Genomic DNA, 115,343 nt, shown 5'->3' on the forward strand with positions numbered 1-115,343 from the left:
CTAAGAAAACAAAAATTTGGAGCGATCTACGATGCTTATGTAGAGACACTTCCTGAATTGCCAGAAGGTGAAGTTTACAGCAAATTCTTGTTGAAAAAATATTACCACGATGTGGAGAAGGAAGCCATCAGAAACTGTGTCTTGGATACAAGAGTAAGATTGGATGGACGTCAATTGGACGAAATCAGACCTATATGGAGTGAAGTAGATTACTTGCCATCAGCTCACGGTTCTGCAATCTTTACAAGAGGAGAAACTCAGTCATTGACATCTGTGACTTTGGGTACCAAGATGGATCAGCAAATGATCGATGGTGCTGTACACTCAGGATATAGCAAGTTTATCTTGCACTACAACTTTCCAGGTTTTTCGACTGGTGAAGTAAGACCAAACAGAGGCCCAGGACGTAGAGAAGTAGGACATGGCAACTTGGCATGGAGAGCGTTGAAACCGATGCTTCCTCCTGATGAGGATAACCCCTATACAATCAGAGTGGTTTCTGACATCTTGGAGTCAAACGGATCATCATCTATGGCGACTGTTTGTGCTGGCTCGCTGGCATTGATGGATGCAGGTGTGTCGTTGAAGAGACCTGTGTCAGGTATCGCAATGGGTATGATTTCTGACCCAGTGACTGGCAAGTATGCAGTTCTTTCTGATATTCTGGGAGATGAAGATCACCTAGGTGATATGGACTTTAAAGTGACGGGTACTGACCAAGGTATTACTGCTTGTCAGATGGATATCAAAGTTGATGGTTTGTCATACGAAGTATTGACGGAAGCATTGATGCAAGCAAAAGCAGGTCGCGAGCATATTTTGAACAAGATCAAAGAAACTCTGTCTGAGACAAGAGCGGACTTGAAATCTCATGCACCGAGATCTACTACCCTCAGAATACCTAAGGAGTTGATTGGAGCGGTAATCGGACCAGGTGGTAAGATCATCCAAGAGATTCAAAAGGAATCAGGAGCTACGATATCTATAGAAGAAGACGATCGCAACGGTATCGTGACGATTTTCGCGACAGATGGTGGTGCGATGGCAGAAGCACTCAGAAGAGTCAACAACATCACTGCTATGCCTGAGGAAGGTGAAGTATATGTGGGTAAAGTGAAATCTATCCAGCCATTTGGGGCATTCGTAGAGTTCATGCCGGGCAAAGATGGATTGCTTCACATCTCTGAAATCAAGTGGGAAAGAGTTGAGAAAATGGACGGAGTACTTGAAGTAGGTGAAGAGGTGAAGGTTAAATTGATAGAAATAGACAAGAAAACTGGTAAATACAGATTGTCTAGAAAAGCAATTATTCCTAAGCCTGAAAAACAAGCTTAAGAGCAATTTGATATAACAATAAAAAGGTCATTCATCGAAAGATGAATGACCTTTTTTGTTTCCTGCGTATTCACAGGTATTAAGTTGACGGTAGTCTAATCTTTGATTGTTTTATTTATTTTCGATCTCTTTGAATTCAGGAAATTTATTAGATTACTGCAAAATCCTTGATACCTAAGTTTTTAACATCAAAACCAGCGTAGATGCGTCAACTTAAAATCACCAAACAAATAACCAACCGTGAGAGTCCTAGTCTTGAAAAGTACCTTTCTGAAATTAGTCGTGTTGAGTTAATTACGGCTGATCAAGAAGTAATCCTCGCCAAAAAGATCAGAGAAGGTGATACGGTGGCTTTGGAGCGGTTGATCAAGGCAAATTTACGATTTGTAATTTCTGTAGCCAAGCAATACCAAAACCAAGGATTGACCCTTGGTGATTTGATCAATGAGGGGAATTTGGGGTTGATCAAGGCTGCTCAGAGATTTGATGAGACCAGAGGTTTCAAGTTTATATCTTATGCTGTTTGGTGGATTAGACAATCTATTTTGCAGGCATTGGCAGAGCAAGCTCGCATTGTTCGGTTGCCTCTCAACAGAGTGGGGTCTATTTCCAAAATCACCAAAGCGTTTGCAACCTTGGAGCAAAAATATGAGCGAGAACCTACCAATGAGGAGATTGCCAATTTGCTAGAGCTGCCAATCGACGATGTGATTCTGGCAGTGAGGAATTCGGGTAGACACGTATCTGTAGATGCACCATTTTCCAATGGAGAAGAAAGCAGTTTGCTGGATGTACTCATTGATGATTCTGAAAAGGATCCTGACGATGGACTAGAATATGATTCCATGAAAAGCGAAGTGAAAAGGGTGCTATCGACCTTGACGCATCGTGAATCACTGGTGCTCAATTACTATTTTGGTTTGGAAGATGGGCATCCATTGACACTGGACGAAATAGGGCATAGAATCGAATTGACAAGGGAAAGAGTCAGACAAATCAAAGAAAAGGCAATCAGACGATTGAGACATACGACAAAAGCTCAAAACCTAAGAGTCTTTTTAGGATAATATCTTATCAATAAATTCAATTTCATCTAAACTTTTTTTGATCGAAAATGTTCTGCTATTGGGGAACGGAAAATCTATATTTGCGTTCATCAAGAGTGACAATTCAAGATTATTAAAATGACAGAGGAAAAAGTAAAAGTACTAATCATAGGTTCGGGTCCTGCAGGTTATACTGCAGCTATTTATGCTTCTAGAGCTGGTTTAAATCCAGTTTTGTACACAGGAGGTGAGCCAGGGGGACAATTGACCACTACCAACGACGTAGAAAACTTCCCAGGCTATCCTGAAGGAATCAATGGCCCAGCGATGATGATGGATTTGCAAAAGCAAGCAGAGCGCTTCGGGACAGATATCAGATATGGCTTGGCTACATCTGTTGATTTTTCATCCTACCCACATAAAGTAATAATCGACGAAAAGCATGAAATCACTGCTGGGGCGGTGATAATTTCTACAGGTGCTAGCGCACAGTATTTGGGTCTTGAGTCTGAAAAAAGACTGTTGAATTTTGGTGTGTCGGCTTGTGCGGTATGTGACGGCTTTTTCTACAAAGGAAAAGTAGTAGCTGTCGTAGGTGGAGGAGATACTGCTGCAGAGGAGGCTACTTATTTGGCTAACATTTGCCCAAAAGTTTACTTGTTGGTCAGAAGAGACGAAATGCGTGCCTCTAAGATCATGCAAGAACGAGTAAAAAAGACACCAAACATAGAGATTCTATGGAATACCTCAGCAGAAGAGATCTTGGGAGAGAGTGAAGTAGAAGGTATGAGAGTGGTCAATAATGTAACAGGAGAGAAAAAAGAGATTCCTCTCAGTGGATTTTTTGTAGCCATAGGCCATAAACCTAACACAGAAATATTTAAAAAGTATCTTGATACAGATGAGGCAGGATATTTGCTAGTACAGCCAGGAACCAGTAAAACAAAAATCGAAGGGGTATTTGTCACTGGGGATGCAGCGGATCGAGTGTACAGACAAGCAGTGACTGCAGCAGGTACAGGCTGTATGGGTGCTTTGGATGCAGAGCGGTTTTTGGCTGCAAAGGAGTTTGAATTAGCAGAATAATTAATTGACGATTTAACAGAATGAGAAGAAGCATGGTTGTAGGCTTCTTTCTATTCTTATTGATATCTTCAGAATCCTTTTGTCAGGAAAAGAGACGAAAGGATTTTTTACGTTTCAGGGATAAGAAAATAGAAAGCAAGTTTGATCTTGACACGATCAATGTAGTAGAAGAAAATTGGTTTTCACTGGATGATACCTATCTCGATAGTCTAGCTTGGGAGGAGCAGCAGTTTCTAGAATCAGAGATGAGAGAAGAGCAGATGGACTCAGCAGAGATGAGTCAAATGGTACTGTTCTATAATACACCCGTGGAGGTATCGGAGCAGTTGCTCATCGATTCAGTTTGGGTTACGATCAGGGAGTATTATAGCATTTGGAGCTCTACCAAAGTCAATCCCTATGAGTTGGACGGAGAGCAATTTCAAGATACGGTTCGGTTGCCTTTGACTTTTCAGAACCCACAGTTGGATTGGGCCATGCCATTGGAGCAAATGACCATCACCTCACCATTTGGGTTGCGACACTGGAAGTGGCACTATGGGGACGACCTTCGCCTCAATACTGGGGACTCAGTGAAGGTAGCTTTTGACGGTATCGTCAGATTGGCTATGTATGATCGCTATGGCTATGGCAATTATGTCTTAGTGAGGCATTACAATGGCCTTGAAACCCTGTATGGGCATCTTAGCAAGCGTTTGGTAGTGGCAGGAGATGTGCTCAAGGCAGGAGATGTATTGGGGCTAGGAGGGAGCACGGGACGTAGCTCTGGGCCTCATTTGCATTTTGAAGTGCGCTATCAGGGCAATGCAATCAGACCTACAGAAGTGTTTAATTTTGAAACAATGAGCCTCAATACTGAGGAACTAGAGATCAATGCTTCTACATTTGATTACTTGAAGGAAGCCCGGATGATCAGGTTTCACAAGGTCAGAAGTGGTGATACCTTGAGTGGAATCAGTCAGCGCTATGGTGTTTCTATCAATAAAATATGTAGTTTGAATGGAATAAGTAGGAAATCCATCCTCAGAATAGGACAGAGGTTGAGGATTACTTAAGGAATTCTAAAGTCAAATAAGTATGAAATTAGATGTTTTGGTATTTGCCGCTCACCCTGATGATGCAGAATTAACTTGTGGAGGAACCATACTGTCATTGGTGGCATCTGGAAAGAAAGTAGGAATTGTAGATTTTACCAGAGGAGAGATGGGTACACGTGGTACGCCGGAAATCCGTGATGCTGAGGCTGCCAAAGCAGCAGAGATTTTAGGGTTGAGTATTCGATACAACTTGAGATTTAGAGATGTGTTTTTTCAAAATGATGATGAACACGTACTCAAAGTGGTAGAACAAATCAGGAGATTTCAACCCACTACGATTTTGGCGAATGCCCTCTCTGATAGGCATCCAGATCATGGAAAAGCCGCTGCTCTGGTTAAAAGAGCCTTGTTTTTAGCTGGATTGAGGAAAATTGAAACCCAATGGGAGGGAAAAGCACAAGAGTATTGGCATGCCAAAAACTTGTATCACTACATTCAAACCGATTGGCATCAACCAGATTTTGTGGTGGATGTATCTGATTTTTGGGAGCAGAGAATGAAAGCTGTTAAAGCCTTTCAGTCTCAATTTTTTGATCCCAAGGGTGCTGCATCAAACACCTTAATTTCTTCACCAGATTTTATGGAGCTGTTGGAAGCCAGAGGGAGAGAGTTTGGTATGGCGATTCGTTCTCAATATGGAGAAGGGTTCGTCTCAGATCGGATGGTAGGTGTGGCAGATTTGTCCTCCTTGCTTTGAGTTTCAACAATATCAAAGGGTTTAGGACTAAAGCACAAGACAAAGACGACCAAAGCCATCCATCCCAGTACTTTTCGCTTGAGATTTAGTGGGGTGTCAATAAGGACTGGTGGGTGATAAATGCCCATCACTCTGCCAAGAATGAATGAAAATAGCAGCCATCCCGTGTAACCCTCTGCCAGTGGAAAGAAATAAACCGTCACGAGTTGTGCTGCAAATATCCCCAAAGCATACATGAGCCGTTCTCTTTTTTCTGATGAAAAGTGATGTAGACTGAGGTAAAGGAATCCCACATACAATGCCTCATCCATCATCCAATTGGACAGTTGATAGGGAGAAGCAATTCCCAATCCAGCATAATAGACGAAAATCAGGAAAAACACTTTTGAAAACAGACGATGCTTTGTCGGTCCAATCAGACCATATAGTATATGTCCACCATCGAGTTGGCCTATAGGTAGCAGATTGAGTGCAGTAAAAAATAGTGCCAAATACCCTGCGAATAAATAAGGGTAATGGATCATTTCGTAGGCGTGAGGAATCAGTTTTGGGTCTGAGACCACATAGTTTTCAAAAAAGGAAAATAGCAGGTTTGGACCTAAGACAAATACCAAAGAACCTTCATCGTACGCGTGCTCAGCATAGTTTTCTCCCCACTGCTCGTACTCAGGGTGGATCTGATAGATGTAATCCAAAGAAGGAAGCGTAGCAAAACCATACCAAATGACAAAGAATGCTACTACGAATCCAGCTAAAGGACCTGCAATTCCAATATCAAAGTATTTTTTACGGCTATCTACTCTTTCCTTGATTTTGATGAAGGCTCCCATGGTACCAATGGATGGACTACCTATGAATCCCAGCCAGAGCGGGATGTAGTAGGGGAGGGTGACTTTGACTTTGTGGTATTGGGCAGTGAAGTAATGCCCAAACTCATGAACAGTAAGTATGAGTAAGAAAGGGATAGAAAAGGTAAATCCAGTCATGAATTCAGTCCAACCGACTGTTTCTTCTCCAAATAGCAAGGACTTGCCGCTGATCCATTCTGCACCTGAAATCGTCGTAGTAATGATTGTCAAGATGAAAAGGGAAATTTGTATGTAGAGCTGTTTGTTGCTTTTGTGATCAGACATGTGATTTGATTTTGAATACATCATCAGGCGTGGTGATGTGGAGGGTGTTGATACCTACTGATTTTGCTCCCTCTAGATTTTCTAGTTTGTCATCAAGGAAGATAGCATTTTCTGCTTGAATACCACTCGTAGCTAATAGGTTGAGATAGATGTCTGCATTGGGCTTTCGGAGATGTATGCGATGAGAAAAAAACACGTCATGTGCAAAATCATGCAGCGAGTTTTTACCACTCACTTGCTGCAATATCTGATTAAAAGCAGTTTCATGTATCTCATTGGTATTGCTCAGAATCATCACACGGTAGTTTTTTTGTAAATCTAATAGCAATTCAAGTCTTTGAATAGGGATTTCACCCAGCATGGCGTTCCAAGCTCTATCAATGGTTGCATCGTCAGACTGTGTATCAATCATTTTTCTGACCTCTTCGCGAAAGACAGTACTAGAGATATTGCCCATCTCATATTGTTTGAAAACCTCAGATTGTTGGTAGAGCTGGATTACCTCTTGGTAGGGGTGACCAGATAGTGCCGCAAAAGCACTGACAGTGGCTAATTCATCTAGATTGATGATTACCCCGCCGAGATCGAAAATTATTGTATTGATATTCAAAAGAAATGTTTGTGTAATATTAGGCAAATATGTAACATTGCACTCCCAAATTCAAGGTGGTCTTCAAGACAATTTTGAAGGGCCTATAGCTCAGTTGGTTAGAGCACCTGACTCATAATCAGGTGGTCCCTGGTTCGAGCCCAGGTGGGCCCACAAAAAGCTCCTATATGACAAGTATAGGAGCTTTTTTGTTTTCGTTCTCATCGCAGGTGTGCTGCATGGGATGGGGCATTCCGTATTTCAGAGAATTAAATAAACAACCTACCGCTGATGAGCTCTCAGCTATTTTAGTTTTCTTTGCAGCCATGTCAAAACCATTTTTTTCGATATACGAGGATAATCATCTGCTCATAGTGGACAAGTCTCCTGGCATCTTGGTTCAGGGAGATAAAACGGGGGATAAACCTCTCTTGGATCACTGCAAGGACTACATCAAGAAAAAGTATGACAAACCTGGGGCGGTATTTTTAGGTACAGTTCATCGGTTGGATAGACCTGTCAGTGGTTTGGTGGTGTTTGCCCGAACTTCTAAGAGTTTAGAGCGAATGAATAAGTTATTCAAGGAGCGTAAGATCAAAAAGGTCTATTGGGCCATTGTCAAAAAAAAGCCACCTAAGAGTGAAGACAAACTGGTACATTGGTTGAAAAAGGATGAATCCATCAACAAGACCACGGCTCATGACAAAGAAGTAGAGGGATCGCAGCGAGCAGAATTGAAATACAAGATTTTGGGACATCTCAATGACCATTACCTATTGGAAGTACAGCCCCTGACTGGCAGACCTCATCAGATCCGTGTGCAGTTGGCAAGCATGGGATGTCCGATCAGAGGAGACATCAAGTATGGTTTTGCCAAGCCCAACCCAGATGGCAATATCAATCTCCATGCTCGATCGCTTGATTTTATTCACCCAGTCAGTGCGGAGCCTGTCAAGGTTGTGGCAGGTGTACCAAGCAATGAATTTTGGGAGCAGTATTTGGTCTTGGACAAAAAGTCAGCTAAGATTAAAAGTAAGGATAAATACATGGACAAACTGCAGTAAATGAGTTTTCTGAATAGGTTGCAGGATAGGTGGAAACTGAAAAGTATCAGGCAAGTCATAGTTGTTTTGATTGTTTTTGCTTGTACAGGTTTTTCAGTGATGTTTTTAAAGAAGCCCATCATGGGTTTCATTCTGACTTCTGATGAGTATCAGGTAGTCTTTACAGTTCTGTATTATATTCTTATTCTACCTATTTACTTCGTTATTTTGTTGTTCTATGGTTTTTTATTTGGTCAATTCAATTTTTTCTGGACATTCGTCAAAAGAACCTGGTACCGTATGACGGCTCAAAAATCAAAAATTGATGCTAAGTAAAGTGGAAGCCATTGATCGTATCAACGATCTCTCTTCCAATCATATTCCATTCTTATTTATCTCCGATTTTAAAAGTGAGAATAATGAGGTGCTGATCATGGAAGAAATAGATCCAAAACAAATTCTTTATCAAATCAATGGATATGGTAATGTGTCCAAAGTAGAGGATGGAGAGGTATCTACCCAATTGATCAAATCTCCGATGTCTTTTGACGCCTATCAACACAAGTTTGATGCAGTCATGGGTCATTTAGAAAAGGGCAATGCATACCTTCTCAATCTGACTTGCCCTACTCCCGTGGTAGGGTCATGTAGTTTGAAAGATATTTTCCATCAAAGCACAGCCAAATACAAGCTGTGGTACAAAGGTCAATTTGTAGTTTTTTCACCAGAAATATTCGTTCAGATCAAGGATGGACAAATCACTTCTCATCCGATGAAGGGCACCATAGACGCATCAATTCCTAATGCAGAGAATATACTGTTGTCCAGTGACAAAGAGATGGCGGAGCATGCGACCATTGTTGATTTGATCCGAAATGATATGAGTATCCATGCTGATCATGTAATGGTGGAGCAGTTTAGGTATGTGGATGAAATCCGTACCAATCACAAGCACTTGTTGCAGGTGAGTTCTAAAATCACGGGGCAATTGAAAGAAGGATATCAGCTCGGTGAAGTGATTTTCTCGCTATTGCCAGCTGGGTCGATCACTGGGGCTCCTAAACCTAGGACACTTGAGATCATCTCAGAGGTAGAGGGTTATGAGCGTGGGTTCTATACAGGAGTGGTGGGATATTTTGATGGCAACAACTTTGACAGTGGCGTGATGATTCGCTTCATCGAGCAACAAGGCGAGCAGTGGATTTACAAGAGCGGCGGAGGAATTCACTCCCTTAGCAATGCTGCATCTGAGTATCAAGAAATGATAGATAAAGTATATGTACCTATTTATTGAAACTGTCTGCTATTTGGATGGACAACCTACAATGTTGGCACTGCATCAGCAGCGGTTGGATCGTACGTTTCAATCCTATTTCCCAGAGGCAAAACCACATCAGTTGCATCAGTTGTTACCAGAGATTCCAGATGATAGCAGGTTCAAGTGTCGAGTAGTTTATGATGGAGATAGTATTTCGGTAGAATATACCCCCTACCTCATACCAAAAATCAAATCGCTTCGTGTAGTAATATGTGATGATGCAGCATATGCCTACAAGTCTGAAGATAGGAGTAAACTGGTAGAGTTATTTGAAAGGAGAGGTGCTGCAGATGATGTGTTGATTGTGAAAAATGGGATGGTGACGGATAGTTATTTCGCCAATGTTGCTTTTTATGATGGCAATGAGTGGTTTACGCCAGAGACCTGTTTGCTAGAGGGAGTGAAAAGAAAATCCTTGATCATGCAGGGACTCCTAAAAGTAAGAGCTATTTCACTTCAAGATATTTCACGATATGAAAAGGTCTCTCTCATCAATGCCATGCTTGATTTGGGGGAAGTAGAAATTAATGTTAATAGTATTATTTTAAACTGAAATAGATTTATTTTAATATTGAGTTTAAATAGGGCAATCCGTCAAGGTTATGATCAGAAAATCAAAAAGTAGAAGCAAGCAAGCCAATCAGCTTAATCACCTGAAAAACATCATCACGTTTAGCAACTTGATGAAGGAATCTGATGCCAATATAGTGTATTTGGGTAAAGTGACTCAGTCAACCATAGATGGGATCACCGATATGATGGAAGAGAGCATGATCGATCGTCAGGAAAGTAAGCAGACGACCAAGCGTGTCTATCACGTGATGATCGAAGCACTACAAAATATATGCAAGCATGCCGATAGCACGGCTGAATACGCGTCCAACAGTTTGGAACAGGGCTTAGCCAAGGACGGTATTTTCCTTATTGGTCACAATGAAGAAGAATATTACGTCACTACGGGTAACCAAATCACTACTGAAAACACGATTCGCCTCAGAGATACACTGGATAAGATCAACGCACTGGATAAAGAGGGTTTGCGAGAGATGCACAAACAAGCCATGGCGCAAGGTGATATCTCTAATGTAGGAGGCGCGGGACTAGGTTTTATCGACATCAAGAAAAAAACAGGGACGGAGTATGAGTACTATTTTGATCCCGTGAGCGCAGATCACTGCTACTTTATTCTCACCATCAGAATCCTCAAAGAAGACGTAAAGGATTTTTAAATCCTATTCAAGCTATATTTTAGACACCTTACGAGAATTTCTTAATAGGAAAAATAGGTAAAAAAGCTGGTTGTTTGCGGTGCGATAGTTCTCTACATTTGTAACAGCAGTAGAATAGAATGTTTCACAGTAGGCATGTCCTACACAATCGAGCCGCTATGGATGGATATTTCATTAGAGCTACAGGTTCTACCCCTTCAATAGAATTTAATCCTGCAAAAGGACTTCTGGAGATTACAGGGGTGTCAACACCAGATGACCCATTGAGTTTTTATGGGCATATATTTAGTCTTTTGCATGAATTTGAAAGTGCAAACAAGAAGGAAATCGTAGTGAATTTTGGATTAAAGAATATGACTGGTTCTACCACTTATATTTATATTTTGGTCAAAAAATTGATCTCACTACAAAATGATACTAGAAAAGTCGTTTTCAATTGGTACTATGAAAAGAACAATGAAAAAATTCTTGAAGTAGGCAAAGAGATCAGTCAGCATTATCAGCATCCTTTCAATTACATAGGTGTTTTTAAAATAAAACAGTCTTTGAGGCAAGCGAGCTAAAACAATTGCCTGTAAGTGTGAATATTTTTCTTTCTGCTGCTATATTTAAGAAAAGAAAAGTATTGTGAATAGAAAGAAGTACCTGTCAATTTTTATTATATCTCTTCTGCTTTGTACAGAAGGGATTGCCCAAAAAATCACCAGTGATGAGCTGAATCAATTACGAGATCAAGCTGCATCTTCTACGGTGTATTTAGTCACTAGTATAGTTTTATTGCTTGCACTCATAGTCGGAGCTTTGATTGCTTTCAGCAAATTGAAGAATACCCAAAAGGCACAAGAGGAACTTGACAAGCTCAAGGGGATGTACCAAAATCAAATCGATGAGCTGAATGAGGATTTAAAAGATGCCAGAGTTCAGGGCCAAGGTCTCTATCAAAAGCTTCAAGTCCTAAATAATAAGAACAAAGAGATTAAAAAGGTGTTCAAAGAAGCCTATGACAAGGTGTTGGCACAGAATGCGGAGTTGAAAGGGAGACTGGGTGATAGCCAAAAAAGTGGCAACCAATCCGAACTGGAAAAGATCTACGACAAGTTGGAAGATGCGCAAGCCATGGTGTTGCATTCTGAGAAAATGGCCTCTTTGGGTCAGTTGACTGCCGGCATTGCACATGAGATTAACAATCCAGTCAATTTTGTATCCAATGGAGTCAACTCCATCAAAGAGAACTTTGAAAAATACCAATTGTTCATCCAAAACTATCGCACGATATGTGAGCAACAGACGATAGAGGAGGTCAAGAAACTCTACAAATCGATCCGTGAAGATGACAAAGAATACGAAGAATTAAGAACCCTTACAGAAGAATCAATCGACGATGTGAGCTATGGTACCAACCGGATCACCGAGATTGTCAATGGATTGAGGATTTTCTCTCGTCAGGACGAGCATGAAGTCAAAGAAGCCGAAATAGAGACTATTATTGACAATGCATTGCTTATTTTGAAGCCTAAGTACAAAAAGAAGGCAAAGATTCTCAAAGATTATGATCATGGACTCAAAGCGATCAAATGCCTACCTGGTCAACTGAACCAAGCTCTGGTTAATTTGATTGGAAATGCAGCGGATGCTATAGATTTCAAAGGAACAATTACAATCAGAACCATCGATGTAGATGCGGATACTGTGCAGATTCAAGTGCAGGATGATGGCAAGGGTATTCCAGAAGATGTACGCAAGAAAATATTTGATCCATTCTTTACTACAAAACCAGTAGGCAAGGGGACTGGTTTGGGCTTGTCCATTACATACAGTATCATTGACAAACATGGAGGGACTATTACTGTAGATAGTACCTTAGGCAAGGGGACTATTTTTACTGTGACCATTCCCAAAGTGATTAAATTGAAAAAAACCAGAAACGAGAATAAATTCATATAGACTGTGGAAGACTTGCTAAACCGATCATATAAAACCGAAGTTGAAAAAAAGTACACTGTATTGTATGTGGATGATGAAGAAGTGAATCTTCGCGTCTTTAATAGGAATTTTAGCAAGTTTTATCATGTATTGACAGCTATAGATGCTTTTGAGGCACAGACGATTTTGTCTCAAAATGAAGTAGACTTGATCATCACCGATCAATGTATGCCTCGGATGAATGGCTCGGAATTGTTGCTCAAAATAGTGCCACTCTACCCTGATATTATTCGTATGATCATGACTGGTTTTAGTGATGAAAATGATATCAGTGAAGTGAAGCAAAAAGTGGGGCTTCATAAATTTTTGAAAAAGCCATGGGATCCTGCACAGTTGCAGAAGGAATTTGACCATGCTTTTGTGCAACGTGAAGACCTGATTATCGAGAGACGTTTGGCCAAAGCACCTAAAAGAGTAATTCCACGCAAAGAAGAGAATTTGGATTTGCTGGAATCTACCATGTCACTGGTCGAAACGAGTGAGACCAAACAGCTCAAAAAGGACATTAACAACCTGGTCAAAGAATCAAAGACTAAAAAGGCTGAATTCATGGATGGAGGAATCAATTTTCTTCAAAATTTGAAAGACGCCATGTTGCCTATTCAGCAGGAGTTGAAACTGTACACGGAGGATGCATTCATCGTGTATGACAAAAACCGAGTCAATCAAAATGGTTATTGGTTTGGAGAGACCAATGATTGTCTGGTAATCGCTTCGTTTCATTCCAATACCCATACTAGAGAATCTTTGGCACTCAACTCTTTTGTCAGCGCTATGTTGACAGAGATAGTTTACAAAGAAAAACGTACGAAAACCCATGAAATTCTCAACAGGCTTTCCACCAAAATTCACGTGAGATTTTTGGACAAGAGCAATGAGAGCTCATGTCCACTGGAAATTGCCGTGTTGGTATATGACCGTGCTACAGACAAAGTATCACATTCGGGCGCTTATCACAATGCCTTTTTTCTCAATGAGAGAAATGATTTTAAAACCTTGGTAGGCAATCAAGAAGTAATTGTACCAGGCAAGGACATGCAGTTTGATATCAATGCCGTCAATGTAGAGAACATCAAAGCTCTATACATAGTACCTTTCAATATTCTAGAGGAAACCAATGACAACCGTGGAGATTCTGAGGCTTTGAGACTATTGTTGGAAGAGATGAGAAAGGTTCCTTTTGGAATGCAGGCAAAAATGTTTGAAGAATATGGGTATAGGAGTGTGATTGCTCTTAAACTCTGATAAATACGACAACACCCAAACGGAATATAAATGCAAGAAATCGCAGTACAAGATAAAGCCAACAAAACAAAACTTTCTGAATCAGAAAGAATGAAATTGATCAATGACACTGCCAATGCAGTCAAAGAGGTCAATCAAATGGCAGGTGAAAGTAGCACCAAAGAAGCCCATGAAGAAACGATCATGCTGGTTGCTTTTAGTGTGGGAAAAGAGGTTTATGCTGTCTCTATCGACCAGATCAAGGAGGTTGTTTCCTGTCCAGATATTGCTCCGATTCCACAGGTACCTCCTTTTGTAAAGGGTGTAGCCAATGTGAGAGGCAATGTGTTGGCAATCATAGATCTGGCCATACGGTTTGGGTTGGCTCACGAAGGAGAGCAAGGCAGGTTTGTATTGGTAATGAAGAGTGAGGAACTCAAGTTTGCCATCAGTGTAAATGCAGTGCCTAATACCATGATGATCAAAAGAAGTCAAGTGACACAAGCAACTAACATAATTAACCAATCGACACTAGGGCTTAATTATGTGAAAGGCATCATACGCCGAGATGATAACATCGTCGTTTGGGTTGATATATTAAGTTTGATGGAAAACGAGGTTTTTGGAGAGATTTAAAAAGAGTCTATGTTAAGAGATATGAACATAAGGAGGAAGATGATCTTTCTCGTATTGGGTGTCGCGATATTAATTTATGCGGTAGCATTGGGGTATGCTGGATACAGCATGCGAGAAAAATCCATTCATGATGCCGAGCAGTTAGTCAATTCAGTGGCTATTCAAAAATCTAATGAAATTAAGGCTACTTTGGATGATTACATGTCGTCTATTCGGGCTATGGCTGTGATTGTTCGTGATTATGTCAATTACCCCACCGAAGAGCGTGTTCGTTTGCAAGAAGATTTATTGTTCAATGTACTCGAAGAGTATGATATATATGAATCCACCTGGATGAGTTGGGAATTGAGTGCGATTGATTCGTCTTGGGAGAAAACCTATGGACGAGAGCGTACCACTTGTTATTTAGAGAACGGCGAAAGAAAGACGACTATCACACAATTGAATCTCGATGGTGATGTGATAGGAGGATTGTACCTGGATACCAAAATCAAACAGAAGGAAACCATTTCGCCACCTTATACTTATGATGATTATGATGTGAACTCCACCAAAGTAATATTGGGAACATCTCCTATCGTACCTATTCTATCAAAGGATGGAGAATATCTAGGTCAGATTGGTTCAGATCTTTCGTTGGATGGTTTCAAGAAACTTACGCAATTTGATAGTTTTGATCAAGGGTATACGTTTTTGGCTGCCTATGACGGCACGATTGTTTCGCATCCAGACGAAACCTTAATCAATACCAATATTAGTGCGCTGGAGATTAATCAGTCATTAGATTTTAACCTCATAGACAAAGTTCAAGCTGCTGAGTTTGCCAATTTCACGGTGTATGATAAAGTACTGGGAGACAAAGTTTACGTAGCACTTTCTCCGATTCAGGTAGGGAGGTCAGTGAATCCTTGGCTGGTAGGTACCGTGGTACCCTATTCAGCAATTACACAATCTTTTAGACAGACATTGACCAATACGATCATAGTTGGGATTATTGGATTGATCATCTTGAGCTACATTGTTTACAATTATTCCAATCAGATCACGGTTGCTATTGAGAGAACTCACCGAGTATTGCAGAGTTTGTCAGTTGGCAATTTAGATACAAGCGAGTTAGAGTTGGATGAGAAAAACAACGAACTTAGTCAGATGCAGTCATTGATGAACAAGTTGATTTTTGATCTAAGAGACAAAACTAAGTTTGCTCAAGAAATCGGTGAAGGTAAACTCAATTCAAATTTTACTCCCTCTAGCGAGGATGATGAGCTTGGATTGGCATTGGTCAGAATGAGAGACAATCTCAGTTCGGTACTTGACGATACAAGGGAGGTGATAGTCCAAGCTGGAGATGAGGGTAAGCTGTCTTCAAGAATCAATGTGGAAGGAAAAGACGGAGCATGGTCTGATCTTGGGGATTCAATTAATAGCTTGATAGAGTCCTTCTATATGCCTCTGATGAGATTCAATAGGATTCTGAGTGCTATGTCGACAGGAGATCTCACGATGAGGTATTCGGAGGATGCCAAGGGGGATATCCAAATAATGGCCAATAATCTCAATCTTGCTTTGGACAACCTAGATGGATTGATTCAGCAGATTGCTTTGAGTGCTGCGATTGTAGATGAGTCATCGGTAGAGATGAAAGTGTCTAGCGAGGAGATGAGTACCAATACACGAGAAATCGCATCTGCTATTTCTCAAATGAGTCATGGTGCTCAGACACAAGTATCCAAAGTAGACGAATCATCAAATCTCATCGAAGCAATATTGGCCTCATCCAATGAGATGGGACAGAAAGCTGAGACAATCAATGAAGCAGCGAAATCTGGATTGGCCAGTAGTCAGAAGGGTATGGAAATGGTCAATAAGGTTATGTTCAATATGGGAGATATATCGGCATTTTCAAGTCAGACCAATGACTCCATCAAGATATTGGCGCAGCGATCAAAAGAGATAGCTAGGGTACTGGGAGTGATTACTGATATTGCTTCTCAAACCAACCTTTTGGCATTGAATGCTGCGATAGAAGCAGCCCAAGCAGGTGATGCTGGACGTGGATTTGCGGTAGTTGCCGAGGAAATTAGGAAACTAGCAGAGGGCTCTAGAAAATCAGCACAAGAGATTGAAAAGCTGGTAACTGATGTACAGGCGGATACTCTGGACGCAACTAAGGTCATCGAGATAATGATGACAAGCGTAAAAAGTGGAGAAGAGACTTCCAAAGAGGCAACCCATGTCTTTAAGGATATTTTGGAAGCATCCAATGCTACTTTGAGTTATTCAGAAGAGATTCTGAATTCTGCCAAAGGACAGACCGATGGCATCAACAATGTGGTGACGATCATCGAAGGAGTAGTAGTGATCGCAGAGCAAACAGCAGCAGGGACAGAAGAGGTGGCTAGTTCGGCTACTGAGCTTTCGTCCGGTATGGAGACCTACAATGACAAATCTCAAAAACTGGCAGAGATAGCAGAGAAATTGAAAGAAGGAGTGAGTATGGTCAAGTTGACAGGTGCTGCTAATCAAAATACTGCTATCTTCAATATGAAAGAGGCCTATGAAAAAGAAAAGTCTTTGCTAGACTCGCTTTTGGATTTTATGCCTGATGCAATTTATTTCAAGGATTTGGATAGCAAATTTATCAAGGCTAGTAAGTCCGTAGCAAAGTTGTTTGGAATAGCCGATAGGTCTGAAATGATTGGAAAATCCGATTTTGACTTCTATGATAAAGAAGTGGCTGAAAAGTTGTTTCAGAGCGAGCAGGAAATAGTAAAAACAGGTAATGGTATATTAAATGATGTGAGCGAAAATAGATTATCTAATGGGGAGGTAGTATATTTTTCAAATACAAAAGTACAACTTACCGACAGTGAAGGCAATGTCATTGGCACTATGGGAATATCAAGAGATATTACCGATAAGATGAAAAGCGAAAGAAGAAGTAATAATTAGACCATGATCATCACAGTTATAAACCAAAAAGGTGGGACAGGAAAGACCACAACATCAGTCAATTTGGGTTGTGCCTTGGCAGAAGCTAAAAAGAAAGTGTTGATGATAGACCTGGATCCGCAGGGCAACCTTAGCTACTGGCTGGGTATTGGCGAAGTGGACAAAACCATGGCGGATGTGATGATGCTGGATAATAAGATCACGGATGTGATTGTGAAAAAGGAAGGGGTCTCAATTGCTCCGTCAGATGTGAGTCTGTCAGATGTGGAGATCAACATCGCCAGCATGAATCAGCGTGAGTCTATTTTAAAAAATGCCCTGAGTGAGGTAGAGTCAGATTATGATTATGTAATCATTGACTGTCCTCCTTCATTGTCATTGCTCACAGTCAATGCCTTGACAGCTACAGATAGGGTCATTGTCCCCCTACAGATGGAGGTGTTGAGTTTGCAAGGTTTGGATCAGATCGTAGGCAGTATAGCACGAATCAAAAGTGTGTTGAATAGCAATTTGGAGATTCTGGGTTTGCTGCCTGTGATGGTAGATCGAAGAAGGAATTTGAGTAGAGAAATCTACGAATACATAGAAGAGAACTATGACTTAAAGCTATTTGAAAGTAGCATTAGAAGCAACGTTCGCGTGAGTGAAGCTCCATCGTTTGGTGTGAGTGTGATGAGCTACTCTCCGAATTCTACAGGAGCTACTGACTACAGAGCCTTTGCCAAAGAGATATTGAAGTTAACCAAGAATAAGAAATAAGAACATGCCACTAGGAAAGAATTTGAAAAAGGATACTTTGATACCTACTGAAAAGAAGGAGAAAGAACCTGTGGCTAAGAAAACCATCGTTAGCCAAGCGAAGAAAAAACCAGCGAAGAAGGTAGAGAAACCTAAGGCCGAAAAAATCACGAAGGCAAGTCCTCCGAAAAAGGTCGCGCAAAAAAAATCGCAACCCAAAACTGAGCCCAAAAAGGTAGTAGCCATAGAAAAAAAGCAGGAATTGAAATCTGTTTCTCTTCCAACACCAAATGAATTGGAAGAGAAACAGCTATCAGCAACTGCTATAAACGAGATAGATCAAGTCGAAGATGCCGAGTCGATTGATACCGATGAGGTGCCAGCAGTGATTTTACCTACTGAGAGACAGCATGTCACCGCACCAAAGGCACAAGCACAAGAATTGCTTAGAAAGAAAATAGGGACAGTAAAATACCTAACAGAAGAAGAATATCAGGAAAAGAAGCGACTCAAAGAGAAATTTGACCAAGAAATCAAAGCATATGCAGGCAAGGATGTCCAATTAATTGTATTCAAAATGGGTCAAGAACGCTATGCTATTGAAATTGACCGTGTCAGAGAAGTGGTACACACACCTAGAATTTCTAAAATCCCTCATGCACCTAATTTTATCAAGGGTGTCAGCAATGTGAGAGGGTCTGTGATGGTTGTGTTAGACTTAGGGTTAAAGTTTGGAATAGATAATCAAGAAGAATCCAAAGAATTCATCTTGGTGATTCACCATGATGAATTCAAAGCAGGAATTCTAGTCAATGAGGTTCCTTTGACCGTCAAAGTAGCAGGAGATAACATTGTGAGTTCTGCTGGTATATTAAGAAATACTTCCCTAGATGAGACTTATATCAAAGGAATAATAAAGACAGATGAGGATATGATCATATTTATTGATATAGCAGAGCTCATCCAAGAAGACGAAGTAAGTATCATTTCCCAATCAATACTTGGGTAAGCTTAAAGGGAAGGAAATTGGATAAAGTTAGAGTAGTAGTAGCAGATGATTCAGGTTTTATGAGGTTATTGATCTCAGACATATTGACCGAAAACGGAAGCGTAGAAGTGATTGGCACTGCGGTAGATGGCAAGGACGCCGCTATTAAAGTTGCTGAACTCAGACCTGACGTGCTGTTGCTAGACATGAATATGGGGGAGTACGATGGCTTGTATGCTGTCAAGCGAATCATGAGTGAAAATCCATTGCCGATTCTTATTTTAAGTTCAATTGGCAATACCAATCTACAGCCGATATTTGATGCGCTAGATTTGGGTGCTGTGGATTATTTGAATAAACCTGAAAAGGGTAATTCTAAGCTCCGAAATATTGAGGTGGAGTTGATCCAAAAGATCAAGAATGCTAAGCGTGCCAACACCAAGGCGATTCCAGATCCTAAAATCAACGCCAATACCTATGAGCATACTTTTAATGAAAAGAGCAAATATGACGTCATTGTCATAGGAGCTTCGACAGGTGGGCCAAGTGCAATTGAAAAAGTGATCAATTCCCTGCCTGGAAACCTGAATGTACCTGTACTGATTTGCCAGCACATGCCACCTAACTTTATAGGGTCTTTTGTCAAACGGCTCAATGCCATGTCACCGCTGCAGATTGAGGTAGGAAGAGAAAATATGAGACCTAAGGCTGGTCATATCATCGTGGCGCCAGGAGAGTCCAACATGGTAGTGACTAAAAAGAGGAGCGGAGGGGTGTATATTGGGTTTACAGATCAAGTATTTCCCGAATATAACTGTCCCTCTATCAATGCATTGATGCTGTCAGTAGCTGAGGTGTACAAAGACCGCAGCATAGGAGTCGTCCTCACTGGCATGGGCAAGGATGGGATGCTCGGGATGAAACAGATAAAAGAGCAAGGTGGTTATACCATTGCACAAAGTGAAAAGTCTTGTGTCATCTATGGTATGCCCAAGGCAGCTGTAGAGTATCAAGCGGTTGATCGCTCTATAGACATCAATGAAATAGGAGGATTTTTAGTAAACAGCTTATAACAACAAAGACTTGGATTCTAAAGAACAACAATATCGAGATTTATTCCACCAAGAAGCCATCGAAAGCTTCGAGGAGCTCAATCGCTTATTTACCGATTTAGAAAAGGATCATGGCAACCAGAGTGCGATTGATTCTATTTTCAGAATCACCCACACCATCAAAGGAAACGCCATGGGCATGGGCTTTGATGATATTGCCAAATTATCTCACGTCATGGAAGACGTCATGGGAGCTGTCAAGAGTGGTGACATGAGCTTGAACAAGGAGATATTCGATGCGCTATTTACAGCCAATGACAAATTAGGAGCATTGATCGAAGCACTCAAATCAGGTGCTAAAGTGAGTTATTTGGGGATCAAAACTAAATTGGGCGTGTTTTTTAAGAATGCGACTCAAGCACCTCAAATCAAAGAAACACAGGAAGAAAAGAAGACTCCAGACTCATCGGAACATTCTACTGCTATAGAATTAGAGTCCGTGGAGTCTTCTCCTTCTTATGATGGCGATAAAGATAACGAAAATGATGAAAGTATAGACGAAGTTGATGATCAACCTACCATCACTTTCACAGATGTTATTCAGATTCCTGTCAAGAAAGTAGATGAGCTGATGAATCTCGTAGGACAGTTGATCATTGAGCGAGATCGATTGATCAGTATCAACAGCCAAAATGGAAGCCGTGCCACTGAGTTCGAAGGACTGCAACGGATTTCTTCAGATCTGCAGTACAGCGTCATGAACGCTCGGATGGTACAGGTTGGTTTTCTTTTCAATAAGTTTCACAGGATCGTAAGAGATGTAGCGCATATTGAGAACAAAAATGTAGACTTGGTCATCAAAGGAACGGACGTCGAAATAGATAGGAATATCCTCAAAATTATGAGTGATTCCATGATCCACTTGGTGAGAAATGCTGTCAGTCACGGTATTGAGTCCGCAGAGAATAGAAAGGCCAAAGGCAAAAAGAAATCAGGGAAGATTACCCTCAATGCACGATATGAGCGTGATAGTGTAGTCATCGAAGTGAGTGATGATGGCAATGGTATAGATGCCAATGTCATCAGAAAAAAAGCGATAGAAAAAGGACTAGTCAAGAAGGAAGTGGCTGAAAAGCTGTCTGAGAATGAAGTGATTATGTTCATCTTCGAACCAGGCTTCTCCAATGCGGAAAAGATCACAGAGATATCTGGTAGAGGAGTAGGTATGGATGTGGTCAAAAGAGCGACCGAGTCCATAGGAGGTCAGATATCGGTCAACACAGTAGTGGGACAAGGATCAACAATCAATTTGATCTTGCCTTCTTCCATGGCATTGAAAGGGGCACTGTTGTTTGAGGTCAATGAGCATGAATATGCCGTCCCTCTGACTTATACGGATGCTGTGGTATCTATGCCAAAAACAGAAATCCATAAGATCGGTGATGGCCTCATGGCCAATTACCTAAGCGATACGATTTCCATCGTGTTTTTAAAGGACTTTTTGAATGTAGAGACACTCTCAGATTTGACAAAATCGGGTGCTTTGCACCAAAGCTTTGACGAAATAGAAGATAATGAGGTATTGGATGTAATAGTTGTGTCATATATGGGTAAATTAGTAGGACTCGTGGTTGACAAACTGTTGCAGCAAAAAGAGATATTAGAAAAATCATTGGCAAGACCACTCGACAATGTTAAGCTATTGAGCGGATCTACCATTTTAGGTAATGGTAAGGTATGTTTGATAGTAGATGTGGCGGCCATTACAGAGATATTGTTCAAAACAATGGCTCAAAGTGCAACAATGAAATAATGTTTTACAAAAACCATAAACAGGATGTTTAGCGATTTGACTGAAAATGAAAAAGGCATAGCAGAAAGGCTGATGAAGTTCGGGCTAGCCAAAGGAGCGTTATCCTTAGAAATGATGGTTGGCAGTCCGGTGGTGATGAAGAGTGTAGACCTAGGCATGTCTAGTGTCAAAGGTGTACATCAGTTTACCAACAAAGAAGACCACAAGCTTTATCTGTTAAAAACAGAGCTTGTAGGTGATCTAAAGGGATTTTGCCACCTTATCTTCACAGAGGATGATGTACTCAAGGTGCAGACCAAGTGTTTGCCAGCAGACATCATGGAGGCCAACAATTCTCAGAGTAGATTGATGAAGTTGGAATTCATGACTGAGATTGACAACATGGTAGCAGGATCTGTAGTGACCCAGTTGGCCAATTATCTTAACCTAGAGGTGTATGGCAATGTACCGATACTGACTACTATACAGGCTGCTGAGGCCAACAGTCATATTGATGCTGAGTCAGTAGATCATAACTCTACCAACATGTTGAAAACAGTCTATCATTTACCAGAACTAAACATATTTGCAGAATTTGTCTGGTTGTTTCAGGATAGATTTTTGGAGTTGATCTCTGATTTTGCCAAGAGCGAAAAGTCAAAGGAATTTGTTGCGGTTTAAGTTGTCAATTAGTTCAAACACTAACCTAATAGTAAGCGTGTGGTAGAAAGTATATCCGATGAAGAGCTGAATGCTTTGATGCAGGCGATGAAGAATAGGTATGGGTTAGACTTTACCAATTATGAGAAAAAATCCTTCAAACGAAGTATAGTCAGATTGATGATGAAGCATAAGATAGGGTCTATGCTGGAGTTATGGTCTAAAATACTGAAGGATAAACAGTTCTTTTTGGATGGGATAGATGATTTGTTGGTCAATCTAACCGAACTTTTTAGAAATCCAGATGCATGGATTATGATTCGAGACAACATTTTGGACAAGTTTAAAAATAAGTCTCAATTCAAAGTATGGCATGCTGGATGCTCTACAGGTGAGGAAGTTTATACGATGAGTATGGTTCTTGAAGACAAAGGGATGCTATACAAGACCAAATCATTGGCAACTGACTTGAGTGACGCTGCATTGAATAAAGCCAAAAATGGCATCTATTCTTTGATGATTATGAAACAGTATCTTAAACCATTTTTGGAGTTTTACCCAAACAGGAAAATGGATGACTATTTCACGTTTCAGGAAAAGGATGCCGTCATAAAAGATGAATACAAAAGGCACATTACATTCAAGAAACATAATTTGGTTCAGGATGCTGTGCATGAGAAATTTGATATAATTTTTTGTCGAAATGTAATGATATATTTTGACGAGACTTTGAAAATAAATGTGCTAAACTTGTTCAATGATTGTTTGAACGAGGGAGGTTTTTTGATAATAGGGTATTATGATATCATGCCGGACGCAGGAAAGGCAATATTTGATACTTATGATGTAAGAACAAGAATTTACAAAAAGAAAATAAATAAATACTGAGCTTATGAGCAAGAGAATATTAGTTGTAGACGACTCTATGTACATGCGCACGCTGATCAAAGATGCACTTTCTAACGAAGGATACGAAATAGTAGGCGAGGCTCCTAACGGAGAAACTGCAATCGATTTGGCAATGGAATTGAAACCTGATTTGATCACCTTGGACAATATACTTCCTGATATGATAGGAACTGATATTTTGAGAGTGTTGATGGATGAGGGATTGCCGTCTAAAGTGATCATGGTGAGTGCTGTAGGTCAGCAGTCCGTGATCAACGAAGGGATAGAACTGGGCGCATCAGACTACATCGTGAAGCCATTTACGGCGGATGATTTGGTCGACGTAGTGAGAAAGCATATCGGTTGATATTGCCGATAGGAGCTTCCTAAATAATTTGGATAACTAAGCGTGCGGTGTTGTGCCGTTGGCTGAGTGGATATATTTAAACCTTGCCATTTACTGGTAAGGTTTTTCGTTTTGTAGATAGGTCAACGAGACTGTTAACCTTTGTTGTTGGGTATATGCGACGTTTGAGAGCTAGTCTACCACTTATGCGTCGAAATGGTATTGACGAGATTTGCCTTGAGAGATACTTTTGAGTGGTGGAGTGGGGTTAAACAAAAAAAGCTATGCGAGTAGCATAGCTTTTAGTAATGATTCTATTCATTGTGCAGCCAAGCCTTTTTGGCTAGCAGCTCTTCTTCAGTTTCTTCGTAGTCTGGATCATCCACACAGCAATCTACCGGACAGACAGCCGCACACTGGGGTTCCTCGTGAAATCCGTTACACTCGGTGCACTTCCCAGGGACGATGTAGTACAAATCTTCTGACACAGGTTCTTGTGCTTCGTTGGCATCTACCTGCGTTCCGTCTTCTAGCTCAACCTCCGTAAGGCTTGTTCCGCCAGCCCAATCCCATTCCACTCCACCTTCGTAGATAGCTGTATTCGGGCATTCTGGTTCGCAAGCTCCGCAGTTGATGCATTCATCGGTAATAATAATTGCCATTATAATTTACTTTAATTACCCTAAAAATTAAGTCTGCAAAAATAAAGATTAATTTTGCCTGCCAAAGATTTTCTGGCATTAGTTTAATTATACTCATTATCTAGTTTTATGTTTATCGAAGAGAGAATAAAATTATTTGTAACGTTAGGTGAGCATTTGAGTCGTCTCTCTGAGGAATCACTAGATGAGCTGGCTCGTGCAGCAGGCAATCAAAATAGTTGGTTTACCAAAGAAAGTGTAGTTGATGCTATTGCTGGAATTTGTTCTTTCTTGAATGAAACGGAGCTCAGAGAATGGTTGTCTGTTTATGATTTTCATGCTATTCAGCCTAAGAAAGTCGGAGTGGTAGCTGCAGGGAATATACCCTTGGTTGGTTTTCATGACATTCTTGCGGTGCTCATCTCAGGCCATCATCTGATGATCAAACCGAGTACTGAGGATAGTTATCTCGTTCGTTATATGCTGCATCAACTGGCCGAGATAGATCATGCAATCAAAGAACAATTTACCATTGTAGAAAGACTCAATGCGGCTGATGCTTACATCGCTACAGGTAGTGACAATACTGCGCGTTATTTCAAATACTACTTCAAAGAAAAACCAAGCATCATTCGATCTAATAGATCCTCAGTGGCTGTTTTGACAGGCAAAGAGAGTATACAGGAATTGGAGGTATTCGGTCAGGATATTTTTCAGTACTTTGGGTTGGGCTGTAGAAATGTCTCCAAGATTTTGATCCCAAATGGATTTGATCTTACGAGATTGTTGGATGCTTTGCAAGGGTACGAGCAAGTGGGTAATCATCATAAGTACAGAAACAACTATGATTATAATAAATCTATTTATCTCGTGAATCGTGAGCCTCACCTAGATACAGGTTTTTTGTTGTTGCGTGAGAGTGATGAATTGGTGTCGCCGATTTCGGTTCTATATTATCAATATTATCAAGAGAAGGAGGATTTGACAAACTATCTGGCAGATCATGACTCTAAGATTCAGTGCGTGGTAGGTACTGATTACATTCCATTTGGTCAGGCTCAAAGACCTACGGTGAAGGATTATGCGGATGGGGTAGATACGATGGCTTTTCTTACTGAAATTTAGAGTGTTGTTATTTATATTCTTGTTTTTCAGTGTCTTATGTTGGAATAGTTGTGATGGATACTTAACTTAATATAGGTCATTATTTAGGGTAGTATCTAAAAAAACTATTAAACCACTATGAGAACGTCCTTCGATCATCGTTATCAATTTGAGAGAAAAATTCTTATAGGCATAAGTGTGCTGGCATTAATGCGATCTTCATTTAGTATCTATCAATTATTGATTCAAGAAATAGATCAAGAAAATCTTATCGCACAATCTCTTTTATTCTTTTTGTATTTCGGCTCATTGATTTACCTTATCTGGTTTGAGTTTAGTTTTATTTTTGGTTTTTTCTTTGCAATTATTTTTACGCTACTTAATACTTTTTTGTGGTTTGCAAACGGAGGTCTTACTGGTTTTGTAGAGCAAAGTATTATTGTTTCAATCATTGTTGGAGCGATTATTACACGAGGTAGATTACAATTGGTGCTGATAGGATTTGCTTTGGTCATCGAAGTATTGACTTTACTAATATGGGATTATAAATATGATTGGATAGAAAGTATAGTAGGAGAACAAGGAAGGTCTATAGTTAAATTTCAAATCATGATGGTTTTAGTGACAATTGGAATGATTTATGTAGCATTTCAATATCAGCAGGATCATCAAATTTTAAGAGGTAGAAAGTACGAGCTACAGCAAAAAATGGCTGAAATACGCAAGGAAAATGATAATTTGTTTGAACAACAAAAGGAGTTGAACGAGATAAATGCTGTGTTGGAAGAGAGAATTAATAGAAGAAAATTTGAATTGTGTCAGAACAATAATTCAATTGAAAAGTATATAGTACTTAGTCGTTCTCAAATTTCCCCATCCTTAGAAGAGATATCGAAGAAAATAAGTGGGAGTCAATTTTATGGGGAGTATGGGCAATTACTTAAAAAATCAGGACGTAATTTGATTAAATCATTTATAGAAATAGAACGTCTTCAGAAAGATTAGTTATTGCCGTAATTAAAAAATGAGTAAATCATATAGCACTCTTATCCATTAATTTTGGTAGATTATTGATAGAAGCACCTAACCCTGCGTTCATGCCCAAGGAACTGACAAAATTTGTGTTTGAAAAGAAAATATTACTAGCCGTGTGTATACTCGGTTTGATAAGACTCATTCATCCAATCTATTTGTTTCTGTTCGAGTATCTCACAATTGAGTTTGTAATTCTAGATAGTCTTCTGTTGTTAGTTTTTTTGTCTGGTATTACGGCCGTGTTTCTTGTCAAGGAAACCAACTACATCAGCATCCCTGTGAGTGTTTTATTGATACTTCTTTCTACATACAATTGGGTCATTTCTGGTGGTTTGTTAGGCGTTTCTGATGCAAATCTTGTTGCCATCTTGATCATTGTTGCCATGATCAACAAGGGGAAGATATTGGTGTGGATGGTTTCTGCGGTTCTGTTTGTTCAATTTGCATTGATTGCAACTTGGAATTTTTCATTCGAATGGTTGGAACCATGGGTCTCTGAACCGACAACCAATTTATTCAATTATAGAATCATGGCCTTGCTCATCACAATTGGGATGGTGTTTTTGGCATTTCAATACAATAAGGAAAAAAGTAGGCAGCTAAAAAGAAGAAAGGAGCTGTCTGAGAGAATGAATGAGATGCGTGAAGAAAATCAGAACCTATTTGAGCAAGAAAAGGAAATGGTTGCATTGAATAAGGTCTTGGAGAACAAAATTCTTATCAGGAAGGAAGAGTTGCTGATCAACAATCGAATGATTGAGAATTACTTGAACTTGAGCCTTACTCAAATAGAGCCTTCTATGCATGAGGTTACAAAAATGATAGAAAATACTGCTCTAGATGGTCAGTATTCAGATTTGTTGAAACAAACTGGAGATAAGTTGACCAATTCTTTTGAAACCATTCAGTCCAAAGTTATGCCATTTCAATAGTAGGGGAATGAATATTCATGACAATTATCAGACCCCGAGTGCATTTGCTTTTTACAAGAAGCTGTTAATCGCTGCATTGTTTTACTTCCTGTTGATGGTGGTGCGCTTCGTGTATTTTGAAGTAGATCCCTATGCGCAATGGGTTTATTTAGCCTTGTTGATACTTACTGGAGTTTGTATGGGGCTACTTCGATCATTTCGATTTTTGGGGTATTCGGTTTTTGTGTTTTCTGGTGGGTTGATTATTTCGTTTGTGCTGATGTGGATTCATACTGGTGGTATATATGGATCCTTGTCGACAACATACTATACCTTGTTGGTTGGATTCGTTGCTGTCCTACCTCGTAACTACAAGATTCCCTCGGCACTAGTGATTTGTACGATTTGTTTGACACTAAGTCTGTATTCAAATACGCCGATAGATGCAAACTCCGCAGCCTGGAGATGGATTGAGATCGATTACTTGATCAACTCCGTGATCATAGCAATATGCGTAGTGTATGTCAAAAGAGACTTGGAGAGTGAACGTCAGTCATACCTAAGCTACAATGATCAGATTGATCAATTGAATGAAGAATTGTTTCAAAAAAGAAAGAAACTGCTTGAGCAGCGCCATGAAATCCAGTCAACCAAAAATAATCTAGAAGATATCATCCTTCGTAAAACAGTCGAGTTGCAAAAGAAGAACAAGCAATTGTCCGATTATGCATACAATAATGCACATATTCTCAGGGCTCCTCTTTCCAATATCTTAGGACTGATTCAGATTCTTGAAAAGGAAAACTTGACCAAACCAGACCACCTTCAAGAGCTAAAGGGACTTAAGGAACGAGCAGATCACCTTGATCAATTGGTAAAAGAGGTCAATCAAATCCTGAGATAGATATGTCAAGAGAGGTAAGTAAAAAAGCGTATTTTATAGATATATACCTTTGTAATATAGGAGAGCCTTTATAAAGAATGGTCAGATTTGTTAATTTGCATTCAGATTGCTTACGGCAATCTCGTAATCAGCTATCAAAACATTCATGATCCGACTCAAGGAAATCTCTCTTGAAAGAAGCATACTCATCGTAGTTTGTGGCTTGTGCCTAATCAAAGTGGTGCATGGCCTGTATCTACTTTATCAGTATGATTTGGGTCAAGAAACGGCGATTTTATATTCTGGATTGTTGCTGATTACTATTGCATCTCTTGTATCAGCCTTTTATTCAAAATCTATTTTTCTAACCAGTTCAATTTTTGGTCTGGTTTTGACCTCTTTAGTATCTGTACTGTGGATATACAATGGAGGGCTAGTTGGCCTGTCCGAAATTAACCTGATGGCACTCATGGTTATTTTGATTATGGTTCATCGTGGCATGTGGTCAGTGGTATTTGGTCTATTTCTCTATGCCGTTCAGATGACTTTAATATGGGTTTGGTATTCTCATTATGAGTGGATTTCTGACATGGTACTTCCTTATTTTTACAATTTGACCTATTACCAGACTACCGTGGTGATAGTGGCAATTAGCTTTATATATCTGTCATATAGATATGGAAAGGAAAGTGAAAGACAGATCATAAGAGAACGAGAGTTATCCAACCGTATAGAGGAACTGGAAATAGAAAATTTGAAACTTGAAAAGCAGGAAATAGAACTGAAGGAGCTCAATGACCTATTGAATTTGAAGATTGATCAGCGATCCAAAGAACTGACGATTAGCAATCATTCCATCAATTCGTTCATGGATTTTAGTGTACAGGAAATCGCCCCCTCCATCAACCATCTGGCTGTTAAAATAGATTCCTTGGATTCAAAAAGTGAGTTGGCTACTTTACTTAAGGCATCAAGTAATAATTTGTCGACTGCATTTGTTGACATCAAGGATAAAATCGACTCAAACAATTGGTGATGGAGTCGTTTTATAAATCCAAATATCGAATTCCCTTTGATCAGACCTATTATGTCTACCTGCTATGGCTCAGTACTATTTCCTTTCTGTTTAGGTCAGTTTGGTCTGTCTATGTATGCGAGTCTGAGCAGATACTGTTGATGTATGAGTTATTGTTTGGTTTGTCACTGGTCTGTTTGATGATGAGTTATGTTCAGGGATTGAGAGTCCTGACTCAGCATCTTTATGCTATAGGTACACTCTTTGGATTTGGTTTTTTGTGGGATCAATATGGTGGTGTCAATGGCTCGTTTTCTTATGCGTATTTGACTTTGCTAGCGATCTATGCAGTGATTTTGCCAGGAGTTTTCAAGATTGTCTACTCTGTTGTGCTCTGTACTCTATGCGTGGTACTGACATCCTATTCCTACCCCACAGCTGATCAAGTTGATGCCTCTGTGGTGATTAGTTTTATAGTCAATACCACCATCACAGGAGGCACAGTGTTGTATCTGAAATGGTTCTATGATAAGAATCGAGAGTCTTTTTATGCTCACAATGAAAAATTGGATGAAGTAAATCGAGCAGTGTTCAAGAAGAAGGTGACTTTGCTGAATCAGCGCAAACAAATCCAAGACATGAAGGCCAATCTGCAAAAACTAGTAGCTTCTCATACAGTTCAGTTGGAAGCCAAAAACCAAAGTTTATCTAATATGGCATTTAGCAATGCACATTATCTAAGAGCTCCTTTGACCAATATCATGGCAATCATCGAAATGATGAAAGCAGATGCAAAGGCTAGTGATCACGAGATAAAACAACTAGAATCACTAGCTGCTGAATCCATCAAACTAGACAAGGCCTTGCACAAGGTCAATCAGTTGCTAGATGATTAGAAAGAACCAAGAAGCCAAAAATCATCTATATCCCTGAATGGTGCTTACCATTTGGTGCGTGGGGCATAGCAAAATTGAAGCTATCTTAGGATGTAGATTTTCCCAAAGCCATTTTTGAACCCCTTGTCTGCACTGGTCTTGCGATGTTTGAATTCTTCGCCAGGATTTTTGATCAAAACACGGTAGAGGTAGACACCATTTGCAAGTTGATCACCATAGTTGTCGCGACCGTCCCAAGCATAATCGGTAAGATTATTCCCAATGTTGATAGGTCCTAGTTCGTCCATAAAAATCTCTCTAACCACTCTGCCACTGATAGTCATGATTTGGATTTTGATGTCTTCAGGAAACAATTCCCCCGTCAAGGTAAATACAAATCTTGTTTGGGTAGAGAATGGGTTTGGATAGGGGTAAAAGTTGGTGATCGTAGACTCATTGATTACCTCAAAATTGATCTCATACGGCTGTACACCTGAGTCATTGCCTGACGCATCGGATACTTGTACACGTAGACCGTAGATACCATCGGCCAATTTTGCAGGTGTATATTGGATGGAGAAACTTTCCTGCTGGCTTGCTGCAGTCCAGGTTACCTCAGGGCTGCTAAATGGAATACGTACATAATCACAGGTCTCACATGGCAAGCGCATATAAAAATTCATACCCAAGGTGTCTTCTTTGAATAGAAATTCATTCTCATCTGACATGGTGATGTGTACTTTTGGACTGGGAGATACAATGTCTCCATCCATGATTTTGATTCCGTCAAATAGGACATTGAGGAGAGGGTTGTATTCATCTGCACTGACTGCTGTGTATTTTGATAGCCTTAGAGAATTGTTGCTGGTATAGATTTCTTTTTGGCTTGATTTGTTGACATCCAAGACTAGGTCACTGGTGCCAACATTATTCTTGGTCTTGAGTTTGATGTCAAAATTAGAAGAATCTCCAGCTTCCAATTTTGCAATCTTGAGACTGTCTTTGACAATGCTGTTGGCAGTAGTGTTGAGGAGGTTGTATTTGACGAGAATAGAGTCTTGGTAATCCTTTTTGGAGATATTCCAAAAAGTATAAGGCGCACTGTAATCTTGTCCTTCTTGTAGGTCTATCGTTTGGTTAGCGGTGTTGTGAGAGAGGAGTACACCTTCTGCTACGCTTTCGTATTCTGCTTGCCAACTCTTAAGTTGTGGAGGAGAAAAGGCTACTACATCCGCCAGCCCAAGATTTAATCTGAGGTAGGGATATTGATCGGCATCTATGGTGCTGACATCATAGCTCAGGTCTGTGTTGTTGCCCATCAGGATGGCTTCATTTCCCACTTTGTCTATGCCGTATATTTTAACCACATATTCATCATCCGCAGGATTGTTGGACATATCGATCTCTAAATTCACGCTACTCCATGATTTGGCAGGGCCAATCTTGTTAGTTGAGATTTCGCCCGTATCAAAGCTGCCCACTACATCTTCATTGAGGAAGAGGGTAGATTGATTGGCTGGTGTGGTCACTGGGAGTATCTCTATGGCTTCTATTCCAGTGTTTTTAGACCCAAGAAAGATGAATGGCTCATCTGTGACCAGATTGTCCAATGTTGTTCTTTTGATACCTAGTGACTCTAGTTTGGTCTTGAATTCATCAGTCCAGGTACTGTAATCTAGAGTCCCTAAAGAATATACCAATACCTTGTCACCATCCCCAACGGCATCTATATAGTCTATGGGTGTGACAGTTCCACTAAAATCTGACGCGATGAAGTTGAAAATATACTGAGGCAAAAGACCACATATCAAGGGATTTAGTGAGGCGCTGGTATTGAATGTGATCGGGCTAAAGGGAGCGGAAGATTGGCGTTGAAAGGCCAAAAAATTAACCGTATTGTTTCTACAATGAGCGTTGGCTTGTGGCGAACTGGATATAAAGTAGTTTTGATTGTCCAAGAGGACTTTGGTATCAGAGAAGGTTTGTGTAGGATGATTCGAACCATAGGTTTGTACCGAAAGATCCAAACTAGATGTGATGAAATCCCAAATGCCGTTGTTATCTAAAGTCAGTCCTATTCGATTCGATTCTTTCAACTGACTAGTAGATTGTTGTGTCCAACCTTCCATCCCAGCAGGTACGTAGGTAAATGATGAGGTTACCCAATCCTCGTTTTCACTGGGCAAGGGATCGCTGTATCTCGTTCGCCAATAGAACACTTTTCCACTTGTGATGTTTCCTTTGGATAATAGATCAAATGGAATCTGTCCGACAACTTTGGACTGGATAGATTGTGTGCTCAAGTAGGGGCTGTTGAATGTGTCTACCGTATCAATCTGAAAATCATAACCACGTGTGTTGGTCAAGATATTGGTGGATTGAAAGAAAAAATTAACATTCGACGTAGTCTCAATGCTATACATGGTAGGTAGCAGGTTCAATGTACTGCCATTGGATAGAAACAGATCAATGCTAGCACTGTTGTTGGTTTTACTGAGCTCGTCGATTTCACCAAATGGGTCAATGTCAATTCGCAATGTGTTTTGTCCCGCAGCATTAGTGATTTGATTATTGAGAATGAAACTAATCGTATCTTCTCTGAGTACTGGATCAAATACCAAAGGGCCATAGGTAATATTGGTGCCATCAGGTAGTGTCCTGACTACCTGTATTGAAAGTGGGGTGTCATCATAGATCCCGAAGTTTTTGATATTGAAATCCAGTTGAAAAGAATCAATGGAGGTCAAGAGTTGTTGATTGTTGAAGGTTTTGATATCTATCAAATTTTCATCTACGCCATAGTCAGCTTTGTCTGCGCCAAAGACTCTGGTAGCAGGATCTCCTTGCAAGTTGAGTAATTGGACCTGAGCAATATTGGCATCCCCTGTGCCATAGTTTTGTATGTATCTCTTGGCTGTTTCAGCTTTGATTTTACCTACGCCCAAACTGGTAAATGCCTCTTCATTAAAGGCCAGTTTGTAAAAAAGGTCACTGTACCTTTTGAGATTATTCGGGAAACCTAGATCGCTATGCGCCATAAAGGAGATTGCGCCTAGATCTGGTGTCAATATCCAGTCCACGCCAAATGACTCATCGTTTTCGCTAAAAAAATCCCCAGACTTGCAACCATTGACCATGAAAGTGGGGTATTTTCCCTTGTTGGAATAACCAAATGATGGGTCTGAGACTAATCCAATTTCGATATCCGATATACTACCACTTGAGTGCCCAAAAAAAGTAACCATCATCACTCCATCATTGATTTCCTCAGATATATTGATGAGTTCCACTGCACTGTTGTTGTTTTTTGATATCAAAACTGACTCTCCACCTAGTATTTTGTCCGCTGCAATGGTAGCAAATCCTTGTACATAGCCCTTGAAGGAATTGAGTTCTTGCTCAGAATTGCCTCCACTCAACTGTACCAGGTTTTTCCGCCTAAGATTGTCATAGGGTTTGGCCTCCATTTCTATCACTTTATTCAAGTAGGCCTGAACATGATCGGGTTGTGTGGCATTGATTCGCCCAGTTGCGATGGTTTCATAAGCTGTGCCTCCGTCAAAACCAGCTGAATACTCTACATCACCACCTGGATAACCAAATGTTGGTACCAGATGCTTGATGGTGGTAGTAGCTGGATCGAGTCTGTAGTAGTTGGAGCCTACATTGGAGCTCTTTCCGATTAGGAATAGATACTCAAGTCCACCGTTATCATACATGTATTCACTTATTCGTTTGATGGCCATGGGAGAAGGGTGACCATAATTGAATTGATCAAAAACTTGATCGACATTGAGATCAAGTACGGTATGACCACCACCTGCAGTACTTTTTCTGTAGTTGGCATAGGCCAAAATCTGGTCTCCTTGATTGTTGCTTGTGCTGGCACGAAGGCTTTGGTGTGTGATGATGAGGTAGTCAAAAGAGGCAGGATCAAAGTTGTTGAATGTGGTCTTGGTAATGACGGGGACAGTTTTGTAGCCTGATTGGGCGAATAGAGTTCGTATAGTGTTGGTGTTGTTTACGATTGCATTGAATGAGTTTGCAAACGAATTGATCCCGATTGAAATGGGAGAGGAGATGGTTGTGATATCATATAAATGAATGTTGGTCAAGGTGTTTTGTACATTGATATATGATTTTCCTCCCGCATTGCTCTTGAGTTGAAGTACATGATCGGAGGTACCTCCTAGGTCAAATGATCTGCTGTAGTTTACTTTGACATAGGCGATGCCTGCTCTGTCAGCATTGCCATTGACGCCATTGACCGTAATTCTGACGACCATTTCTCCGCCAGAGGATATGTCTGATGCTTGTAGATTTTGATTGATTTTATGGTTGGCTATACCATTAAAATTGGCCGTGGTGAGTTGGCGCAGACTGGATGTATTTGCCCCAACAAAAACGGAAATGTCGTGGGCATTGTTATTGCCTCCTGTGAGCAGAATCTCTATAGTAGGTGTGTAGCCAAGTTGTACTTGACTGTGGAGACCAGTTAGTGTTTGCGTGACAGATTGGCCTTTGGTGACCATGGATCCTGTCCACCCTTCTGCATAATCATAGCTCCCGAGCAATACATCATTGGAGAATCCGTGACTTTGTCCTGAGAAGTAATAATTGGCATAGACTGCACGGCTTTCTTGGATGAAATAGTTTTCGGCAGCCAGTCCTCCTACGTTATTTTCTGAGTACTTGGACATTCTCAATCCAAAACCTAAATCTAGTCTGTAGGTGAGGAAATAAGCACTGCTGTCAGAAAATAGGTTGTAGTAAGTGTGCGGTTGTGCATCGGTGGCTAGGTAAAGCGGAGTGTCTGAAGTGCCATCATGTTTCTGCCCGTAAAACTCGATGTAATCACTCACATTGAATACACCGTCACTTTCACCCACTACGGAGATGGCTACTTCTTGTCCTTTGTAGAACAGTTGAAATTTTCTTGGATCTACACTGCCTACTGGGACTCCAGCTGTGGCTAGCTGGGTTCGTGTCAATTGATAAATGCCATTTTCAGCAATCTGAATCTTGTAATACTGTTGATTGTAATTGATCCACTCATTGCCGTATGGCTGAGCCATGAGCATGTTGAGTGACATGACCAAAAGACATAGAGGCAAGATGATGTGTTTACTTTTTGTCATTGAAACGGGCTTTCAAAGATAGTACATGGGAGTAGGGAGATTCGGCTTGATCTCCGATATCAGTCATTGCGTAATCGATACTGAACTGTTTCAGTTGGACGCCTACTCCAAAATTAGGTTGGAAGACTGTAGTATAGGATCGGTCAAAATTTTGGATTTCTTGAAACTGTCCTACCCCAAATCTGACAAAAAATTTGTCGACATAGCCCAATTCTATTCCTGCTTTTGGGTCTATAGACAATTGCTCTGATTTGATCAGCGTGTTTCTTTTGCCATCGAGGGTGCTTTCTAGGTCAACAGAGATGAGCATGCTCAATTTTTGTATAAAGTTTAGCCTATAACTAGCTCCCAAAATGAATCTAGGAAGTGTGACTTCTATTGAGTTTTCTGGGATTTCGTTTCCAGTCTGGGCGTAAATGTCGGCGATCATCGAGGTGTTATGATTCCAAGTATTGTAAGTACCTGTGATATCTTTGAGCATCAATCCGATGTTGATATTCTTGATTGATTTTTGAAAGCCTATGTCTAAACCATAGCCCCATGCAGTAGCGAAGCTGCCCGCACTTCGGTAGATGATTTTGGCACTGATACCTGCACGAATACCTCCGAGTGCATGGAGTTTTCTTGCGTACGAGAATAAAAAGCCATAATCTGCAGAGGAGAAGAATTTGATGTTGTCATAGTTGAGGGCACCATTGGCATCATAGAGATAGCGCGTGTCAGGGATGTCATCGATCCCTAGTCGGATGGCAGATATTGCCAAAGTACTCAAACTATCAATACGGGTAGAGAAGGCAGCGTAATCATAGTTGGCGATACCTGCGAAATATTGTGAGTGCATCAACGCACCGCTGTACTTGTCTTTTTGGAGATTGAGCCCCGCTGGATTCCAATAGCCTGATGATATGTCATCTGCCACAGCAGTGTAGGCCCCACTCATAGCCATGGCTCTGGCATCTACCCCAATAGCCAAAAATTCATTGCTGTATTTAGGCGTGTTTGTTTGGGCAAACGAGCTAGCATAGGACAGGTAGCAGAAGAAGGCGATGAGATATTTTTTCAAACTTTACCTTTAAGAATACAAACTCTACAAAGGTAGAAACATTGCTGCATCGGTCAATATTAAATTAAAGGGTAAATAGAAGTGCAGAGACAATTCAATGATTCAAATTGACTTATTTTTATTTTTAATAGTTATATACAAAGAAATTTGATAAAAATTAGAAATATTTAACCCAGTACTAGGCTATACAAGGTACTTTTCCGTACAAGATTTAAATCATTCTCAAACTTGAATTCTAATGCTATGATTTCATTATTAATCGTTCTGTTCGTCATCCTATTTCATATGATGATAGAGGTGATGAACTAGAAATAAAAAAGTAAGGCTATGAAAATAGAGAATACACAGGTCCAAATGAGAAAGGGTATACTCGAATTCTGCGTGTTGAAGATCATCTCAAGAGGAGAGGTCTATGCTTCTGATATGATTGAGGAGTTGACTTCAGCGAGAATTATGGTGGTAGAAGGTACTTTGTATCCCTTGTTGACCAGACTGAGAAAGGCAGGGCTTGTAGATTACAAATGGATAGAGTCTAGTTCTGGACCTCCGAGAAAGTACTATACGATTACTGAAGAAGGCAAAGACTTTTTGCTGCATTTGGATGAAACGTGGAGTCAGCTTGTGACATCTACTCAAAAAATATCGAAACAATGAATTTCTTGAATTTTAGTAACAACCCAGACATAATCGCATGTCACTCAGGTAAAATAGAAGGGCAATGAAAAAGAATATTAGTATCAATATCAGCGGTATCATCTTTCATATCGAAGAGGATGGTTACACCAGTTTGAAATCCTATTTAGAAACGATCAATCGGTACTTTTCGACTTATGAAGATAGTGTTGAGATCATTTCGGATATCGAAAGCCGTATTGCAGAGATATTTTTGAGCAAGCTTAGTGATGGCAAACAGATCATTACGATAGATGATGTCAATGCTTTGATCAAGACGATGGGTACCATTGCTGACTTTGATGCCATCGAGTCTGATGATGAAAAAAACACCCAAGAGGAGTCTGAGCCAGAGCCTAAAAATGAGCAAAAATCTCAGACTCATGTAGATACTGATCCTGCCAAAAAGAAACTCTATAGAGATGACAGACGAAAGGTTCTAGGTGGAGTGGCTTCTGGGATAGCTTATTTTTTCTCCATCGACCCCTTATGGATAAGGTTATTGATGGTGGCTTTGTTTCTCAACGTATTCAATTTTGGGTTTAGTGGAGGTGTTTTTTTGGCATACATTGTCCTTTGGATTGTGATCCCAGTATCTACAGATCTTGGAGATGAGGAGAGTGTCAAAAAGATGTTTAGAGATCCAGAAAACCAAGTCCTTGGAGGAGTGGCATCCGGGATTGCTGCCTATTTTGGTGTGGATATTACGGTTATTCGATTGTTGTTCGTACTATCTATCTTTTTAGGGGGCTCAGGGATTATCCTTTACATCATTTTATGGATGATAACACCGGTAGCCAAAAGTCTTACGGAGAAAATGCAGATGCAGGGAGAACCCGTCACCCTCTCCAATATCCAACAGACCCTGAGTAAAACAATCAAAACGACCGAAGGTGAAGAAAGTGCCTTTGTCAAAATTTTGCTTTTCCCGTTTAGGGTGCTGTCCGAGCTGTTCAAAGTGTTGGGCAAATTAATCGGCCCGATTTCCAAATTGGTATTTGATATTCTGAGAATTGCCTTTGGGATAGTGATCGTAGTGGCTGGTTTTTCTGGCATTATTGCTTTTTTAGCTGCTTTGGCCGTGTTGTTTGGCGTATCAACAATCGGGATGGATTATGGTACTGTGGTGCCGATTCCATTTGAAGTTTTGTCTCAGAGTTTTTCTGTTTTTGCTTATCTCTCTGCGATTATTTTGGCCGTGATGCCGATGCTGTTTTTGACTTTGATGGGAGTCTCGTTGTTGGCCAAAAGATGGGTGATCAGTGCAGCCATTGGTTGGTCTTTGTTGGGAGTCTGGTTAATCGGTTTGGTCATGGCGTTGGTGACGATTCCTGGAGCGGTAGCGAGTTTCAGGAATGAGGGAGAGTACAAGCAAAGCTTGGTTTTTCCCGTCCAAACGGATCAAGAATTGGTGTTTAGACTAAATCCAGATGATTTTAGAGGAATTAATACTCCATCCATGAGATTGAGAGCGAGCGATGACTCTGTTGTCAATTTGGTCATGATCAAAGAATCCAGAGGTAAGACCCGATCAGAAGCTATCGAAAATGCGAAAATGATAAACTACCGTGTGACACAGGAAGGGAATGAGTTCATGTTTGACCCCAATTACACGTTCATCGAAGGAGCCAAATTTAGAGCACAGCAGTTGAAATTCACATTGTATGTTCCGCTTGGACAGGTGTTTGTGATGGAGGAAGAGATGCAAGATGTGCTTTCATCAAGCTTCAATAGCTCCACTTATGGGATCATGGATGTGGATGGAGAGAATCGTTGGATGTTTTCAGACAGTGGGCTGAAGTGTATCACCTGTGAGTCTCCAGAATCTAATGAGGATACCATCCCAGCCGAGGTAGATTCTACAAGTGAGGCAGAGAAGATCACCTACTACGGAGAAAAAAGTGTGGGAAAGGAAAAATCTATGGTCTTTGAAATGAAAGACTTTGATCAGATCGATGCTCAGGGGATTTATACCATATACGTCGAAAGAGGAGATAAGTACAGTGTAGTGATCAAAGGAGGAGAAGACTTGCGAAAGGAAGTTGTGGTCAAACAATATGATCGAATCCTCGAACTGGATTTTATCAACAAGGAGTGGAATTTGCTTAAAGAACTGAGTGACGAAGAAAAACTTGAAGTGTATATCACCATGCCACGACTGAAAAGCGTCAAAAGTGCGGGGCTTTGCACTTTGCACATAGATCGCTTTGAGTCAGATGATTTTCAAATCAGTATGAATGGTGCAAGCAATTGTAAACTAAGTCTAGAGGTCAAGGAGCTAGAAGTAGACCTATCTGGAGCGGCGGTTTTAGAGCTGTCAGGACAGGCGGACTATATGTTGACCAAAGTGTCAGGTGCTGCCAACCTCAAAGCTTTTGGTTTGGAAACAAATGTATTAGAGATCAATGCCAGTGGTGCCGCGTCAGCCAAGGTCTATGCCAAAGACAAGTTAATAGCCAACGCATCAGGGATCAGCAGTGTGAGATACAAAGGAGATCCTGACTCTAAAAAAATTAATGAAAGTGGGATAAGTAAAATCAAATCCACCTTCGAATAAAGATTAGAATTCAAGTAAAGTGAGACCCGAACCAAGAAGTGGTTCGGGTTTTTTTATTTTAGTATTTTCAGACACCCATGCAACCCTTTGTGTAAAACATCCATCTTGCTGTTGATTGAGGATAACATGACTACCAACAAACATCACATACTAACTGATAGAGAGCTTGTTGCTTTGTGCAAAAAAGGTGACAAGAAGGGTCAGAGATTACTTTTTGAACGGGAGGCTCGTGTGATGTTGACGGTATGCAAGCGTTATATTGGTGATGAGAGTACGGCAGAAGAATTGATGTTGATCGCTTTTATGAAAGTCTTTGATAAAATGGATCAGTTCAAATCGGAGGGCAGTTTGCAAGGGTGGATTCGTCGAATCATGGTGACAACCTGTCTAGAATGGATTAGAAAAAACAAAGCGCTCTATAAAGAAGTGGATTTGCAAGATGTCGATCATCAGATTGATTATGAAGCCGCTACGACCAGTTTGGAGATTGATGATTTGATGCATATGGTTTTGGAATTACCACAGGGATACAGAATGATCTTCAACATGTACGCCATCGAAGGATTTTCACATCAGGAGATAGCTAATGAACTTGGTATCTCAATCAATACGTCGAAATCTCAATTGAGCAGAGCCAGAAAACTCTTGCAAGAGAAGATCGAAAGACAAGAAAATTATTTGAAACTAGTACGCAGAGACAATGGGAGCTGAAAAAATAGACGAGATATTCAAGTCTGCTTTGTCAGACAAGGAATCAGAGGTAGGTAATGACAGTTGGTCCAAGTTGGAAATGATGCTGGACAATCGCCCTATCAAGAAAGGAGGTTTGTGGGTGACATGGAGCACGGCTGCTGTCGTTTCTGTCCTGTTGATCGTAGGATGGCTGCATTGGAATGGTATGACAGAGGAAGAACACACCCAATTGGTATCACATAATTACACCACTCCTGACATGACTCTGGAGGCAAAACCAGTTCCTGATCTCAGTGAAGAACAATCCGTTGTACCAATGGTTTTGACTGGTGTTTCAGTCAAAACCAATAGGAAGTCATTCCCTGCCGCTACACAAGCCCATGATGATATAGTAGAAACTATTGAGGATGAACCGCAGATAGACGAAATTGCACAAGTGCAAGTAATAGAAGAGCAGAAAGGCGAAACGAGTATGCCGATCAAGATTACCTACAAAAAGGGGAGATTACAGAATAAAGACGTCACACTAGCAGTGAGTCCTATTGACAGTACCAGCAAACACAGGGTGAAAGAACTACTGAGCCAAGCCAAAGAGTTTGATCCAGGCAATGTATGGGCCGATATACGAGATGCCAAAGAGAGAGTCATGGAGGACCCCTTTGGATTACACAAAGAACAACGTCAAAAACTTAAATAAACTAATCATGAAGAAAACTACAATTATCCTGTTGATGGGATTAGTATGTCTATACCAAAGCGTACATGCCACAAATGATTCGACTAGAATCATAGAAGATACAGTGGTCATCGAGTTTGGGAAGCGAAGCAAAATGGTGATCATCACTGACTCTCCAGAAGACCTGAAAAAGTTGGAACAATTTGATATCAATCAGATGATCATGGATCTCAATGTCAACTTGGATAGCACGAGCAATTTTCATACTCAGATCATTATTGAAGACGAAACAGGGACCAAGTTCTTGAAGGACTCTGTGGATTCTGAAGATGGAGGTTTGGTTTATTATGGTGATGAAACTTCGTCTGATTCTGAATGGAAAGAATCAGATTGGGATGACTCTGATAATGGTGATTTTGATTTTTGGCCTTCTTCTGATGATGAAGAAAAGAGAACTAGAGGGGCATTTGAGATAGAGTTTGGGATGAACAATTGGCTACAGAAGGGGAAATTTCCTGACGCTACGGGTGAATTATACACTATCAAACCATGGGGGTCATGGTATTTTGGATTGGGACATACCAACCGGACACATATCACAGGCCCTTTGATGCTCAACTGGGGAATGGGTGTGTCATGGTATACCTGGAAGTTGGACAATACGAGTGTCAGAATCATCAAAAATGATACAGAAACCGTTTTTGTAGAAGACAATACTGTCAGCGGACTCAAGAGCAAACTATCCGCTACTTTCATCAATGCGACCTTGGTGCCGATGTTGGATTTTGGTTACACTGACAATAAAAACAAGTTTGGCTCATTCAAGAAATATAGCCAAAAGGGATTCAGAGTAGGGGCTGGTGGATACATTGGCTACAGGATTGATAGTTGGACCAAGTTTGTCTACAAAGACAATGGTGACAAGCAAAAGGATAAAACCAAAGGAAATTATTACCTCAACAATTTCAGATATGGGGTAAGAGCGCAGATGGGATTCCGAGGAACTGATTTGTTTGTCAACTACGATTTGAATCATGTATTTGCCGAGGACAAAGGTCCAGAACTCAACGGATTGAGCTTCGGCATCATCTTATAAGAATTAGCCCCTAGTCCATTGCTGATGACTGACAATGGACTAGGGGTCTATTAGAATTGCATAGGAACCTCCATCAGCAGGATGCGGGCATCGTTACTTGCTGTGATTTCAAAGCTCTCTGCTTCCCATATGCCAAGCGCATCCCTAGTGTTCAGTTCTTGTCCATTGATGTGAACCGATCCATCTAGTACCAATACATAGACTCCATTGCTGTCTTTTTTCTTCAAAGTATAATTGACACGTTTGCCTGTTTCTATTTGGGCAAGGTGAAACCAAGCGTCTTGATGAATCCAAACACCCTTATCATCAGGATTAGGAGATAGAATCTGTTGCATGCTGTTGGGCTTTACTTCCTTATCCAAGGTGATTTGATCATATCGAGGAGTGACATTTCTTTTGTTGGGGATGACCCAAATTTGAAGGAATTTCACTTCTTTATCTTGCATTCTGTTGTATTCGCTATGTACTACACCAGTTCCTGCACTCATGACTTGTACATCTCCAGCTTTGATTACGGCTTTATTTCCAATGTTGTCTTGATGCTCCAGCTCTCCACTGAGTGGTATTGAGATGATCTCCATGTTGTCATGTGGATGACTACCAAAACCTCTGCCAGCGGCTACTTTGTCGTCATTGAGTACTCTCAATGCACCAAAGTTCATACGATCCGGATTATAGTAGCTAGCGAAACTAAATGAGTGATGTGAGTTGAGCCAGCCGTGATTTGCATGTCCACGGCTATTGGCAGGGTGATATATGGTCTTCATATTATTTGTGTTTTTTGATTTGTGATCAGGTAGATGATTGAAACCTACCTGTTGAGTTACCTGATGTAGCATAGGTTCTTCTGATTTGTGGTTAGTCATTTGCTTGAAACCAAAGCCGGATGTGATTCCCATAGCTCCAAATATTCCTTGCTTGATGAATTTCTTTCTGTTCATGGCGTCTGATTTCTAGCGTGCTAACTTATTTCTGTAATATGAATGTATATACATGTATTATCATATATTTGTTGCAACGAATAAAAATATTTTTCATTTCATCGCTTCTCAATAGTTTAGGTGATATTTTGGACTTAGAAATGGTAAGTTATGGATGGTTTGAGTTTTGTCATTGCAGATACGGAGGAGACATTGGAGGCAGTTGAGCGCTTGGCATATGAAATATGGAACGAACATTTTCCTTCCATTATTGGTCAAGCACAAGTGGACTATATGTTGGAGAAATTTTCAAGCTTGGCAGCTATGCAAAATTTCCAAAAGGAAGGGTACATGTTTTATATCATGAAATCTGAGTCTCATCACTTGGGTTATTTTTCCTATAAGCTAGAAAAAAAGATGTTGATTTTGAGCAAACTGTATGTACATGCTGATCATAGAGGAAAGGGGATTGCTCGGGAAACAATGAAATTCATGGGGGCAATCGCAAAGAAAGAAGGAAAATTAACTGTTAGATTGACTGTGAACCGTGACAATTTAGGGTCAATCCAAGCTTATGAAAAAATGGGCTTTGAGAAAATCAGTGAAGTCGTGATGGATATCGGAGGAGGTTTTGTTATGGATGATTTTGTCATGTCTGTGGCTATAGATAAACTTATTTCTTTTACTAAATAAGTTGCCTGCTTTGCTATATTTGTTCATTATCTATAAACCATCTTGAATGAAAACCAATCTAACAGTTATCTTATTTTTGGCATTTGCCATTTTGTCGTCTGAACTGGCTATGAGTCAAGGTATCGAAAGTGACAGCAGCAGATACCCCTATGTACTTCCAATCTGGGGACAAAAGGCGCAAGATCGAGGTTTTGCAGACCAGTTGCAGTTGCCTTTTGGATTCAATGTCAATTATGTCAACGCATTCATGGATCTGGAGATTACAGAATTTGGGTTGACACTAGGAGGTCAGGATTTGAGTAGTATTATCAATACGGAAACACTCAATTTTACCAGTGTAAATGCCACTACAAATGGACTGAACTATAGAGCAGATGCTTGGGTATTACCATTTATGAATGTGTATGCATTGTTGTCTACTGTGACAGGAGGAACTGATGTGAGCTTACAGCCTACTTGGAAAAACTCAGTTGGAGAAACCATTTTGCAGTTGCCTGAGTTTTCTTCTAGTGTAGAATTTGACGCATTGGCATATGGGGTGGGAACCACCTTTATATTTGGATGGGAAGGCTATTTCTTGAGTACAGATGTCAATATCTCTCGTACAGATACCGAACTGTTAAAGGACCAGGTAGGGTATTTGACACTCTCTGCTCGTGTAGGTCATAGATTTTTTCTCAACAAAAACAACCGTGACTTATTTGTTGCTCCGTACTGTGGCATCATGTACCGCAATTTTATTGGTGCGAAAGGCAACAACGGTTCTATTAATCTTGACGAGGTATTCCCTGGTTTGCAAGAGAGTTTTGATACCAGAGTTGAAGATAAAGTCACTATGAATCAAGAGGAGATTGACATGTTGAGTAGTAATCCGATAGCCAACGCAGATGAAATCGCAAAGCTAAAGGCTGAGAATTTGGCTTTGAATCAAATCAAAAGCAAAGTAGATGAGAGTGGCGTGTTCTCTACGGAGATTGATTATTTCATTCGCAAGGAATTGATTCAGACTATAACATTTCAGTTTGGCTTCAATCTCCAGATCAATAAGCATTGGATGTTGCGTGGAGAATATGGTGTATCTGACTCACAGCGATTTTTGATGACTGGTATTCAGTATCGATTCGGAGTGAAAAAGCGCTCATAAGCCTATCGAGAAAGGTTGAAATAGTGATGCTTCTTAATATTGAATGAAGCTTAAGCCGTAGTTTATTTTCGAGGGCAAGTATTTATTGCAAAGCACTAATTTCTAGGATGTGGGAGGTAAAGAATTTCAAGTCCTCCCTATCATGACTTGAGATCACTACAATTTTTTGATTTTTTTTAAAATATTCCTTCAGGAAATCACAAACGCTTTTTTTTAGTTTCTGATCCAAGGCAGAAAAGGGCTCATCCAAGAGAATGACACTAGGATCATAGGCCAAGGCACGGGCAATGGCTACACGCTGTTGCTGTCCTCCCGATAGTTGCTTGACATTGGTAGTCAAGAATGGACGGAGTTCGAGTTGATCAAAAATCTCTTCTAGTTTTTCTGCGTTTATTTGTTGCGCAAACTGGATGTTTTGCGCAGCGGTCATGTGTGGGAAGAGAGCATAATTTTGAAAGACCAAACCTACGGATCTGGATTGTGGAGTGAGATGTTTTTTGGGTTGATCCCATATTTGATCTCTTAGTGTAATTTGTCCATCAAATCTATGGTTTAGACCCGCTATGGCTTGCAGCAGAGAACTTTTTCCTACGCCAGATTTCCCAAATAGTCCGAGTACATTTCCTTCTTCAATGTTGAATTGGGCATCGGTGCTAAAGGCCGAAAATTTCAGATGGATATCTACTTTTAGCATAGAATGGGTCGAGTAGGATTCTTTTGAGTCAGTTGCAATCCTAGCAGCACAAGGAAGGAAAACCCAAGGAGTATCAAAGCATATTGATTGGCCGTTTGGTAATTCATCATTTCCAATTCATGAAATATCGCAATGGAGGCTACCCTCGTTTCTTTGGGGATGTTGCCGCCTATCATTAAAATCACCCCGAATTCCCCTATCGTATGGGCAAAAGTAAGAATGATCGCAGATAGGATGGAGGGCTTTACATTGGGGATCAATACTCTGGTAAAGGTTGACCATTTGGTGACGCCAAGTGAGTAGGAAGCTTGGGTCAAAGAAATGGGTAAATTCTCCAACGCAGATAGGATAGGATTGATCATAAACGGGAAGCTAAACACCACTGATGCAATCAAAATCCCATGAAAACTAAACGCCAGACGACTATCAAAAATCTGCTGCCAAAACACTCCAAACTTACCCGCAGGAGAAAATGCCAGTAAGAAATAAAAACCTAGTACTGATGGAGGTAGTATCAAGGGCAAAGCGACCATCGCTTTGATGACTTTTTTGCCAGCAAAGTGATACATACACAGGCAATAAATGATAGGAGTACTTATGAGCAGTAGAATACCAGTGGTGTATCCTGCAAGTCTAGCACTGAGCCATAAAGGATTCCAAAACTCTTCCATTGTGGCTGCTAAGATAGGAGATTCAAGAATTAAGAATTGAAAATCAAGAATCGAAATTTGATAAAAAAAGCGACCCTTGTGTGGGTCGCTTTTGAATGTTATCTGATCACCAGTTTCTGTATTTGCTGTTGATTGCCTTGTTGTACCTTGACATGGTAGATACCACTCTGTAGTCGGCTATTGAATCTAACTGGGATACTCTGTGTACCCAATTGTGCTTCTACCATTTGGCTATAGACCATATGCCCCGTAATGTCAAAGATGACAATTCCTATGGGGCTGTTTTCATCCCCTGAGCTCAAGTTGATGTTGACATTGTCAGACTGAGTAGGGTTCGGATATAGCACAACTTCGATTCCTTGCTTGTATTGATCGTTGTTGATAGTGACAGGACCAAAAATCGTTTCTTTGCCATCATAATCTACTTGGATCAATCTATAGTAGGAAACACCGTAGTATGGGGTAGTATCTATGAATCCATAGGTGGTTTTGTTACTGGTGGTACCATTTCCTTCTACTTGACCTAGGTACTCATAGTTTTCACCATCTTTAGATCTTTCAATTTCGAAGTGATCGTTGTTCTGTTCTGATGCGGTCACCCATTTGAGTTCGACACCTGTAGATACCATGTATCCATCGAATGAAAGTAGATCAACTGGGAGTGCATCTTCATTTTGACCTCCTATTGTTAGGAATAACAAATTGAAAGAAGAGAGGGCTCCAGAAGTAATGGTACCTCCGCTGGTAGATGCGCCAGAAGATAAACCAGTTCTACCTCGGTCTGCCCAAGTATCATCATTGTCTACACCATCAGCCTGTCCATCATTGTCAAATATTGAAACGACTGTAGTCTGATTAGGTATTAATACTTGTGATTGTGTACCATAAGTTAGGCCGACTGTTGCAGCTTGAGCTGTTGAGGGGTGTATTACCCAATATTCAGCATAAGAAACAGTTGTAGTTCCAAGATTTGAGTAGTTATTACTCAAATTGGCAGATGGATTAATCATTACGTATCTGGCTGTCCAATCAGCAGCTCCTGGAGATACAGCCTGTACAGTAACGGGTGCAAAAGTAGAGCCATCTCCTGTTGGGAAGATGAAGTTTCCTCCTGATGGGATTGAGTTTTTTCTTACCACACCGTCTACAAAACTCGCGCTGCTACCACCTATATAGGTAGCTGATGGACCGAAAATTAATACACTGTTGATTGTAAATGATGTTGATTTGAAAACTGTATTGTCTGTTCCGATAATACCATCTATCAGCGAAAGACTATTATTAATCTGTAGGGTGGAAGATATATTGATAGCGATACCAGGAGCACTGTTGTTGATCACAACATTAGCCATATTGAATCCACCACTAATATTTTGAGAAGTATTACCCAAAAAGCTTACCTGTCCAGCATTTCCCCCAGAAGAACTAATAGTAGTATTTGTTCTGCTCAAATCTCCAAAGAGCTCAAACTGGCTGTTGTTGGCAGTAGTCAGGACACCATCTATCAAACTTACGTTTCCTTCTACTCTGAATATACCATCTTCAGCCATATTGACTGTACCATTGTTTTGGATGAAATCTCCTCCAACTGTAAATGTTCGTTCAGCTGCAAGGTTCAAAATACCATCGTTTACGATTAAGTCTTCACAAATGGAGATATTACTATTTGTAACGAAAGTTTTGGTGCCACTACCGTTCAAAGTGAGTTGTCTTACCTCATTAGCCTCTACCATGATCGTATAATCGCCTGATCCTCCATACTCAAGTGCACCACCAGTGCAATCAAAGAAATTGAGATAATCACCCGCAGGCAATGCCGCTGTAGTGCCATCACTGTTGATACGAATAGTACCTGTTCCGCTCACTTGACCCAAGATATGACCGTTAGTACCGTCTATTTCTAATACTCCATCAGAAGGGATGATCAATCTACTGAAACTAATGTAGTTGGTATTCAATGACATGGTTTTGCCAGCCGCTATTTCAATAGCTCCACCAGTCACTGCAGTGAGATCAGTTTGTCTCACATCTCCATCTGCACCATTGAATACACCATCGTCATTGTTGTCATAGAAGTAGTTGTCAGCAGTATTGTAATTATTGTTTGAATTAGCATCAAATATCAATGTTTCAAATGCATCTGGTATAATATCAGGATTACCTGCAAAATACTCCCCAGAGAAATCACTTTCTGAAACAATAGGGAAGGTGATTGTATTGATTACAATGTCCATGGTATTGTCGGGATCAGGGTCTGATTCGATCATGCCATCGCCATCTGTGTCTGGGAATGGGTTTTGTACTGCTAAATTGGGATCAGAGAAGATTGCCCTTGCAGCTCTATAAGTGTCTTCAGCATCTGTACCAATTACATCATCATCGTAACTAGCCACCACATCTGCATCAAAGTTGGTCAGACCTGTGCCATTGATCAACCAGTGGTATTGCAATATGGCATCCTGTATTGCTTGATCTTCGCTGAGCATAATTGGTGCGACAGCATTTCTAGGTCTGATTCGTAATCTACCTGCAGTAGAACCAGAATTACCTCCTCTACTTGTAAAATCAACCAAAACAGGCGTATATCTGTTGCCTTCTCCAACTGGGAATACGATGTCTGCGGTAGAATTGGCAGCAAATTCTTTTTCCAATCCAAAGTCAATAATAGAACTGTTGGTCTGAATTTGATTTTCCTCTCCAAAATGAGACAAAGCAGAACCTTCGCCATTGCCGTTGGTGATGGTTGCAGAGCTAGTAAGTAATAACAATGCTGGACCAATATCCAATACACCTTCACTTAGCGTGAGGTTGTTGTTGATATTAAACTCTTGGTTAGCATCTGGCAAAGCCACACCATCACTGTTGTCGATGGTTAAGTTTCCAAATACGCCAACATTAGAGGTGGATAAGACTTGTGATCCAATAGTTCTGTTAAATATAACCCCACCATTGACTACAGTACCATTGGAAGTATGAGTAGCATTGTTGACCAAAGTTTGGCCAGAGAAGTTAATCATATTTCCGTTGTCTGCCAAAATACCAGCAGAGAGGAGCATAGTTGCACCTGACACTTCTATATCACTCATCAAGTTCAAGGTACCCGTACCAGTTTTTTCGAAATTATAGAACTTGACTGCACTGGTACTAGACACTTGCTGGCTAGTTGCATCTGCAATGTTGAAAGTAGTTTTGTTCAAACCTGGCGTGTATTTGGCCGTGTTATTGATAATTAAATCCCCTTTCAATGTCAGATCCAAGTTGTTGGATCTGAACTCTATGTCATTTGACAATGTCAAGTCTCCATTAATTATCAGTGATCTAGTTTTGAGTTGGACTACTTCGCTTTCTACTCCTGATGTACTTAATATATTCAGGTTGTTCAATGGAATCGAGCTATTGATACTAAAATTGTCATCATTGGTCTCATTGAGATCAATGTAGATGGTAGAACCAGTCAAGTCATAGGTGTCTGGTTGTAGTAGCAGAGAGGCTTTGATACCATCTGTGGCAGTTACTCCATTTTGATTCTTGAAGATCAACGAGCCACCTGTATGAACAAAATTACTACCACTGTTTATGATTTCAAGCATGCCTCGTCTTTTGTCTCCATCAGTAGCAGCACCGATTTCAACTGTTCCATCAGTGATGGTCAAGTCAAGTGAACCTGCATCGGAGAAGAAACCACGTCTGATTTGTGAACCTACAGACAGAGTAGAAGCAGCATCTGTAACCATGATTTGCGCATTGCCATTAGCAGAATATTCTATAAAGTTGTTACCATTTCCTATTCCAGTTGACATATCTAAGTTTCCTCCACTGAGGATAAGACTACCATCTAAAATCAGACCTGTATTATCTCCTTCTATACGTGCAATACCTTGTTTGATTTCTAGAGCTCCAGATCCTGACGAAGAATTTGCGTTATTGGTATTTGGTAAATAGAAATCACCAGTTGAAGCGTCAGTCAAAGTGATATCGATACCTGAATTGTCTAAAATCAGTGTTCCATTTACTATTTCAATCGGTTGTTCTCCGATTTCAGATGGAAGAGGGATGTCTATTGCATTGTTTATTGCGAAGCTTCCAGTTTTATCTGTGCCTTTGTTCATTACAATGCGGTACAAATTAGGAGTTACAGATGCTGATGAATAGTTGATAAAAGTTTTGGAATCAGAGCCTGTAAGCTCAAGAATAGCGTTATTGTTTGTACCAGTTCCGTTATAAAGATTTAAGGAAGAGGTTCCAGAAAGTCCCGTTTCGATTTCAATATTGCCTGCCAATAGTATCTTGTGTTGAAATCCATTTAGGTTATTGTTTTCAACAATGAAATTAGCTGTACCTGCGCCATTTCCATTTTCAAGTTTCAAGTCGCTATCCATGGTAATAGTAACTTCTCTATCATCACCAATTTCCACCCAACAACCACTATTATCTTGCCAAGTGATTCTTAAATCTCCTTTGATATGGGTATCATGATTTAGTCTCCAGTTGGCACCACGATCCATTCTTACGTCCTGATTGATAGTAATAGGAATGGAAGTTTGAAGGACACGATTGGTTCCTCCTTCTGCCTCCATTCTTAATCTTGGATACACTTCAACATTACTCATCATGTTTACAGTGTTGTTGTTGCTCGTGACTTGGTAGATAAAAGTACTGTTTGGTTCGTCAGACCATGCTACTAAGTCCGTCTCTCCAATAAACTGAGGAGAGTTGGTTGATGTCACTTCTAAATAAATTTCGCCTTCTCCTGATACGACTCCTAAGTTTAGATTTGCGTTAGTTTTCGTAACCCAGAGTCTTGGAGGATAACCACCATCTGAAGCATCAAATCTTAATTCTGCAATTTCTATGTCTACATTTGCATTAACCCAGTGGTTCTGATTTAAATTACCATAGCTCTGTATGACAGCAATATCTCCTACTTGTGGGTAACCATCGTTACCACCAGCGGTTCCATCAGCATTGTGAGTCCATTTAGTTTGATCATTCCAGTTTCTGCGTGAGTTTAATTTTGTGTAATAGATGTCTGGTGATCCTACAAATCTCGTAGCTACGCCAGCTGTAAAATTGCTATTATTCAAAGTAAACCCTGCGCCATCTCCATCAAACAAGATCGAAAAATCCGTGTTCTGAAAGCCAGGATTAGCTGGATCTGTTACTGTGTTAGCTTCAGAACTACGTGTATAGGAACCTCCATCTAATACTTTTCCTGAAACATAGGAAGTGAGATTGGCACCAGCAGAAGGATCATCCATGTCATTGCCAAAGAACTGAATGAAATTAAGCGTAGGATCTACATCGAAACCTTCGGTTTTCACTTTCCAATAGTAAGACAATATTTCACCTCCAGATAGATTGGTGGTCTGTAGCTCTCCTTGTACTGGATTGATCGTAATATATGCTTCACCATCTTCTCCTAGATCACCTACATTGGACATGCTCAATAGAGCAGGAGTATATTTTGAAGTGGCAGCCAATCCAGTGGTACCGATTCCAAGTGGGAATAAAAAGTAGTCATCATTAATGGCATCTAGCGTCGCATTTCCATTTATGTTGTTTGATACTACACCAGCAGGATTGACAGCAGAAGTAATACGCAAACTCAACCCTCCATCAGAAACTTTACCGTCTGTAATGATCATATCCTCTACAGAAAAACATCCCTGACAACTCTCATAATCTGCTGTGCCACTCAATGCAATGTCTAATTCCTCAATTTTTAGATTGTGCTTACCAATGTAGAGTCGGCCATTCTGGAATTGTAAACGTTTGATTGTTACACTGTTATCTAATGAAATTGTACCGTTTGCAGAATTCAGTCTGAAGTTTCCGAAGATTGCCCCTGGTTCTGTTTCTATAGTAAAATCATTAGCTCTGAATTTCAATAGGGCACCATTTTCTGTTACTCCAGATTCAAAAACACCCATAGAACCTGCATTGTAAACATCTCCGTAGAATCTTAAGCTATTTACGCCTTGATCAAGAGTTCCCGATTCTATTCGGATAGAACCTAATTCTGCAATACGAAAGGCATTGTTATTACCTGATATTTTGTTGGGTGCAGTGATGGTAACACTTGCATTTGCTCCCTTATTTACAATTACATTGTGAAAGAGTTGTTCGTTGTTGGCTTCTCCATCATTAATCAAGTTAGACAAATTGAGCGTGCCACTTAATCCGGAATTAAATGTAGTTGTATTTTGATGTGTACTCGGAACAGTTGCATTTCCATTGGGTAAGCTAATTGGTAATAATGCGGCATCTCCAAAATAATACTGGGCATTCGCTGAAATGGTAAAATTTCTACCAATAGTTACATTTTGTCCTAAGTGGTCAAAACGTATAGGGTTTGTACCGTCTCCAATGGTAAGGTCATTCAATACAACTAAAGGCTGTGCCTCTAGCGATGAGAATGCAGGATTATTGGACTGACCACCTGATAGAAATACAATATTGTCATCTGTTGGCTGAATATTGACAGTCGTGTTACCATCTACATCGTTGATTGCTCCACCTGCAGAATTGGTCATAATGACATTGTAGAATGGAGCTGTAGATGTGACTTTGAATGGAACGGTATTGTCCATGTTCATAATTACCGTTCCTCCTGTTACCTCATAGTTTTGAGCGGATGATGCTATGTAAATACCACCACCAAGGTCATCTGTTTGAATATTAATATCAGCTCCTGTACTGTTGAAGTTGGATCGGCGGATATTCAAAGTACCCCCTGACATCCTGAATACATTTGTAGGGTGTGTTAGGTTGAATACATAATAGTTGGATTGAGTACCTGTTGATCCAGTGCTCACCGAACCTACCCCCGATCCACCATTGAGAATGACAGTACCACCAGTTTGTAAATAACTACCCACATGATTAGCTCCGTTTACTGAAGTTCTAATTTGATTGGCATAGAGTGTTCCTCCAGATATTTCTATTGCTCCAGCATCTCGCATAGTAATCCCAGAGTTAACAAGAAATTCTGCTGATCCAGATGATATTTTTACTGTTCCATAAGCAACGACAGCTGTACCATTTACCTTTTTTACCTCTCCACCGTCTACCCATAGAGCTGACAAAGATGAGACAGAGTAGTTATTAGCTGTATTCAATACAGGGATTTTAACATTGGTACCGAGTTTAACTGTACCGGTGACTAGTCCAAGCGCATTGTTGTTTGCTCCACCTATACCTAAATCGGAATCAATATGGTAGTTGGCTCTACCATTGAGATTAAAGTACCCGTCTGCGCTGGCTGAGATCGTTAGTACAAATGTAGGAGACGATTTGTCAACTTCTATTCTGTAGAAGTGTGATAAACCATTACAGTTCAACGTTTGATCTTTGACAGAATTGAGAAAATTCAGGTCTACTATACCATCAGTAGCGTCTGATGTATAGGTTGGTGTCACTCTTTGAGTAAATGCCAAGGAACCCGCATTGGTGAAATTACCATAACTGTTGAATTGGTGTCTTTGATTAGCTGTACCAGTAACAATCGATCCAGTGGCTGAAATGGATACATCGTTGATTACGTCGATGCTTAACGCAGTATCGGTGAAGGTAATGTCAGCAAATGTTTGAGCTGCATTTCTATGAATTTGTAAACGACCTCTTGTGATATTGAGATTGTTAGTCAAGTAAAGTGCACGTTGTAGTATAACCACATCTGTTACATTTGTCATATTGACGGTCATACTTCTAGAAACAGCTCCGTTTGGTCCTGCAGTGATTGTCCCACTCAATGTTTGATTTAGAACTAGTGGAGTCCCACTGCTTGCTGTATTTAGTGTAATAGTTCCTCCTAACAATTGATCAGCAAAAGCACTGTAATTACCCGCAGGTAGATTTTCTACATAGGCAGTCGCACCTGTATTGGGTACACCTTGGATAGCCAGAGTCCCTGCACCCGAGATAATCCCCATGTTGTGCCCAGTGGAGGTTAGAATATTTAACCTACCTGATCCTTTGATGCTCAGCGATTGTGTTTTTACACCATTTAAAATAGTAGAGCCATCTAGCTGATACATGCTAATTGTACGGCCAGCAGTAATGATTACATTGTCACCTGATCCTGGTATTTCACCACTTGGATTGCTGTAAATAGGCGTGGTTGCTCCATCAAGTGTCCAAGAGCTTGGGTTACCCCATGCTCCAGTTTGAAAACTGTACCAAGTTTGCTGTATGTCACCTAAGGGACTGACGCTGTTATCATTAGTGGCTACAGTGTAGTAGTTACCATCAGTTATCGTTACGTTGGAGAAAGTAATTGTATTGGCTACATCATCAATTACTGGTGTGTTAACAATTTCTGTCCAAGCACCACTACCTGTTGTAGCACGTGTAATCAGTCTATAGTTAGAAGCGGTTGCCAAGGAGACATCTTGCAAACCTGCATCATCTAAATCAAATGTAATATTGACTGTTAGAGAATTGTTTGCGTCATTTTTGTCTAAATACCAAGTGCGTCTCATTCTAGCTGGCATAGAGCCAGTTATACCGTTGATATCATTATCAAGTATGGCATTGGTCTTGATTCTGTGGCCAGCGAAAAGATAATCCCCATCTTCTAGTCCTGTGTTGCTGGCAAGTGTCAAACCTTCCTTGTTGGCAGTGTTGACAATAGCAGTTGCGTTGGCTCTGCCAATACCAAATACTCCAAAGTCATGATTTTGATTGGCTACTTCATCTCCATGGTAATAGTCATTGACCGTAGGAAGATTATACCTTGCATTAAGGTAATTTTGAATGATAATATACTTGGCATCATTGATTTTTTCAGTAAAAACGAAAACTTCAGCAATCTCACCATCATAATATTGACCAGAACCGCTGCTACCAAGCTTGAAGGAATTGTTTCCAGTATTACTATTGTATGAGATGCTATTGGTAGAAGTGATTTGTTGGATGAGCTTACTATTGTCATATAACCATACCTCTTTGGTAGAAGGATCAAAACCATATCTCGCAAGGTGGAAATTGTCAATGGTGAAATTATCGGTGTACGGGCCTTCAGATGATACAACGGAAAAACTACCAGGATTGGTAGATACAAAAACCTGCAGATCATTTAACTGATTATTGTCGGCCGGAGTGCCATTTCCTCCGTTTGATAGGAGGGTTAGGAATGAGGTATTACCAGTTGTTCTTGGGAATTGTGCAATATAACCTGAGTTGGTTGATGGTTGTTTGAATACAATAAAAACATCACCTATTTGATCAGGTGCATCTGTGTTGAGTCCAAAAAAATCAGCTGTATTCGAGCCTCGCAGATAGGAGTTGGATGACGAAACAAAGTCTACCACAGCTTGCTCGTTGAGCTCACTTGAAGCAGATATGAACGAAGGTCTGTTACCAATGGTTGGTTGGGTCATGTGGCGAGAATTTCCACTGAGATCTTGCCATGTTTGTACTTTGTTGTCAATAGTAGAAATACCCTGATCGGCTCTTAACCATAATTCCAATGTAGAAGACCCGTCTGTTGTTCCTATACCTGCAGGACCAGTTTGGGCAAACATTGCGATTGGGATCAATAAAAGGATTCCAAGTAAAAATTTTCTCATGATAGGTGCGTGACTAAGTTTGAAATATTAAGGTTGTTTCGTTTTGTATTCTTCAATGTTCTTTTGGCAATGTGGTTGTTGAATCAATTCCCATATGAACCATGTAAAAAAATGATTTTTTGGGAGTGCCTAAATACCAGGAGGAATAATCAACCATAACGCGTTTGATATATTAATTGCTTTTAATAAAATTTGATTCTAATAGCAGGTTGATTATTAATAATAAAGCGCAAAGAAAGTCATTTTTATTGTACTATTAAACTTATTTACTTTCTATACATTTTTTGAAATAAGATCAGCGTAAGTTATTGGTGTTTACTAAGTAAGAAACTATACGATTCACCTATTCTCAAGATAAAATTATATTTTATTCAAGTCTATTGCTATAAGGTAAACCCCTAAAGTGAAAAATGAGCGGTTGTACGAATAGTAGTGAGGTACAGACCTCAACCTAAGGTCTGTACCTATGCTTCGATATAACGAGCATTTTAAGGAGACGAGGAGTAGCCATGGTTTTCAAATGATCGGCTTGTGTTTTTCTCCTCTTGTAGATATTCATACAATGGAAGCGCATTGGGCTGCAAGACTAAAAAAGCATGAGGAAGTTTAGGGACGATTGAGTTTGAAACCTCCGTCCAGCAGCAAGGTATTGCTCTGCTCAATTTTACTTGCGAGGATTTGGATGTGATCGCGAGATCAACGGATCCAGCGTAAATGTATTGATTCGTGATAGCAATGTTGCTGCCATAGACCAGTTTGTGCGAAACAGACTCGTGGGTGATAGTCTGTAAATAGCGAAGAGCCATGTCACCGAAAGGAGCCAAACCAGGTTGTGCTATGCCTATGCTTTGACACGATTCACTGAGCATATAGGTCGCTGGTGAGCCGATAGCTTCTTTTGTCCAAATCACAATAGGACTGTACGTGAATATTTCAGGAGGGTAAATGCCCATTCCTTTGGATTTTAATATGTCTGTATATTTAATGTTGGCAGAAAAGAATAAGTCAAAAGGTGCTCCTTGGAGGATTTGATTGGTGAGTGTACCAGAACTGCCTGAGATGATTTCTATGGTCTGATGGTGGGTCTTTTCAAACTCTACTTTTATTTCATGTAGCAAATCTACCATGCTCGATGCGGCAGCTACTCTGATTACCTGCGCCTGCAAGGTAAATGAATAGATAAAAAGCACAATGATCAAACAAGCCTTTGGATATAGATGCAATAGCATGTAGTATTGGAATTAAAATTTCAAAGCTACTATCAATGGATAATAATACTCTGAAAATTGGGATAATTCTGGCGATGTTGACCGTCATTATAGGTGCCTTTGGTGCGCATGGGCTAAAAGACACCTTGGTTGAGTATGGAACGCAAGAGACTTTTGATACTGCTGTTCAATACCATGGAATGCATGCGTTGGCTTTAATTTTTGTTGGGGTATTGGGATTGAATAATGAATCGAAGTGGTTGAATTGGGCCAAGTGGTTGTTTGTGGTAGGAATAGTGTTTTTCAGCGGATCGCTTTATGTGTTGAGCGTATCGGGAATCAAAATACTGGGAGTGATTACTCCAATTGGGGGACTTTGTTTCATCGCTGGCTGGAGCATGATGATTGCCTCACTCAAGAGCAAATAAATGCGGTTATAGTTTCCCAAAAAGAGTTCATTTTTGGGAAACTAGTATTTACCGAATCTCTGGATCGATGATTACTTCATAAGAATCTCTGATGTCTTGGATTGCCTCAGTTTTGAGTCGCTCCATATGGATGCCTTGCATATCTACTTTTGCACTGTCTTTGACCTCATCAAACGAAGGTTGTCGTCCACTACCTCGATCTACGAGCATGACAATATGATAGCCCTTGTTGGGCTGAAATGGACCAATCCAGTGTTTGTTGGATAATGCTTGTTTTTGGAGCTGCTCAGCAAAGCCTTCACCAAAATGATTGTCAATATAAGAAAGCGTCCTTTGGTTGTAATAGGTGTGGTACTTGAAGATGTCGCCTCGGCCATGCGCTTTGTCAAATGGGATGTCGTTTTGGTTCAGATCTTCTTTTTCTAGTATTGATTTGTAATCAAACAAAAAAGGAGCTGCAAAGCTCCTTTTTTGTTATTCTGTTTTGCCAATTATACGTCTACCTTCGCGTATTTAGCATTTTTCTCTATGAAGTCTCGTCGAGGAGCTACCTCATCACCCATCAACACGGAGAATAAATGATCCGCTTCTGCGGCTGACTCGATGGTTACTTGCTTCAAACTTCTGAACTCAGGATTCATCGTAGTAGTCCATAGCTGCTCGGGGTTCATTTCTCCAAGACCTTTGTAGCGCTGTAACCCAACGCTGTCTTCTTTGCCATCTCCGGCTAGCTCTTTGGCTACTCTGGCTCTGTCATCTTCAGACCAAGCATACCTTTCTTGCTTTCCTTTCTTCAACAAGTAAAGAGGAGGGAGCGCAATATATAGATAACCATTGTCAATCAATGATTTCATGTATCTAAAGAAGAATGTCAGAATTAGGGTTCGGATGTGGCTACCGTCAATATCCGCATCCGTCATGATGATGATTTTGTGGTACCTCAGTTTCTCCATGTTCAATGCCTTTGGGTCATCGTCCGTGCCGAATTTCACCCCGAGTGCAGTGATCATGTTCTTGATTTCTTCATTGTCGTAGATTCTGTGTTCTTGCGCTTTTTCTACATTGAGGATTTTACCTCTCAGTGGCAGGATGGCTTGGAATTTTCTGTCTCTACCTTGCTTGGCAGATCCACCCGCCGAATCTCCCTCAACCAAATACAATTCACATTGTGCAGGGTCTCTTTCTGAACAATCGGCCAATTTGCCTGGTAGTCCAGTACCTGATAGTACATTCTTTCTCTGTACCATTTCACGGGCCTTTCGAGCTGCGTTTCTTGCCTGGGCAGCCAAGATGACTTTCTGAACAATCATTCTGGCTTCTTTTGGGTTTTCCTCCAAGAAAGTATTCAAAATGTCACTCACACTCGTATCGACAGCACCCATTGCGTCGTTGTTGCCTAGTTTGGTTTTGGTTTGTCCTTCGAATTGGGGTTCAGCGACTTTGATGGATATAATGGCGGTCAAACCTTCTCTAAAGTCGTCTCCAGTGATGTCAATTTTGATCTTGTCCAGCATGCCAGACTTGTCTGCATAGGTCTTGAGTGTACGGGTGAGGGCTCGTCTGAAACCCGCTACGTGCGTACCACCTTCGATCGTATTGATGTTGTTGACATAAGAAACCACATTTTCAGAATAGGAAGTGTTGTATGTCAAGGCCACTTGAACTGGAATCCCGCCTTTTTCTCCTTCCATATAGATGGGAGTAGGGATCAATTTTTCTCTTGAGCTATCGAGGTATTCTACGAACTCTACCAGTCCTCCTTCAGAGTGGAAGGTGTCACTTTTGAAGTTTCCATCATCTTCGGTTTCCCTCTCATCTGTGAGGTGAATGGTGATGCCTGAGTTGAGGAATGAAAGTTCTCTGAGTCGGGTAGCTACGGTTTCGTACTTGTATTCGCTGACAGTGAAAATGCTGTTGTCGGGCATGAAGTGTACATGTGTACCCGTGATGTCAGTGGTACCGATCTCCTTGACAGGATATTTGGGAATACCGCATGAGTATTCTTGTTGGAAAATTTTGCCCTGACGGTGTACGGTTACCTCCAGCATCGTAGAGAGTGCATTTACACAAGATACACCCACACCGTGCAATCCACCTGATACTTTATAAGTGTCCTTATCAAATTTACCTCCAGCGTGCAAGACAGTCATGACGACTTCTAGTGCTGATTTTTTTTCTTTTTCGTGGTAGTCGGTTGGGATACCTCGACCATTGTCAGTGACGAAAATCGAGTTGTCTGGTTTGATGGTGACATGGATCGTGTCGCAATGTCCGGCAAGTGCCTCGTCGATTGAGTTATCGACTACTTCCCAAATCATGTGGTGAAGACCTTTGATTCCAACGTCTCCGATGTACATGGCAGGTCTTTTGCGTACTGCCTCAAGTCCTTCTAGAACTGTGATATTACTAGCTGAGTATTCTCCGTTTGGTTTTTTATTTTCTTCGCTCATTTCCACTTTTTAAAATCCTCCAAAGTTACTAAAATTACGGGCGTCTGGACGGTAAATTTTATAGTTTTTTGAATGGAAATCAAGGATATCAACGGCACTTTGATAAATTGCGTCTCAGAGTCTATAATCACACAATTTTCTAGAAATCATGCCAATCATCACTGAGGGTTTTTCTCTTAAAAACCATAATACATTTGGCTTGGATGTAAGCGCCAAATGGTTTGCGGAAGTACATACTGAACAGGAGCTCCAGGAAGCAATTCTTTGGGCGAAAGAAAGGGAGGTTGACCTGTTTCTGCTAGGCGGAGGATCCAATGTGTTGTTGACACAGGATTTGGATTGTTTGGTCGTGATCAATGCCATCAAAGGCATAACAGTCTTGTCGCAAGATGAAAACCAGGTGCTAGTCCGTGCGGCGGCAGGTGAGATTTGGCATGATTTGGTCGTGCATTGTATTCATGAAGAATGGGGGGGGATTGAAAATATGTCTTTGATCCCTGGTACCGTAGGGGCAGCACCGATGCAGAATATTGGAGCGTATGGCGTAGAAATCAAGGACGTCTTTGTCTCCTTGACTGCCTTGCACCGTGAGACTTTGGAGACCAAAGTTTTTAGCAAAGACGAATGTCAGTTTGGATACAGGGAAAGTGTGTTTAAGCGGGATTTGAAAGGACAATACATCATTACCTCGGTCACGCTACGTCTCTCTAAAAAACCAGTGGTCAATACCACGTATGGTGCGATTACTGAAGTGCTAGATAGCAAAGGCATAGCCGAACCTTCGATCAAAGATGTAAGCGAAGCTGTGATAGACATTAGGAGGTCAAAACTGCCAGACCCCAAACAGATCGGCAATTCTGGAAGCTTTTTTAAAAACCCAGTGATCACTGTTACTCAATTTTCTGAATTGAAAAAACAATATCAAATCCCTGGTTATCCACAAGAAGACGGTCAGGTCAAAGTCCCAGCGGGTTGGTTGATCGAACAGGCTGGTTGGAAAGGTAAGCGTCTGGGTAACATTGGTGTGCATGACAAACAAGCCTTGGTGCTTGTCAACCATGGAGGTGGAGAGGGGAGTGCAATCTATCAACTGGCCATGGATATACAAGCTTCCGTCCAATCCCAATTCGGAATCGAAATACTGCCTGAAGTGAATGTGTTGTAGTTTACCTGGTTTACTTGTTTTGCTAGTTTTGAATCATGGTTCTTGATGATTCCAAAATCTAGCTTATAATCATCGAGAATTAAACCCTCTCAGTTTGATTTGGGTCAGTTTTCGTTTGGTGTCCATAGGGAAGTCCCCCTTCATCATCCAGTCGTAGTATCCTGACTCTACTTTGAGGATTTCTTCTACAGGTTTGTTTTTGTGCTTGCCAAAGTTGAACACCTCTACACCATCTTGGTTGAATACAAATCTACCTGCTAGATCAACCATGTTGGAAGCTGATAGCTGGTGGAGGCTATCAATGCTGTTTTCAAGCACACCGATTTTGTTTCCCATAGGATCGATTACTTCTTGGCCTTGGTATCTTTCTACCTGCGCTTTGATTACGGCGGTGGTGGCAAGTGTGTCTGCTTCTGCGCCATGAGCACCTTCTAGCACCTTGTTGCAGTAGAATTTGTACGCAGCAGTCAAGGTACGTTTTTCCATCATGTGGAAGATCTTTTGTGCATCGACGAATTTCCTGTTGGAGGTATCAAAATCCACCCCAGCTCTTGAAAATTCTTCCACCAGCAACGGGATATCAAATTTGAGACAATTGAATCCTCCAAGATCTGCCCCACTTAAAAAAACAGACAACTCCTTAGCTACAGATTTAAAGGTAGGTGCATCTTGGACGTCTTTGTCGTAGATGCCATGGATCATGCTCGATTCCAGAGGGATCGGAATCTCAGGATTGATCCGGAGTGTTTTGATGATCTCTTCATTGTTGGGGAGTATTTTGACGATTGATATTTCTACGATTCGATCCAGTGAGATACTTGTGCCTGTAGTTTCGAGATCAAATATCGCTAGTGCATTTTTTAATTTGAGTTCCATGTAGTGATGTATTGATTACGCTATGATTTTGTCAGCCAATTGCTTCAAATCCATCGCTCCAAAATTGCCAGAACTCATCATCAACAAGTTGTGATTAGACCAATTTTGTGATTCTAAATAAGATTTTAATTCAGAGGACTCTGAAAATACTTTCAGTTTTTTGTTCTTAAAAAAACCTTTCAAATCTTCCTCTGAGAGATCTGTGGGGTAATTTTTAGCCGCTAGATTTTTCTTGTCGAAATAGATGATTGCTTCATCTGCTTCATCCATTTTGCCAGCATAGTTAGGTAGAAATTCCTTGTTGAGACTGCTGAAAGTATGCAATTCAAAGCATGCAGTCAATCTGCGGTCAGGATAAAGTTCCTTTAAGCCCTGTACGGTAGCCTTTAGTTTGGACGGTGCATGTGCAAAGTCAGAATAAACCGCCGTCTGTGCATTTGATTTGATGAGGTTGTTTCTTTTGTCTGCGCCTTCATACGACTGTATCGCCTCAAAAAATTGTTCTTTGGTGATCCCTAGTAGGTCTAGGACTTTTCTCGCGCCATCTATGTTTTGCATATTGTGCTTGCCAAATACCTGTAGTGGATACTCATCTTTGAGAAAGAACTGACCATTCTTTACGGTGTACTTTGGCGTCTTATAAGGGATGCATTTTACATCGTCACGCTCCTTGCTACCTATCAATACGGCCATGCGGTCATCTTCACAGTACACGATAGACCCTGCCTTTGGCGAACTATCAGCCAAGAGTTCGAATTGCTCGATGTAGCTATTGATAGTAGGGTAAACATTGATATGGTCCCATTCTGTACCGCTAATGAGTGCGATATGGTGCTCGTATTTGAGGAACTTGGGTGATTGATCAAGCGGTGAACTAAAGTATTCGTCTCCCTCAATGATGATGACGGGTGCATCAGACAAGTGAATGGGATTGTCCAATCCTTTGATTTTGGCACCTATCAGATAGTCTACAGGTTTGTGAAAATATTTGAGAACATGAATGATCATGCCAGTAATGGTTGTTTTGCCATGACTGCCTGCGATCACTATTCTTTGTTTGTTTTCGCTTTGTGAGCGAATAAACTCTGGATAGGATAATATTTTGAGTCCTAATTCTTGGGCTTTTTTTAGTTCAGGGTTGTCAAATTTGGCATGCATGCCGACAATGATCGCATCCAATCCACTGTGTATGTTGTTTTCATCCCATCCTTCAGATGCGGGTAATAGGTTGTTCACCTTCAAGTTGGATAACGCAGGATCGTAGATTTTGTCATCCGAGCCAGTGATATTCAGACCTTTATTTTTGAGTGCAATAGCCAAGCTGCTCATGACAGCTCCACCAATAGCAATGAGGTGTACGTTTTGGAAGTTATTGTTCATGCTTTCTCTTCTAAGTATCCAAAATTAAGACAAATACTTAGGTGCGCAAATTAATATTTGCGATTGACTTGATATGTCTTTCTTATGTTAGATCAAAGTTAAATTTAGGTATTGGTTTACATCTGTAGTTGACAATTGTATATAGTAGTTACTGTTGACAAGTTGTTAGTTAGTCTTCGTGACAAGAGTCGGACATAGATAAGCTGTTTGTTTAGGTTTGCTTGTTGAAATTCAAAATTGATAAATACTTTGTAAATGGATATAAAAGGATCAGAAGCGACCACAGACAGAGGGAACAAAAGAGACCGTGGCATGACTCGAAAAAAGGCAGGACTCAGTGAACTTTCCGTTCAGATGGGTAAAATCCCACCGCAAGCGACTGATCTAGAAGAGACTGTTTTGGGGGCATTGATGCTCGAAAAGGATGCTGTCACAGCAGTGATTGATATTTTGAAGCCAGAGAGTTTTTACAAAGACGCTCATGCCAAAATCTATGAGGCCATTGTTCAGTTGTTTAACAAGTCTGAGCCCGTAGATTTGATGACTGTCACCATGCAGTTGAGAAAGAATGGTACGCTGGAGATGGCAGGGGGTGCCTATCAGGTGGCAGAACTCACCAATAAAGTCAACTCTGCTGCCAATATTGAGTACCATGCCCGTATCATCACCGAGCAGTCTATCAAGAGAGAATTGATCAGAATCTCTTCTGAAATCCAGTCAGATGCCTTTGAGGATACTCAGGACGTATTTGAGCTCTTGGATCGGACAGAGCAGGCTTTGTTTGAGATTTCCGAATCCCATATCAAGAAGAACTATTCGGGAATGCAGCAGTTGATGCATGAGGCAATTCTGCAGATTGAATCACGAAAAGATCATCAGGATGGTTTGACTGGCGTACCTACGGGTATGACCGATCTAGATCGTGTGACTGCAGGATGGCAACCCTCGGATTTGGTCATCATTGCGGCGAGACCAGGTATGGGTAAGACTGCCTTTGTCGTCTCCGCGATGCGCAACGCAGCAGTAGATTTTGGAGAAGCAGTGGCGATTTTCTCTCTAGAGATGTCTTCCATCCAGCTGGTCAATAGATTAATCTCTGCAGAGGCAGAACTAGAAAGTGACAAGATCAAGAAGGGCAACCTCGCCGATCACGAATGGGAACAATTGGTTCACAAGACAGCAAAACTGACCGAGGCACCTATATTTATAGATGATACACCAGGTCTAAGCATTTTGGAGTTGAGAGCCAAATGCCGACGACTCAAAGCACAGCATGATATCAAATTGATTGTTATCGATTATCTACAACTCATGTCTGGAGACAGCTCCAAAGGTGGTGGCGGATCAGGCAACAGGGAGCAGGAGATTGCATCTATTTCGCGAGCCCTCAAAGGGATCGCCAAAGAGCTGAATGTACCAGTGATAGCTCTGTCGCAGTTGAGTAGAGCAGTGGAGACCAGAGGTGGAGACAAGCGCCCACAGCTCTCAGATTTGAGGGAATCGGGATCTATCGAGCAGGATGCAGATATGGTGATGTTCCTCTACCGACCGGAGTATTACAATATCACCGAGGATGAGGATGGTATGCCAACTGCAGGTACGGGTGAAGTCATCATTGCCAAGCATAGAAATGGCTCGCTAGAAAATGTAAAACTCAAATTTATCGGTCGCTTTACCAAATTTGCCAATTTGGATAGCTCATACCCAAGAGGAGACTATAGCGGATTCCCAGATGCCAGTGGTGCATCCAGTTTTGATTCAGCACCGAGCACGATGACCTTCCAGTCCAAAGCCAACGATGAGCCTGCCTCTGGTAATGATCCTGCACCATTTTAAATTTGGCGGTTGAAAGTCAGATTCCTCGAATCAATTCTCCAATATCAAGAATTCTACTCTCCTGTTTAGTGCGCGGTTTTGTGGGGTGTCGTTGGGGACGATGGGACGGTGGCTGCCATAGCCTTTGTATTCTAGACGAAACTTGCTGATGCCATTGGCGACTAGGTAGTCAACCACTGCCTTGGCTCGGTCTGTTGACAACTGGTCATTGAATCCTTGTGAACCGACATTGTCGGTGTGGCCTTCGACTTGAATCTTGACCCTCGGATATTTTTCTAAGTAGGTGTTCAGTCTCTTGAGTTCCAATAGTGAACTCCTCAGCAAAGTGGCTTTTTCAAATTCGAAATAGATATTTTGCAACGTAAAGGTATTGCCTACTTCGGCAGGGCCAAAGTACTCCTCTTCGATAGGGGCTAGTGCAATAGGGTCAGGGAATATAGATTCGTTGGGGTCGAGAGGGATCACTTTGACATCATCGATGAAATAGTAAGAAATCATCGGTTGCAGATGTTTGGGGAGATTCTTATCTCTGCCTGAGATGAATTCTCTTTTGGTTTTCTTTGGATCTAATTCAGAATCTGGTCGAAAGGTGCCTATGGTCAAAGCCAGTTCGTCTCCTTTGGCAGTGAAGGTTCCTGATACTTTGGTCCATCCCTTGTTGTCATGTAGAGAGACAGATGGGTCACTGTTGATTTGTGGTTTGTAGTAGCCGAGATCCATGGCTTGCCAGTCAAAATGAGGCAAGTCTCGTGTAAAATACATCCCGATGCTGTTGATCGAGAACTCACAGGCATCGGCAAGATTGATCCAAAACTCGCCATAGTACTGATGTCCTGCTACCAGAGGCTTGGTGAGCTGTACCATGACGAATTCGCGGTGGTTGGCAGGTACACGCCAGCCCTTTCCACTCTTGGAGGTCAAGTAGCAGATCAAGCCAATGTAGGATTCACCACTGTGAGCTTCTTGTTGGCCAAACATATTTTCGGGTATCCCCATAAATCCGTCCTTGGCACAGCCATGAAAGAAGTCGGGAGAAGGGTCTGCCGTTCCGAAGGGAAACCATGATTTGACATACTCCAGTTGGTTCATAGAAAAGGGACAATCCCAAATTTCCTCGAAACTAGGGTTGATGACCATGTTTTGAGCGTATCCTCGGGCGGAGAGAAGGTAGCTTGCCAGCAAGACGAAATACATTTTTTGCATTGCTGCAATATATACCCGAATTATAGGTCTGCCAATTAGGAGTTAATAGAAAATGTGTGATAGTGAATCACAGTGACGCAATTGCATAATTTATGATTAAAAGAATATTGATTCCGTGCGACAAAAGAAGTCGGTCAGTGAGATGAATAAGTATGGCTAATGATTTAAGTTTGCCGCTGATTGTATGAAGTGTTTTAACGCAAAAAATATTTTTCCAGCTCTGTTGCTGTTGACTGTTTTGCTGTCTGTATGGGCCTGCAAAGAGGAGGAGGATTATGTGCAAGACGATCCTAGTCTGGATATGGTTTTGTACAATGTAGATAGCCTGGTGCAGGTGCAATACATTTTAGACTCCCTAGGTGATACGCTCAAGATCATGGATGACACACTCAAGTATTATTCGGATTTGGCGAGTGACTTGACGGATAGTATATTGGTATTGACGGTGTTGATTGAAAATGGGGATGATTCTTATGTGCAGATTAGAACGGATCTTAGTAATCAATTGATTAGTATCAATCTGATTTATAATGAATTCTATTATGAGGACTCAATTCTGGATGCTTCATATAAAGAAAAGACAGCAACTAAATCTACTATCAACAAAGGGAGTTTAAAGATCAGTTCTATCACCAACAAAGTCAATGGGCAGGTGGTGTACTATGAAGACAGCGCGACAGTTTGGCCTTTGCCCTTGGATATGAACAATGATGTCTCTGATTTGATTTTAGAGATTGGAGGCAAAACATATGATATTAAATTGAATTACAACAGATCGATCATCACCAATGAATATGGTGAGGTACTGGTCAAGACCTATGGTTTCACCGAAGATCAAATAGAATACTCATCTGGTATTGATAGTATCAAATTGAGATGCAAAACTTTAGATTGTATAGATTTTGAATCGACCTTGTATATATATTTTTAGTGGATTGCTGGTCTTGATGCTGATGGTTCAGACGGCTATTGCACAAGAAGAAGAGGAAGAAATGCAAGAAGAGCAGATCCTGATCAGTCAGCAGGATAGTCTCATCATCAAGAAGATGCCTGTGCTGTCTAGCGTGTCTGTGTTGTTCGACTATGGCAAATTGGTCGGGCTGGTACTAGATACTGAGTCCAAATATGAGATCGGAGGCCAGGTAGAGTTTTTGAATAAACTGGTCGTGATTGGAGAGTATGGTATAGCCACGCTCAACCCCAGAGGATCCTATGTCAATGCTGCGTATGTTTCTGAAGGCAGTTACTACAGGGTAGGCCTGGGCTATAAGATTGACATGAATGAAAAGAATAATTTCATCTTCAGTTTGAGATATGGCAGTTCTACCTATTCTGATCAAGGGGAGATTCAAATTCATAGTGCTTCTGGAATCTATGATCCTTTGGTTCAGTCTTTTGATAGGGACGATATTACAGCCTATTGGTACGAGGCAGTGATGAGTTCTGAAAAGCGTGTTTGGAAGGGGTTGTATGCTGGGTTTCATTTGCGTTTGAGGGTGATGGGGGACTATGATGATCAATTGCCTCTGGATGTCTTTTCCATCCCTGGATATGGGCGTACATTTGACAAAACGGTACCTGCCTTCAACCTGTACATCAAGTATTCTCTAGAGAGATTCTAATCTTAGGGTGATCCCCAGCTAGTTTCTTGCCATTGGCTCTAAGCCAGCAGTATTAGCCAGTAGTAAAAACCTCGTTTTTTGCAAAATCTATTTCGCAAATCTGTTGCTCGTATGGCATGGGGTGTTAATTTTGCGGATGGCAGAAAAGATCATCATTCTCGATTTTGGTTCTCAATACACCCAGTTGATCGCAAGACGCGTCAGAGAGCTAAATGTATATTGTGAAATACACCCTTTTAGTAAAATTCCTGAATTTGACGAAGATGTCAAAGGCTTGATATTGTCTGGTAGCCCTTGCTCTGTGAGACAAGAAGGCAATCCTGATATCGATTTGGATTCATTGATAGGCAAGCTACCAATACTGGGAGTTTGCTATGGCGCACAGCTAATTGCTCATAAATCTGGCGGTGAGATATTGCCATCAGAAATAAGAGAGTACGGACGTGCCAACCTATCCAAGGTAGATACCCATAGTGAGTTGCTCAAGGAAGTGAACATTGGCTCGCAAGTATGGATGTCTCACGGTGATACAATCCTCAAAGTACCTGCAGGCTATGAAATCATTGCCAGTACGGACTCAGTGAATGTGGCAGCTTTCCAAAGCACACAGCACCCAGTATGGGCTATTCAATTTCATCCAGAAGTAACCCACTCAGAGGATGGTAAAAAGCTATTGAGAAATTTTGTAGTCCATATCTGTCAATGCAGCCAAGACTGGACGCCAGATGTTTTCGTGGAATCTACCGTAGAAGGGTTGAAGGCACAGTTGGGAGATGATCAGGTGGTCTTGGGATTGTCTGGGGGAGTGGATTCTTCTGTGGCAGCCATGTTGATCCACAAGGCAATAGGCAAGAACCTGCACTGCATCTTTGTTGACAATGGATTGCTGAGAAAGAATGAGTTTGAGCAAGTGCTAGAGTCGTACAAAGGCATGGGATTGAATGTCAAAGGAGTCAATGCATCTCAGGAATTTTATGCTGCATTGGCAGGGTTGACTGATCCTGAGGACAAAAGAAAAGCCATTGGTAGGGTATTCATCGAGGTGTTTGACAAAGAAGCTCACGCCATCCAAAATGTGAAGTGGTTGGGGCAAGGTACCATCTATCCAGATGTAATCGAATCGGTATCTGTCAACGGTCCATCTGTGACTATCAAGTCTCACCACAATGTTGGAGGGCTACCAGAAAAAATGAAAATGAAAGTCGTCGAACCTCTCAATACTTTGTTCAAGGATGAAGTGAGAAGAGTGGGGCGTTCTTTGGAAATCGACGAGGCGATATTGGGTAGACATCCTTTCCCAGGTCCAGGTTTAGGGATCAGAATATTAGGAGACATCACAGCAGAGAAAGTGCAGATACTTCAGGAGGTAGATCATTACTTTATCAAAGGTTTGAAAGACGCCGGTCTCTATGACGATGTGTGGCAAGCAGGGGCGATGCTATTGCCAGTACAATCGGTAGGAGTCATGGGTGATGAGAGGACTTATGAGCGAGTCGTGGCGTTGAGAGCTGTGAGCAGCGTAGATGGTATGACAGCCGATTGGTGTCACTTGCCTTACGAGTTTTTGGCCAAAGTTTCCAACGATATCATCAACAGAGTAAAAGGTGTTAACAGAGTGGTTTATGATATCAGTTCAAAACCACCTGCTACGATTGAGTGGGAGTAAACCACCGATCAATAGGCATCAGCCTCGATGTCTTTTTTTATTTCAGAAACTATCAGGTCGCAGAATTCTTTGAGTTCTGCGATTTGCGTTTTGAGCAAATCCAAATCAGTTTGTTTCTTAGCATTGGACTCCAAATTCCTGATGTGAGTAGAGACCATTTCGATGTTTAACAAGAGCAACGAGGGCTTCAGTTTGTGTACCAATCGCGCCACTTCAGTCCAGCTTTTTTTTGTCTGAGCAGCTATAATTTCCTCTATATTGCCTGGAGTATTTTTGACCACTGTTGCCAACATGTCTTTGATAAAATCCCTGTCATCGTCACTGATTTCATACAAGTAGGAGTAGTCTAGCGGCAAGGGTAAATCAGCTTTGTTCATAGAAGTTTTGTTGTCAGTGATATTGTTTGGGGCAAATTAAGACTAAATCCTTTGAATTAAAAATGGATTTATCTGTCAAAACATGAGGTTTATGATCATAGATAAAATTTATGACTAACGTTTAATTATTTAAAAATCAGATATTTGATTCATTTTGATTTAATTAATTGATTAAGTGAACTTACTAGTTTGCTCCTTGGGTAGAATTGTTGTGAGCTAGGTGTAGGTTGGGGGAACAGAGCACATACTTTTGATCCTCGTTGATTGAAAACAGGAGAGAGTGATTAATTTTGAATCTTAACAAGAATATACCGTGATGGAAAAGCCTGCTTTTGAAGATATATTTATGGAACTAGCTGTAAACCTAGCTAAGCGATCGCACTGCATCAAACGCCATGTAGGAGCAGTACTCGTGAAGGATACACGCATTATATCTATTGGCTACAATGGCCCTCCATCTGGCACTCACAACTGTGATGAGGAATTTCCTGAGACGGGTTGTGCGCAAGACTCCAAGGGGAGCTGCTCTTTGGCAATACATGCCGAGCAAAATGCCATATTGTATGCAGTCAAGAATAATGCATCGGTAGATGGATCGACGCTCTATGTGACACTTTCGCCGTGCTTGTCTTGCGCCAGAATTATCTACTCGATGGGGATCAAAGAAGTGGTCTATTTGAAATCTTATGCAGAGTATAAGGGACTGGAGATGGATGAAGGAGTCGAGTTCTTGGAGACCTTTGGAGTGAAGTGTCACAAGTACAAGGGAGAGATTGTACATATCACTTCCATGATATAAATAAGGAGGTAAAAAAGAAGGGGCTGCCCTTGCGGTGCAACCCCTAAACCAACCTAACCTAAACTTACCTTTAAAACTTTTACCGTTAATTTATCTCTTGACTATTAGCTAAAACTGTGCCAAAAAGATTGAAGGTAAAAGTTAAATTTCTTTGTTGTTTCAATCAACTCTTACAAAAGTAGGTCATGGAGATAAGTCCACAAACATTTATTCATTAATAAATGTTAAAAAAGTCAAAAATAAGTGATTCTCTTAGTGATTAGGAGAACCCCCGATGTAAGTAATTGTTTCTAATTTAGAATAAATATAACATTATATATATCGATCATATTGCTGCTTGCTACAACACATCTGTATTGAATATATCTTGGCATTTTTTGTTGATCATTTTTCTTGGAATCAGTAGCTACTTGTGACTGTTAAGTAGTTTACCACTGTGCTAAGACGGGTAGAAATTAGGATTTGATAGACTATTATGCTAGTCCCAAGTGTTAGTCCAATGATGTGTTCATCATTGGTTTACTCTTCCTTGATTGCCTTATGAGTGTTGAGCCACTCTTCTCCTTTTTTATCCATGAAGAAATCCATCCAGACATAGTACATGATTTTGTTTTCATCTACAGTGACAGAGTGGCTAGAACCAAGAGGAATGTGCAGGAGCGAATACTGTGGGAAATCTACTTGGGCATCATCTGCATAGACAATTACATCATTGTCTGTGAGTCCTAGGAAAAGCTGCTCAAGCATGGGGTGTTCATGTGGATCCACTTTGTCAGGCCCTTTGGTTTGTACCGTACCCATGGCTATACGTGGAATATATTTATTAGGTAGGATGGTTCTGCTGACGGTATTGGGACTTTTGATTGCTTCGGTATAGGGTTCACAATCTGTGAACTTGGCATAGTAGACATTTTGGGTGTTTTCTGTAGGAAACTCTTTGAGGTCTAAAAGATCTTGCTCGGTCAGTTTACTTGATATTTTTAAATAGTGAAGCGTATCTTTCTTGTTTGTTTTTACTGTAATGACTGGTAGACTATTTGGTAGTAAAATTGTCTCTGGAACAATTTCATAATTTTCTTTGGCAGCCACTACTGTTCCATTGCCTTTGAAAAATAAGTAAATAGTCTTGTGTCCTACTTGGGTTTGCTCTTTGATGACTTGTTTTCCATTGATGGTAATATGCTCGATGTTGATACCGTTTATTTCACCTTGCAGTATAGATGACGAACTATATGGATTGGTTGTCGACCTCTGTGTAAGCAATTCTTCTATCGGAATCTCTTGACCAAAAGTATTGAATGACCCTAGCGAAAGTGTCAATAGAAGAAATAGCAAAAAAGAGTGTTTCATATCAAGTGTCGTTAAAGACCTACTTAAACAGCGAAGCTTTCTCCACATCCGCAAGTACGGGTGGCATTAGGATTGATGAACTGAAATCCTTTGCCGTTTAGGCCGTCTGAGAAGTCTAGCGTGGTATCGAGTAGATAGAAGAGGCTCTTTTTGTCTACGATGACTTTTACGCCATTGTCTTCAAATACATCGTCCTTTTCGGTGATTTTGTCATCGAATGAGAGGTCGTACATCAGTCCAGAGCATCCTCCTCCTTTGACAGCAACTCTCAAGTTGTGTGATTCGGGATGACCTTCGCTTTGTTTCAACTGCACGATTCTGGCAAGTGCTTTTTCTGATACTTTCAACATAGTACTTTTCTATTCAATATTATTGGATGGAACTCTTTAGCTTGATAAAAAGTTTCACTCTCTTTGCAAAAGTAAGGATTTAAATAGAATTATTATAAATAATAATTCCTCCATTCGTATGAAATTAGAGCACATCGGTATTGCAGTCAAAAATCTTTCTTCCTCCAATGAGTTGTTTGAAAAGTTGTTTGGGCAAGCTGCGTATAAATTTGAATGTGTAGAGTCAGAAGGTGTCGAAACATCTTTTTTTCAGCTAGGAGCGTCAAAGATAGAGCTACTACAAGCTAGTGATCCAAAGAGTGCAGTCTCCAAATTCATAGAAAAGCGAGGAGAGGGAATTCACCATTTGGCCTTTGAGGTGGAGGATATCGAACAGGAGATCGCTCGGCTTAAATCCGAAGGTTTTGAATTTGTACAAGAGCAGCCTAAACTAGGTGCTGACCATAAAATCGTGTGTTTTCTGCACCCCAAGACTACCAACGGAGTTTTGGTAGAATTATGTCAAGAAATCAAAGAGTAATGTCACAAGAAGAGAAAAGAACCGAAATAGGAGAAATAGGAGAGTTTGGATTGATCGATCGTATCGCTGAATCATTCAAAACAGTCAATACTAGTACACTCATTGGGATTGGCGATGACGCTGCGGTCATAGATGCAGGTGAGCATGTCAAACTGGTGTCAACTGACATGTTGGTCGAAGGGGTTCATTTTGACCTTTCATATATGCCATTGGAGCATTTGGGCTACAAAGCTGTGGCAGTCAATGTATCGGATATCGCAGCGATGAATGGTATCCCTAAGCAAATCACCATAGGGTTGGGATTGAGTAACCGGTTTTCAGTGGAGGCTGTGGAGTCCTTTTATAGAGGAGTCAAATTTGCCTGTGAAGATTATGCTGTAGATTTGATCGGAGGAGATACGACTTCTTCGCCAAGAGGATTGATTGTCTCTGTGACGGTCATTGGAGAGGCTGCAAAAGAGAAAGTGACCTATCGCAAGAATGCGGAAGTCAATGATATTATCTGTGTGACGGGTGATTTTGGCGGTGCACTCATGGGTCTACAGGTGTTGGAGAGAGAAAAGGAAGTGTTTAAAGTCAATCCTGATATGCAACCTGATATATCGGAGTATGAATACCTGGTGAAACGACAATTGAAACCTGCTGCTAGAATGGATGTGATATACGAGTTGGCTGATGCGGGAGTGATACCAACCTCGATGATAGATGTGTCGGATGGTCTGGCATCTGAACTATTTCATATCGCCAAGCAATCTGACGTAGGTATCACCATCTATGAAGACAAGTTGCCATTTGATGAATTGACATACAGGACTGCGGTAGAGTTTAATCTGGATCCAGTGACCTGTGCGCTCAATGGAGGGGAAGATTACGAGCTTTTGTTTACAATCAGTCAATCGGATTTTGACAAAATTAAGAATCTGCCTGATGTCACCACAATTGGTTTTGTTGACAAAAAGGAAAGTGGGCATAAGCTGATCACCAAAACTGGAAAGACTGTGCCTCTCACTGCACAAGGGTGGAAGCATTTTTAGGAAAAGCTCGTATTCTTTTATGTGTATATACTGTGTTTTATTTCTGGATTAAGAATTAATTTTGAGTCGAGAATTATTAACTTTTATGAGCGCAGCTTCCATTTCTTCTAACAAGATTAAAGTCTATTTGGATAAACCTTATGTAAAGGTTTTATGGGATACTGAAGATGGCATTCTTATGAGCCGTTGGTCAGGCTTTTGTACATTTGATGAGATCAAGGCAGTCAGTGTGCGTATATTGGATGCGGTGGTTTTGGAAGGAGCCAAGAAGGTGTTGTATGATGCGCGTGAAATTGAAGTGTTGGACGATGAGTCGCAGGAATATATATCTGGAGCATTTACCAGAGAGATGATTCAGTCGGGGATTATGTATTCAGCCACTGTGTTTCCTGATGATGTGTTTGCCAAATTCTCCGTGGACGATATACACAAGAGTCTCAAAGGAAGAAAAATCTCAAATGTGACTTATTTTCAATCCTTGCCGAGTGCCATAGAATGGCTCAAGAGTAAATAACCTACAATTTTTGTTACGAACAGAGAACTAATTCAGATTTAATCCCGCAGCTAGGTGGGATTAAATCTGAATTAGTTCTCTACAGTTGGAGATGCTTTACATCTTATATCAATCAAGTTTGTAGTAGCGTCCGAAGCTACTTGATATCCAACAACTCTACCTCATAGAGTACTGGTGAGTAGGGTCGTACATTGGTAGTGATATACCCCAAATCGAAAAGTTCCTCACGCAAGTTGCTTGGTATGACTTGAACACTGCTGCCAAATGCGATATCCGAAGGCATAATAAGCAATGCCTTTTCACCTTTTTTCATTTTCATTACTCCCTGGTGAAAACCTTCTACCAACTGATCACTTCCCATGTTTACAACCAGAGGTTTGCCCGCTGTGGTCTCCTGGATCAATGTCCCATCTAGGTATCTGCGCTTGAAATTGAGCGTTACCTGACTGTAGGTATCGGGAGTATCTCCATCTCCTGCTTCTAAGGTTTTGAAATAGAGACCCGAAGAGGAGGGAATCACATCGTCGAGATTTTGATCTGAGATGTATGCCTGAATCTGCTCAATTTCATTTTCGAACACATCGCTCTCTGATTGCGCATCAACGAGCTCCATCTCTACAATGAAGTTGCTGTATGGTGCAAACGCCCTATCCTCTGGCGAGAAGCCGTTGTAGGCAGTATAGGATGGTAGATAAAACCTTATCTTTTCGCCTACTTTCATGACACTGATACCGTAGTTGATACCCTCTGGGATGATGGAGTTCCAGTTGAATTTAAAACTAACTGTATCATCTAATATACTTTCCAGACTGTCACCATCCAACGTTTTGATGTGGTACCTCACCAACATTACATCACCTGATTTGGGTGTTGCGCCACTGGTATTGGTTGTCAATACCTCGTAGTACAACCCGTAGGCTGATTTTTCTGCGTTGATGTTGTTTTCTTTGAGATAGTTACTGATTTCTTTGTCACTTTGTTTCTGTTGTTTTTCAAAGTCGGATTCTTCGATACATCCAAATGTTACCATAGCAAGTACTACCATAATCCCTGCTATCATTTTTCTTTTTTGCATAGTAATTGTCATTTTATATTGTGTGTTTTCTGCTCCTAAAGACACGACAGAATGGTAAATGGTTGGTAAGGAATTGTCTGTATTTTGACAAATCTGTTGCTCATGGATAGTGGAGTAGTTAGTCATAAATATATTCCTGATGTATGATAAGTAGTTCTGCACAACATGCCTCTTTGGTTTCAGGTCTGCACTATATCTTTGCGACCATGCACATGAATGATACGATAGTGGCGCTGGCTACAGCGCCGGGAGTTGGAGCGATAGCAGTAATTAGACTTTCTGGAACCGAGAGCATCAGGATAGCTGCGACCTGTTTTGATGGCAAAGATTTGTTGACTCAAAAAACGCATACAATCCATTTTGGGAACATCAAGGATGGTGATGAAATCGTCGATGAAGTGTTGATTTCCTTGTTCAAAAACCCAAACTCCTTCACCAAGGAAGACAGTGTCGAAATTTCATGTCATGGCTCACAGTATATCATCAACCGCATCCTGCAACTGATGATCAAACAAGGAGCAAGGCTGGCCATGCCAGGTGAGTTTACACAGCGAGCATACCTCAACGGTCGCTTTGACCTAGCACAAGCCGAAGCAGTAGCTGATTTGATCGCCTCCGAAAATGAATCTTCTCACGCGGCAGCTCTCAACCAGATGCGTGGTGGCATCTCCAAAGAAATCAAAGCCCTGCGTGAAAAACTGGTGCATTTCGCCTCCATGATCGAGCTCGAACTGGATTTCTCTGAAGAGGATGTGGAGTTTGCCAGCAGAGAGGAGCTCAAAGAACTGATCAAAGGGATTGATCAAGTATTGGTCAAGCTGATCGATAGTTTCCAACTTGGCAATGTGATCAAAAATGGGGTGCCTGTGGTGATCGTAGGGAAGCCCAATGCAGGCAAATCTACCTTGCTCAATGCGCTACTCGAAGAGGAAAAAGCCATCGTATCGGATATCGCCGGTACGACACGAGATACCATCGAGGACGAGATCAACATTGGAGGAGTGAAGTTCCGCTTCATCGATACGGCGGGACTCAGAGAGACCACCGATCAAATCGAAGCTATAGGCGTGGCCCGTGCAGAACAAAAAATGACAGAGGCATCTTTGATCATGTATCTTTTTGATCTTTCGACCGAAGGACTGGATATCATCTTGGATCAAGAACAAAAGCTCATCGAGAAGGGTAAGCCTTACATCCTTGTCGGTAACAAGCGGGACAAAGTGGAGTCAGAACCTACAGAGCTATTAGAAAACGAACATTACATATCTATAGCTGCTAAGCAGGAGGTAGGAGTCATAGAACTCAAAAATATGATATTTGCCAAGAGCCAAATGTCAAACTTCAAGACGGGCAATGTCGTCGTGACAAACGCTCGCCACCACCAGTCGCTCATCAATACCCAAAACGCACTGCACGATGTAGTGCGCGGGATCGACAACCAGATCACCAATGATTTTCTTGCTCAGGACATCCGACACTCGCTCTACTACCTAGGTGAGATCACAGGAGAGATATCGACTGATGATTTGCTAGATAATATATTTAGCAAGTTTTGTATCGGAAAGTAATTATATGTTTCACTTAAATTAAATAATCTATGACAGACCCCTCATTACAAATGTTTTTACTCGCCTTTATGGTGGTCACGACTTGGATGATGGTCTTTTGGGCTCAGTTCAGGAAGTTGATTTCTATAAAAGTAGAAGCCAAAAACATAGAAGAAATAGCACGGTATAACAGACTTAAGCGAATTAGTGGCTGGTATTGGCTAATCTTCTCTGTATTTGGTGTCATGACAGTAATTTACGCTGTAGCACCAGACTTTTATTTCTTGTTTATGCCATTGGATATGTTTCATCATCCAGTCATCAACACCATGGGACTATTGATTTTAAAGATTTCAATAGTTTGGATAGTGATCGCACAACTGGATATTGACAAAGAACTTTACAAATATTCAAGAAACATCAATAGTCTCTCTGCTATGGAACTGGTCAATTATACAGAGCGAAAGTTATTGACTGGTATGTTGGTGTTGTTTGTGGGTTATTTCATCACTATTACCAACCTGATTGGGTTGCTATTGGTCATAGTAAGCTTTGTTGTCCATGCCAATGTTTTTTCTAGAAAATCAGCAACCCCATCTTAATTAATCTACGTTTTAATTACATCATTTCGGAATTGAAGAATATTAAGAATATACCAACTATTGCTGTACTGCTGGCGATGTATGCTATAGCAATGGTATCGATGTATTCTCATCAGTACCAAGATTTTTTGGTTCCCAATGAATACGGGCAACACAGGTATGTGTCTTATGGAGAGATTCATTTCACTCATACTGTTCCTGTAGAGTATATTACTTCTGCACAAACCGCTCCTTCATATCGTTTGACAGATGGTAACGAAACTCATCTCTGGGGTATTCTCGTGGCACATGCTTTTCGATTCAAAAGTCTGTTTTCTAGACTCATGGTCGATATGCTTTATATATGTGTGGAGCATAACAAAGCGGTTCTGCTTTATCCTTTTCATTTCTTTTGGTAATCCCTCTATATAGCATTGCGTTTTTGCAATGTTTTCACTTTTTGTTTTTCAGTATCGATTGCTAATAGCAACCGATCGCATCGTCATTAAATAAATTATATTATGGAATTAACAACTATCACTGGGTTAGTGGTCATAGCCCTGTGCGTAATGATTTTTGTCATTATTCATAAAAGTAGAGTAAACAAGGAAAGGGAACTCGTCAATGGATTAAAAGCGATCGCCTTGTCATGCAACAGTGACATTCAGGAGGTTGAGTGTGGTTTGGAGTTTGCCATTGGGATGTCAGATGTCAAAGATTATGTATTTTTTTATAAAAAGAGACAGGACTATACCAACGAACAATATGTCCCTTTGAGTGCAGTAGGCAAGTGCTATGTGCAATCAGTCAGGCGCCCACATCCAGCCAAGGGTTCTACTGAGGTAATCATCGACAAGTTGGACTTGATTCTGGAGTTTAAAGACAAAAAGCTGGGCCAACGTCGGTTCGAATTTTACAATTCAGACGAGCGTCTTCAGATGAACGGTGAGATGCAACTCATTCAGAACTGGGAGTCGATCATCAATAATTGTTTGAAAAAGTAGATAATGTTTTTGAACAAACCCTGAGATTAAATTTCAGGGTTTTGTTTTTATTGTTAAAGGTTGATTACTACTGACAACACTCAGTCTCCTTGAATGTGTGGTACAAAACAGCTAGATTGATACCGTAACATCAGGAGCGGAACATGGAGGTTTGCTTTTACTCCTCCCAGCAGATAAAAACAGTAGTCGAATGAAGCATATATTGATCTTAGTTCTTTGTATGGTTGGTATGTAGACCAAATGTCTGCACTAATTGAGTAAAACCTGAATTGATCAATTCAGGCAGTGTAGGCATGAAGAGTCAATTAGTGGGAAAATTCAAAACCGAACATGACTATAACGGATGTGTTAAAATAAATCAATAAACAGCTAGTTACCGATTGGTAGGGAATAGTGCGTACCTTAAACATACTACGGTAGGGATCGTCAGAGCCAACCAAGATAAAACATGCCAAATACCCGTCCCCATGAGGGCTGCTAGCAGCCCGAAAACTGTTAATATGGCAAGAATGATAGGGTACTTCCAAAAACGTACAAATACAGAATTCATAAATTTTAACTTGCAGGTTCCAATGATTTTTCTTCTTCTAGCTCCTCAAGTCTCTTGATTTGAGTTGATTGTGCTTTTCTACGGCCACCCACAGATACAATCCACTAATCAATACCACGATGGTGATGAGGTCAAAAACGGTCCAAAGTATTCGGCCAACTCGCCAGTTTTGCTCGATGAGAGCGGGTTTGACGAGCCTTTCGGTCAATGGTGTCTGACCTTTGACAAATACAGCATAATGATGCTTGCTCGTAAATACCGTTCTAGGAAATGCAACAATGGATGTCGACATGCCGGGAGCATCCGCAGTACACCATTGATGAGAGGCCATGAATGACACTTTGAAACTGTATATTCAGGGTCTTTTTTTATACTCCCAATACAACATCTAGCGCATAAAACTTTTTACACAATGCTCGCCAATGTAATTCTCAATCAATCGTTGGACATAAGCCCATCTATGAGAGTTGGTGTGGAAAATGGTGCTAATCCTCGCTTTCTTGGGTTGTAAACACTGCGATCGATGAGATTGTCAAAACCAATGGATTGCAATTTAAATAGTTGATGTTCACTATCCATACTCCATGTGCTGAGAAGTCAATTCAATAGCAACAAGCTCTATATTAGATAGTTTAGGTGTTTGTCGTAATTTGTTAGAGAGTTACGCATGCTCATTGTTTCATGATGACTACAATGTGATACTGTCTTATAGTAGTTTGCACAACTTTTACCCTCCTTTATTAATGCGCCACGGGTTTTTAAAACTAACTTGAGGGTATGATCATGGATATCTCTATTGAACAAATCTCTCCATATTTAGAAAGTTTAACAGCAAAACAAAAGGATAAGCTCATACTTCAACTATTGAAAACAGATAAGGAGATGATTGAGCGTCTTTATTATGAGTGTATTGCCATTCCTTATAATATATTTTCTAAGTTCTGTATTGGGAAGTAGATACTCACTTGAACTATTGCCCCTTTTTGTACAATTTACAGACATTGTATTGTTGTCCAAGCTTGCAGTCTTTTGATGAGTCTCAAGCACCAACCTGAATGAGGCCATGTTAGACAAGAAGAAGCTGTCTGAAAGAGACATTTGCACCAAGTATATTAATCCTGCCATCCAAAAGGCTGGATGGGATATGAAACGTCAAGTGCGTGAAGAGGTGTCCTTTACCGATGGGCGAATCATTGTCCAAGGTAAAATCCATACGCGAGGCAAGCAGAAGAGAGCCGATTATATTCTCTATGCCAAAGATGCTGAACCCATAGCGGTCATAGAGGCAAAGGATAACAACAAACCAATAGGTTCTGGAATGCAACAGGCATTGGAATATGCCGAGATACTACAAATTCCCTTTGTGTTTACTTCCAATGGAGATTCATTTGTGTTTCATGACAAGACGCTATCAGAAGGTCAGTTGGAATCTGAAATAGCATTGGAGGAGTTTCCATCCCCTTCAGTACTTTGGGAAAAGTATTTGGCCTATAAGGGTATAGTGACACCTGAGGCAAGAAAGATAGTTGAACAAGAATACTATCCTGATGACAGTGGCATGAAACCACGCTATTATCAGCAAAACGCCATCAATAGAACAGTGGAGGCTGTAGCCAAAGGCCAAGACAGGGTTATCCTGGTGATGGCTACTGGGACAGGCAAGACCTATACGGCATTCAATATCATCTGGAGACTTTGGAAAGCGGGTGTCAAGAAAAGAATTCTATTTCTGGCGGATAGAAATGCATTGTTGACGCAAACCAAGAACGGGGACTTTTCACCCTTTGGGAACGATATCATGCATATCATTAAGAATCGCAAAATCGATAAGTCCTATCAGATCTATTTTGCCTTGTATCAGGGGTTGACAGGAAATGAAGAAACTAAGAATGCATACAAAGAATTTAGCAAAGACTTTTTTGATCTGATCGTCATAGATGAGTGTCACAGAGGCAGTGCTTCTGAAGCCTCTGCATGGCGTGAAATCTTAGATCATTTTGAGTCTGCTACTCAGATAGGATTGACTGCTACTCCCAAGGAAACCAAGGATGTATCTAACATGGAGTACTTTGGTGAACCTGTCTATACTTATTCACTCAAGCAAGGTATCGAGGATGGTTTTCTAGCACCATACAAAGTGGTAAGAATCACAACAACAATCGATGAAGGTTGGAGGCCAACGGCTGGATTGAGGGATAAATATGGCAATGAGATACAGGACAGAATTTACAACCTCAAAGACTATGATAGGAAACTGGCAGTCGATGAGCGCACCCAATTGGTCGCTCAGAAAATCACGGCGTATCTAAAAGCTACAGATCGATTTGCCAAAACCATTGTTTTCTGCATAGACATAGATCACGCCAACCGCATGAGGCAAGCTCTCATCAATGAGAATGCCGACATGGTAGCCAAACATCCCAACTTCGTAGTGAAGATCACGGGTGACGATGAAGTAGGCAAACGGGAGCTGGACAATTTTACAGATGTGGAAGAGCGGTTTCCAGTGATTGCCACCACCTCCAAGATGCTTACTACGGGTATTGATACCAAAATGGTCAAACTGGTCGTACTGGAAGCCAATATTGGCTCTATGACCGAGTTCAAGCAAATCATCGGTAGGGGAACAAGAATCAGAGAAGCAGATGGCAAAGTGTACTTTACCATTATGGATTTTAGGAAAGCAACCAATCTGTTTGCTGATCCAGATTTTGACGGTGATCCTGTTCAAATCTATGAACCGTCACCAACAGAACCTGTGGTGCCTCCAGAGGAAGAGACAGATATAGAAAATGAAGTAGGTGACACGACTGCACACCCACCTCCTGGTGGTGTAGGTATTGATATAGTGGGTGGGGATGAATCTGAACCGAAGAAGTATTACGTCAATCAAATTCCTGTTTCGATTGCACACGAAAGGGTTCAGTACTATGGTTCGGATGGGAAATTAATCACTGAATCGCTCAAGGACTACACCAAGAAGAACGTAAACAATGAATTTGCTTCGTTGGATGATTTTATACAGCGGTGGAATAGTTCTGAGAAAAAGGAAGAATTGATCAAAGAACTAGCCGAACAAGGCGTTTTGATAGAGGCATTGAGAGAAGAGGTGGGGCAAGACATGGATGCGTTTGATCTCATCTGTCATGTGGCCTTTGATCAACCAGCACTCACACGTAAGGAAAGAGCCAGTGCGGTCAGGAAAAGGAATTACTTCACCAAGTATGGAGCGGTGGCCCAAAAGGTCTTAGAAAGTCTCTTAGCCAAATATGAAGATGAGGGCATCACGTCCATCGAACAAGGAACAATCCTGAAAGTCAAACCCTTAAACAAATTGGGCTCTCCGGTAGAATTGGTCAGGGCCTTTGGAAAGAAAAAGGATTTTGTGGATGCAGTGGTAGAATTGGAACGCGAGATTTATAATACAGGTGCATAAGAATGAGCGATATCATTACTTTTAACACGCCTGATGGCAAGACTGCCGTTTCGTTGATAACGAAGGGTGGCATAGTCTAGATGAACCAAAATCAACTGGCGGAACTTTTTGACACCTCTAAACAAAACATAGGTCAGCACATCAAAAGCATACGGGAAGAGAAAGTCAAACAACTTTATGCCGAGTTTGACAAGAAAAGAAAGACAGAAGAAGCTAAAATTGCAGACTTATCGGATATTGAGGAATTGGAAAAGGAGCTGAAGAAGAATAAATGAGCACAATCACAACAAACATAAAAGGCATCCGTGACATCATGCGGAAGGATACAGGGGTGGATGGAGATGCACAGCGCATCTCTCAAATGGTCTGGATGCTATTCATGAAGATATTTGCTGACAAGGAGGAGGAGTGGGAGATCACGATTGACAACTATGAAAGCCCCTTGCCCGAATCGCTCAAGTGGTCTAGCTGGGCAGCGGATGAAGAGGGACTCACAGGCGAAGAACTCATGACCTTCATCAACAATGAACTGTTCCCAACGCTGAAGGAATTGGATATTGTTTCCAATCCGCAAGCCAAAATCATCCGATCTGTATTTGAGGATACCTACAACTACATGAAGAACGGAACACTGTTTCGTCAGGTAATCAATGAGATCAACAAGATTGATTTCAACAGTACCAATGAGCGGCATTTGTTCAATGATCTGTACGAGACCATTCTGAAAGAACTGCAAAGTGCGGGCTCGTCGGGCGAATACTACACACCTAGGGCTGTCACGCAGTTTATGGTGGATACCATTGACCCACAATTGAAAGAAACTGTACTTGATCCCGCTTGTGGTACTGGAGGCTTTTTGACTTGTGCCATCGATCACAAGAAGTCTCTGGTAAAGAACCAAAAGGATGAAGCAGCCCTACAAGCAACCATCCGAGGGATAGAAAAGAAGCCCTTGCCTCACTTGCTTTGCACGACCAATTTGATGCTGCATGGCTTTGATGTACCTGCGGTACGTAGGGACAATTTGCTCAGCAAACCCTATGCGGATTGGGGCAGCAAAGACAAGGTAGATATCATCTTGACGAACCCTCCATTTGGTGGCGTGGAAGAAGATGGTACAGAGACCAACTTTCCACAGAAGTTCAGAACCAAAGAGACCGCCGATCTTTTCCTGGCCTTGATCATTCGCTTGCTCAAAGACGGGGGACGCTGTGCAGTGGTCTTGCCAGACGGTACTTTGTTTGGTGAGGGGGTCAAGACACGGATCAAGGAAGAGCTGATGGAGCGATGCAATCTCCATACCATCGTGCGCTTGCCCAATGGCGTGTTCAATCCTTATACCAGTATCAAAACCAACGTGCTGTTCTTCGAGAAGGGAACACCCACCAAAGACGTGTGGTACTTCGAGCACCCATACCCAACAGGTGTCAAGAGCTACAACAAAGGAAAACCGATTCATATCAAAGAGTTTGATCTGGAAAAAGCATGGTGGACAGATCGTGAAAACGAAAAGTACAGCCAATATGCATGGAAGGTCTCCGCACAAGAGATCAAAGACCGAGGCTACAACCTAGACATCAAGAACCCACACCAAGCGAGTGATGACCTGGACAAACCTGAAGTGATCTTGGAAAAATACAGCGCGACTACTGAGAAGGTAAACAGCATACAAGAGGAGATCATCCGAGTACTAACCGAGGCTTTGAAATAAATGCAACTACTCAAACACTTCAAAGAACTCACAGTTCATCCCAAAAATGCCCAAGAGCTCAAAGGCTTGATTCTACAACTGGCCATACAAGGTAAGCTCACCAAACAGTGGCGTGAGCAGAATCCTAACGTAGAACCTGCATCTGTCTTACTAGAGAGAATACAAAAAGAGAAAGCGCAATTAGTCAAGGAGAAGAAGATAAAGAAAGAGAAACCACTTCCTGAAATTGAAGAAGATGAAATCCCGTTTGATTTACCTCAAAAATGGTGTTTTAGTCGCTTAGGAAGTATGGGTTTAATTAATCCAAGAAATACAATAGCTGATAATTTAGAAATCGGTTTTGTTCCGATGAGAGATATTAGTCAAACATTTAGCTCAGTTCCAAAATTTGAGATTAAGGAGTGGTTAAGTGTTAAAAAAGCATTTACACATTTTAGAGAAAACGATGTTGCTTTTGCAAAGATTACCCCTTGTTTCGAAAACAGTAAGGCTTGTGTATTTAAAGGCTTACCAAATGGGTTTGGTGCAGGAACCACGGAATTACATGTTTTTAGAAAAGTAACTGAGGAAGTACATTCGGAGTTTGTTTATTGCATTGTAAAGTCCCCTTTGTTTTTGAAAAATGGAGAGGATAAAATGACTGGTTCAGCTGGTCAAAAAAGAGTTCCGAAGGATTATTTCTCTCATTATCTGATAGGGCTACCACCATTCGAAGAACAAAAAGCCATAGTTGCGACAGTCAATCAGTTGTTTGAGGAAGTAGAGGCACTGGAAAAGCAAACCCAAGCAAGGGTACAGCTCAAAGAAGACTTTGTGACCTCAGCTTTGCAACAATTGGCTACAGGAGATACGGTCAAGGAGTGGTCGTTTTTGCAGGCGCATTTCAAGACCTTCTTCACCGAAAAGACAGCCGTCAAAAAACTAAGAGAAACCATCCTCCAACTAGCCGTCCAAGGCAAACTCACCCACCACTGGCGCCTTCAAAATTCCCCTCCCTTGGAGGAGTACCCAGAGGGGGAGGTGTTCAATTCCCCTCCTTTGGAGGGGTGCCCGCAGGGCGGGGTGGTCCATACAGCACCAGATAAGTCCTCGCAGGACAAGGTGGTCAAACGAAACGCCAAAAACTACTTTAGCCTTCCATACAACCCCGCACTAAAGGAAAGAGCCAAAGCACTCAGAAAAGCAGGAAACTTATCTGAAGTGCTGTTTTGGAATGAAGTCAAACGCAAGCAGTTCAAAGGACTGGACTTTGATAGACAAAAGATCATCGGCAACTATATCGTGGATTTCTACTGTCCCAACTGCCAAGTGGTCATAGAGATAGATGGTAGCAGTCATGATCACAAGCAAGCCTACGATGCTAAGCGTGACGCTTATTTGGAGGGGTTGGGGCTGACGGTGATTCACATCCCTGATATAGACATCAAGAAGAAACTGGCCTATACCATGAATGCGTTGATGGAGCATCCTGCCTTGGTGGTGGGTGAGGCTGATGCAGTGGTATCGCCACATGCTGCAGAGACGGTCCGTGCTGCAGAACCACCCCGCGCTGGTGAGTCGGTCCGTGCTGCAGAACCACCCCGCCCTGCGGGCACCCCTCCGGAGGAGGGGAATTGGGAGCCGGCGTCTGTTCTACTCGAAAGGATCAAAACTGAGAAAGAGCAACTCATCAGGGATAAGAAGATCAAGAAGGAGAAGCCCTTGCCTCCAATCACCGATGAGGAGATTCCTTATCCATTGCCTAAAGGGTGGGTTTGGTGTAGGTTGGGGGATTTGATGAGTATTACAGGGGGAGTTGCGAAAGGAAAAAATGTTAAGGGAGAAATAATTGTAAGCCCATATTTAAGAGTCGCCAATGTGCAAAGAGGCTTCTTGAATTTAGACCTTGTTAAGGAGATAGCTGTCTCATCAATAGACTATAAGAAATATCAAATAGAGATTGGTGACTTACTAATGATTGAGGGTGGAGATCCCGACAAAGTTGGAAGATGTGCAATTTGGAACGATGAAATACAAGGTTGTATACATCAAAACCATGTTTTTAGAGTAAGAGGGTATCTTAAAGGCGTTTTATTCAACAGGTTCTTAATGGAGTTTATCAATTCACCTAATACACGCAGATACTATGAAGACTGCGCAAAGCGAACCACCAATTTAGCTTCTATTAATAAGACACAAATGAGAAGTACTCCAATTGCATTACCACCAAAAGAAGAACAAAAAGCCATTGTAGAGAAGGTGAATGCCATGATGGGGTTGTGTGATGCGTTAGAGCAAGAAATCGAGCAGAGCACGACCCAAGTGGAGCAGCTCATGCAGAGCTGTTTGCGGGAGGTTTTTGAGGGATGAGTTTTGAGTCTGTAGTATGCAATAGAAAATCTATTCCGGTTTTAGCTCGTTTCAATCCAGTCGCTTTGTTGTGCTTGTCACCGTAGCGGCGCTACGCTTTCGAACCCTGTTACATTATGCAGGTTGGATCAATAGAGGCATGCCGACAAGGAGGACAAGCCTCTCCCTAGTGTCCACCTTTTTTATTAAAAAAACACTCTCAAAAAAGTGCGTTTAGGGCCATTTGAGCGGGGTTTTTTGATCACGTGTGTTTGCGGCTTCAAAGACACGTGTTCGGTCGATCAATCACGTGTGTTCGGACGGTCAAACACACGTGATTGGAGCGTCAAACACAGGTGTTTGTTTTTAACTTTTATTAACGTCTCGTGTGGTGCTTTTGGATCGGAAATTGTTATAGAAATATTGTCTAATAGATACATCGAAAAGGCCATTCGATACCCGCGCTTTTCACAGCCCATGCCCAGCCAAGTCGAGCACCACACTGTCGCGACCCAGCCAAGCAACACCCCTTTTGCAAGTACCCACTTAGCAAAGCTCCAGACAAGCATTGTCGGCTTTTGCCTAGGTCTCCCTCAGGGAAGGACTCTGTCCAAACTGCGCTAGGGTTAGTTAAGCGATTCTCAATTTTTTTTTAACATCTAAATAGTAAAGTTATGACTGTAAAGTTCAAAATAGTCCCCAAAGGCCATCCAGGAGTAGTTGGCGGGGGAGTCGTCAAGTATTATGCTGCCATCGATAGAGGTGACAAAGTAGATTTTCGTGATCTCTTGACAGAGATCGAAGAGTTGAATGTTGTACATCCCGGTGTTTTTATCGCCGTATTGGAAGCGTTTCTTCGTAAAGCAAACCATCATCTGATCAATGGTCGTGCAGTAGATTTGGGTCAGTTGGGTACGCTCTACCCTTCCATCAGCAGCTCGCCTGCCGATAGTGCGGATGAAGTTACGAGAAACAACATTCGTAGATTCAAGATCGTCTATCGTCCAAGCGCACTGCTACAACAGGGGCTGGACCATGTGAAATTTGAAAAATCGTCTAATGGAAAACATGAGGAACCCGCTGCATAAGCACCCGCAATACACCAATGACAAGAGACCATGAATGACACTTTGAAAGTGTAGGTTCATGGTCTTTTTTTTGTACATTGATGACTCACATGAGAAATATACTGATCCTTGTATTTTTATTGGGTTGTTTTCAAATCGGCATGGCACAGGATGCTCTATCCGTACTCATAGCGCAAAACCTGACGGATACGACCATGCTTCGCCGCATCGAGCAATTCAAGCTAGGGGGCTATGAGAAGAAATTTGACTGTGGGTCTCAGACCAGAGATGAATTCATCTCTACAGCCAAAACCTACCTAGGGACTCCCTACCGTTTTGGGGGCACGACTGATCAGGGGATGGATTGCTCGGGCTTGATATATAGAACCATGAAAGACCTGGGTCTGACTGCACCTCATGGCGCTCAGGACTTGGCGCGCTTTGGTCAGATTATCCTAGACAAAAAGGAATTAAAGCCCGGTGACGTGATCTTTTTTACGCAAACTTATCCTACGAACAAACTCGTCACCCATGCTGCATTTGTTGTGGAGGATGATCACATGGTTCATTCCTCTACATCCAGAGGTGTACAAATGATCCCTATCGACGATCCCTATTACTGGAACGAGCACTACTTGTTTGGGACGAGGATTTTTCCTAATCCATAAAACCAGAGTCGCGAGAGATAGAGCTAAATCCAACCACCATCTCCTTTACAGCCGCAGAGCTGGTGCTTCTCCTGATTGTCAACTTGATCATAAAAGGACACGTAGTAGATTAGAGGACAATGTATCTATTTTTACACCTAACTTATGAAAACAATGCTACTGCCACTTTTGCTTATGATGGTACAGTCCATTGTATGGGCACAAAATATAAATAACCACTCATTAGACCACATGAAGCTGAAAAAAGATGCTTTGATTCAATTGGCCAATGAAGCAATCGAATTAAGATACCCCGACTTTGATTTTGATCTGAGTGACTATGTTGTCACAGCGTGGAGGAACAGTCATACGGTGGTAGTGAAATACAGGCGAATGATCCAATTCATCCCTTTGGATAGGAAATTGGACAACTTACACTATGATATCGAAGTAGATTTGACCAGTCAGCATATCTCACCATTTGATATATGGGGAATGAACCGGTTCTATATTCCCACTAGTGAGGAGCAGGCCAATATAGATTTCGTTACCAACGTCTTTGGTTTACCTCATCCGGGTTTTATCGCGTGCATAGAAGAGGATACAAGTGTGTATCGTATCTATCTAGACAATGAGCAATCTTTTGGTCGCTATGTGATTGACAAAATCACAGGTATTGAATACGAGGGAGCAATAGAGGGGAGTTATGAACCCATGCCCAGAGATCTAGATGGTCTATCGAGTCACCCAGATCCATTGTTGGAAATTATAGAATAGCTTTCTATCTTGAAGCAAAGTAAAAAAGATAAGCGGAGAGTGGGCATAAAGATAGTGTTCTTTAGGATTATCATAAGTTTTAGAAATAAAGTCATCCACCTCCATGATGTTATTTTTGATGAAACCAATTGGACTATTATTGTCAATGACTTTCCAAATTTTCAACATAGGGGTCTATCAACTACTGACTGAAGAGAAATAATTTACTTATCTCATTGAGTTGTATTGAGTCATGTTTTGACATAGAAGGAGAAGGATTATGTGTAGTGTTTCTAATGACTTTATTCTTTTGTTTGTGCTATGAACATACTACGTAGCAGTCTGGCTTATTATCTCAATTCTTTTCGGGGATTTAGCAGAGAGGTGTGGTGGCTGGCACTGGCTACCTTGGTCAATCGTGCGGGTGCGATGGTGTTGCCTTTTCTTTCTCTCTACCTGACGAGCGCGCTCAATTTTTCGCTACAAGATGTGGGTTGGATTATGTCTGCTTTTGGGTTAGGGTCTTTTGCAGGGGCTTGGTTGGGCGGTGAACTGGCGCACAAGTTTGGTGCCTACCGCAGCATGATTTTTAGTTTGATCTCTAGTGCTGTGTTCTTTGTCATCCTCGGACAGTTGACGAGCTTCTGGGGGATCAGTTTGGGCATCTTCACTGTAGCTATGGCAAGTGATATCTTTAGACCAGCGGTGTTTGTGTCGTTGGCGGCCTATGCGCGACCAGAAAATCGCGTCCGAGCCATTACCTTGATTCGTTTGGCTATCAACTTGGGCTTTTCATTGGGACCTGCCGTAGGAGGTCTCATCATTGTGTTCATCAGTTATCAATCTTTGTTTTGGATAGATGGGGTGACTTGTTTCCTCGCAGGAATCATTATTTTGATTGGTCTGGTGGAGAAGAGAACCCAGCGCAAGGAGAAGGCAATAGATACCAGACATTCTCATCGCAGGATCTTGTCCGATGCGCGGTTTATGTTGTTTCTCGGAGCGGTTTTTTTGTTTTGCCTGTTGTTTGTGCAATACTTTTCAGTGATACCGGTGTATTACAAGGGACTGAGAGGTCTGTCCGAAGATGAGGTAGGGTGGCTACTATCGCTCAATGGACTGTTGATCTTTTTGGTAGAGATGCCGATTATTTATGCACTAGACAAGCGATCTACCAGACCTTTTCTTGTGATGGTGATTGGCTCAGTTTGTTTGATGTTGAGTTTTGTTTTTCTTTTCATCCCAGGCTGGACAGGTGTGCTGGTGGTAGGTATGGTGTTGGCCACTTTTGCTGAGATTTTTTGTTTTCCCTATAGCAACAATTACGCGATGCAGCGAGGAGGAGCGGGCAATGAAGGGCGCTACATGGCCTATTATGCGATGACTTTTTCTCTGGCTCACATCGTGGGGCACAACTTTGGGATGCAAGTGTCTGATCAGCTGGGTTTTGAAACTTTGTTTGTCATCATGACCCTGCTTTCATTGGTCAGCGTATTGCTGTTTGCGTTGATTGGCAGGAAGGAAAACCAGGAGGAATTGACTGCCATAGAGCAATTGCCTCAGGTCTTGCCTTGATTATCAGTCCTTAGTTTTGTAGGATTGTAGATATTTTTCATTGGAGAGCGTTCACTTTCGCGCCATACTTTTATTCTTATGTTTGACAGTTCGGATTACCCCAAGCCACTTGACGAATCTCTTTTTAATTCTTGGTTGGAAAATGGTCGCCTAAGCAAAATCTCCTATGCCTACTTGTTGATCATCTGGGACGAATTGGAGGGGAATTATTTGCCGTTATTGGTGGAACATCGTGACCGTATATCGGATTACGAGCAGTATGGCAATTCTACAGGCAGAGAATCTCTCGTGGCGGCCTATGATCTCTACTCTGAGTCCAGAATTACCTTTGTCTAAGGGACAGCCTTCAGTAATTTGTAGGTGCTTTGTGTTTTGGTTGCATACGACTGGTTTTAACCTACTAATCCATAGACTTGATAATTTTGCGATTAATCGGAGCTTGATGAATATGCCTATTAGTCTTTTTTCTATATTTTTTATCAGAGTTACTTTATTTTGCCTTATTGTGGATCAGCCCTCTTTAAGAATCGAACGCTGGTTTTTAGATTTAATTGAATCCAAACGAAGCGACCAAAACATGCCATCGATCAAGCAACGAACGATGGGTTTTGAGCATTGTAATATCAAATTTGACCATTTATTGAAATGATGAAACAGTTGAAATGGGGCTTTGCGCTGTGTTACTTGTTTACAACAGCATTGACAGCTTGCAAAGACTACAGCGAAGGGGTAGAAGTGGATACCTACGAACCCAGTAGGACTGAGCTTACCTTGGACTCTATTTTTCTCTATGCCAAGGAGATATACTTTTGGAATGATCAATTGCCTACGTATGAGGATTTTGCTCCACGCGCCTATGCTGCTAGTACCGACGATCTGAGTATTTTCGAAGAGGAACTATATGATATTACCCAGTTTGCCATCAATAGTGAAACTGGGAGGCCGTATGAGTACAGACAGGGATATGCCGGCACCCCCAAGTACTCTTTTATTGAAGAAAATGAATCTAATACCTCTGCTTTTGCGGTACTACAGTCGTCCTATCTGGATGGGACGGATGATGACTATGGATTTGCTTTGACTGCCATAGCGGCCAATGAAATCCGTGTGCGCTATGTGGTGACAGGTTCTACGGCATACAAGGCCGGGATTCGGCGCGGAGATATATTGATCGCAGTAGGTGGAGAAGAGGTGCGAGCAGATTCAAACGCAGATATCACCCGGATCAACAGTGCCTTTGATGGAGATACCTTTGAGTTGACGGTCATGGATCAGGATAGTGTTGTGTTGAATACCACTTTGGTTCGATCTACCTACACCATCAATCCTGTATTCAAAGACAGTGTGCTAGAAACCAGCGCTGGAAAAGTGGGTTATTTGGCCTACAGTACATTTAGCTCTCTGAGCAATAGTCAGGATGTGTTGGATGAGGTATTTGCTGAATTTGCGGCTGCCAATATCAAGGATGTAGTCATCGATCTTCGCTACAATGGTGGAGGGTATATCGCCACAGCCGACTACTTGATCAATCAAATCATCCCATCCTCTCTCAACAATCGAGATATGTACGTCGAGCGCTACAATGAACTCATGCAAGGCGGTGACGCGACCATCTTGGAGAATCAATTGCTCAAAGATGCCAATGGTGACAACATAGATTATCGTGGTAGGTATGCGAATTACAACGATCTGGACTATTCTGAAGACGGTAATACTTTTACTTTCAGCAAAGAAGGTGATTTGGAAACAATAGAAAATGTCTATGTCATTATCTCTGATGCCACGGCATCAGCCAGTGAGCTGGTCATTAATACCCTCAAGCCTTACCTCAATGTTATACTGATAGGTACTACTTCGTATGGGAAACCAGTTGGGTTTTTCGGGATCGAAATTGATGATTACACCATGTACATTCCCAATTTCCAAACGGTAAATTCAGATGAGGAGGGAGATTATTTTGATGGCATGGTTCCCGATTTCGAAATTAACGATGATGTGACCAGAGATTTTGGAGATACAGAAGAATCCTGTTTGGCAACAGCTATTGCGATCATCACAGGGGATGGTACTACAGCTAGATCCTCATCCACAAGTTCTTATTCACTACTACACTTGGGCAATATGCCCCATACCGCAGTGATGATAGAGCATAGGAGGACATTGAAACAATAGTCTTTTGAAACATGTCGCCAAGTACCCTTTAGGTAGATCCAACTAAAACCTACTAGAAGTATCTGTTATACTTTTGACGACAATGGTCTAATCTTGCGCTACTAATCTTTCGGATGTATGAATAAGGGATTGTTGACGTTGGCCATTGGTGGTTTTGGTATTGGGATGACGGAATTTGTGATGATGGGTATCTTGCCCGATGTGGCTTTGGCGCTGGATGTCACGATTCCTGAGGCGGGACATTTTATCTCTGCCTATGCATTGGGTGTGGTGATAGGTGCACCATTGTTTTCAGCAATAGGAGGTCGCTGGCCATCCAATGTCGTACTGATGTTGCTCATGGGTTGGTTTGCAGTATTCAATACCCTTTCCTCTTTTGCGAATAGCTACGAAACTTTGTTGGTTGCTCGTTTCTTATCAGGCATGCCTCATGGTGCTTTCTTTGGGATTGGGGCTGTGGTCGCAGGTCAGATCTGTCGACCTGGCAAATCAGCCCAAGCCATCGCAATCATGTTTGGGGGATTGACAGTTGCCAATGTGATTGGTGTGCCGATTGGTACTTATTTAGGGCATCATTTTCATTGGAGTATTGCTTTTATGATCACAGGAGTGGTGGGGTTGGTTGCTCTCGCGAGTGTCAAACTATGGATGCCACAGATGCCAAAAGCTTCTACAGCTGGTTTTGCCGAGGATGCCAAGTTATTCAAGAACCCAGAACTTTGGGCGGTAATTTTGCTGACTACCATAGGTACAGGTGGGCTGTTTTGCTGGTACAGTTATATTGCTCCGTTGATTACGGAGGTAGCAGGTCACCCTGATTATGTGGTGAGCTATGCTATGACCCTCGCAGGCATAGGCATGGTGATAGGGAATATAGTTGGAGCTAAATTGGTTGATTATTTTACACCTATTCATTCAGTGATTATCAGCTTTGCCACGATGGCAGTGTTGCTGATTGTGAACGTGTATGTGGCACACGATCCAGTGTTGATTTTGGTGATGACCTTTGTGATAGGAGTAGTGGCTTTTACGGTGGGTACGCCGATTCAGATGGTGATGATCAATACGGCCAAAGGTTCCGAAATCCTAGGCTCCTCTCTCAACCAAAGTGCCTTCAATATGGGCAATGCCTCTGGTGCATACTTTGCAGGTTTGCCTATCGCTATGGGTTATGGATTTACGTCAGCAGATGTGGTAGGAGCAGCCATGGCAACTGCCGGCGTATTGATCGCATTTGGGATCATTTTGATGAGAAAACGGAAGAAAAATCTGGCGTCTCAGCAAACCATACTGCAATAACCAAAACGGCTCTTTCTTATATGAAGAGCATCAATAATGTAAGAGCAAGTCCAGCGAGGGCAAAGTAGAGTCCTTTTTTGAATACACTTGTCCCAGGGATAAACATCCAGAAAGAAGACAATACGAAAAAGAATAGCGAGACGCCAAAAAAGATATTGAGAAACGCCAAAGGCTTGCTACTCGTCGCTTTGTGCATGTGGGTCATTTTGTCTAACAAGTAGGGGAGTTCCTTCTTGGTATAGACGGCGGTCCTAGTTGTTTGGTCGTAGGTTCCTCCTTTGAAATAGACAATCTCGTCTTCAATTTTGTCTACATTGAATCTTTTCATTTCTAGTGCTTTGCCTAGATCTTTTACATCCGTACCTTCTGGCAATACTTTTTTGACTTCTGTCACTTTGTTGAAGGCATCTGTGTCTCTAAAAATCAGTACGATTCCACTGAGTGCATATACTGCCATGATTCCCGCTAGGAAGAACCCCAAATAGCGATGATAAACCCTCATTTTCATGTTTGTATTCATATGGGTAAGAATGATATTTTGGTCGAATAACCCTTTGAAACCAGTTTAAAAAATAAAAATCCGAAGTTATCATCAAAAGAACTTTAATCCACTGATCACAGGAAAAAGAATCATCCAAAACCCCATTTTTCTTGTTTCAAATTTACTTCGTCATACAGGATTGATGACCTCAAAATATGCTCAGTCATGTATCTTTGCCAAAAGAGCAACATGGAAATATTCAAACTGAAAGAAGGAGAGGAGTATATCGAACTCAACAATCTGATCAAAGCCCTAGGCTGGGTGATCACAGGCGGTGAGGCCAAAATCCGTATCGATGAAGGTGAAGTCAGTGTCAATGGAGAGGTAGAGACACGCCGAAGAAAGAAGGTGCGTGCGGGTGAAACAGTTGCTTACGGGGAAGACATGGCTGTTGTTGAAGCAGGTACTAAAAGCTAAAAGTATGAATATCAAGACGTCCATAGGTAGGCTTAGGATTTTAGCCATATTAGAAGGTATCAGCTACTTGTTGTTTGGGATTACTATGCCGATGAAGTATATGCTGGATATCCCACAGCCCAATTATGTGGTAGGTATGGCTCATGGTTGGTTGTTCATATTGTATATCGGGATTTGTTTACAAAATGCTGTGATCTACAAGTGGAACTTCAAAATAGCTGCATTGGCACTGATAGCCTCCTTGCTTCCATTTGGTACTTTTATCGCAGATGCAAAGATCTTTAAACCTGCCAGCGATGTAGGTTCTAGCTCCTAGTCAAAGGATAAAGCCCCTCATTTGGTATGAATCCATAAATCCCTAGATAGATTAATATAAAAATAATATTAATCTATCTAGGGATTTTCATATATTTCGATTTGATAGATTAAAATGCTCTACATGGGCATGTTTAAAATTTATTTGAGAATAGAATTAATATAAATCAAACCCGAAATAATGGCCAAATCAACATCACCCGCAAAGGAAATACGTGTGACCTCCAAACAAGAGCGCGTCAAACTCTACGATTTTGCATACGAACAATCAGGAAAAGTCATGGGAGACCCTGATATTTTTGTGTCCAACCTTCAGCTCATTTACAACGGAGATCTGGTAGAGCCTGATTACAAAGGATTCTCGGATGAGGAAAAAGTCGAGCGCGTAAAACAAATCAAAGAACTGGAAAAGGAACTAAAGGCCAGTCAAGCTACGAATGCCAAAATCGAAACCGAAATCAAGGAAAAAGAAGCTGAAATAGAAAAGCACCGAGGTGAGGTATTGAAGATCCGTGAGATTAAAGCCAAGAATCACGAAAAACTCAAGGAAGAAAGCTTCAGTCCATTCAAGTTCATAGTCAATGTGTTCTTGTTGATCATGTTGTCGGTGTATTTGTTCTTTTTTTACATTTCCGCAGCATTTAAGGCACTTTATGTAGATTTTGAAGGGATAGCGGAGAGTATCTCTGAGGGTGCAGGAGTAGGTAGCATCATGCCAGGAGCCTACGAGTTGGCTGAGGCCATACAGTACAATTACTTGTTGTTCTTGGTGCCATTTGTATTTTATTCTTTCGGTTGGGCATTTCACATTCTGTTGGAGATGAAGAGCAAACTGAGGTATGTGTTTTTGTCCGCGTTGATCATTGTGACATTTACCGTCGACTTCCTGTTGGCATTGATCATTCACAACAATACTGAAAGTGCCAAAGAATTGATGGGACTTGGTTCTACACACTGGAGTGCCAGTTCTACCTTTTACATCATTTTGTTCTTAGGATTTCTAGTCTACATTATTTGGAGTATTCTGTTTGATTCTATGCTGAGAGAGTGGGACAAAAAACAAGTGACCACTAATCTCAAGAGAATCATCAAGCACCATGAAAAGGATATCCAAAACTTAGAAAAGGACTTGATTAATCTGGATGAGATCAAGAAGAAGATCGAAGATTATAGAGAAGACATCAGTACCATCATGTACGGTAGCCTTAAAAAGTACATTGATCAGTTTTCTGCAGGATGGGTATCTTATCTGTCTCCAGCCAATTTGAAAGATACCAAGCAGACCTGTCTACATCTCAAAAAGGAGTTTGAAGACAAACATGGAATCAAAAGCGGAACAGTCAAAGTAGTCAGTAAAAAAAGGTAGACAACCAGTAAGAACATGATGAAATCAAAAATGAATAGGATGATCAAAATGAAGAATCTCAACAGTCTCACAGCCTTACTAATGATCCTGTTGATGGGGGCTTGTAGCATGCCTGTCAAGGAAAAGAAGGAAAAGGTTTTGAGAGCAAAGCATAACTATATCGTGTTGCTGGACTTGTCAGATCGCTTGATTACCAGAGAGGATCAGCCTGAGCGAGATAAGCAAATAGTCAAGCAGATCTACACGATGTTTGAGGCAAAAGTCAAGAAGGAATTGTATGTAAAATCACGAGATGAGATCAAAGTGGTGATTGCCCCGCAGAGAGGATCCAATTTGGATGTGGATACCTTCGAAGATGAGTTGTATGTGAACATGGAGAGCATCAGCAACATCCATCGCAAGGCGAAAGAAGAGGAAAGACGAGACAGTTTTTATGCCAATGTAGACGAACTGTACAAACAAGCAGTCTTCAGTAAGAATCGTGAAGATTATCATGGTGCTGATATATGGAAGTATTTCTATGAGGACTTGAAAGTCGACTATGTCAAGGATTCCTTGTCCGAGAACTATCTCTTTATTTTGACAGATGGGTATCCTATCGTAGGGAAAAATCAGAATAAACTCAATGAGATCACCTCAAAATATCCAGGATTGCAAGTCGTATTGATGGAAGCCGCACCAAGGGACAAGGACATGGAGTGGGATCGTGTGATGGACATCTGGAAAGAGTGGTTTGATAAGATTGGTGTAGAAAAATACACTTTGATCAAGCGTGGTGCAATCACCAAAGAACTAGAACAACTGAATGATTTGATCAAATAGAGTGTAGTTTCAAAAATTGAAGACCAAGAGGACGTCTAATACCAGTAAAGCTGTCAGGCTGAGGTTCTCTAAGCCTTGCTGCTAATCGCAGACACACATTTCGAGTTCCTCAATGTGACAGTACAGATAAAGGTGACCTTTAAGACGTCCTCTTTGTTGTTAGAACGAAATGGCTCTGTGCCATATCATAATTCTGGTCTCACTTTAGTCTGGAATCTAAAATCTAGTATCTTTAAAAATGGTTAGGTTTTGGAATTCGCTGGTCGTCAGGTTTGGCTTACTTTTTACTTTTTTAGTGATCTCATGTGTGTTGATCTCTGGGTATTTGGTATTTGATCAAGCCGCTGCGATGATCTTGAATCACAGCAAAGAGCGGATTCAAAACGATGCTCAGCTGGTACAGCGGTCATTCTACAGGTTGCTCGATGAGGTGAGTTATGACATAGCTGTCTGGACCAATAATCCTACGGTAGAGAATTACATCAATGATCCGTCCCTCTACCATGCCGAGCAAACCGAGAAGCTCGCCAGTGTGATTCTGAAAAATAAACCTGCCTACTTTCAGCTAAGGATTTTGGAAGCAGGTACAGGTGAGGAGATCATTCGATTCGACAAGAAGTATGGCATGATCATCAAGACGCCAACTGATGCATTGCAAAACAAAGGAAATACAGAATATTATCTCAATGCAGTTTCTAGTCCTGAGGAGTACTACTTCTCAGAGATCAATCTCAACGAAGAATATGGTAAAATAAGTATGCCACTGACACCCACCCTTCGGGCTGTCGGAAAGATATACGACGGACAAAACATGGTACGGGCACTGTTGGTAATCAATGTGGATTTGACCTCTTTTTATCATGGATTGGAGCAAATGATCCGTTCTGATTCTCGATTGATTATCACGGACAGCAAAGGGGAGTATTTTTTTGGAGAACAGAAGAACAAATGTTTTGCTTCTCAATTGGGACATGAGGCTTCATTTCCAAATGATTATCAGATTGATTGGCATGCGTTTGTTGCCCAACAACATGCTGTGGGTAGTATCAAAGGCACGGATGGGAAGGATTACGTCGTACAGATGGATGAATTGATTTATTCTGAAAGTCAGCATCAGTTGTATCTATTTACGATGATGGAGCTAGATAGTCTTATGGCGGATGCTGAGTCAGTCAGGAATAGCTCCTTAAAAACAGTTTTTGTAGTTGGAGTCATAGCATTGTTTTTGGTATTTTTCTTTATCTGGATTTTGTCTCGGGGTATCAATCAAATCACCCGAGCAGTGAGTGATCTGGATCATCACACCGAATCCAAAGTTGATTTGCCCATTGGAAGGAAGGATGAAGTCGGTCTGTTGGCAAGGTCGTTTTCCAACATGAGACAGCGCATTGACCACCAAGTGACTGAGTTGAAAACTGCATTGTTTAGCGAACAAAGAGCGATCAAGGAAAGAGATGAATTCTTGCAAAACATGAGTCATGAGCTGAGAACACCGCTCAATGCCATCCTTGGCTTGACCCAATTGCTCAACAAGAACAAAAGAACCGCAGAACAACAGCCTATCATTGATTCCTTGTATCGCAGCACGATCAATCTGACTGGTTTGATGCATGACATATTGGATCAACAAAAATTGATGGAGGGTCGTGTGAAGCTAAAGCTAATACCGTCCAATCTCTATGATCTGCTCTATGATATCTATGCCAGTTATCAATATGAGGCGGTCAACAAGGGATTGACTTTTGACTTTGGAGTAGCTCAGGAATTGAAACATAAAACCCTCTTGATGGATCCATTGAGATTCAATCAAATTGTGATCAACTTGGTGGTAAATGCCATCAAATACACGAAAATAGGGACTGTGACATTGTCTGCCGAGCTGCGCGAAGATCATCTCATAGTGGATGTCCATGACACAGGGGAAGGTATCGAGGAGGAAAACCTGCAATACATCAAAGAGCGGTTTTACAGAGCGGTGGATGAGCGTGGAGTAAAGATTGATGGTTTTGGACTGGGATTGTCAATTGTGAAGCAATTGATAGAGCTGTTTGGAGGGAAGCTGACAGTAACCTCCGAACTCAAACAAGGGTCTAAGTTTAGTGTAATATTGCCAGTGACCGAAGTCTCACATGATAGTTTGAAATCCAGAGGAGTGGAGCAAACGCACTACCCAAAACTGTTGGGGCAGTATAGGGTTTTGCATGTAGAGGATGACCCTTCAGCACTTTTGCTAGTAAAGAGCACTTTGCAGTTGCCATTTGTGTCATTGATCCAAGTCAGCAGCATAGAGGCGGCTGTCAATATAAATCAAGAGTTGAAGCCTCATCTGATATTGACTGACTTGATGTTGGGCAGCGAACCCATGTCAGCATCACAACGAACTGAGTGGATTGATGAGGCAGATGCACCAGTGATTGTACTATCAGCTTTTGATGCAGATGTCTCTCATGCTGAATCGGCCAATTACTTGCAAAAGCCATTTGACCTCAATCAATTGTTGGACTTGGTGATGGTAAAATTGGGAAGCCAAGAGTTTGATTTGCCATACATGAATGGAATCTACGCGCAATATGACCATCGTCCCGACAAGATTGCCAACTATCTCAAAATCATGATTTCTGAGTTTAATACTTACATTCAGCGAATCGAAGAAGTAAAAATCAGTCAAGAAGAAAAGGAGTGGAAGGCCATTCTGCACAAATTGATTACTCATATCAATGCTATGAAGCTAGAAAAGTTGGCCGAGTCATTGCCAAATGGAGTCCATGATTTGGACGAGTCACAGTTGACGACCATTATCAACCAATTGCGTTTTTATTTGTGCTTTTTTCGCAACGAATTGCGAATCAATTCAATAGATTGATTTTTTTCATCAAATCATGCTCGTAGCTGCTGCTGATGGAGATTTCATGGTCTTGGATGCGGACATCTCCGTTGGCGATGCTCTCGACCTTGTCCACATTGACGATACATGATCTATGTACACGTTGAAAGTGTGAGGGCAATTTTGTCTCCATCTCTTTCAAGGTCATCAGGGTCATAACTTTCTTTTTTTCAAAGATCAGCTCTGCATAGTTGCCTGCTGATTTGATGTAGAGTACCTCATTCAAGTTTACTTTTACCAGACTATTTCCATCTTTGATGAATAGATGGTTTTCAGTTTTGAGGATATTTGGTATTTCTTTTTTGACCTTGAGTACACCTTTGAAAAAACGTGTAAATTCGATGGGTTTGACTAGGAAATCCACAATTTGGTCATAGTTGTATGACTCATGTCCAAAGTCTTTGTTGGCTGTAATCATGATTACAGGGGTATGGTTGTCAACGACTTGTAGGATGTCTTTGCCAGTAATGTCTGGCAGGTCATAGTCCAATAGAATCAAATCAAATGTACGCTGGTTGATGAGGTTAATTGCTTCGAAACCACTGTTGGATAGCGTGACATGCGAGATGAAGTCAACCTTGGAACAAAAATGCTCCAGCATATCACATATCAGAGGGTCATCATCTACAATCAAGCAACGCATAACTAGTGTTTTAGTGTCTAGGGAATAGGTTGTGGGACTTAGACCCTAGATTTAGAATTAATCAAAACAAGATAACTAAGAATCCTGAGTCTTGAACATTGAATCACGAACCTTTAATCTATAATATGGCTCTGAGGAGTTGTGGTAGCGGTAGCGTTGATGAATTCCATCCTGTCGTTGAATACAAAAGTAGAATCTGCCGTGATGGCTTGGTAGCTTGTTTGCCCAGATTTTAATTCCACTTTGGTCAGATAGTTGAGTTCTTGGTTTTTAGTTTTCTCCTGCATGGTCATGATGAGTTCCAATGGCGTGGAAATGAGCAATTCGTCAGAGTAAAACTTGTATCGCCTCTCTTTGATCGTACCATCAGCTTCAAACATCAAAAACTCTAGTCCACCGAGAGCTTTGATATCTACTCCCTTGCGAAGGAACTCGACAGGATATATGTTTTCATCACTGTGTTGATAGAAATTGAAGAGGATAAATTCCAAGTTCATTTTTTCAATCTCATGATTGAGCGATTGCATGATGTCTGGCGTAAGGTCTTCGTAGTTGATTTGATTCCAACTTTCTGGCACTTGGCTATAAGATACAAGCGACCCCAAGCAGCAGGCTGCAAAAAGCAGAGCAATTTTTTTCATCAGTAGTAACTATTAGTCTATGGTTAATAATGCTTCGCTTGCCCAAGCGAAATGATAGCTGATGATATGGGTAACAGGCTTTTCCAACTGTCCAATAAGCAATCAAAGATTTGCTCAATAAAGCTTGTATGACTGTATAAATTGGATAGCTGAGTAGGTGGGATTTTCAAATATAGTGAACCCTTTTTGAATTTGAAAGAGATAATGGGAAACGGCACAAATAATTGCCCTAGCTAAAAACAACATATGGTAATAGGTGCTTTTTGAATGTGTTTTTTTGATTTATTCCTAGTAGATTTAGCCGTTGTAATGTAATCAACTAATCTAACCGTAATATTGTAGTAATGATATATGTATTGTTTTTGCTTGGGTTTGTGTTACTCATTAAAGGTGCAGATGTTTTAGTAGAAGGAGCCTCCTCTGTTGCCAAGAGATACAATATCCCTGAGTTGGTCATTGGATTGACGATTGTTTCATTTGGGACGAGTATGCCTGAGTTGATCGTCAATTTGCTGGCAAGTTTTGATGGTAGTTCGGAGCTGGCTATCGGCAATGTCTTTGGTAGCAACATTGCCAATGTCCTGTTGATTTTGGGGGTGTCCGCGATTATCAGACCCCTTCCGATCCAAAAGAGCATTTATTTTACCGAAATCCCGATTTCGTTGGTGGCTACCTTTATGGTAGGATTCTTGGCCAATGCTGATTTATTTGTAGATGTGAAAGGCCTGTCATTGAGCAGAATTGATGGCGCAATTTTACTGTTCTTTTTTGGTATGTTTATGGCCTATATTTTCGTCATTTCTAGATCAAAGGACAATCCAGAGGGGTTGGTGGTTCAGGAGCCAGACATCGTCGTACTGCCCAAACGAAAATCCATTCTTTACGTGATTTTAGGGTCTTTTGCATTGTTTTTAGGAGGCAAATGGGTAGTGGATGGTGCTATTGAAATAGCACTTCATTTTGGCTTGAGCGAAACATTTATTGGACTCACAGTAGTGGCCATCGGTACTTCACTTCCTGAGTTGGTTACCTCAGCAGTTGCAGCCAAAAAGGGTCAAGCAGACATGGCTGTTGGTAATGTAATAGGTTCAAACATCTTCAATTTACTTTGGATATTGGGAGTCAGTGCTATGCTCAGACCCTTGCCATTCGATGTGGCCAACAACAGTGATATTATGATGGTGATTCTGGCAAGTACCATGCTGATCCTAGCTGTCATAGTAGGGAAAAAGACAAGAGTAGATAGGTGGGAAGGAGTCGTTTTCTTGGTTGTGTACTTTGGTTACCTAACCTACTTGGTTATGAGGGGGTAAGAGTGTAGAACAGTAATTAGAATAGGACACAAACTCTTTTGACGGGTACCTGGTTAATTGAATGCTTTTTAGTAGGAGGCTATTTGTAATGCTTGTATTGTAAAAAATCACGCTAGTCAATCGTCTGCACTTTATTAGTAGGTTTGCCATATTTTATGGAGTACATCATCCCTCATACAAAAGTTTTTTAGTCTAATTATTAGGCAAAACCCACCTTGTTTATGTTTATGTCGGCTTTCAAAAGCTTGATTGGGTTTGCTGATAATGAGTTTTCACTTGGAAGCAAACAGGTAGTTACCAACTATTTTTGACCATTAAGCCTTTGTTGTTATTTTACAGTCCCAAACAACATTCATAACCAATAAGAGATGACCAAAAGTGAATATGAAATTGCACCGGAAAATCATGCCATATATCAAAAGGGGATAGAGATTTATGATTTGGTGAGTCGTGTATGTGCGATGCTGCCCACAGACAATGTAACCCTTCAAGAAGTGCGTACCATGATGCTTTCGGATGCATTGCAGCTCTCGTCAAAGGTGGAGGCCGCTCAAGGTGCTGAACTCTATGACTTAAAAATGGAAGCAGCTACGATGATTCGCAAATCAGCAAAGGATTTGCTTGTACAAAATCATGCTTTGACTTACCATGGATTCAAAGATGCACAATACTTTGACCTAATTCGCGATGGCGTAGAGGAGTATAGGCTGTTGTTCATCGAATGGGTCAGAGGTTTTGACAAGAGCAATTACATAACAGATCGCTGGGGTTTATTCAACCCTCCTGGTGTAGACCCCAATGATCAGATACATGAAGAGAGCATCAGTTTTGATGCTGAGGATTATTTGAAATGAAGAGGTTAACTTTTAAATAAGTAATCAAATGCACCGAGTTTCATGATTTGATCAATCTGAAAACAATCCCGAACTCAAATATCTGTCCCCTCTGTCACAAATGATCGATACTATGGTAGCTGGCTCTGTCAAGGTTTTGGCTAGTTCTACTGCTGCGTGCATGGCACCACCGCTACTCATACCTGCGAGTATTCCTGTTTCTTTAGCCAGACGTTTGGTCATGGCTACCGCTTGATCTCTGCTCACATAGAGGATGCTGTCAACCCGGGCATCATCGTAGATCTCAGGTAAGAATTCTGGTGACCACTTTCTGATTCCTGGGATGTTGTCACCTTCTTGAGGTTGCACACCGATAATTTGGATTTGGGCATTCTTCTCTTTGAGATACATGGAGTTGCCCATGATCGTACCCGTGGTGCCCATGCTAGAGACGAAGTGGGTGATTTTTCCTTTGGTATCATTCCATATCTCAGGACCAGTCGTGTTGTAGTGCGCACGGTAGTTGTCGTTGTTGGCAAATTGATTGAGCATGACATACCCTTCTTTTTCGACCATTTCGTCCGCGATGGTTCTGGACAGTTCTATGGTTCCAGCCTCGGGCGTCAGGACTACCTTGGCTCCAAAGGCGGTCATGGTGTCTATGCGTTCTTGTGTCGAGTTCTCAGGCATGACGAGGGTGATGTCCATGTCAAATGATGCAGCTACCATGGCTAGTGCTATACCTGTATTGCCACTGGTCGCTTCGACCAATTTTGTATCCTTTTTAATCTCTCCTCTTTTGAGGGCTTCATTGATCATGAAGTAGGCAGGTCTGTCTTTGACACTGCCGCCAGGGTTGTTGCCCTCTAGTTTGCCGTAGATCTCTACATGATCTGGAATCTCCGGTAAAAAGACTCTGACGAGTGGTGTGTTGCCAATTAATTCACTGATATTTTGAGCTGACATATTTTTAATCTTTTAGAATAGGAAGGTTGATTCCTGAATTAAACTGAGGCTTTGATCAATTGTGAGTCATGTGCATAGTACACGCGGCTGTTGGGTGCTACACTTTCGGTCAACCAGACATTGCCGCCTATGATGCTGTTGGCACCAATGACGGTACGCCCACCGAGGATGGTTGCTCCTGCATAGATGACCACATTGTCACCGATCGTTGGGTGTCTTTTGGTGAGTGCCATTTCTTTGCGTACACTCATCGCACCCAGCGTGACACCTTGATATACCTTGACATTGCTACCGATGATACAAGTCTCGCCTACCACTACACCTGTACCATGATCGATACAAAATTTTCGTCCAATCTTAGCTTTTGGATGGATATCAATAGATGTGCGTACATGAGCATACTCCGTAAAGATCCTGGGGAGGTAGGGAATGTCCAATCCCAACATGACATGTGCAATCCGATAGATGGCAATAGCAAAAAATCCAGGGTAGGTGCGGATCACCTCCTTGCGATCGATGGCTGCTGGATCACCACTCAGGATCGCATCTGCGTCCTCTATGCAGAGGTCGTAGATGTTTTCGAGTTCTGAAAAAAACAACTGACACGAACTAAGGGCAAAGCTCTTTTCACAAGCCTCTGTTTTCAGTAACAAATCTTCAAACAATTGTTGAATGGCTGCAAACTCTTCTTGGATTTCTGACTCTGTCTTGAACCTAATGTTGTTGAGTTCAGGAAAGAGGAACTGAAGCAGCCTGACAATGAACTGGTCAATTTCCTTTTCGCCAGGAAGTGCCTTGGGTACATTGTGTGCTTTGTGAATTTTATCAAAAAACGATTTTTTCATATTCAAATAGGTGTCAAACCTTGCAACGGAATCGTAAAACTAGTGTTTCGGATGGGAATAAAAATGCAATCAAATACTCTTTTTATTTTGTGCAGACAATAAACTTACACGCGATCAATGCAACATCTGTATCACAGCCCGAGTTCCGTTGACTTTCCAGTCGATTTCTTGACTGTCTAGCGTGATGCATTGTACCTCTGTCAATCCAGTTTGTATGTCTGATTTGAGGGTACGGATGCAGTAGGTTGGGTGCTTCAGGTATTTGATCAAGGAAGCAGATGGCTGTGTAGAAGGGATGATCCGGTCTTCAAAGAACCTACGGTAATTGGCGTCTCCTTTGGATAGCAGCAGTGAGTGTGGGGTGATTAGGTCTACAGGGAGCTGACTGAAATGCTGAGGACTGGTCCAAAATGGATTTGCCTGTACAATGATTTGCTCTTGCTCTATCTTGTTAGTTATAGCATCAGCAAAGTCTTTTGCTCCATGTGCTGCTAGGAGGGAGAGTAGGTTATCTATGTCTGATTGTATCACATCAGAGACAAAAATAGGTGCTGACTTAATATGCAGTTTGATTTGATGTCCATAGCGATCCACCAAATGATTAACTAGCATCAAGTCGCTGAACAGTTCCATTCCTGCATTGTCTAAGATCATATCGACATGTGTAGCGCACTCAAAATCATGAAGGAGCTGTGGACGATCATCGAGCAGTAGTTGGATACTCAACTCCTCGGCACTCTTCAATTGACTCAGATCTGATTTGTTGCCATGCAGACTACCGAGTACAAAATCAGGTGTGTCCCAATCCTTTGATTCCAGTAGGATGGTATCAAAGGTGGCTTGGTTCTTTTCTAAGTCTTGGGACTTGATTGTTGAAAATGGGTCTGTCCCTACTCTGTCATAATCAGTCAAATGAAGGATGTAGGCAAATAGATAAACTTCCGCATCGAAGAATGGCAAGTCATTCAAGTTTTTCTCTTCATAATCCGCATAAAACACTTCCCAAAGAGGGTCATTCTCATGAATCCGCTTGACAACCAAAGTGTCAAGCTGAGACTTTAAATTGTGGAGTCGAGCCCTAATCTCTTGGTTGTACAAGTTGCTGTTGATTACCTCATCGAGAATCTTGGGGTACCGCACACGAAAGGTCATTCCTGAAAAGGCAAGCGGATCAATGGGAATCTTTGGGTAGTGGCTCAACATACGTCAAAGGTAAAGAGTATTGGGATGAATTTGGTTAATTGCAGTGCTTTCCGAGCCTTTGAGTTTACTTGTTACATGTATTAGGATAGGGACAAAAAAAGAAGAGGTTGCCAGCGGCAACCTCTTCTTTTAACTTAGGATTATTTAATTCCTTAGACTTATATTTTCTTAACTCGAACGGCATTCATGCCTTTCATACCACGTTCTAATTCGAAACTTACTTTGTTGCCTTCTTGTATGTCGTCGATCAAGCCATTGACGTGTACGAAGTATTTCTCCTGAGTCAATTGTTCTTTGATGAAACCAAAGCCTTTAGAATCGTTGAAGAACTCGACAGTTCCTTTTTTGACCGCTTCTACTACTTCTTCTTCTCTTTTTGGTACACCGATCTCGATGTTCTTGGCGTTGATTTTCTTTTTCTTGGTTGGGTCTGGAGGAGTGTCGGTGAAGTTGCCATCTTCATCGATGTAAGTAATCATGCTTTCTAGATCACCACCTTGTGAGTTGTTCTTGCGTTCTTCTCTTTTCTGCTGCTTCTCTTCGCGCTTCTTGATACGTTTTTTCTCTTTTTCTTTCTTGTTATAAGTTTCTTGCGGTTTCGCCATTCGTGTTTTTAGTTAAAATTTATCAAGGATTGCGCAGTGGAGCTACTCAGTGGGTGCAATTGCGCGGTAAAGATAGTCAATTTGATGCCTATTTTTTAGGGTTGATTTGGAAAATGCACAAAGAATCGTCTAATAATGAGCTGAGTATCTAAATACTTGCGTTTTACACTTCGTTTTTTTGAGGCTTATGGATGAGAAATTGGTGTCTGGATGAATTAGTCATGTGCTCAGGTATAAAGGTAGGCCCACCAAATCAGCACCAACTGTAAGGGTAGTCTGAGCCATAGCACCCAGATAGGAACCTTCATTCCTGCTCCTTTCTGCTGCAAGTGGTAGATGTTGGCTGGGAAAACAGTGATGAGCAATAGAATGATTCCCCAAGCGGCGTAAGATTGCAATGGCGTGATCAATCCGATGGCAAGAATGATTTCTGCCGCTCCACTCAGTTGATTGATGCGCTCTTTGTTTTTGAAAATAGGAGGGATGATCCTGAGGTAAAATTTAGGTTGCACAAAATGGTTGATACCTGCTGCGAGGTACAAGGTAGACATGAGGTAGAGACTAAGAGTTGCACACATGACTCAATATATGAATTAATTGTTGTTGCTTGCCTTTCTTAGGACAACTTTTCCAGAGTTCTGTCAACTACCACCAGAGAAGTCTGACTGACTCGAAATAGTTGGAAGCAACAACTTTGGAAAAGCGGGTGGTCGGGTAATTGTCGCTTGTCTATAATTTCAGCGAGTACATTTTGTCAACTTACATTTTGATGTGAATCCATATTAGAATTGCCTACGGTATGTAGAGATAATAAGAAAAACGAAAGGTTTCCCCAACTTTGTATTTGAAATATTATCTTCACTAAGACACACTATTTGTACTGTAGGTAGAGAGTTTATAAAAAAGCTATGATGAATAATGACAACAATAAGGAAGTTATCAAATACAATGGCAAGGAACTAAGCTGCTCTTTGGCTTTTACGCTGCTGTTGATTGGAGATAAGTATAAAAGCCTCATTTTGTTTCATCTCAAGGATGGGGCTCTACGGTCAGGCGAATTACAAAAAAGCATTACTGATATATCCAATAGGATGTTTACGTACTCTATCCGCGCACTTGAAAAGGATAAATTGGTAAAGCGTAAAGTGTATCCTGTAGCTCCTCCCAAAGTCGAATATGAATTAACTGAACAGGGGGAGTCACTCATCCCCATTATTCTCCAACTGGACAAATGGGGACGAGATTTTGCAAATTATCATCACTTGTATGCACCTTGTGAGTAGTGCAGTTCATAGGAGTGAGAATAAATTTCGAATACAGTACCAAAAGGGTCCTCAACATAACACATACGATAAGGTTTTTCGTTAGGGTAATAGGCTCTGATGGGCATTCTTTGTTTTCCTCCTGCATCTACGATCTTTTGAACAAGCCCTTCAACATCTGGATCTTGAATTGAAAAGTGAAATAATCCAGTACGGAAGGGTTCAAAAGACGGTTCTAACTCTTTACTTTCTTTGAATTCGAACAATTCAAAACCTATCTTGTCACCAGTAGATAGATGTGCTATTTTAAATGTTTTCCAGCCTCTTCCGAAAACATCAATACACATTTGTCCAATGGCCGTTTCATTTTCTTCTTTTACCTCAGTGGGTTCCATAATCACATAAAACCCTAAAACCTCAGTATAGAATTTGACTGCTTTATTTATGTCAGGAACAGTAATTCCAATGTGAGAAAAGGTTTTGGGGTAGGGTTGTATTGATTCATCTAAATTCTTCATGTTTTTCGTTTTTTATACATAACCAAAGCATACCAATATCAGTGTTGTAGCAGTATGGAATATTACCTTTTTATGGTTTGTTTTTATGGGTTAACACGCAAAGTAAAGACTTATAGTTGTTGAAATACAAGGAGTTACATTTGTTGCAGATAGTTACACGAGTGTGTATTATTCAGGTTCTCAAACATTTGTTCAAAGAAAAAATACCAAATAAATAGTGACAAATAAGTGTAAAACCATTGTTGTGTCAGAATGTTACGACATAATAGCCATGAATTTTAGGTGAGGTAGCAACGGGTGTCATCAGAAGTTGATTAGCATACATAGATGATGGATCGTACTATGTATATGATCTGGCTATCACGAGAAGGAGCATAATTAGATACTCAGCTTTAGACAAAGGCTTTCATGTAAAACCTTTGTCTAAAGCTGAGTATCTAACTATTTAAAGTCTATTTTACTGTAGTTTTTTATATTTGATTCGTTTGGGCTCGGCATTGCCCATTCTTTTGATTTTGGCTTCTTCGTAGTCTGAGAAACTGCCCTCAAAGAAAGTTACCTGACTATCACCTTCAAACGCCAAAGTATGTGTACAAACTCTATCTAGGAACCATCTATCGTGAGAAATGATGACAGCACAGCCAGCAAAGTTTTCCAACCCTTCTTCCAAAGCCCGAAGAGTGTTGACATCCAGGTCGTTGGTAGGCTCATCGAGTAGGAGCAAATTGGCCCCTTGCTTCAATGTCATGGCCAAGTGAACCCTGTTGCGTTCACCTCCAGATAACTCGCCTACTTTCTTGCCTTGTTCACCACCGCCAAAGTTGAATTTGCTAACATATGCCCGAGAATTGATTTGTCTACCGCCTAGGTCGATCAATTCATTGCCATCGGAGATGGTTTCCCACACTGTTTTCTTTGGATCTAGATTGTCATGCTCTTGATCCACGTAGGCGATCTTTACCGTAGAGCCAATGTCAAAGGTGCCGGTGTCTGGTTTTTCACTGCCCGTAATCATGTTGAACAGCGTTGTTTTTCCTGCACCATTTGGCCCGATGATGCCAACGATACCTCCCTGTGGTAACGAGAAACTCAAGTTTTCGTAGAGTAGTTTGTCTCCGAAGGATTTTGACACACCTGCAACGTCAATTACTTTCGATCCCAATCGCTCACCTGCCGGGATGAATAATTCTAGTTTGGCTTCTTTTTCGGCAGCATCTTGTCCCGCCAATTTGTCGTAAGCTGCAAGTCTTGCTTTTGCCTTTGCTTGTCTGCCTTTGGGTGCCATTCTGACCCATTCCAACTCTCTTTGTAGTGTTTTCTGGCGTTTGGATTCCGTCTTCTCTTCTTTTTCTAAACGTTTCTGTTTTTGATCCAACCAAGAGGAATAATTACCCTTCCAAGGAATGCCTTCCCCTCTGTCCAGCTCTAGGATCCATCCTGCTACATTGTCGAGGAAGTACCTGTCGTGAGTCACGGCGATTACGGTTCCTTTGTACTGAGTCAGGTGTTGCTCTAACCAATGCACAGACTCTGCATCGAGGTGGTTGGTAGGCTCATCGAGTAGCAATACGTCTGGCTCTTGCAGTAGCAGGCGACAGAGTGCTACTCGGCGTTTTTCTCCACCTGACAGGTTCTCTATGAGGTTGTCAGCAGGAGGTGTACGGAGTGCATCCATGGCACGATCTAGTCGGCTGTCTAGTTCCCATGCATTGAGTGCATCGAGCTTATCTTGCACCTTGGCCTGATCAGCCATCAGCTTGTCCATCGCATCTGGGTTGTCCAAAATGTCTGGATCAGCAAACTTCATGTTGATCTCTTCGAATTGTGCCAAAAGATCCATGGTTTCTTGGACTCCCTCCTGTACACACTGCAATACCGTCTTTTTAGGATCGAGTTTGGGTTCCTGCTCCAGCATTCCGATGGTATAGCCATCAGAGAATACCACTTCACCTTGGTATTCTTTTTCTACACCAGCGATGATTCTCAGTAGAGAGGATTTTCCCGATCCATTGAGACCCAAAACACCGATTTTGGCTCCATAGAAGAAGGATAGATAGATATTCTTGAGTACTTGTTTTTGTGGAGGGTAAGTTTTGCTTACCCCTGCCATTGAAAATATTATTTTTTCGTCGCTCATTGCGTCAGTTTTTTTGGACAAATATCACCAAAATAATTCTGTCTTTGGCTCGAATACCTAAATTTGCAGCCTATTTATCATACGATCTATTTCAGTGAAAGTACCTTTTGGACATATTGAGGATGGCGTTTTGTACAGAGACGCATCTGGTGATTACAGCGAGTTGAAACTAAAAGAAGTTGCTGAGGAGGAGTTGGAGCAAGTTGTTTCGTTCTATGAGCAGAGCTTTGACAAGCTGTCTCAAAAGTTTTCAGAGGTGGAAGCCAAAATTAGCTCTTCTAACAACAAGGGTTCTTTTCTTTCTAGTTTGCTCAATCTCAAAGAGCAGTTGAGTACCCATCAAGGCTTGGGGGATTATACTCAACTGGCACAAAAGATAGACGGGAATGTGAATTTGCTGACAGACTATGTCGCCAAGAACCGTCAAAAAAATACAGACATTAAAAATGCTTTGCTTTTGGAGCTGGAAGCCATCTTGTCCAACAATGATTTGGAAGAGGCCTTTGAGCAAATCAAGGACTTGAAAGCCAAATGGATTAAGACGGGTAGCCCGAGTGAAGAGCTCAAGGAGCAACTGGAGCAGCAGTTCAAAGAAGGAGTAGACTCATTCTTTGAAAAAAGAAATGCCTTTCATGAAGATAAAAGGGAATTGGTCGACTCGCGAGTCGCAGAATATGACGGCATTATCGCAAAGCTGGAAAACATCCTAAAAGGAAAAGGTCTGGTAGAAGCGCACAACCAAGTGGTCGCACTGCAAGCAGAGTGGAAAGAGGTAGGTAGAATTCCAGAGGCTGCTTTCAAGGATAGAAATGAGAAATATTGGTCTTTGTGCCAAACCTTCTTTGATAAAAAGAAGATTGAGCAAAAGGAATCTCATAAAAATAGAGCAAAGACCAAAAAGGAAAGCCTCCAGCAGCGTACAAAGGTGCTAGAAGCCATGCAAAAGTTGGTGGACGAAGGGTTGGTCGCCGAGGTAGCTCCCCAGATGAAGAAAATAGCAACGGATTGGAAAAACTGTGGTCCCTTGTCGCGCAATGAAAACGCCGAAGTACATGATCAGTACTTAGCACTCTCTCGAAGTGTCCAAGAACGTCAGTTTTTGTTGAAACTTACCAAAAGAAAGACGAAGGGATTTGATACTAAATCAAACAAGGAACAATTGCAGTCTCTGCAAAAGGTAGCTCGCGACCTACTCAGAAGAGATGAAACAGAGCTGTCTACTTTTCAAGAGAATCTCGACAAGATGCATATCAACAAAGGGACATTTGTGGATATGCTGGAAGCCAAATTGAAAACCCAGCAGGATAAGGTGGTTGTGAAAAGAGCGTTGTTGGACGATATACAGAAGAAGATCAAAGAGGAAATACCAGTTCAATAAAGGGCTCGGTGCTTGGGGTTGTTGTTTTGACGGAAATTTTTATGCTATCTGTCTGTGTTTTGTTTATTTTTTTATTTATTGGGTATATAATTTCCATTAATGTTTGAAATGTCGTTTAAAAATTTATTTTTGCACGACTATTTTAAAAACCACTAAAACAAGGATTTTAATATGTATTGGACATTAGAATTGGCGTCTTATTTAGAAGATGCACCTTGGCCAGCTTCAAAAGATGAATTGATTGATTATTCTATCAGATCAGGAGCTCCTTTGGAAGTTGTAGAGAATTTGCAAGAACTAGAGGATGACGGTCAGCCGTTTGAAAATATCGAAGAGATATGGCCAGATTATCCTACTAAGGAGGATTTCTTTTTCAACGAAGACGAGTATTGATTGACTTCAATCCGTATCACAAGATATCATGCCTGACGTAATTGTCGGGCATTATTTTTTTCTACAAGCCAGTATTGCCTCTGCGATGATCATGTCTTCAGGGGTGGTGATTTTGAGATTGGCATAGTCACCCTCAACCAGGTAAATTTTTGCTCCATAGTTTTCTAGCACGCTGGCGTCATCGGTGAAGTGTGTCCCTTCTGCTGTTGCAAAGGCCTGTTTGATCAATTGCACATCAAAGGTCTGCGGAGTCTGTATGATGTAATATTCAGACCGATCTACCGCATGATTTTCGTTATTCAGCACTCTTCTCAATGAATCCTTTGTCTTGACAGCTGCAATGGCATTGTGTCGCAGCGCTGCTGTCTCATAGCATGTATGGATCACTTCCGCACTGATCAATGGACGTGCACCATCGTGAATGGCAACCAAGCCTTCTTGGTCTATTGCTCTCAATCCATTTTTGACTGAATCAAAACGGGTATCTCCACCAGATAGGATCTGATGGTTGATCTGAAAATCGTGAGTATGGATGAGTTGCTGCCAATCTGAGAAATGATCTTTGGGAAGGATAAGAAGGATGTCTACATGAGAATCATAGTTGTGAAATGCCTCTAGGGTGTGCATGAGTAGGGGTCTACCTTGGAGAGGAAGAAATTGTTTGGGGATCTCAGCATTCATTCTGCTGCCAATTCCACCGGCTACTATGATGGCGTACTTTTTCATTGGGCACAAAAAAGCTCCGATTTTTCTTAATCGGAGCTCGCATTTTATGTTTTTAGATAATTAACATGGCATCACCATAGCTAAAGAATCTGTATTTTTCTTTGATTGCTACTTGATAAGCATTCATGATCAAATCGTATCCTCCAAAAGCAGCAGCATTCATCAACAGAGTTGATTCTGGCAGGTGGAAGTTAGTCAATAGAGACTTGACGATTTTTGGTTCATAAGGAGGGAAGATGAATTTGTCTGTCCATCCTTCGTTGGGTTTCAATCTGTCATTGGCAGATACAGAAGACTCCAAAGCTCTTAGTACAGTAGTGCCTACTGCACAAACATTGCGTTTGTTGTCCAATGCAGAGTTGACGGATTCAGATGTTTTTTCTGATACAAAGAAGTTTTCTGAGTCCATCTTGTGCTTGGTTAAATCCTCTACATCCACAGGTCTGAATGTCCCCAGTCCCAAATGAAGGGTGATTGGATCCACATTTACACCTTGCAATTCGAGCCTTTTCAAGACGCTTCTTGTGAAGTGAATGCCTGCAGTAGGAGCTGCAACAGCACCGACCTTGTCCGCATAGATAGTTTGAAACCTTTCTCTGTCTTCTTCTTCTGTTTTTCTAGCGATTTCCTTTGGTAAGGGGGTCTCACCTAACTCATCGATGGTTTTGTAAAATTCCTCGTCTGTACCATCAAACAAGAATCGGATAGTTCTACCTCTTGAGGTCGTGTTGTCGATTACCTCCGCAACTAAATCTCCTTCTCCAAAGTATAATTTGTTGCCTACTCGGATTTTTCTAGCAGGATCTACCAGTACATCCCAAAGGTGGAGTTCCTTATTTAGTTCTCTAAGTAAGAATACCTCGATTTTAGCGCCAGTTTTTTCCTTGTTGCCATATAGTCTGGCAGGAAACACCTTTGTGTCGTTGACTATTACACTGTCACCGTCATTAAAATATTCAATAAATTCTTTGAAGATTTTATGCTCGATTTTACCAGAATCTTTGTGAACGACCATTAATCTGGATTCGTCACGATTTTCGGTAGGGTATAGTGCTAGTAGTCCTGGAGGCAGGTCAAACTTAAATTCAGATAATTTCATTCGCTAATTGTTTATTTGGATTGGAACC

Annotated in this window: 102 protein-coding genes and 1 tRNA gene (1 of these 103 only partly in view); 71 read left to right on the top strand and 32 right to left on the bottom strand. The window is 41.2% G+C overall.

Features of this window, described 5'->3' with window-relative positions:
* The 5 genes from pnp to bshB1 all read left to right on the top strand — a co-directional run.
* Positions 1–1,335, top strand: the 3' portion of a protein-coding gene (gene pnp / locus N6H18_RS12020) for a polyribonucleotide nucleotidyltransferase (RefSeq protein WP_262308521.1). Its footprint begins 807 nt before the window's first position; only the last 1,335 of its 2,142 coding nucleotides appear in the window; its start codon lies off the left edge, out of view; its stop codon occupies positions 1,333–1,335.
* A 203-nt stretch (positions 1,336–1,538) separates the two neighbouring features.
* Positions 1,539–2,402 carry a sigma-70 family RNA polymerase sigma factor gene (locus tag N6H18_RS12025; RefSeq protein WP_262308522.1) on the top strand — a complete coding sequence of 288 codons (864 nt, stop codon included), beginning with the start codon at positions 1,539–1,541 and terminating at the stop codon, positions 2,400–2,402.
* Between the two features lie 117 nt (positions 2,403–2,519).
* Positions 2,520–3,467 carry a thioredoxin-disulfide reductase gene (trxB, locus tag N6H18_RS12030; RefSeq protein ID WP_262308523.1) on the top strand — a complete coding sequence of 316 codons (948 nt, stop codon included), beginning with the start codon at positions 2,520–2,522 and terminating at the stop codon, positions 3,465–3,467.
* A gap of 20 nt (positions 3,468–3,487) precedes the next feature.
* On the top strand, positions 3,488–4,522 hold the full coding sequence (locus tag N6H18_RS12035) for a peptidoglycan DD-metalloendopeptidase family protein (protein WP_262308524.1): 1,035 nt from the start codon (positions 3,488–3,490) through the stop codon (positions 4,520–4,522).
* A 22-nt stretch (positions 4,523–4,544) separates the two neighbouring features.
* The gene (gene bshB1, locus N6H18_RS12040) at positions 4,545–5,261 is read left to right on the top strand and encodes a bacillithiol biosynthesis deacetylase BshB1 (RefSeq protein WP_262308525.1); all 717 of its coding nucleotides are present in this window, start codon (positions 4,545–4,547) and stop codon (positions 5,259–5,261) included.
* Here bshB1 and N6H18_RS12045 read toward each other — a convergent pair.
* Both N6H18_RS12045 and N6H18_RS12050 read right to left on the bottom strand, forming a co-directional pair.
* Positions 5,195–6,394, bottom strand: coding sequence for a site-2 protease family protein (locus tag N6H18_RS12045; RefSeq protein WP_262308526.1), 1,200 nt, complete (start codon positions 6,392–6,394; stop codon positions 5,195–5,197). The two genes, bshB1 and N6H18_RS12045, sit on opposite strands and share 67 nt — an antisense overlap.
* Complete coding sequence (locus tag N6H18_RS12050; RefSeq protein ID WP_262308527.1) at positions 6,387–7,004, bottom strand: HAD family hydrolase; 618 nt, start codon at positions 7,002–7,004, stop codon at positions 6,387–6,389. The genes N6H18_RS12045 and N6H18_RS12050 overlap by 8 nt, the downstream gene beginning before the upstream one ends.
* Positions 7,005–7,083: 79 nt before the next feature.
* Here N6H18_RS12050 and N6H18_RS12055 point away from each other — a divergent pair.
* The 18 genes from N6H18_RS12055 to N6H18_RS12140 all read left to right on the top strand — a co-directional run bounded on the left by N6H18_RS12055 (position 7,084) and on the right by N6H18_RS12140 (position 23,853).
* Positions 7,084–7,157, top strand: a tRNA-Ile gene (locus tag N6H18_RS12055).
* A gap of 14 nt (positions 7,158–7,171) precedes the next feature.
* On the top strand, positions 7,172–8,047 hold the full coding sequence (locus N6H18_RS12060; protein WP_262308528.1) for an RluA family pseudouridine synthase: 876 nt from the start codon (positions 7,172–7,174) through the stop codon (positions 8,045–8,047).
* Positions 8,048–8,362, top strand: coding sequence for a DUF6787 family protein (locus N6H18_RS12065; RefSeq protein ID WP_262308529.1), 315 nt, complete (start codon positions 8,048–8,050; stop codon positions 8,360–8,362).
* Positions 8,352–9,320, top strand: coding sequence for an aminodeoxychorismate synthase component I (locus tag N6H18_RS12070; RefSeq protein WP_262308530.1), 969 nt, complete (start codon positions 8,352–8,354; stop codon positions 9,318–9,320). The genes N6H18_RS12065 and N6H18_RS12070 overlap by 11 nt, the downstream gene beginning before the upstream one ends.
* Entirely contained in the window at positions 9,304–9,897 is a 594-nt protein-coding gene (locus tag N6H18_RS12075) for an aminotransferase class IV (protein ID WP_262308531.1), read from the top strand. Before N6H18_RS12070 ends, N6H18_RS12075 begins: the two co-directional genes overlap by 17 nt.
* A 49-nt stretch (positions 9,898–9,946) precedes the next feature.
* Positions 9,947–10,573 (top strand): SiaB family protein kinase, encoded by a 627-nt coding sequence (locus N6H18_RS12080; RefSeq protein WP_262308532.1) that lies wholly within the window; start codon positions 9,947–9,949, stop codon positions 10,571–10,573.
* A 119-nt stretch (positions 10,574–10,692) separates the two neighbouring features.
* Positions 10,693–11,136, top strand: a complete 444-nt coding sequence (locus N6H18_RS12085; RefSeq protein ID WP_262308533.1) for a DUF1987 domain-containing protein — start codon at positions 10,693–10,695, stop codon at positions 11,134–11,136.
* A 64-nt stretch (positions 11,137–11,200) separates the two neighbouring features.
* On the top strand, positions 11,201–12,517 hold the full coding sequence (locus tag N6H18_RS12090; protein WP_262308534.1) for an ATP-binding protein: 1,317 nt from the start codon (positions 11,201–11,203) through the stop codon (positions 12,515–12,517).
* Positions 12,518–12,520: 3 nt separating this feature from the next.
* Entirely contained in the window at positions 12,521–13,801 is a 1,281-nt protein-coding gene (locus N6H18_RS12095; RefSeq protein ID WP_262308535.1) for a response regulator, read from the top strand.
* Between the two features lie 30 nt (positions 13,802–13,831).
* Complete coding sequence (locus N6H18_RS12100) at positions 13,832–14,416, top strand: chemotaxis protein CheW (RefSeq protein ID WP_262308536.1); 585 nt, start codon at positions 13,832–13,834, stop codon at positions 14,414–14,416.
* 21 nt (positions 14,417–14,437) lie between these two features.
* The gene (locus N6H18_RS12105) at positions 14,438–17,368 is read left to right on the top strand and encodes a methyl-accepting chemotaxis protein (RefSeq protein ID WP_262308537.1); all 2,931 of its coding nucleotides are present in this window, start codon (positions 14,438–14,440) and stop codon (positions 17,366–17,368) included.
* A 3-nt stretch (positions 17,369–17,371) separates the two neighbouring features.
* A complete protein-coding gene (locus N6H18_RS12110; RefSeq protein WP_262308538.1) occupies positions 17,372–18,127 on the top strand; it encodes a ParA family protein in 756 nt (251 codons plus the stop codon).
* Between the two features lie 4 nt (positions 18,128–18,131).
* A complete protein-coding gene (locus N6H18_RS12115; RefSeq protein ID WP_262308539.1) occupies positions 18,132–19,115 on the top strand; it encodes a chemotaxis protein CheW in 984 nt (327 codons plus the stop codon).
* Positions 19,116–19,132: 17 nt separating this feature from the next.
* Positions 19,133–20,167 (top strand): chemotaxis-specific protein-glutamate methyltransferase CheB, encoded by a 1,035-nt coding sequence (cheB, locus tag N6H18_RS12120; protein ID WP_262308540.1) that lies wholly within the window; start codon positions 19,133–19,135, stop codon positions 20,165–20,167.
* Between the two features lie 10 nt (positions 20,168–20,177).
* Entirely contained in the window at positions 20,178–21,959 is a 1,782-nt protein-coding gene (locus tag N6H18_RS12125; RefSeq protein WP_262308541.1) for a chemotaxis protein CheA, read from the top strand.
* A gap of 24 nt (positions 21,960–21,983) precedes the next feature.
* Positions 21,984–22,619: a chemotaxis protein CheC gene (locus N6H18_RS12130; RefSeq protein ID WP_262308542.1), complete on the top strand. Its 636-nt coding sequence runs from the start codon at positions 21,984–21,986 to the stop codon at positions 22,617–22,619.
* A 39-nt stretch (positions 22,620–22,658) separates the two neighbouring features.
* Positions 22,659–23,486 (top strand): CheR family methyltransferase, encoded by an 828-nt coding sequence (locus N6H18_RS12135; RefSeq protein WP_262308543.1) that lies wholly within the window; start codon positions 22,659–22,661, stop codon positions 23,484–23,486.
* A gap of 4 nt (positions 23,487–23,490) precedes the next feature.
* A complete protein-coding gene (locus N6H18_RS12140) occupies positions 23,491–23,853 on the top strand; it encodes a response regulator (protein WP_262308544.1) in 363 nt (120 codons plus the stop codon).
* Between the two features lie 293 nt (positions 23,854–24,146).
* Here N6H18_RS12140 and N6H18_RS12145 read toward each other — a convergent pair whose 3' ends face one another.
* The gene (locus N6H18_RS12145) at positions 24,147–24,494 is read right to left on the bottom strand and encodes a 4Fe-4S dicluster domain-containing protein (RefSeq protein WP_262308545.1); all 348 of its coding nucleotides are present in this window, start codon (positions 24,492–24,494) and stop codon (positions 24,147–24,149) included.
* Between the two features lie 108 nt (positions 24,495–24,602).
* On the opposite strand from N6H18_RS12145, the gene N6H18_RS12150 reads away from it, so the two are divergent.
* The 6 genes from N6H18_RS12150 (at position 24,603) to N6H18_RS12175 (ending at position 30,317) form a co-directional block, all read left to right on the top strand.
* Complete coding sequence (locus N6H18_RS12150; protein WP_262308546.1) at positions 24,603–25,598, top strand: acyl-CoA reductase; 996 nt, start codon at positions 24,603–24,605, stop codon at positions 25,596–25,598.
* Positions 25,599–25,715: 117 nt separating this feature from the next.
* A complete protein-coding gene (locus N6H18_RS12155) occupies positions 25,716–26,582 on the top strand; it encodes a hypothetical protein (RefSeq protein WP_262308547.1) in 867 nt (288 codons plus the stop codon).
* A gap of 239 nt (positions 26,583–26,821) precedes the next feature.
* Positions 26,822–27,544, top strand: a complete 723-nt coding sequence (locus N6H18_RS12160) for a hypothetical protein (RefSeq protein ID WP_262308548.1) — start codon at positions 26,822–26,824, stop codon at positions 27,542–27,544.
* Between the two features lie 7 nt (positions 27,545–27,551).
* Positions 27,552–28,427: a phytochrome family protein gene (locus tag N6H18_RS12165; RefSeq protein ID WP_262308549.1), complete on the top strand. Its 876-nt coding sequence runs from the start codon at positions 27,552–27,554 to the stop codon at positions 28,425–28,427.
* 145 nt (positions 28,428–28,572) lie between these two features.
* Entirely contained in the window at positions 28,573–29,442 is an 870-nt protein-coding gene (locus N6H18_RS12170; RefSeq protein WP_262308550.1) for a hypothetical protein, read from the top strand.
* Positions 29,442–30,317, top strand: coding sequence for a hypothetical protein (locus N6H18_RS12175; protein WP_262308551.1), 876 nt, complete (start codon positions 29,442–29,444; stop codon positions 30,315–30,317). Before N6H18_RS12170 ends, N6H18_RS12175 begins: the two co-directional genes overlap by 1 nt.
* Before the next feature lie 80 nt (positions 30,318–30,397).
* Here the strand turns inward: N6H18_RS12175 and porU2 are convergent, their stop codons facing one another.
* Both porU2 and N6H18_RS12185 read right to left on the bottom strand, forming a co-directional pair.
* Positions 30,398–35,434: a putative type IX secretion system sortase PorU2 gene (gene porU2, locus N6H18_RS12180; protein WP_262308552.1), complete on the bottom strand. Its 5,037-nt coding sequence runs from the start codon at positions 35,432–35,434 to the stop codon at positions 30,398–30,400.
* On the bottom strand, positions 35,421–36,497 hold the full coding sequence (locus N6H18_RS12185; RefSeq protein WP_262308553.1) for a putative type IX sorting system protein PorV2: 1,077 nt from the start codon (positions 36,495–36,497) through the stop codon (positions 35,421–35,423). The genes porU2 and N6H18_RS12185 overlap by 14 nt, the downstream gene beginning before the upstream one ends.
* A gap of 327 nt (positions 36,498–36,824) precedes the next feature.
* Here N6H18_RS12185 and N6H18_RS12190 point away from each other — a divergent pair, with 327 nt between their 5' ends.
* The 5 genes from N6H18_RS12190 (at position 36,825) to N6H18_RS12210 (ending at position 42,191) form a co-directional block, all read left to right on the top strand.
* Entirely contained in the window at positions 36,825–37,151 is a 327-nt protein-coding gene (locus N6H18_RS12190) for a PadR family transcriptional regulator (protein ID WP_262308554.1), read from the top strand.
* A gap of 64 nt (positions 37,152–37,215) precedes the next feature.
* Positions 37,216–39,726, top strand: coding sequence for a GIN domain-containing protein (locus tag N6H18_RS12195; RefSeq protein WP_262308555.1), 2,511 nt, complete (start codon positions 37,216–37,218; stop codon positions 39,724–39,726).
* Positions 39,727–39,852: 126 nt separating this feature from the next.
* Positions 39,853–40,437 carry an RNA polymerase sigma factor gene (locus N6H18_RS12200; RefSeq protein ID WP_262308556.1) on the top strand — a complete coding sequence of 195 codons (585 nt, stop codon included), beginning with the start codon at positions 39,853–39,855 and terminating at the stop codon, positions 40,435–40,437.
* Positions 40,427–41,116, top strand: coding sequence for a hypothetical protein (locus tag N6H18_RS12205; RefSeq protein ID WP_262308557.1), 690 nt, complete (start codon positions 40,427–40,429; stop codon positions 41,114–41,116). Before N6H18_RS12200 ends, N6H18_RS12205 begins: the two co-directional genes overlap by 11 nt.
* 7 nt (positions 41,117–41,123) lie before the next feature.
* Positions 41,124–42,191 carry a hypothetical protein gene (locus N6H18_RS12210; RefSeq protein ID WP_262308558.1) on the top strand — a complete coding sequence of 356 codons (1,068 nt, stop codon included), beginning with the start codon at positions 41,124–41,126 and terminating at the stop codon, positions 42,189–42,191.
* A 50-nt stretch (positions 42,192–42,241) separates the two neighbouring features.
* Here N6H18_RS12210 and N6H18_RS12215 read toward each other — a convergent pair whose 3' ends face one another.
* The gene (locus tag N6H18_RS12215) at positions 42,242–43,132 is read right to left on the bottom strand and encodes a pirin family protein (RefSeq protein WP_323131507.1); all 891 of its coding nucleotides are present in this window, start codon (positions 43,130–43,132) and stop codon (positions 42,242–42,244) included.
* Positions 43,133–43,282: 150 nt separating this feature from the next.
* Between N6H18_RS12215 and N6H18_RS12220 the strand changes: the two genes are divergently transcribed.
* Together N6H18_RS12220 and N6H18_RS12225 are read left to right on the top strand one after the other, a co-directional pair.
* Positions 43,283–43,804: a GNAT family N-acetyltransferase gene (locus tag N6H18_RS12220; RefSeq protein WP_262308559.1), complete on the top strand. Its 522-nt coding sequence runs from the start codon at positions 43,283–43,285 to the stop codon at positions 43,802–43,804.
* A gap of 46 nt (positions 43,805–43,850) precedes the next feature.
* The gene (locus N6H18_RS12225; RefSeq protein ID WP_262308560.1) at positions 43,851–44,948 is read left to right on the top strand and encodes a hypothetical protein; all 1,098 of its coding nucleotides are present in this window, start codon (positions 43,851–43,853) and stop codon (positions 44,946–44,948) included.
* Between the two features lie 82 nt (positions 44,949–45,030).
* Here N6H18_RS12225 and N6H18_RS12230 read toward each other — a convergent pair whose 3' ends face one another.
* The 4 genes from N6H18_RS12230 to modA form a co-directional block, all read right to left on the bottom strand.
* Complete coding sequence (locus tag N6H18_RS12230; protein ID WP_262308561.1) at positions 45,031–45,642, bottom strand: ABC transporter ATP-binding protein; 612 nt, start codon at positions 45,640–45,642, stop codon at positions 45,031–45,033.
* On the bottom strand, positions 45,636–46,313 hold the full coding sequence (modB, locus tag N6H18_RS12235; RefSeq protein ID WP_262308562.1) for a molybdate ABC transporter permease subunit: 678 nt from the start codon (positions 46,311–46,313) through the stop codon (positions 45,636–45,638). The genes N6H18_RS12230 and modB overlap by 7 nt, the downstream gene beginning before the upstream one ends.
* A gap of 98 nt (positions 46,314–46,411) precedes the next feature.
* Positions 46,412–55,882: a T9SS type A sorting domain-containing protein gene (locus tag N6H18_RS12240; RefSeq protein WP_262308563.1), complete on the bottom strand. Its 9,471-nt coding sequence runs from the start codon at positions 55,880–55,882 to the stop codon at positions 46,412–46,414.
* Between the two features lie 488 nt (positions 55,883–56,370).
* Entirely contained in the window at positions 56,371–57,111 is a 741-nt protein-coding gene (gene modA / locus N6H18_RS12245; RefSeq protein WP_262308564.1) for a molybdate ABC transporter substrate-binding protein, read from the bottom strand.
* Between the two features lie 35 nt (positions 57,112–57,146).
* Between modA and N6H18_RS12250 the strand changes: the two genes are divergently transcribed.
* Positions 57,147–57,518 carry a DUF423 domain-containing protein gene (locus N6H18_RS12250; protein ID WP_262308565.1) on the top strand — a complete coding sequence of 124 codons (372 nt, stop codon included), beginning with the start codon at positions 57,147–57,149 and terminating at the stop codon, positions 57,516–57,518.
* Positions 57,519–57,566: 48 nt separating this feature from the next.
* Here N6H18_RS12250 and N6H18_RS12255 read toward each other — a convergent pair whose 3' ends face one another.
* Positions 57,567–57,965, bottom strand: a complete 399-nt coding sequence (locus N6H18_RS12255; protein WP_262308566.1) for a peptidylprolyl isomerase — start codon at positions 57,963–57,965, stop codon at positions 57,567–57,569.
* 44 nt (positions 57,966–58,009) lie between these two features.
* The gene (gene gyrB / locus N6H18_RS12260; protein ID WP_262308567.1) at positions 58,010–59,968 is read right to left on the bottom strand and encodes a DNA topoisomerase (ATP-hydrolyzing) subunit B; all 1,959 of its coding nucleotides are present in this window, start codon (positions 59,966–59,968) and stop codon (positions 58,010–58,012) included.
* Between the two features lie 148 nt (positions 59,969–60,116).
* On the opposite strand from gyrB, the gene murB reads away from it, so the two are divergent.
* Positions 60,117–61,133, top strand: coding sequence for a UDP-N-acetylmuramate dehydrogenase (murB, locus tag N6H18_RS12265; RefSeq protein ID WP_262308568.1), 1,017 nt, complete (start codon positions 60,117–60,119; stop codon positions 61,131–61,133).
* 69 nt (positions 61,134–61,202) lie between these two features.
* On the opposite strand, the gene N6H18_RS12270 is transcribed toward murB, so the two are convergent.
* The gene (locus tag N6H18_RS12270; RefSeq protein WP_262308569.1) at positions 61,203–62,009 is read right to left on the bottom strand and encodes a 3'-5' exonuclease; all 807 of its coding nucleotides are present in this window, start codon (positions 62,007–62,009) and stop codon (positions 61,203–61,205) included.
* Between the two features lie 15 nt (positions 62,010–62,024).
* On the bottom strand, positions 62,025–63,389 hold the full coding sequence (locus N6H18_RS12275; protein ID WP_262308570.1) for a UDP-N-acetylmuramate--L-alanine ligase: 1,365 nt from the start codon (positions 63,387–63,389) through the stop codon (positions 62,025–62,027).
* Between the two features lie 255 nt (positions 63,390–63,644).
* On the opposite strand from N6H18_RS12275, the gene dnaB reads away from it, so the two are divergent.
* A complete protein-coding gene (gene dnaB, locus N6H18_RS12280; protein WP_323131508.1) occupies positions 63,645–65,225 on the top strand; it encodes a replicative DNA helicase in 1,581 nt (526 codons plus the stop codon).
* 30 nt (positions 65,226–65,255) lie between these two features.
* Here dnaB and N6H18_RS12285 read toward each other — a convergent pair whose 3' ends face one another.
* Positions 65,256–66,428: an OmpA family protein gene (locus N6H18_RS12285; RefSeq protein ID WP_262308571.1), complete on the bottom strand. Its 1,173-nt coding sequence runs from the start codon at positions 66,426–66,428 to the stop codon at positions 65,256–65,258.
* Between the two features lie 184 nt (positions 66,429–66,612).
* On the opposite strand from N6H18_RS12285, the gene N6H18_RS12290 reads away from it, so the two are divergent.
* The 3 genes from N6H18_RS12290 to guaA all read left to right on the top strand — a co-directional run bounded on the left by N6H18_RS12290 (position 66,613) and on the right by guaA (position 69,716).
* Positions 66,613–67,359, top strand: coding sequence for a hypothetical protein (locus N6H18_RS12290; RefSeq protein WP_262308572.1), 747 nt, complete (start codon positions 66,613–66,615; stop codon positions 67,357–67,359).
* Positions 67,331–68,050 (top strand): DUF6048 family protein, encoded by a 720-nt coding sequence (locus N6H18_RS12295; protein WP_262308573.1) that lies wholly within the window; start codon positions 67,331–67,333, stop codon positions 68,048–68,050. The genes N6H18_RS12290 and N6H18_RS12295 overlap by 29 nt, the downstream gene beginning before the upstream one ends.
* A gap of 136 nt (positions 68,051–68,186) precedes the next feature.
* Complete coding sequence (gene guaA, locus N6H18_RS12300; protein WP_262308574.1) at positions 68,187–69,716, top strand: glutamine-hydrolyzing GMP synthase; 1,530 nt, start codon at positions 68,187–68,189, stop codon at positions 69,714–69,716.
* An 8-nt stretch (positions 69,717–69,724) separates the two neighbouring features.
* Here guaA and N6H18_RS12305 read toward each other — a convergent pair whose 3' ends face one another.
* Complete coding sequence (locus N6H18_RS12305; RefSeq protein WP_262308575.1) at positions 69,725–70,093, bottom strand: Hpt domain-containing protein; 369 nt, start codon at positions 70,091–70,093, stop codon at positions 69,725–69,727.
* Between the two features lie 316 nt (positions 70,094–70,409).
* On the opposite strand from N6H18_RS12305, the gene N6H18_RS12310 reads away from it, so the two are divergent.
* On the top strand, positions 70,410–70,892 hold the full coding sequence (locus tag N6H18_RS12310) for a deoxycytidylate deaminase (protein ID WP_262308576.1): 483 nt from the start codon (positions 70,410–70,412) through the stop codon (positions 70,890–70,892).
* Positions 70,893–71,411: 519 nt separating this feature from the next.
* Here the strand turns inward: N6H18_RS12310 and N6H18_RS12315 are convergent.
* Both N6H18_RS12315 and N6H18_RS12320 read right to left on the bottom strand, forming a co-directional pair.
* Complete coding sequence (locus N6H18_RS12315; protein ID WP_262308577.1) at positions 71,412–72,242, bottom strand: hypothetical protein; 831 nt, start codon at positions 72,240–72,242, stop codon at positions 71,412–71,414.
* A gap of 23 nt (positions 72,243–72,265) precedes the next feature.
* Positions 72,266–72,592: a HesB/IscA family protein gene (locus N6H18_RS12320; protein WP_262308578.1), complete on the bottom strand. Its 327-nt coding sequence runs from the start codon at positions 72,590–72,592 to the stop codon at positions 72,266–72,268.
* Between the two features lie 118 nt (positions 72,593–72,710).
* Here N6H18_RS12320 and mce point away from each other — a divergent pair, with 118 nt between their 5' ends.
* The 3 genes from mce (at position 72,711) to N6H18_RS12335 (ending at position 74,660) form a co-directional block, all read left to right on the top strand.
* Positions 72,711–73,112, top strand: coding sequence for a methylmalonyl-CoA epimerase (mce, locus tag N6H18_RS12325; RefSeq protein WP_262308579.1), 402 nt, complete (start codon positions 72,711–72,713; stop codon positions 73,110–73,112).
* Positions 73,112–74,146, top strand: a complete 1,035-nt coding sequence (gene thiL / locus N6H18_RS12330; protein WP_262308580.1) for a thiamine-phosphate kinase — start codon at positions 73,112–73,114, stop codon at positions 74,144–74,146. Before mce ends, thiL begins: the two co-directional genes overlap by 1 nt.
* Before the next feature lie 85 nt (positions 74,147–74,231).
* Positions 74,232–74,660, top strand: a complete 429-nt coding sequence (locus tag N6H18_RS12335) for a hypothetical protein (protein ID WP_262308581.1) — start codon at positions 74,232–74,234, stop codon at positions 74,658–74,660.
* Positions 74,661–74,796: 136 nt separating this feature from the next.
* Here the strand turns inward: N6H18_RS12335 and N6H18_RS12340 are convergent, their stop codons facing one another.
* The gene (locus tag N6H18_RS12340; protein WP_262308582.1) at positions 74,797–75,735 is read right to left on the bottom strand and encodes an FKBP-type peptidyl-prolyl cis-trans isomerase; all 939 of its coding nucleotides are present in this window, start codon (positions 75,733–75,735) and stop codon (positions 74,797–74,799) included.
* A 206-nt stretch (positions 75,736–75,941) separates the two neighbouring features.
* On the opposite strand from N6H18_RS12340, the gene mnmE reads away from it, so the two are divergent.
* From mnmE to N6H18_RS12360, 4 genes are all read left to right on the top strand, one after another.
* A complete protein-coding gene (gene mnmE / locus N6H18_RS12345) occupies positions 75,942–77,303 on the top strand; it encodes a tRNA uridine-5-carboxymethylaminomethyl(34) synthesis GTPase MnmE (protein ID WP_262311611.1) in 1,362 nt (453 codons plus the stop codon).
* A 29-nt stretch (positions 77,304–77,332) separates the two neighbouring features.
* A complete protein-coding gene (locus N6H18_RS12350; RefSeq protein WP_262308583.1) occupies positions 77,333–77,884 on the top strand; it encodes a hypothetical protein in 552 nt (183 codons plus the stop codon).
* Positions 77,885–77,916: 32 nt separating this feature from the next.
* Complete coding sequence (locus N6H18_RS12355; RefSeq protein ID WP_262308584.1) at positions 77,917–78,282, top strand: hypothetical protein; 366 nt, start codon at positions 77,917–77,919, stop codon at positions 78,280–78,282.
* A 102-nt stretch (positions 78,283–78,384) separates the two neighbouring features.
* Entirely contained in the window at positions 78,385–78,867 is a 483-nt protein-coding gene (locus N6H18_RS12360; protein WP_262308585.1) for a hypothetical protein, read from the top strand.
* A gap of 587 nt (positions 78,868–79,454) precedes the next feature.
* Here the strand turns inward: N6H18_RS12360 and N6H18_RS12365 are convergent.
* Positions 79,455–79,748, bottom strand: coding sequence for a PepSY domain-containing protein (locus N6H18_RS12365; RefSeq protein ID WP_262308586.1), 294 nt, complete (start codon positions 79,746–79,748; stop codon positions 79,455–79,457).
* 732 nt (positions 79,749–80,480) lie between these two features.
* Between N6H18_RS12365 and hsdR the strand changes: the two genes are divergently transcribed.
* The 11 genes from hsdR (at position 80,481) to N6H18_RS12420 (ending at position 94,408) form a co-directional block, all read left to right on the top strand.
* A complete protein-coding gene (hsdR, locus tag N6H18_RS12370; protein WP_262308587.1) occupies positions 80,481–82,853 on the top strand; it encodes an EcoAI/FtnUII family type I restriction enzme subunit R in 2,373 nt (790 codons plus the stop codon).
* A gap of 80 nt (positions 82,854–82,933) precedes the next feature.
* A complete protein-coding gene (locus tag N6H18_RS12375) occupies positions 82,934–83,128 on the top strand; it encodes a hypothetical protein (protein ID WP_216010323.1) in 195 nt (64 codons plus the stop codon).
* Positions 83,125–84,564 carry a class I SAM-dependent DNA methyltransferase gene (locus N6H18_RS12380; protein WP_262308588.1) on the top strand — a complete coding sequence of 480 codons (1,440 nt, stop codon included), beginning with the start codon at positions 83,125–83,127 and terminating at the stop codon, positions 84,562–84,564. Before N6H18_RS12375 ends, N6H18_RS12380 begins: the two co-directional genes overlap by 4 nt.
* Positions 84,565–86,913, top strand: a complete 2,349-nt coding sequence (locus N6H18_RS12385; RefSeq protein WP_262308589.1) for a DUF559 domain-containing protein — start codon at positions 84,565–84,567, stop codon at positions 86,911–86,913.
* 653 nt (positions 86,914–87,566) lie between these two features.
* A complete protein-coding gene (locus tag N6H18_RS12390) occupies positions 87,567–87,980 on the top strand; it encodes an HU family DNA-binding protein (RefSeq protein WP_073118457.1) in 414 nt (137 codons plus the stop codon).
* Positions 87,981–88,069: 89 nt separating this feature from the next.
* Positions 88,070–88,627, top strand: a complete 558-nt coding sequence (locus N6H18_RS12395; RefSeq protein WP_262308590.1) for a C40 family peptidase — start codon at positions 88,070–88,072, stop codon at positions 88,625–88,627.
* 231 nt (positions 88,628–88,858) lie between these two features.
* Positions 88,859–89,383, top strand: a complete 525-nt coding sequence (locus N6H18_RS12400) for a hypothetical protein (RefSeq protein WP_262308591.1) — start codon at positions 88,859–88,861, stop codon at positions 89,381–89,383.
* Positions 89,384–89,683: 300 nt separating this feature from the next.
* Entirely contained in the window at positions 89,684–90,937 is a 1,254-nt protein-coding gene (locus N6H18_RS12405; protein ID WP_262308592.1) for an MFS transporter, read from the top strand.
* Positions 90,938–91,015: 78 nt separating this feature from the next.
* Positions 91,016–91,273 carry a hypothetical protein gene (locus N6H18_RS12410; RefSeq protein WP_262308593.1) on the top strand — a complete coding sequence of 86 codons (258 nt, stop codon included), beginning with the start codon at positions 91,016–91,018 and terminating at the stop codon, positions 91,271–91,273.
* A gap of 309 nt (positions 91,274–91,582) precedes the next feature.
* Positions 91,583–93,109 carry a S41 family peptidase gene (locus N6H18_RS12415; RefSeq protein WP_262308594.1) on the top strand — a complete coding sequence of 509 codons (1,527 nt, stop codon included), beginning with the start codon at positions 91,583–91,585 and terminating at the stop codon, positions 93,107–93,109.
* A 117-nt stretch (positions 93,110–93,226) separates the two neighbouring features.
* Positions 93,227–94,408: an MFS transporter gene (locus tag N6H18_RS12420; protein ID WP_262308595.1), complete on the top strand. Its 1,182-nt coding sequence runs from the start codon at positions 93,227–93,229 to the stop codon at positions 94,406–94,408.
* Between the two features lie 16 nt (positions 94,409–94,424).
* Here the strand turns inward: N6H18_RS12420 and N6H18_RS12425 are convergent, their stop codons facing one another.
* Entirely contained in the window at positions 94,425–94,910 is a 486-nt protein-coding gene (locus N6H18_RS12425; protein WP_262308596.1) for a hypothetical protein, read from the bottom strand.
* Positions 94,911–95,138: 228 nt separating this feature from the next.
* Here N6H18_RS12425 and N6H18_RS12430 point away from each other — a divergent pair, with 228 nt between their 5' ends.
* From N6H18_RS12430 to N6H18_RS12450, 5 genes are all read left to right on the top strand, one after another.
* Positions 95,139–95,366: an RNA-binding S4 domain-containing protein gene (locus N6H18_RS12430; RefSeq protein WP_262308597.1), complete on the top strand. Its 228-nt coding sequence runs from the start codon at positions 95,139–95,141 to the stop codon at positions 95,364–95,366.
* A 4-nt stretch (positions 95,367–95,370) separates the two neighbouring features.
* Complete coding sequence (locus tag N6H18_RS12435; protein WP_262308598.1) at positions 95,371–95,682, top strand: DUF3817 domain-containing protein; 312 nt, start codon at positions 95,371–95,373, stop codon at positions 95,680–95,682.
* Positions 95,683–95,862: 180 nt separating this feature from the next.
* The gene (locus N6H18_RS12440; RefSeq protein WP_262308599.1) at positions 95,863–97,047 is read left to right on the top strand and encodes a hypothetical protein; all 1,185 of its coding nucleotides are present in this window, start codon (positions 95,863–95,865) and stop codon (positions 97,045–97,047) included.
* 15 nt (positions 97,048–97,062) lie between these two features.
* Positions 97,063–97,869, top strand: coding sequence for a hypothetical protein (locus N6H18_RS12445; RefSeq protein WP_262308600.1), 807 nt, complete (start codon positions 97,063–97,065; stop codon positions 97,867–97,869).
* A gap of 238 nt (positions 97,870–98,107) precedes the next feature.
* Positions 98,108–100,732 (top strand): hybrid sensor histidine kinase/response regulator, encoded by a 2,625-nt coding sequence (locus N6H18_RS12450; protein WP_262308601.1) that lies wholly within the window; start codon positions 98,108–98,110, stop codon positions 100,730–100,732.
* Here N6H18_RS12450 and N6H18_RS12455 read toward each other — a convergent pair.
* Positions 100,716–101,396, bottom strand: coding sequence for a LytR/AlgR family response regulator transcription factor (locus N6H18_RS12455; protein WP_262308602.1), 681 nt, complete (start codon positions 101,394–101,396; stop codon positions 100,716–100,718). The two genes, N6H18_RS12450 and N6H18_RS12455, sit on opposite strands and share 17 nt — an antisense overlap.
* A gap of 113 nt (positions 101,397–101,509) precedes the next feature.
* Positions 101,510–102,037, bottom strand: coding sequence for a hypothetical protein (locus N6H18_RS12460; protein ID WP_262308603.1), 528 nt, complete (start codon positions 102,035–102,037; stop codon positions 101,510–101,512).
* Between the two features lie 344 nt (positions 102,038–102,381).
* On the opposite strand from N6H18_RS12460, the gene N6H18_RS12465 reads away from it, so the two are divergent.
* Positions 102,382–103,350: a calcium/sodium antiporter gene (locus N6H18_RS12465; RefSeq protein ID WP_262308604.1), complete on the top strand. Its 969-nt coding sequence runs from the start codon at positions 102,382–102,384 to the stop codon at positions 103,348–103,350.
* A gap of 368 nt (positions 103,351–103,718) precedes the next feature.
* Positions 103,719–104,204 carry a hypothetical protein gene (locus N6H18_RS12470; RefSeq protein ID WP_262308605.1) on the top strand — a complete coding sequence of 162 codons (486 nt, stop codon included), beginning with the start codon at positions 103,719–103,721 and terminating at the stop codon, positions 104,202–104,204.
* A gap of 51 nt (positions 104,205–104,255) precedes the next feature.
* On the opposite strand, the gene cysM is transcribed toward N6H18_RS12470, so the two are convergent.
* The 5 genes from cysM to N6H18_RS12495 form a co-directional block, all read right to left on the bottom strand.
* On the bottom strand, positions 104,256–105,149 hold the full coding sequence (gene cysM / locus N6H18_RS12475; protein ID WP_262308606.1) for a cysteine synthase CysM: 894 nt from the start codon (positions 105,147–105,149) through the stop codon (positions 104,256–104,258).
* Positions 105,150–105,187: 38 nt separating this feature from the next.
* Positions 105,188–105,994 (bottom strand): serine O-acetyltransferase, encoded by an 807-nt coding sequence (locus N6H18_RS12480; RefSeq protein WP_262308607.1) that lies wholly within the window; start codon positions 105,992–105,994, stop codon positions 105,188–105,190.
* A gap of 114 nt (positions 105,995–106,108) precedes the next feature.
* Positions 106,109–107,197, bottom strand: a complete 1,089-nt coding sequence (locus N6H18_RS12485) for a damage-control phosphatase ARMT1 family protein (protein WP_262308608.1) — start codon at positions 107,195–107,197, stop codon at positions 106,109–106,111.
* 158 nt (positions 107,198–107,355) lie between these two features.
* Positions 107,356–107,802 (bottom strand): cold-shock protein, encoded by a 447-nt coding sequence (locus N6H18_RS12490; protein ID WP_262308609.1) that lies wholly within the window; start codon positions 107,800–107,802, stop codon positions 107,356–107,358.
* Between the two features lie 227 nt (positions 107,803–108,029).
* Complete coding sequence (locus N6H18_RS12495) at positions 108,030–108,353, bottom strand: DoxX family protein (protein ID WP_262308610.1); 324 nt, start codon at positions 108,351–108,353, stop codon at positions 108,030–108,032.
* Between the two features lie 357 nt (positions 108,354–108,710).
* Between N6H18_RS12495 and N6H18_RS12500 the strand changes: the two genes are divergently transcribed.
* A complete protein-coding gene (locus N6H18_RS12500) occupies positions 108,711–109,085 on the top strand; it encodes a winged helix-turn-helix transcriptional regulator (protein WP_262308611.1) in 375 nt (124 codons plus the stop codon).
* On the opposite strand, the gene N6H18_RS12505 is transcribed toward N6H18_RS12500, so the two are convergent.
* Positions 109,061–109,582 carry a lactoylglutathione lyase family protein gene (locus tag N6H18_RS12505; RefSeq protein ID WP_262308612.1) on the bottom strand — a complete coding sequence of 174 codons (522 nt, stop codon included), beginning with the start codon at positions 109,580–109,582 and terminating at the stop codon, positions 109,061–109,063. The genes N6H18_RS12500 and N6H18_RS12505 overlap by 25 nt on opposite strands.
* Before the next feature lie 457 nt (positions 109,583–110,039).
* On the bottom strand, positions 110,040–111,719 hold the full coding sequence (gene ettA, locus N6H18_RS12510; protein ID WP_262308613.1) for an energy-dependent translational throttle protein EttA: 1,680 nt from the start codon (positions 111,717–111,719) through the stop codon (positions 110,040–110,042).
* Positions 111,720–111,813: 94 nt separating this feature from the next.
* Between ettA and N6H18_RS12515 the strand changes: the two genes are divergently transcribed.
* Positions 111,814–113,097, top strand: coding sequence for a DUF349 domain-containing protein (locus tag N6H18_RS12515; protein ID WP_262308614.1), 1,284 nt, complete (start codon positions 111,814–111,816; stop codon positions 113,095–113,097).
* 171 nt (positions 113,098–113,268) lie between these two features.
* The gene (locus tag N6H18_RS12520) at positions 113,269–113,490 is read left to right on the top strand and encodes a DUF2795 domain-containing protein (protein ID WP_073119581.1); all 222 of its coding nucleotides are present in this window, start codon (positions 113,269–113,271) and stop codon (positions 113,488–113,490) included.
* 51 nt (positions 113,491–113,541) lie between these two features.
* Here N6H18_RS12520 and N6H18_RS12525 read toward each other — a convergent pair whose 3' ends face one another.
* Together N6H18_RS12525 and queA are read right to left on the bottom strand one after the other, a co-directional pair.
* The gene (locus tag N6H18_RS12525) at positions 113,542–114,216 is read right to left on the bottom strand and encodes a 2-C-methyl-D-erythritol 4-phosphate cytidylyltransferase (RefSeq protein WP_262308615.1); all 675 of its coding nucleotides are present in this window, start codon (positions 114,214–114,216) and stop codon (positions 113,542–113,544) included.
* 52 nt (positions 114,217–114,268) lie between these two features.
* Positions 114,269–115,315 carry a tRNA preQ1(34) S-adenosylmethionine ribosyltransferase-isomerase QueA gene (gene queA, locus N6H18_RS12530; protein WP_262308616.1) on the bottom strand — a complete coding sequence of 349 codons (1,047 nt, stop codon included), beginning with the start codon at positions 115,313–115,315 and terminating at the stop codon, positions 114,269–114,271.
* Between the last annotated feature and the right edge of the window lie 28 nt (positions 115,316–115,343).

The organism is Reichenbachiella agarivorans (assembly GCF_025502585.1).
In the GTDB taxonomy this organism is placed as follows: Bacteria; Bacteroidota; Bacteroidia; order Cytophagales; family Cyclobacteriaceae; genus Reichenbachiella; species Reichenbachiella agarivorans.

What these genes read in the sequence shown, in the direction of transcription:
- N6H18_RS12025 (WP_262308522.1), top strand. Translation starts at nt 1,539, where the DNA reads ATGCGTCAACTTAAAATCACCAAACAAATAACCAACCGTGAGAGTCCT.
- trxB (WP_262308523.1), top strand. Translation starts at nt 2,520, where the DNA reads ATGACAGAGGAAAAAGTAAAAGTACTAATCATAGGTTCGGGTCCTGCA.
- N6H18_RS12035 (WP_262308524.1), top strand. Translation starts at nt 3,488, where the DNA reads ATGAGAAGAAGCATGGTTGTAGGCTTCTTTCTATTCTTATTGATATCT.
- bshB1 (WP_262308525.1), top strand. Translation starts at nt 4,545, where the DNA reads ATGAAATTAGATGTTTTGGTATTTGCCGCTCACCCTGATGATGCAGAA.
- N6H18_RS12045 (WP_262308526.1), bottom strand. Translation starts at nt 6,394, where the DNA reads ATGTCTGATCACAAAAGCAACAAACAGCTCTACATACAAATTTCCCTT.
- N6H18_RS12060 (WP_262308528.1), top strand. Translation starts at nt 7,172, where the DNA reads ATGACAAGTATAGGAGCTTTTTTGTTTTCGTTCTCATCGCAGGTGTGC.
- N6H18_RS12065 (WP_262308529.1), top strand. Translation starts at nt 8,048, where the DNA reads ATGAGTTTTCTGAATAGGTTGCAGGATAGGTGGAAACTGAAAAGTATC.
- N6H18_RS12070 (WP_262308530.1), top strand. Translation starts at nt 8,352, where the DNA reads ATGCTAAGTAAAGTGGAAGCCATTGATCGTATCAACGATCTCTCTTCC.
- N6H18_RS12075 (WP_262308531.1), top strand. Translation starts at nt 9,304, where the DNA reads ATGTACCTATTTATTGAAACTGTCTGCTATTTGGATGGACAACCTACA.
- N6H18_RS12080 (WP_262308532.1), top strand. Translation starts at nt 9,947, where the DNA reads ATGATCAGAAAATCAAAAAGTAGAAGCAAGCAAGCCAATCAGCTTAAT.
- N6H18_RS12085 (WP_262308533.1), top strand. Translation starts at nt 10,693, where the DNA reads ATGTTTCACAGTAGGCATGTCCTACACAATCGAGCCGCTATGGATGGA.
- N6H18_RS12100 (WP_262308536.1), top strand. Translation starts at nt 13,832, where the DNA reads ATGCAAGAAATCGCAGTACAAGATAAAGCCAACAAAACAAAACTTTCT.
- N6H18_RS12105 (WP_262308537.1), top strand. Translation starts at nt 14,438, where the DNA reads ATGAACATAAGGAGGAAGATGATCTTTCTCGTATTGGGTGTCGCGATA.
- N6H18_RS12110 (WP_262308538.1), top strand. Translation starts at nt 17,372, where the DNA reads ATGATCATCACAGTTATAAACCAAAAAGGTGGGACAGGAAAGACCACA.
- N6H18_RS12115 (WP_262308539.1), top strand. Translation starts at nt 18,132, where the DNA reads ATGCCACTAGGAAAGAATTTGAAAAAGGATACTTTGATACCTACTGAA.
- N6H18_RS12130 (WP_262308542.1), top strand. Translation starts at nt 21,984, where the DNA reads ATGTTTAGCGATTTGACTGAAAATGAAAAAGGCATAGCAGAAAGGCTG.
- N6H18_RS12140 (WP_262308544.1), top strand. Translation starts at nt 23,491, where the DNA reads ATGAGCAAGAGAATATTAGTTGTAGACGACTCTATGTACATGCGCACG.
- N6H18_RS12145 (WP_262308545.1), bottom strand. Translation starts at nt 24,494, where the DNA reads ATGGCAATTATTATTACCGATGAATGCATCAACTGCGGAGCTTGCGAA.
- N6H18_RS12150 (WP_262308546.1), top strand. Translation starts at nt 24,603, where the DNA reads ATGTTTATCGAAGAGAGAATAAAATTATTTGTAACGTTAGGTGAGCAT.
- N6H18_RS12155 (WP_262308547.1), top strand. Translation starts at nt 25,716, where the DNA reads ATGAGAACGTCCTTCGATCATCGTTATCAATTTGAGAGAAAAATTCTT.
- N6H18_RS12165 (WP_262308549.1), top strand. Translation starts at nt 27,552, where the DNA reads ATGAATATTCATGACAATTATCAGACCCCGAGTGCATTTGCTTTTTAC.
- N6H18_RS12170 (WP_262308550.1), top strand. Translation starts at nt 28,573, where the DNA reads ATGATCCGACTCAAGGAAATCTCTCTTGAAAGAAGCATACTCATCGTA.
- N6H18_RS12175 (WP_262308551.1), top strand. Translation starts at nt 29,442, where the DNA reads ATGGAGTCGTTTTATAAATCCAAATATCGAATTCCCTTTGATCAGACC.
- porU2 (WP_262308552.1), bottom strand. Translation starts at nt 35,434, where the DNA reads ATGACAAAAAGTAAACACATCATCTTGCCTCTATGTCTTTTGGTCATG.
- N6H18_RS12190 (WP_262308554.1), top strand. Translation starts at nt 36,825, where the DNA reads ATGAAAATAGAGAATACACAGGTCCAAATGAGAAAGGGTATACTCGAA.
- N6H18_RS12195 (WP_262308555.1), top strand. Translation starts at nt 37,216, where the DNA reads ATGAAAAAGAATATTAGTATCAATATCAGCGGTATCATCTTTCATATC.
- N6H18_RS12200 (WP_262308556.1), top strand. Translation starts at nt 39,853, where the DNA reads ATGACTACCAACAAACATCACATACTAACTGATAGAGAGCTTGTTGCT.
- N6H18_RS12205 (WP_262308557.1), top strand. Translation starts at nt 40,427, where the DNA reads ATGGGAGCTGAAAAAATAGACGAGATATTCAAGTCTGCTTTGTCAGAC.
- N6H18_RS12210 (WP_262308558.1), top strand. Translation starts at nt 41,124, where the DNA reads ATGAAGAAAACTACAATTATCCTGTTGATGGGATTAGTATGTCTATAC.
- N6H18_RS12215 (WP_323131507.1), bottom strand. Translation starts at nt 43,132, where the DNA reads ATGAACAGAAAGAAATTCATCAAGCAAGGAATATTTGGAGCTATGGGA.
- N6H18_RS12220 (WP_262308559.1), top strand. Translation starts at nt 43,283, where the DNA reads ATGGATGGTTTGAGTTTTGTCATTGCAGATACGGAGGAGACATTGGAG.
- N6H18_RS12225 (WP_262308560.1), top strand. Translation starts at nt 43,851, where the DNA reads ATGAAAACCAATCTAACAGTTATCTTATTTTTGGCATTTGCCATTTTG.
- N6H18_RS12230 (WP_262308561.1), bottom strand. Translation starts at nt 45,642, where the DNA reads ATGCTAAAAGTAGATATCCATCTGAAATTTTCGGCCTTTAGCACCGAT.
- modB (WP_262308562.1), bottom strand. Translation starts at nt 46,313, where the DNA reads ATGGAAGAGTTTTGGAATCCTTTATGGCTCAGTGCTAGACTTGCAGGA.
- N6H18_RS12240 (WP_262308563.1), bottom strand. Translation starts at nt 55,882, where the DNA reads ATGAGAAAATTTTTACTTGGAATCCTTTTATTGATCCCAATCGCAATG.
- modA (WP_262308564.1), bottom strand. Translation starts at nt 57,111, where the DNA reads ATGCTATTGCATCTATATCCAAAGGCTTGTTTGATCATTGTGCTTTTT.
- N6H18_RS12250 (WP_262308565.1), top strand. Translation starts at nt 57,147, where the DNA reads ATGGATAATAATACTCTGAAAATTGGGATAATTCTGGCGATGTTGACC.
- gyrB (WP_262308567.1), bottom strand. Translation starts at nt 59,968, where the DNA reads ATGAGCGAAGAAAATAAAAAACCAAACGGAGAATACTCAGCTAGTAAT.
- murB (WP_262308568.1), top strand. Translation starts at nt 60,117, where the DNA reads ATGCCAATCATCACTGAGGGTTTTTCTCTTAAAAACCATAATACATTT.
- N6H18_RS12270 (WP_262308569.1), bottom strand. Translation starts at nt 62,009, where the DNA reads ATGGAACTCAAATTAAAAAATGCACTAGCGATATTTGATCTCGAAACT.
- N6H18_RS12275 (WP_262308570.1), bottom strand. Translation starts at nt 63,389, where the DNA reads ATGAACAATAACTTCCAAAACGTACACCTCATTGCTATTGGTGGAGCT.
- dnaB (WP_323131508.1), top strand. Translation starts at nt 63,645, where the DNA reads ATGGATATAAAAGGATCAGAAGCGACCACAGACAGAGGGAACAAAAGA.
- N6H18_RS12285 (WP_262308571.1), bottom strand. Translation starts at nt 66,428, where the DNA reads ATGCAAAAAATGTATTTCGTCTTGCTGGCAAGCTACCTTCTCTCCGCC.
- N6H18_RS12290 (WP_262308572.1), top strand. Translation starts at nt 66,613, where the DNA reads ATGAAGTGTTTTAACGCAAAAAATATTTTTCCAGCTCTGTTGCTGTTG.
- guaA (WP_262308574.1), top strand. Translation starts at nt 68,187, where the DNA reads ATGGCAGAAAAGATCATCATTCTCGATTTTGGTTCTCAATACACCCAG.
- N6H18_RS12305 (WP_262308575.1), bottom strand. Translation starts at nt 70,093, where the DNA reads ATGAACAAAGCTGATTTACCCTTGCCGCTAGACTACTCCTACTTGTAT.
- N6H18_RS12310 (WP_262308576.1), top strand. Translation starts at nt 70,410, where the DNA reads ATGGAAAAGCCTGCTTTTGAAGATATATTTATGGAACTAGCTGTAAAC.
- N6H18_RS12315 (WP_262308577.1), bottom strand. Translation starts at nt 72,242, where the DNA reads ATGAAACACTCTTTTTTGCTATTTCTTCTATTGACACTTTCGCTAGGG.
- N6H18_RS12320 (WP_262308578.1), bottom strand. Translation starts at nt 72,592, where the DNA reads ATGTTGAAAGTATCAGAAAAAGCACTTGCCAGAATCGTGCAGTTGAAA.
- mce (WP_262308579.1), top strand. Translation starts at nt 72,711, where the DNA reads ATGAAATTAGAGCACATCGGTATTGCAGTCAAAAATCTTTCTTCCTCC.
- thiL (WP_262308580.1), top strand. Translation starts at nt 73,112, where the DNA reads ATGTCACAAGAAGAGAAAAGAACCGAAATAGGAGAAATAGGAGAGTTT.
- N6H18_RS12335 (WP_262308581.1), top strand. Translation starts at nt 74,232, where the DNA reads ATGAGCGCAGCTTCCATTTCTTCTAACAAGATTAAAGTCTATTTGGAT.
- N6H18_RS12340 (WP_262308582.1), bottom strand. Translation starts at nt 75,735, where the DNA reads ATGCAAAAAAGAAAAATGATAGCAGGGATTATGGTAGTACTTGCTATG.
- mnmE (WP_262311611.1), top strand. Translation starts at nt 75,942, where the DNA reads ATGCACATGAATGATACGATAGTGGCGCTGGCTACAGCGCCGGGAGTT.
- N6H18_RS12350 (WP_262308583.1), top strand. Translation starts at nt 77,333, where the DNA reads ATGACAGACCCCTCATTACAAATGTTTTTACTCGCCTTTATGGTGGTC.
- N6H18_RS12360 (WP_262308585.1), top strand. Translation starts at nt 78,385, where the DNA reads ATGGAATTAACAACTATCACTGGGTTAGTGGTCATAGCCCTGTGCGTA.
- N6H18_RS12365 (WP_262308586.1), bottom strand. Translation starts at nt 79,748, where the DNA reads ATGGCCTCTCATCAATGGTGTACTGCGGATGCTCCCGGCATGTCGACA.
- hsdR (WP_262308587.1), top strand. Translation starts at nt 80,481, where the DNA reads ATGTTAGACAAGAAGAAGCTGTCTGAAAGAGACATTTGCACCAAGTAT.
- N6H18_RS12375 (WP_216010323.1), top strand. Translation starts at nt 82,934, where the DNA reads ATGAACCAAAATCAACTGGCGGAACTTTTTGACACCTCTAAACAAAAC.
- N6H18_RS12380 (WP_262308588.1), top strand. Translation starts at nt 83,125, where the DNA reads ATGAGCACAATCACAACAAACATAAAAGGCATCCGTGACATCATGCGG.
- N6H18_RS12385 (WP_262308589.1), top strand. Translation starts at nt 84,565, where the DNA reads ATGCAACTACTCAAACACTTCAAAGAACTCACAGTTCATCCCAAAAAT.
- N6H18_RS12390 (WP_073118457.1), top strand. Translation starts at nt 87,567, where the DNA reads ATGACTGTAAAGTTCAAAATAGTCCCCAAAGGCCATCCAGGAGTAGTT.
- N6H18_RS12395 (WP_262308590.1), top strand. Translation starts at nt 88,070, where the DNA reads ATGAGAAATATACTGATCCTTGTATTTTTATTGGGTTGTTTTCAAATC.
- N6H18_RS12400 (WP_262308591.1), top strand. Translation starts at nt 88,859, where the DNA reads ATGAAGCTGAAAAAAGATGCTTTGATTCAATTGGCCAATGAAGCAATC.
- N6H18_RS12405 (WP_262308592.1), top strand. Translation starts at nt 89,684, where the DNA reads ATGAACATACTACGTAGCAGTCTGGCTTATTATCTCAATTCTTTTCGG.
- N6H18_RS12410 (WP_262308593.1), top strand. Translation starts at nt 91,016, where the DNA reads ATGTTTGACAGTTCGGATTACCCCAAGCCACTTGACGAATCTCTTTTT.
- N6H18_RS12415 (WP_262308594.1), top strand. Translation starts at nt 91,583, where the DNA reads ATGATGAAACAGTTGAAATGGGGCTTTGCGCTGTGTTACTTGTTTACA.
- N6H18_RS12420 (WP_262308595.1), top strand. Translation starts at nt 93,227, where the DNA reads ATGAATAAGGGATTGTTGACGTTGGCCATTGGTGGTTTTGGTATTGGG.
- N6H18_RS12425 (WP_262308596.1), bottom strand. Translation starts at nt 94,910, where the DNA reads ATGAGGGTTTATCATCGCTATTTGGGGTTCTTCCTAGCGGGAATCATG.
- N6H18_RS12430 (WP_262308597.1), top strand. Translation starts at nt 95,139, where the DNA reads ATGGAAATATTCAAACTGAAAGAAGGAGAGGAGTATATCGAACTCAAC.
- N6H18_RS12435 (WP_262308598.1), top strand. Translation starts at nt 95,371, where the DNA reads ATGAATATCAAGACGTCCATAGGTAGGCTTAGGATTTTAGCCATATTA.
- N6H18_RS12440 (WP_262308599.1), top strand. Translation starts at nt 95,863, where the DNA reads ATGGCCAAATCAACATCACCCGCAAAGGAAATACGTGTGACCTCCAAA.
- N6H18_RS12445 (WP_262308600.1), top strand. Translation starts at nt 97,063, where the DNA reads ATGATGAAATCAAAAATGAATAGGATGATCAAAATGAAGAATCTCAAC.
- N6H18_RS12450 (WP_262308601.1), top strand. Translation starts at nt 98,108, where the DNA reads ATGGTTAGGTTTTGGAATTCGCTGGTCGTCAGGTTTGGCTTACTTTTT.
- N6H18_RS12455 (WP_262308602.1), bottom strand. Translation starts at nt 101,396, where the DNA reads ATGCGTTGCTTGATTGTAGATGATGACCCTCTGATATGTGATATGCTG.
- N6H18_RS12460 (WP_262308603.1), bottom strand. Translation starts at nt 102,037, where the DNA reads ATGAAAAAAATTGCTCTGCTTTTTGCAGCCTGCTGCTTGGGGTCGCTT.
- N6H18_RS12465 (WP_262308604.1), top strand. Translation starts at nt 102,382, where the DNA reads ATGATATATGTATTGTTTTTGCTTGGGTTTGTGTTACTCATTAAAGGT.
- N6H18_RS12470 (WP_262308605.1), top strand. Translation starts at nt 103,719, where the DNA reads ATGACCAAAAGTGAATATGAAATTGCACCGGAAAATCATGCCATATAT.
- cysM (WP_262308606.1), bottom strand. Translation starts at nt 105,149, where the DNA reads ATGTCAGCTCAAAATATCAGTGAATTAATTGGCAACACACCACTCGTC.
- N6H18_RS12480 (WP_262308607.1), bottom strand. Translation starts at nt 105,994, where the DNA reads ATGAAAAAATCGTTTTTTGATAAAATTCACAAAGCACACAATGTACCC.
- N6H18_RS12485 (WP_262308608.1), bottom strand. Translation starts at nt 107,197, where the DNA reads ATGTTGAGCCACTACCCAAAGATTCCCATTGATCCGCTTGCCTTTTCA.
- N6H18_RS12490 (WP_262308609.1), bottom strand. Translation starts at nt 107,802, where the DNA reads ATGGCGAAACCGCAAGAAACTTATAACAAGAAAGAAAAAGAGAAAAAA.
- N6H18_RS12495 (WP_262308610.1), bottom strand. Translation starts at nt 108,353, where the DNA reads ATGTCTACCTTGTACCTCGCAGCAGGTATCAACCATTTTGTGCAACCT.
- N6H18_RS12500 (WP_262308611.1), top strand. Translation starts at nt 108,711, where the DNA reads ATGATGAATAATGACAACAATAAGGAAGTTATCAAATACAATGGCAAG.
- N6H18_RS12505 (WP_262308612.1), bottom strand. Translation starts at nt 109,582, where the DNA reads ATGAAGAATTTAGATGAATCAATACAACCCTACCCCAAAACCTTTTCT.
- ettA (WP_262308613.1), bottom strand. Translation starts at nt 111,719, where the DNA reads ATGAGCGACGAAAAAATAATATTTTCAATGGCAGGGGTAAGCAAAACT.
- N6H18_RS12520 (WP_073119581.1), top strand. Translation starts at nt 113,269, where the DNA reads ATGTATTGGACATTAGAATTGGCGTCTTATTTAGAAGATGCACCTTGG.
- N6H18_RS12525 (WP_262308615.1), bottom strand. Translation starts at nt 114,216, where the DNA reads ATGAAAAAGTACGCCATCATAGTAGCCGGTGGAATTGGCAGCAGAATG.
- queA (WP_262308616.1), bottom strand. Translation starts at nt 115,315, where the DNA reads ATGAAATTATCTGAATTTAAGTTTGACCTGCCTCCAGGACTACTAGCA.